General features: G+C 74.0%; 98 protein-coding genes, 1 tRNA gene, 2 pseudogenes and 1 riboswitch (1 of these 102 cut by a window edge). Of the genes and pseudogenes, 59 read left to right on the top strand and 42 right to left on the bottom strand.

The features are described 5' to 3' along the window. On the bottom strand, nucleotides 1-197 hold the 5' portion of the coding sequence (locus ACIQCH_RS21790) for a hypothetical protein (protein ID WP_402583197.1). The gene continues 34 nt to the left of window position 1, outside the view; 197 of the gene's 231 nt are visible here — the first part of the coding sequence; its start codon is at nucleotides 195-197; its stop codon lies beyond the left edge, outside the window. Between the two features lie 23 nt (nucleotides 198-220). Then, on the bottom strand, nucleotides 221-421 hold the full coding sequence (locus ACIQCH_RS21785; protein WP_402583195.1) for a hypothetical protein: 201 nt from the start codon (nucleotides 419-421) through the stop codon (nucleotides 221-223). A 189-nt stretch (nucleotides 422-610) separates the two neighbouring features. Here ACIQCH_RS21785 and ACIQCH_RS21780 point away from each other — a divergent pair, with 189 nt between their 5' ends. After that, nucleotides 611-1,837 (top strand): transcriptional regulator, encoded by a 1,227-nt coding sequence (locus ACIQCH_RS21780; protein ID WP_402583193.1) that lies wholly within the window; start codon nucleotides 611-613, stop codon nucleotides 1,835-1,837. Here the strand turns inward: ACIQCH_RS21780 and ACIQCH_RS21775 are convergent. Together ACIQCH_RS21775 and sph are read right to left on the bottom strand one after the other, a co-directional pair. After that, nucleotides 1,818-2,483 carry an HAD family hydrolase gene (locus ACIQCH_RS21775; RefSeq protein ID WP_402583191.1) on the bottom strand — a complete coding sequence of 222 codons (666 nt, stop codon included), beginning with the start codon at nucleotides 2,481-2,483 and terminating at the stop codon, nucleotides 1,818-1,820. The genes ACIQCH_RS21780 and ACIQCH_RS21775 overlap by 20 nt on opposite strands. A 308-nt stretch (nucleotides 2,484-2,791) precedes the next feature. Further along, complete coding sequence (gene sph, locus ACIQCH_RS21770) at nucleotides 2,792-3,784, bottom strand: sphingomyelin phosphodiesterase (protein WP_402583189.1); 993 nt, start codon at nucleotides 3,782-3,784, stop codon at nucleotides 2,792-2,794. Nucleotides 3,785-3,934: 150 nt separating this feature from the next. Between sph and ACIQCH_RS21765 the strand changes: the two genes are divergently transcribed. Beyond that, entirely contained in the window at nucleotides 3,935-4,795 is an 861-nt protein-coding gene (locus ACIQCH_RS21765; protein WP_402583187.1) for an oxygenase MpaB family protein, read from the top strand. 30 nt (nucleotides 4,796-4,825) lie between these two features. Here the strand turns inward: ACIQCH_RS21765 and ACIQCH_RS21760 are convergent, their stop codons facing one another. Further along, a complete protein-coding gene (locus ACIQCH_RS21760; protein ID WP_402583185.1) occupies nucleotides 4,826-6,376 on the bottom strand; it encodes a M1 family metallopeptidase in 1,551 nt (516 codons plus the stop codon). 483 nt (nucleotides 6,377-6,859) lie between these two features. Between ACIQCH_RS21760 and ACIQCH_RS21755 the strand changes: the two genes are divergently transcribed. After that, on the top strand, nucleotides 6,860-8,497 hold the full coding sequence (locus tag ACIQCH_RS21755) for an ABC-F family ATP-binding cassette domain-containing protein (protein ID WP_402583183.1): 1,638 nt from the start codon (nucleotides 6,860-6,862) through the stop codon (nucleotides 8,495-8,497). A 400-nt stretch (nucleotides 8,498-8,897) separates the two neighbouring features. Here the strand turns inward: ACIQCH_RS21755 and ACIQCH_RS21750 are convergent, their stop codons facing one another. From ACIQCH_RS21750 to ACIQCH_RS21730, 5 genes are all read right to left on the bottom strand, one after another. After that, nucleotides 8,898-9,671, bottom strand: coding sequence for an SDR family NAD(P)-dependent oxidoreductase (locus tag ACIQCH_RS21750; protein WP_402583181.1), 774 nt, complete (start codon nucleotides 9,669-9,671; stop codon nucleotides 8,898-8,900). 7 nt (nucleotides 9,672-9,678) lie between these two features. Next, on the bottom strand, nucleotides 9,679-11,007 hold the full coding sequence (locus tag ACIQCH_RS21745; RefSeq protein WP_402583179.1) for an MAB_1171c family putative transporter: 1,329 nt from the start codon (nucleotides 11,005-11,007) through the stop codon (nucleotides 9,679-9,681). Continuing rightward, nucleotides 10,997-11,389 (bottom strand): hypothetical protein, encoded by a 393-nt coding sequence (locus ACIQCH_RS21740; protein ID WP_402583177.1) that lies wholly within the window; start codon nucleotides 11,387-11,389, stop codon nucleotides 10,997-10,999. Before ACIQCH_RS21740 ends, ACIQCH_RS21745 begins: the two co-directional genes overlap by 11 nt. Nucleotides 11,390-12,405: 1,016 nt before the next feature. Next, nucleotides 12,406-14,907 carry a Tex family protein gene (locus tag ACIQCH_RS21735; protein ID WP_402583175.1) on the bottom strand — a complete coding sequence of 834 codons (2,502 nt, stop codon included), beginning with the start codon at nucleotides 14,905-14,907 and terminating at the stop codon, nucleotides 12,406-12,408. A 227-nt stretch (nucleotides 14,908-15,134) separates the two neighbouring features. Continuing rightward, complete coding sequence (locus tag ACIQCH_RS21730; RefSeq protein ID WP_402583173.1) at nucleotides 15,135-16,001, bottom strand: hypothetical protein; 867 nt, start codon at nucleotides 15,999-16,001, stop codon at nucleotides 15,135-15,137. Nucleotides 16,002-16,182: 181 nt separating this feature from the next. On the opposite strand from ACIQCH_RS21730, the gene ACIQCH_RS21725 reads away from it, so the two are divergent. Beyond that, on the top strand, nucleotides 16,183-17,193 hold the full coding sequence (locus tag ACIQCH_RS21725) for a GlxA family transcriptional regulator (protein ID WP_402583171.1): 1,011 nt from the start codon (nucleotides 16,183-16,185) through the stop codon (nucleotides 17,191-17,193). A gap of 139 nt (nucleotides 17,194-17,332) precedes the next feature. Then, nucleotides 17,333-17,968 carry a DJ-1/PfpI family protein gene (locus ACIQCH_RS21720; protein WP_402583169.1) on the top strand — a complete coding sequence of 212 codons (636 nt, stop codon included), beginning with the start codon at nucleotides 17,333-17,335 and terminating at the stop codon, nucleotides 17,966-17,968. Between the two features lie 404 nt (nucleotides 17,969-18,372). Here the strand turns inward: ACIQCH_RS21720 and ACIQCH_RS21715 are convergent, their stop codons facing one another. Further along, on the bottom strand, nucleotides 18,373-19,170 hold the full coding sequence (locus ACIQCH_RS21715; protein WP_402583167.1) for an enoyl-CoA hydratase/isomerase family protein: 798 nt from the start codon (nucleotides 19,168-19,170) through the stop codon (nucleotides 18,373-18,375). Between the two features lie 139 nt (nucleotides 19,171-19,309). Here ACIQCH_RS21715 and ACIQCH_RS21710 point away from each other — a divergent pair, with 139 nt between their 5' ends. Then, complete coding sequence (locus ACIQCH_RS21710; protein WP_402583165.1) at nucleotides 19,310-19,984, top strand: HdeD family acid-resistance protein; 675 nt, start codon at nucleotides 19,310-19,312, stop codon at nucleotides 19,982-19,984. A 144-nt stretch (nucleotides 19,985-20,128) separates the two neighbouring features. Next, nucleotides 20,129-20,668, top strand: coding sequence for an ATP-binding protein (locus ACIQCH_RS21705; protein WP_402583163.1), 540 nt, complete (start codon nucleotides 20,129-20,131; stop codon nucleotides 20,666-20,668). Nucleotides 20,669-20,674: 6 nt separating this feature from the next. Here the strand turns inward: ACIQCH_RS21705 and idi are convergent, their stop codons facing one another. Continuing rightward, nucleotides 20,675-21,274 carry an isopentenyl-diphosphate Delta-isomerase gene (gene idi, locus ACIQCH_RS21700; RefSeq protein ID WP_402583161.1) on the bottom strand — a complete coding sequence of 200 codons (600 nt, stop codon included), beginning with the start codon at nucleotides 21,272-21,274 and terminating at the stop codon, nucleotides 20,675-20,677. 492 nt (nucleotides 21,275-21,766) lie between these two features. On the opposite strand from idi, the gene ACIQCH_RS21695 reads away from it, so the two are divergent. From ACIQCH_RS21695 to ACIQCH_RS21620, 16 genes are all read left to right on the top strand, one after another. Beyond that, nucleotides 21,767-23,545 carry a DUF5941 domain-containing protein gene (locus tag ACIQCH_RS21695; protein WP_402583229.1) on the top strand — a complete coding sequence of 593 codons (1,779 nt, stop codon included), beginning with the start codon at nucleotides 21,767-21,769 and terminating at the stop codon, nucleotides 23,543-23,545. Next, nucleotides 23,542-24,294 (top strand): sugar phosphate nucleotidyltransferase, encoded by a 753-nt coding sequence (locus ACIQCH_RS21690; RefSeq protein ID WP_402583159.1) that lies wholly within the window; start codon nucleotides 23,542-23,544, stop codon nucleotides 24,292-24,294. The genes ACIQCH_RS21695 and ACIQCH_RS21690 overlap by 4 nt, the downstream gene beginning before the upstream one ends. Continuing rightward, a complete protein-coding gene (locus ACIQCH_RS21685) occupies nucleotides 24,282-25,343 on the top strand; it encodes an iron-containing alcohol dehydrogenase family protein (RefSeq protein ID WP_402583157.1) in 1,062 nt (353 codons plus the stop codon). Before ACIQCH_RS21690 ends, ACIQCH_RS21685 begins: the two co-directional genes overlap by 13 nt. After that, a complete protein-coding gene (locus ACIQCH_RS21680) occupies nucleotides 25,321-26,100 on the top strand; it encodes a CDP-alcohol phosphatidyltransferase family protein (RefSeq protein WP_402583155.1) in 780 nt (259 codons plus the stop codon). The genes ACIQCH_RS21685 and ACIQCH_RS21680 overlap by 23 nt, the downstream gene beginning before the upstream one ends. A gap of 35 nt (nucleotides 26,101-26,135) precedes the next feature. Continuing rightward, a complete protein-coding gene (locus ACIQCH_RS21675) occupies nucleotides 26,136-26,984 on the top strand; it encodes a glycosyltransferase family 2 protein (protein WP_402583227.1) in 849 nt (282 codons plus the stop codon). Nucleotides 26,985-27,095: 111 nt separating this feature from the next. Then, nucleotides 27,096-28,025, top strand: coding sequence for an ABC transporter permease (locus ACIQCH_RS21670; protein ID WP_402583153.1), 930 nt, complete (start codon nucleotides 27,096-27,098; stop codon nucleotides 28,023-28,025). Further along, nucleotides 28,018-28,803, top strand: coding sequence for an ABC transporter ATP-binding protein (locus ACIQCH_RS21665; protein WP_402583151.1), 786 nt, complete (start codon nucleotides 28,018-28,020; stop codon nucleotides 28,801-28,803). The genes ACIQCH_RS21670 and ACIQCH_RS21665 overlap by 8 nt, the downstream gene beginning before the upstream one ends. Nucleotides 28,804-29,155: 352 nt before the next feature. Beyond that, nucleotides 29,156-30,082 carry a squalene synthase HpnC gene (hpnC, locus tag ACIQCH_RS21660; RefSeq protein WP_402583225.1) on the top strand — a complete coding sequence of 309 codons (927 nt, stop codon included), beginning with the start codon at nucleotides 29,156-29,158 and terminating at the stop codon, nucleotides 30,080-30,082. Further along, nucleotides 30,079-31,038: a presqualene diphosphate synthase HpnD gene (gene hpnD, locus ACIQCH_RS21655; RefSeq protein WP_030197269.1), complete on the top strand. Its 960-nt coding sequence runs from the start codon at nucleotides 30,079-30,081 to the stop codon at nucleotides 31,036-31,038. The genes hpnC and hpnD overlap by 4 nt, the downstream gene beginning before the upstream one ends. Nucleotides 31,039-31,159: 121 nt before the next feature. Next, nucleotides 31,160-32,614, top strand: a complete 1,455-nt coding sequence (gene hpnE, locus ACIQCH_RS21650) for a hydroxysqualene dehydroxylase HpnE (RefSeq protein ID WP_402583148.1) — start codon at nucleotides 31,160-31,162, stop codon at nucleotides 32,612-32,614. A gap of 50 nt (nucleotides 32,615-32,664) precedes the next feature. Beyond that, a complete protein-coding gene (locus ACIQCH_RS21645; RefSeq protein ID WP_402583146.1) occupies nucleotides 32,665-33,747 on the top strand; it encodes a polyprenyl synthetase family protein in 1,083 nt (360 codons plus the stop codon). A 133-nt stretch (nucleotides 33,748-33,880) separates the two neighbouring features. Beyond that, nucleotides 33,881-35,893, top strand: a complete 2,013-nt coding sequence (gene shc / locus ACIQCH_RS21640) for a squalene--hopene cyclase (RefSeq protein WP_402583144.1) — start codon at nucleotides 33,881-33,883, stop codon at nucleotides 35,891-35,893. Next, nucleotides 35,893-36,612, top strand: a complete 720-nt coding sequence (locus ACIQCH_RS21635; protein ID WP_402583143.1) for a 1-hydroxy-2-methyl-2-butenyl 4-diphosphate reductase — start codon at nucleotides 35,893-35,895, stop codon at nucleotides 36,610-36,612. Before shc ends, ACIQCH_RS21635 begins: the two co-directional genes overlap by 1 nt. Before the next feature lie 5 nt (nucleotides 36,613-36,617). After that, a complete protein-coding gene (gene hpnH, locus ACIQCH_RS21630) occupies nucleotides 36,618-37,640 on the top strand; it encodes an adenosyl-hopene transferase HpnH (protein WP_030197280.1) in 1,023 nt (340 codons plus the stop codon). Nucleotides 37,641-37,809: 169 nt separating this feature from the next. After that, entirely contained in the window at nucleotides 37,810-39,804 is a 1,995-nt protein-coding gene (gene dxs / locus ACIQCH_RS21625) for a 1-deoxy-D-xylulose-5-phosphate synthase (RefSeq protein ID WP_402583142.1), read from the top strand. After that, nucleotides 39,801-41,288: an aspartate aminotransferase family protein gene (locus ACIQCH_RS21620; RefSeq protein WP_402583140.1), complete on the top strand. Its 1,488-nt coding sequence runs from the start codon at nucleotides 39,801-39,803 to the stop codon at nucleotides 41,286-41,288. Before dxs ends, ACIQCH_RS21620 begins: the two co-directional genes overlap by 4 nt. Before the next feature lie 112 nt (nucleotides 41,289-41,400). Here the strand turns inward: ACIQCH_RS21620 and ACIQCH_RS21615 are convergent, their stop codons facing one another. Next, the gene (locus ACIQCH_RS21615; RefSeq protein ID WP_402583138.1) at nucleotides 41,401-42,204 is read right to left on the bottom strand and encodes a tyrosine-protein phosphatase; all 804 of its coding nucleotides are present in this window, start codon (nucleotides 42,202-42,204) and stop codon (nucleotides 41,401-41,403) included. A gap of 306 nt (nucleotides 42,205-42,510) precedes the next feature. Next, nucleotides 42,511-42,715, top strand: a riboswitch (cyclic di-AMP (ydaO/yuaA leader). A gap of 4 nt (nucleotides 42,716-42,719) precedes the next feature. Here ACIQCH_RS21615 and ACIQCH_RS21610 point away from each other — a divergent pair. The 3 genes from ACIQCH_RS21610 (at nucleotide 42,720) to ACIQCH_RS21600 (ending at nucleotide 46,234) form a co-directional block, all read left to right on the top strand. Continuing rightward, nucleotides 42,720-43,706, top strand: a complete 987-nt coding sequence (locus ACIQCH_RS21610; RefSeq protein ID WP_402583136.1) for a LysM peptidoglycan-binding domain-containing M23 family metallopeptidase — start codon at nucleotides 42,720-42,722, stop codon at nucleotides 43,704-43,706. 194 nt (nucleotides 43,707-43,900) lie between these two features. Continuing rightward, nucleotides 43,901-44,713 carry an SGNH/GDSL hydrolase family protein gene (locus ACIQCH_RS21605; RefSeq protein WP_402583134.1) on the top strand — a complete coding sequence of 271 codons (813 nt, stop codon included), beginning with the start codon at nucleotides 43,901-43,903 and terminating at the stop codon, nucleotides 44,711-44,713. A gap of 309 nt (nucleotides 44,714-45,022) precedes the next feature. Continuing rightward, nucleotides 45,023-46,234: an MBL fold metallo-hydrolase gene (locus ACIQCH_RS21600; protein WP_402583132.1), complete on the top strand. Its 1,212-nt coding sequence runs from the start codon at nucleotides 45,023-45,025 to the stop codon at nucleotides 46,232-46,234. Nucleotides 46,235-46,262: 28 nt separating this feature from the next. On the opposite strand, the gene ACIQCH_RS21595 is transcribed toward ACIQCH_RS21600, so the two are convergent. Then, nucleotides 46,263-46,835: a DUF5709 domain-containing protein gene (locus ACIQCH_RS21595; RefSeq protein WP_402583130.1), complete on the bottom strand. Its 573-nt coding sequence runs from the start codon at nucleotides 46,833-46,835 to the stop codon at nucleotides 46,263-46,265. Nucleotides 46,836-47,240: 405 nt separating this feature from the next. Between ACIQCH_RS21595 and ACIQCH_RS21590 the strand changes: the two genes are divergently transcribed. Further along, a complete protein-coding gene (locus tag ACIQCH_RS21590; protein WP_402583128.1) occupies nucleotides 47,241-48,500 on the top strand; it encodes an SLC13 family permease in 1,260 nt (419 codons plus the stop codon). 53 nt (nucleotides 48,501-48,553) lie between these two features. On the opposite strand, the gene ACIQCH_RS21585 is transcribed toward ACIQCH_RS21590, so the two are convergent. Next, nucleotides 48,554-49,519: an LLM class F420-dependent oxidoreductase gene (locus ACIQCH_RS21585; protein WP_402583126.1), complete on the bottom strand. Its 966-nt coding sequence runs from the start codon at nucleotides 49,517-49,519 to the stop codon at nucleotides 48,554-48,556. 127 nt (nucleotides 49,520-49,646) lie between these two features. After that, the gene (locus ACIQCH_RS21580) at nucleotides 49,647-50,183 is read right to left on the bottom strand and encodes a hemerythrin domain-containing protein (RefSeq protein WP_402583124.1); all 537 of its coding nucleotides are present in this window, start codon (nucleotides 50,181-50,183) and stop codon (nucleotides 49,647-49,649) included. Nucleotides 50,184-50,550: 367 nt separating this feature from the next. On the opposite strand from ACIQCH_RS21580, the gene ACIQCH_RS21575 reads away from it, so the two are divergent. Beyond that, nucleotides 50,551-50,838, top strand: coding sequence for a hypothetical protein (locus ACIQCH_RS21575; protein WP_402583122.1), 288 nt, complete (start codon nucleotides 50,551-50,553; stop codon nucleotides 50,836-50,838). Between the two features lie 84 nt (nucleotides 50,839-50,922). Here ACIQCH_RS21575 and ACIQCH_RS21570 read toward each other — a convergent pair. Continuing rightward, nucleotides 50,923-51,471 (bottom strand): annotated as a pseudogene (locus ACIQCH_RS21570) (DUF6328 family protein); the annotation flags it as partial. A 251-nt stretch (nucleotides 51,472-51,722) separates the two neighbouring features. Further along, nucleotides 51,723-51,878: a DUF6131 family protein gene (locus ACIQCH_RS21565; RefSeq protein WP_402583120.1), complete on the bottom strand. Its 156-nt coding sequence runs from the start codon at nucleotides 51,876-51,878 to the stop codon at nucleotides 51,723-51,725. Between the two features lie 298 nt (nucleotides 51,879-52,176). Here ACIQCH_RS21565 and ACIQCH_RS21560 point away from each other — a divergent pair, with 298 nt between their 5' ends. The 3 genes from ACIQCH_RS21560 to ACIQCH_RS21550 all read left to right on the top strand — a co-directional run bounded on the left by ACIQCH_RS21560 (nucleotide 52,177) and on the right by ACIQCH_RS21550 (nucleotide 53,562). After that, on the top strand, nucleotides 52,177-52,692 hold the full coding sequence (locus ACIQCH_RS21560) for an ATP-binding protein (RefSeq protein WP_402583118.1): 516 nt from the start codon (nucleotides 52,177-52,179) through the stop codon (nucleotides 52,690-52,692). Then, nucleotides 52,685-53,002 (top strand): hypothetical protein, encoded by a 318-nt coding sequence (locus ACIQCH_RS21555; protein WP_402583116.1) that lies wholly within the window; start codon nucleotides 52,685-52,687, stop codon nucleotides 53,000-53,002. Before ACIQCH_RS21560 ends, ACIQCH_RS21555 begins: the two co-directional genes overlap by 8 nt. 173 nt (nucleotides 53,003-53,175) lie before the next feature. After that, a complete protein-coding gene (locus ACIQCH_RS21550) occupies nucleotides 53,176-53,562 on the top strand; it encodes a helix-turn-helix transcriptional regulator (RefSeq protein ID WP_402583114.1) in 387 nt (128 codons plus the stop codon). Between the two features lie 66 nt (nucleotides 53,563-53,628). Here ACIQCH_RS21550 and ACIQCH_RS21545 read toward each other — a convergent pair whose 3' ends face one another. From ACIQCH_RS21545 to ACIQCH_RS21510, 8 genes are all read right to left on the bottom strand, one after another. After that, nucleotides 53,629-54,027 carry a gas vesicle protein K gene (locus tag ACIQCH_RS21545; protein ID WP_402583112.1) on the bottom strand — a complete coding sequence of 133 codons (399 nt, stop codon included), beginning with the start codon at nucleotides 54,025-54,027 and terminating at the stop codon, nucleotides 53,629-53,631. 94 nt (nucleotides 54,028-54,121) lie between these two features. Further along, entirely contained in the window at nucleotides 54,122-54,340 is a 219-nt protein-coding gene (locus ACIQCH_RS21540) for a gas vesicle protein (protein ID WP_402583110.1), read from the bottom strand. Then, a complete protein-coding gene (locus tag ACIQCH_RS21535; protein WP_402583108.1) occupies nucleotides 54,337-55,308 on the bottom strand; it encodes a GvpL/GvpF family gas vesicle protein in 972 nt (323 codons plus the stop codon). Before ACIQCH_RS21535 ends, ACIQCH_RS21540 begins: the two co-directional genes overlap by 4 nt. Continuing rightward, entirely contained in the window at nucleotides 55,305-55,790 is a 486-nt protein-coding gene (locus ACIQCH_RS21530) for a gas vesicle protein (RefSeq protein WP_402583106.1), read from the bottom strand. Before ACIQCH_RS21530 ends, ACIQCH_RS21535 begins: the two co-directional genes overlap by 4 nt. Next, a complete protein-coding gene (locus ACIQCH_RS21525; RefSeq protein ID WP_402583104.1) occupies nucleotides 55,783-56,157 on the bottom strand; it encodes a gas vesicle protein GvpG in 375 nt (124 codons plus the stop codon). Before ACIQCH_RS21525 ends, ACIQCH_RS21530 begins: the two co-directional genes overlap by 8 nt. A 94-nt stretch (nucleotides 56,158-56,251) precedes the next feature. Next, complete coding sequence (locus ACIQCH_RS21520) at nucleotides 56,252-56,971, bottom strand: GvpL/GvpF family gas vesicle protein (protein ID WP_402583102.1); 720 nt, start codon at nucleotides 56,969-56,971, stop codon at nucleotides 56,252-56,254. A 3-nt stretch (nucleotides 56,972-56,974) separates the two neighbouring features. Beyond that, nucleotides 56,975-57,481, bottom strand: a complete 507-nt coding sequence (locus ACIQCH_RS21515; RefSeq protein ID WP_402583100.1) for a gas vesicle structural protein GvpA — start codon at nucleotides 57,479-57,481, stop codon at nucleotides 56,975-56,977. A 30-nt stretch (nucleotides 57,482-57,511) separates the two neighbouring features. Then, on the bottom strand, nucleotides 57,512-57,886 hold the full coding sequence (locus tag ACIQCH_RS21510; protein ID WP_402583099.1) for a gas vesicle protein: 375 nt from the start codon (nucleotides 57,884-57,886) through the stop codon (nucleotides 57,512-57,514). Between the two features lie 183 nt (nucleotides 57,887-58,069). Between ACIQCH_RS21510 and ACIQCH_RS21505 the strand changes: the two genes are divergently transcribed. Together ACIQCH_RS21505 and ACIQCH_RS21500 are read left to right on the top strand one after the other, a co-directional pair. Then, nucleotides 58,070-59,272, top strand: coding sequence for a histone protein (locus ACIQCH_RS21505; RefSeq protein ID WP_402583097.1), 1,203 nt, complete (start codon nucleotides 58,070-58,072; stop codon nucleotides 59,270-59,272). Between the two features lie 3 nt (nucleotides 59,273-59,275). After that, the gene (locus tag ACIQCH_RS21500; protein WP_402583095.1) at nucleotides 59,276-60,496 is read left to right on the top strand and encodes an SRPBCC family protein; all 1,221 of its coding nucleotides are present in this window, start codon (nucleotides 59,276-59,278) and stop codon (nucleotides 60,494-60,496) included. A gap of 90 nt (nucleotides 60,497-60,586) precedes the next feature. On the opposite strand, the gene ACIQCH_RS21495 is transcribed toward ACIQCH_RS21500, so the two are convergent. Further along, nucleotides 60,587-60,760, bottom strand: coding sequence for a CsbD family protein (locus ACIQCH_RS21495; RefSeq protein ID WP_402583093.1), 174 nt, complete (start codon nucleotides 60,758-60,760; stop codon nucleotides 60,587-60,589). A 187-nt stretch (nucleotides 60,761-60,947) separates the two neighbouring features. Between ACIQCH_RS21495 and ACIQCH_RS21490 the strand changes: the two genes are divergently transcribed. Beyond that, complete coding sequence (locus tag ACIQCH_RS21490; protein ID WP_402583091.1) at nucleotides 60,948-62,483, top strand: ATP-binding protein; 1,536 nt, start codon at nucleotides 60,948-60,950, stop codon at nucleotides 62,481-62,483. 79 nt (nucleotides 62,484-62,562) lie between these two features. Here the strand turns inward: ACIQCH_RS21490 and ACIQCH_RS21485 are convergent, their stop codons facing one another. Next, nucleotides 62,563-63,654 (bottom strand): hypothetical protein, encoded by a 1,092-nt coding sequence (locus ACIQCH_RS21485; RefSeq protein WP_402583089.1) that lies wholly within the window; start codon nucleotides 63,652-63,654, stop codon nucleotides 62,563-62,565. Between the two features lie 380 nt (nucleotides 63,655-64,034). Between ACIQCH_RS21485 and ACIQCH_RS21480 the strand changes: the two genes are divergently transcribed. From ACIQCH_RS21480 to ACIQCH_RS21460, 5 genes and pseudogenes are all read left to right on the top strand, one after another. Continuing rightward, on the top strand, nucleotides 64,035-66,134 hold the full coding sequence (locus tag ACIQCH_RS21480) for an ATP-binding protein (protein WP_402583087.1): 2,100 nt from the start codon (nucleotides 64,035-64,037) through the stop codon (nucleotides 66,132-66,134). A gap of 62 nt (nucleotides 66,135-66,196) precedes the next feature. Continuing rightward, a pseudogene (locus ACIQCH_RS21475) lies at nucleotides 66,197-66,610 on the top strand (roadblock/LC7 domain-containing protein); the annotation flags it as partial. Nucleotides 66,611-66,807: 197 nt separating this feature from the next. Next, a complete protein-coding gene (locus ACIQCH_RS21470; RefSeq protein WP_402583223.1) occupies nucleotides 66,808-67,143 on the top strand; it encodes a DUF742 domain-containing protein in 336 nt (111 codons plus the stop codon). Beyond that, nucleotides 67,121-67,774, top strand: coding sequence for a GTP-binding protein (locus tag ACIQCH_RS21465; RefSeq protein ID WP_402583085.1), 654 nt, complete (start codon nucleotides 67,121-67,123; stop codon nucleotides 67,772-67,774). The genes ACIQCH_RS21470 and ACIQCH_RS21465 overlap by 23 nt, the downstream gene beginning before the upstream one ends. After that, nucleotides 67,771-68,334, top strand: a complete 564-nt coding sequence (locus ACIQCH_RS21460) for a GAF domain-containing protein (protein WP_402583083.1) — start codon at nucleotides 67,771-67,773, stop codon at nucleotides 68,332-68,334. Before ACIQCH_RS21465 ends, ACIQCH_RS21460 begins: the two co-directional genes overlap by 4 nt. 41 nt (nucleotides 68,335-68,375) lie before the next feature. Here the strand turns inward: ACIQCH_RS21460 and ACIQCH_RS21455 are convergent, their stop codons facing one another. Further along, nucleotides 68,376-69,287 (bottom strand): transketolase family protein, encoded by a 912-nt coding sequence (locus tag ACIQCH_RS21455; protein ID WP_402583081.1) that lies wholly within the window; start codon nucleotides 69,285-69,287, stop codon nucleotides 68,376-68,378. Nucleotides 69,288-69,624: 337 nt separating this feature from the next. Next, the gene (locus tag ACIQCH_RS21450) at nucleotides 69,625-70,362 is read right to left on the bottom strand and encodes a transketolase (RefSeq protein WP_402583079.1); all 738 of its coding nucleotides are present in this window, start codon (nucleotides 70,360-70,362) and stop codon (nucleotides 69,625-69,627) included. 163 nt (nucleotides 70,363-70,525) lie between these two features. Here ACIQCH_RS21450 and ACIQCH_RS21445 point away from each other — a divergent pair. Together ACIQCH_RS21445 and ACIQCH_RS21440 are read left to right on the top strand one after the other, a co-directional pair. Next, a tRNA-Pro gene (locus tag ACIQCH_RS21445) sits at nucleotides 70,526-70,599 on the top strand. A gap of 364 nt (nucleotides 70,600-70,963) precedes the next feature. Then, the gene (locus ACIQCH_RS21440; protein ID WP_402583077.1) at nucleotides 70,964-72,259 is read left to right on the top strand and encodes a phosphatase PAP2 family protein; all 1,296 of its coding nucleotides are present in this window, start codon (nucleotides 70,964-70,966) and stop codon (nucleotides 72,257-72,259) included. 187 nt (nucleotides 72,260-72,446) lie between these two features. On the opposite strand, the gene ACIQCH_RS21435 is transcribed toward ACIQCH_RS21440, so the two are convergent. From ACIQCH_RS21435 to ACIQCH_RS21410, 6 genes are all read right to left on the bottom strand, one after another. Further along, the gene (locus ACIQCH_RS21435) at nucleotides 72,447-73,625 is read right to left on the bottom strand and encodes a cytochrome P450 (RefSeq protein ID WP_402583075.1); all 1,179 of its coding nucleotides are present in this window, start codon (nucleotides 73,623-73,625) and stop codon (nucleotides 72,447-72,449) included. After that, nucleotides 73,622-74,323, bottom strand: coding sequence for a tRNA-dependent cyclodipeptide synthase (locus ACIQCH_RS21430; protein ID WP_199922711.1), 702 nt, complete (start codon nucleotides 74,321-74,323; stop codon nucleotides 73,622-73,624). Before ACIQCH_RS21430 ends, ACIQCH_RS21435 begins: the two co-directional genes overlap by 4 nt. Nucleotides 74,324-74,638: 315 nt before the next feature. Further along, nucleotides 74,639-75,301, bottom strand: a complete 663-nt coding sequence (locus ACIQCH_RS21425; protein ID WP_402583073.1) for an NADPH-dependent F420 reductase — start codon at nucleotides 75,299-75,301, stop codon at nucleotides 74,639-74,641. A 228-nt stretch (nucleotides 75,302-75,529) separates the two neighbouring features. Continuing rightward, nucleotides 75,530-75,961 carry a VOC family protein gene (locus ACIQCH_RS21420; RefSeq protein WP_402583071.1) on the bottom strand — a complete coding sequence of 144 codons (432 nt, stop codon included), beginning with the start codon at nucleotides 75,959-75,961 and terminating at the stop codon, nucleotides 75,530-75,532. Nucleotides 75,962-76,176: 215 nt separating this feature from the next. Beyond that, the gene (locus ACIQCH_RS21415; RefSeq protein WP_402583069.1) at nucleotides 76,177-77,697 is read right to left on the bottom strand and encodes a tetratricopeptide repeat protein; all 1,521 of its coding nucleotides are present in this window, start codon (nucleotides 77,695-77,697) and stop codon (nucleotides 76,177-76,179) included. After that, entirely contained in the window at nucleotides 77,694-78,425 is a 732-nt protein-coding gene (locus tag ACIQCH_RS21410; RefSeq protein ID WP_402583067.1) for a hypothetical protein, read from the bottom strand. Before ACIQCH_RS21410 ends, ACIQCH_RS21415 begins: the two co-directional genes overlap by 4 nt. A gap of 119 nt (nucleotides 78,426-78,544) precedes the next feature. Here ACIQCH_RS21410 and ACIQCH_RS21405 point away from each other — a divergent pair, with 119 nt between their 5' ends. From ACIQCH_RS21405 to meaB, 5 genes are all read left to right on the top strand, one after another. Then, complete coding sequence (locus tag ACIQCH_RS21405) at nucleotides 78,545-78,868, top strand: hypothetical protein (RefSeq protein ID WP_402583065.1); 324 nt, start codon at nucleotides 78,545-78,547, stop codon at nucleotides 78,866-78,868. A gap of 310 nt (nucleotides 78,869-79,178) precedes the next feature. After that, nucleotides 79,179-81,407 (top strand): NADP-dependent isocitrate dehydrogenase, encoded by a 2,229-nt coding sequence (locus ACIQCH_RS21400; RefSeq protein ID WP_402583063.1) that lies wholly within the window; start codon nucleotides 79,179-79,181, stop codon nucleotides 81,405-81,407. A 217-nt stretch (nucleotides 81,408-81,624) separates the two neighbouring features. Beyond that, nucleotides 81,625-83,472, top strand: coding sequence for a methylmalonyl-CoA mutase family protein (locus tag ACIQCH_RS21395; protein ID WP_402583061.1), 1,848 nt, complete (start codon nucleotides 81,625-81,627; stop codon nucleotides 83,470-83,472). Then, nucleotides 83,469-85,685, top strand: coding sequence for a methylmalonyl-CoA mutase (scpA, locus tag ACIQCH_RS21390; RefSeq protein WP_402583059.1), 2,217 nt, complete (start codon nucleotides 83,469-83,471; stop codon nucleotides 85,683-85,685). Before ACIQCH_RS21395 ends, scpA begins: the two co-directional genes overlap by 4 nt. A gap of 9 nt (nucleotides 85,686-85,694) precedes the next feature. Then, complete coding sequence (meaB, locus tag ACIQCH_RS21385; RefSeq protein ID WP_402583057.1) at nucleotides 85,695-86,675, top strand: methylmalonyl Co-A mutase-associated GTPase MeaB; 981 nt, start codon at nucleotides 85,695-85,697, stop codon at nucleotides 86,673-86,675. 65 nt (nucleotides 86,676-86,740) lie between these two features. Here the strand turns inward: meaB and ACIQCH_RS21380 are convergent, their stop codons facing one another. From ACIQCH_RS21380 to ACIQCH_RS21370, 3 genes are all read right to left on the bottom strand, one after another. Beyond that, nucleotides 86,741-87,472: an SIR2 family NAD-dependent protein deacylase gene (locus ACIQCH_RS21380; protein WP_402583055.1), complete on the bottom strand. Its 732-nt coding sequence runs from the start codon at nucleotides 87,470-87,472 to the stop codon at nucleotides 86,741-86,743. Nucleotides 87,473-87,533: 61 nt separating this feature from the next. After that, nucleotides 87,534-88,067, bottom strand: a complete 534-nt coding sequence (locus ACIQCH_RS21375; RefSeq protein WP_402583053.1) for a GNAT family N-acetyltransferase — start codon at nucleotides 88,065-88,067, stop codon at nucleotides 87,534-87,536. A gap of 28 nt (nucleotides 88,068-88,095) precedes the next feature. After that, nucleotides 88,096-88,563 carry a Crp/Fnr family transcriptional regulator gene (locus ACIQCH_RS21370; RefSeq protein ID WP_402583051.1) on the bottom strand — a complete coding sequence of 156 codons (468 nt, stop codon included), beginning with the start codon at nucleotides 88,561-88,563 and terminating at the stop codon, nucleotides 88,096-88,098. A gap of 379 nt (nucleotides 88,564-88,942) precedes the next feature. On the opposite strand from ACIQCH_RS21370, the gene ACIQCH_RS21365 reads away from it, so the two are divergent. The 5 genes from ACIQCH_RS21365 to ACIQCH_RS21345 all read left to right on the top strand — a co-directional run bounded on the left by ACIQCH_RS21365 (nucleotide 88,943) and on the right by ACIQCH_RS21345 (nucleotide 97,487). Then, entirely contained in the window at nucleotides 88,943-89,638 is a 696-nt protein-coding gene (locus tag ACIQCH_RS21365) for an NADPH-dependent F420 reductase (RefSeq protein WP_402583049.1), read from the top strand. Between the two features lie 156 nt (nucleotides 89,639-89,794). Then, a complete protein-coding gene (locus tag ACIQCH_RS21360; protein ID WP_402583047.1) occupies nucleotides 89,795-90,580 on the top strand; it encodes an alpha/beta fold hydrolase in 786 nt (261 codons plus the stop codon). A gap of 90 nt (nucleotides 90,581-90,670) precedes the next feature. After that, nucleotides 90,671-91,792 carry a sulfite oxidase gene (locus tag ACIQCH_RS21355; RefSeq protein ID WP_402583045.1) on the top strand — a complete coding sequence of 374 codons (1,122 nt, stop codon included), beginning with the start codon at nucleotides 90,671-90,673 and terminating at the stop codon, nucleotides 91,790-91,792. 718 nt (nucleotides 91,793-92,510) lie between these two features. Continuing rightward, nucleotides 92,511-94,382, top strand: a complete 1,872-nt coding sequence (locus ACIQCH_RS21350) for a S8 family serine peptidase (RefSeq protein ID WP_402583043.1) — start codon at nucleotides 92,511-92,513, stop codon at nucleotides 94,380-94,382. Nucleotides 94,383-94,724: 342 nt separating this feature from the next. Then, nucleotides 94,725-97,487, top strand: coding sequence for an AAA family ATPase (locus ACIQCH_RS21345; protein ID WP_402583041.1), 2,763 nt, complete (start codon nucleotides 94,725-94,727; stop codon nucleotides 97,485-97,487). A 20-nt stretch (nucleotides 97,488-97,507) separates the two neighbouring features. Here the strand turns inward: ACIQCH_RS21345 and ACIQCH_RS21340 are convergent, their stop codons facing one another. Next, the gene (locus tag ACIQCH_RS21340; RefSeq protein ID WP_402583039.1) at nucleotides 97,508-98,383 is read right to left on the bottom strand and encodes a hypothetical protein; all 876 of its coding nucleotides are present in this window, start codon (nucleotides 98,381-98,383) and stop codon (nucleotides 97,508-97,510) included. Nucleotides 98,384-98,563: 180 nt separating this feature from the next. On the opposite strand from ACIQCH_RS21340, the gene ACIQCH_RS21335 reads away from it, so the two are divergent. Continuing rightward, nucleotides 98,564-101,281 (top strand): hypothetical protein, encoded by a 2,718-nt coding sequence (locus tag ACIQCH_RS21335; RefSeq protein ID WP_402583037.1) that lies wholly within the window; start codon nucleotides 98,564-98,566, stop codon nucleotides 101,279-101,281. 56 nt (nucleotides 101,282-101,337) lie between these two features. On the opposite strand, the gene ACIQCH_RS21330 is transcribed toward ACIQCH_RS21335, so the two are convergent. Continuing rightward, nucleotides 101,338-102,999, bottom strand: coding sequence for a bifunctional phosphatase PAP2/diacylglycerol kinase family protein (locus ACIQCH_RS21330; protein WP_402583036.1), 1,662 nt, complete (start codon nucleotides 102,997-102,999; stop codon nucleotides 101,338-101,340). 562 nt (nucleotides 103,000-103,561) lie between these two features. Here ACIQCH_RS21330 and ACIQCH_RS21325 point away from each other — a divergent pair. Beyond that, nucleotides 103,562-105,148 (top strand): glycoside hydrolase family 71 protein, encoded by a 1,587-nt coding sequence (locus ACIQCH_RS21325; RefSeq protein ID WP_402583034.1) that lies wholly within the window; start codon nucleotides 103,562-103,564, stop codon nucleotides 105,146-105,148. 151 nt (nucleotides 105,149-105,299) lie between these two features. Then, nucleotides 105,300-106,445, top strand: coding sequence for an aminotransferase class V-fold PLP-dependent enzyme (locus tag ACIQCH_RS21320; RefSeq protein ID WP_402583032.1), 1,146 nt, complete (start codon nucleotides 105,300-105,302; stop codon nucleotides 106,443-106,445). 79 nt (nucleotides 106,446-106,524) lie between these two features. Here ACIQCH_RS21320 and cobF read toward each other — a convergent pair whose 3' ends face one another. Beyond that, on the bottom strand, nucleotides 106,525-107,277 hold the full coding sequence (gene cobF, locus ACIQCH_RS21315; protein ID WP_402583030.1) for a precorrin-6A synthase (deacetylating): 753 nt from the start codon (nucleotides 107,275-107,277) through the stop codon (nucleotides 106,525-106,527). 77 nt (nucleotides 107,278-107,354) lie between these two features. Here cobF and ACIQCH_RS21310 point away from each other — a divergent pair, with 77 nt between their 5' ends. The 5 genes from ACIQCH_RS21310 (at nucleotide 107,355) to ACIQCH_RS21290 (ending at nucleotide 112,964) form a co-directional block, all read left to right on the top strand. After that, a complete protein-coding gene (locus ACIQCH_RS21310; RefSeq protein ID WP_402583028.1) occupies nucleotides 107,355-108,107 on the top strand; it encodes a (Fe-S)-binding protein in 753 nt (250 codons plus the stop codon). Further along, nucleotides 108,104-109,666, top strand: a complete 1,563-nt coding sequence (locus tag ACIQCH_RS21305) for a lactate utilization protein B (RefSeq protein WP_402583026.1) — start codon at nucleotides 108,104-108,106, stop codon at nucleotides 109,664-109,666. The genes ACIQCH_RS21310 and ACIQCH_RS21305 overlap by 4 nt, the downstream gene beginning before the upstream one ends. A gap of 123 nt (nucleotides 109,667-109,789) precedes the next feature. Continuing rightward, on the top strand, nucleotides 109,790-110,437 hold the full coding sequence (locus ACIQCH_RS21300) for a lactate utilization protein C (protein ID WP_402583025.1): 648 nt from the start codon (nucleotides 109,790-109,792) through the stop codon (nucleotides 110,435-110,437). Nucleotides 110,438-110,441: 4 nt separating this feature from the next. After that, on the top strand, nucleotides 110,442-110,831 hold the full coding sequence (locus ACIQCH_RS21295) for a VOC family protein (RefSeq protein WP_402583023.1): 390 nt from the start codon (nucleotides 110,442-110,444) through the stop codon (nucleotides 110,829-110,831). Nucleotides 110,832-111,323: 492 nt separating this feature from the next. Continuing rightward, nucleotides 111,324-112,964: a penicillin-binding transpeptidase domain-containing protein gene (locus tag ACIQCH_RS21290; RefSeq protein WP_402583021.1), complete on the top strand. Its 1,641-nt coding sequence runs from the start codon at nucleotides 111,324-111,326 to the stop codon at nucleotides 112,962-112,964. The last annotated feature ends 224 nt before the right edge of the window (nucleotides 112,965-113,188 follow it).

Raw genomic sequence — 113,188 nt, 5'->3', positions numbered from 1 at the left:
TGCAGGAAGCCAACCCCGCCTTCGCACTTCCGGCAGTCAGACACGGTCGTCCCGAGGCGCTGGACCATGGGCACCTCCTGGGAGCACATCGGGCAGCGCAGCGTCGTACGCCGGCAGACGCCCCCGGGGTGGAGGAGCGAGGGCTGGACGTCCAGGCCGAGGCCCGTCACGAGCAGGTTGGCTGCCTCGGTTTCCATCTGAGCAAGACTGCGCCAGCCGCTCACGACGCCGCCCGCATGTGCTTCATCGGAACGTCGAACTCGCGGTGGTCCTCACCGAGGGCGTAGCCCACCTCCCGGCCGTTCTCGACGACCACGGCCCGGAGCTCGCCCTCGCGCATCGACCGCGTGTCGACGACGCGACGGCCGAGGAGGATGTGGTCAACGTGGTTGAGGGACAGGAGTGTCCAGTCGGCGTCCATGCCCGGGGCTCCCTACCGTCGGCAGCGGATGGTGAGCCAAGAGTGGGCCCGAAGAAGTCTCATAGAAAGGACTTCGCTGGGACTTCTTGCGACGCAGAATGCGACCTCTGAGGGTCCATCTCGGTGAAGTCTCGCCTCAGTTGAGACTTCCTGAGACAGTGGCGGAAACGCACACCCCAGGAGGGCTGCATGGCACGCACCACCGGCAACCCCCGGCTCCGCGCGGCGCGCACCGCCGCCGGCTACCGCTCCCAACAGGAACTCGTCGAGGCCCTCGCGCGCGTAGGCGTCACCGTCGGCCTCAAGCAAATCCAGAGGTGGGAGTCCGACACCCCGCCCTGGCCCTACCCCGACGCCCGTCAGGCCCTGCAGCAGCTGCTCGGCATGGACATGGAGGCGCTCGGCTTCACCCCACCCACCGGCGTCGTGGAACCCGGGCCGCCGCCGGGCTACCTCGCCCCGCCCAACCGCAGCGCCGTGCGCACCTCCAGCACCATGCAGCCCCCGGCCACGGCCGCCGAGTACATGGCAGTCACCCGCTCACACCGGCGGCTGTACTGGAACGTCGCCCCCGCCACCCTGCACCCCGCCGTGACGGCCCACGCCGACCTCGGCGAGGCCCTACTCCCGGCCACCGCGGGGAACACCCGCCAGGCCCTGGCCGGTGCCCTCGCCGAGACCCATCTCCTCGCCGGACGGATAGAGTTCTTCGACCAGCAGGTCCACCCTCGGGCGCACGACACCTGGGTCCGCGCACTCCAGGCAGCCGGCGAGGCCGACGACCCGCTGATGGGGTCCGCGGTCCTCGCGCACATGGCGTTCGGGCCCGGTTGGGCCGGGGATCAGCCCGCTGCAGCGGAGCGGATGATCGCGGCCCGGACGTATGCCCGTCGCGCACCGGCCAGCCCCGAGTTCCTGGCGTGGCTCGACGCCGTCGAGGCCGAGTGCGAGACCCGCTGCGGCAATACCCGCACCGCGTTGAACCTCCTCGCCCACGGCGAGGACGTACTCACCGCCGGGGGACCGCACGCCAACCCCGAATGGATGGACTGGTTCACCCCCGTTCGCCTGCAGGCGTTCAAGGGCAACACCCAGTTGGCCGCCGGCCATCTTCCGCAGGCCCGCGAGACGCTGCTCCGCGTCCTCGAAGACCTCCCGGCCGACGCAGAGAAGCAGCGGACCGTCATCCTGGGCGACCTCGGCGCCGTCGAGGCGGCCGCCGGGAACCCGGAGGCTGCGGCCGAGTACGCCTCCCGCGCCCTCGGCGTGCTCGAGCGGCACTGGTACGCCACGGGGATGGAACGCATCCGCGATGTGCGGCGCGCCCTCACCCCGTGGCAGCACGAGCACTACGTGCGCGACCTCGACGACAGGCTGTACGGCTGGGGGCCGGTGGTCAGCGCACTCGCGAGTTGAACTCGACGATCCGGGCGGGCAGCTCTTCGAGGCTCTCGACCCGGAACGTCGGCAGCTTGAGTGCCTCGGGGGTGTTCCACTGGATCGTCGCCCACGGGCCCCGGCGGATCAGAGCCGTGTGCATGCCGGCTGCCGCCCCAGGGCGGAGGTCGTTGTCGACGCGGTCGCCGACGTAGAGGATCTCGTCGTTGCTGTACGGCACGACCGCGGCGACCCGCTCGAAGAAGGCGAGATCGGGCTTGCTGGCGCCCCAGTCGTCTGAGGTGCCGATCAGGTCGACGTCGCCGGTGAACAGCTCGCGCAGCAGCCCACCGGCACGCACCGTCTGGTTGCCCGCGATCCCCAGCCACAGGCCGGACGCCCGCAGGGCCGCCAGCGCGGGCCGGACGTCAGGGTAGAGGTCGTCCTCGCCGAACCACTCCGGCTGGCCAGCCTCGGCACGGGCCGCCCGCTGGGCGGTGAGGTCGAACCCGGGCTGGAACTCTTGGAAGGTCTCGCGGTAGTCGCGGCCCTGGGCGACGACCGCCCCGAACATCGCCGCGAACGTGTGCCGTGGAACGCCGAGCCAGTCCGCCCACGTGCCGTACTCCCGGGTCTCGTCGACCAGGCACTCACCGACATCGAAGACCACAGCGCGAATCGTCATGCGGTCACCCTATGGCGCCCGCGTACACGACCACGCTCCTCCCCGTTGATGGGCTGCGAGGGGGCGTGGCCGGCCCGGCGTCGTTCTACCGGGCGACGAGCGCGAGGGCGCCCGTCACGGCTCCACCGAGACCGGCAAGGACCCGATGGTCGGCAGGGGGCAACGAGCCCGCTCCAGCGCCCGGAGCCGGGTCTCGTGGTTGTCGACGTCCTTGCGCAGCTCCCCAGCGCTGCCGTGGATCCCGGCCGGCCCCTCCGCCCTCGCCCCGTTCCTTGCCCTTCAGCCCTTGCCCTGCACGGTGTGCTGCGTCAGCGCGCGGTCAACGGGTAGTGGTCCGACAGGTTGCTGTAGGTGTAGTCCTTGCCCCAGCTGGACACGGTCCAGGGCGCGCTCTGCTCCTTGACCACGTTGTTGTTCCAGCCCGCCGGGCGGACGTGGCCGGCCCGGTGCAGGACGTAGTCGAGGTCCTCGCGCGGGTCCGTCGGGTAGCGGTAGTTCGCGATCGAGTTGTCCTGCGTGTCGAAGGAGTACGGGTGCCCGGTGCGGCTGTCGGCGCCGACCAGGCCCGCGTCGGCCAGCATGGAGGCGTACTCGGGGGTGCGCGAGTCCACGTTCATGTCGCCGGCCACAAGCACCTCCTCGCCCGCCGGGATGTTCTTGGCGTCGAGGAAGGCGTCGATCGCCTTGAACTGGCGGCTGCGCATCTGAGCCGCCTCACCCGCGCCGCAGCCCGGGTCGGTGGACTGCGCGTGGGTGCCGACGACGTGGACCCTGGTGCCGTTGACGTTCAGGACGACGTACGCGAAGCCCTTGTTGGACCACCAGTCGGCGCCGCACGCGTCCTTGTAGACGTACTGCTCCTTGCGCACGATCGGCCACTTGCTGAGGATCGTGACGCCGCCGTCCTCGGGGGTGGTCGAGGAGTACGAGCCGCTGGTGGCGTCCCAGCCGGACTTGGAGCGGCCCACGACCGGGGTCTGGTACGGGTACTCGGCGGCCGCGTTGGACTTGAGCGCGTCGGAGGCGCCGTTGTCGAACGCCTCCTGCAGCACGACCACGTCCTGGCCCTTGAAGAACGACGTCTTCGGTATCTCCGCGGCGCGGTGGTCCTGGCCCCAGTTGGGGTAGAGGCTCTTGCTCATCAGGAACACGTTGTACGTCAGCACGCCGAGCCGCGGCGCCGCCGTGTCCGTCTCCGCGGCCGAGGCGGCGGGCGCGGTGGTGGCGGTGAGCGCGGCAGCGGCCAGGGCCGCGACGGCCGCGGCAGCGGCCTGCGTGCGGCGGTGCTTGAAGGGCGCCATGAAGTCTCCTGTTTCCCGAAGAATCCTGTGGGGTGGCAGTGCCCGGCCATCAAAGCAGCCGCAGTTACCTTCGGGTAACACCCATGCACCGGGAATCTTGACGGCCCGGGACGAGCAGGTGGGACCGCCCTCACGGCGGATACTGGGGGCATGGACACGAGTCGGACCGACCCCCCGCCGCCCCCGCCCGGCGGCGTGCTGTGGACCGTCGCGGGCGAGGTCCGCGCCCTGCTGATGCTGCCCGCCGCGTTCACGATGCAGGTCGCCCACCCGGCCGTGGCCGCCGGCGTGGACGCCCACTCGGTCTTCCGCACCGACCCCTGGGGGCGCGGCGAGCGCTCCCTGCGCTCCGTCCAGCTGTGGGTGTACGGGGGCGACGCCGCGGCCGAAGAGGGGCGCCGGGTGCGCCGGCTGCACCGCGACATCCAGGGCGTCGACGCCCACGGCCGCCGCTACCACGCCCTCGAGCCGGCGTACTACTCCTGGATCCACGCCACCGGCTTCCCGGTCTACACGTACGCGCTCGGCTACCTCTGGCGCCCCCTGACGAAGGCTCAGGAGCGGTGCCTGTACGCCGAATGGCTCCAGGTCGGCAGGGTGCTCGGCATCCACGACCGCGACATGCCGCAGACCGTCGAGGAGTTCTGGCCGCACTACCGCAAGGTGCTCGCGGAGGAGATCGAATCCACCGCGGTGGCCCGCGAGTTGGTCGCCACCGACGTCCCGCTGCCCGCCCCAACCGGCGGTCCGCTGCCGGTGCGGCTGCTGGTACGGGCCGCCTGGCCGCTCCTGCGCCGGCTCTTCCTGCGCTTCCGGGCCTTCGTCACCGTCGGCCTGATGCCGCCCGACGCGCGCGCGGCCATCGGGCTGGAGTGGACCGACGCCCAGGAGCGCAGGCTGCGCCGCTTCTGCCGGGTGGTGCGCGCCGTGGTGCCCGTCCTGCCCGAGCGGCTGCGCTACCTCCCGCTAGCCCGCGAGGCCCGGCAGCGCCACCGCGCCGCCGCCCGCTGAGGGGCGACGGCGCGGCGGGGGCCCGGCCGGTCAGCGCTCGTGGATCGTGTCCGTGGCTGCGATCTTCTTCCACGACTTCGGCTCGGTCCGGGGGCCGGCCGCGGCGCGGTCTGCGGCCGCCGAGGTCCGCGGACCCCTGGCGTTCACCGGCGCCGTGGCCTTGGTGCCCGGCCGGGTCTTCGCCGGCGGGGCGAAGGCCGGCTTGCCCGGGGTGAACAGCCAGTCGTCGAAGAGCGCCGCCAGCGGCTTGCCCGAGATCCGCTCCGCGTACTTCACGAAGTCGCCCACCTTGGCGTTGCCGTACGCGTGCTCCGCGGGCCAGCCCTTCAGGATCCGGAAGAACACCTCGTCGCCGACCGCGTTGCGCAGCGCCTGGATCGCGATCGCGCCCCGGTCGTACACGGCGCCGTGGAACTGGTTGTCCGGACCCGGGTCACCCGGCTTGACCTGCCAGAACGGGTCGTCCGCGGGGTGCTGGTCGTACGCCCACCGCGCCAGCTCCTGCGCGGTGCCCTCGCCCTCCTTCTCCGACCACAGGAACTGCGCGTAGCGGGCGAAGCCCTCGTTGACCCAGATGTCCTTCCAGTTGTTCACGGACACGCTGTCGCCGTACCACTGGTGGGCCAGTTCGTGGACCACGACGGAGACGTTGGCGCCGTTCGCGAACTGGCGCGGGCTGTAGAACGGCCGGGTCTGCGTCTCCAGCGCGAAGCCGCTGGTCACGTTCGGCACGTACCCGCCGATCGCGTTGAAGGGGTACGGGCCGAAGACCCCGGTCAGCCACTCGGCGACCTCGGTGGTGCGCTCGACGCTGGCGCGCGCGGCGCCCGCGTTGTCACCCAGGTCCGGGCTGTACGCGTTCAGGACGGGCAGGCCGTCGGAGGTCTTGTCCGTGGTGATGTCGAACTTGCCGATGGCGAGGGTGGCCAGGTAGCTCGCCTGCGGCTTGTTGGACCGCCAGTTGTAGCGGGTCCAGCCCACGCGCGAACTCTGCGACTGGAGCACGCCGTTGCTGATCGCCTGCAGGCCGTCCGGGACGCTGACCGACACGTCGAACGTGGCCTTGTCGAGCGGGTGGTCGTTGCTCGGGAACCACCAGACCGCGGAGTCCGGCTCCTGCGCGGCGACCGCGCCGTCCGGGGTGCGCACCCACGCGCTCCAGCCGTCCACCTTGAACTCCGAGGGCTTGCCCGCGTACTTGACGACGACGGTCACGGCCTTGCCCTTGGGCAGCGGAGCGGCAGGGGTGACCTCAAGCTCCGACGCGCCGGAGGTCGCGTAGGCGGCCTTGACGCCGTTGACGCGCACCTCGCTCACCTTGAGCCCGAAGTCGAGGTCGAAGCGGGACAGGTCCTGCGTCGTGGTCAGCAGGAGGGTGGCCGTGCCCTCCAGCAGGTCGGTCCTGGGCTGGTACTTCAGCCTCAAGTCGTAGTGCGACACGTCGTATCCGCCGTTGCCGCTGGCCGGGTAGTACGAGTCGCCGATGCCCGGGGCGCCGGGTACGTAGCTCGCGGCCGATGCCGGGATCGCCAGCAGGAGGGAGGCGGCGAGCACGCTCGGGACGAGGACTTTGCGGTGCACGAATGCTCCAAGGGGGTGGGATGGGCCGTGGGTTGTGGCCGTGGGGGCGGGGTGGGGCCATGTGTGGCGGGGTGGGGCCGGTCCGGACCGTCGTTGGTGATCGACTCTCCGACCGTATTCACGCGCCGCGCCCCACGTCATGTCCATGGCCCCTGCTGCAACACGATCGCCATTCGGCCGTCACGCCCCCGCCGTCGGAGCCCGGTGAGAGCGCCCCGCGGGGCCCGTACGGGCACACGACACCCCCTACGACCGCCACGATCAGGCCGCGGACCGCCGGGCGGGCCCTCCCGGCGGGGCTCCGCAGAACGACCGGAATGGGGTGGGTGCGGGACGGGGCGGGGCGGGGGTGGAGGGGAGTGGGGGATGAGCGAGGGCTGAGCGGCGGCGGGGGTGTGGCGCGGCCGGGACGGGGCGGTGGGCACCGGCCGCGGGGGGACACCGCCGGCACCCCGGCCGACGGCCGATAGAATCGGCCCCCTCATGACTGCAACCCTCGTCGCCAAGGACCTCGCCGCCGGCCACGGCGAGCGCTCGCTCTTCTCCGGCCTCGACCTCGTCGTCGCACCCGGGGACGTCATCGGCCTCGTCGGCGTCAACGGCGCCGGCAAGTCCACGCTGCTCCGCCTCCTGGCGGGCCTCGACACCCCCGAGAACGGCCAGGTGCGGCTCTCCCCGCCCACCGCCAACGTCGGCCACCTCCCCCAGGAGCCCGAGCGCCGCCCCGGCGAGAGCGTCCGCGCCTTCCTGGCCCGCCGCACCGGCGTGGCCGCCGCGCAGGCCGACCTCGACGCCGCCACCGCCGCCCTCGTCGAGGGCGCCCCGGGCGCCGACGACGCGTACGCCGTGGCCCTCGACCGCTGGCTCGACCTCGGTGGCGCCGACCTCGACGAGCGCGCCGAGGAGGTGGCCGACTCGCTCGGCCTCGCCGTCGGCCTCGACCTGCCGATGACCGCGCTCTCCGGCGGTCAGGCCGCCCGCGCCGGCCTCGCCTCCCTCCTCCTGTCCCGCTACGACGTCTTCCTGCTCGACGAGCCGACCAACGACCTCGACCTCGACGGCCTGGAGCGACTGGAGGCCTTCGTCACGGGCCTGCGCGCCGGCACCGTCGTGATCAGCCACGACCGCGAGTTCCTGGCCCGCACCGTGACCGGCGTGCTCGAGCTCGACCTCGCGCAGCAGCAGGTCAACCTCTACGGCGGCGGGTACGAGGCGTACCTGGAGGAGCGCGCCACCGTCCGCCGGCACGCCCGCGAGGACTACGAGGAGTACGCCGACAAGCGCTCCGCGCTCGAGGACCGCGCCCAGATGCAGCGCAACTGGATGGACAAGGGCGTCCGCAACGCCCGCCGCAAGTCGAGCGACAACGACAAGATCGGCCGCAAGCTCCGCTCCGAGTCCAGCGAGAAGCAGGCAGCCAAGGCCCGCCAGACCCAGCGCGCGATCGAACGGCTGGACGTCGTGGAGGAGCCGCGCAAGGAGTGGGAGCTGCGGATGGAGATCGCCGCCGCCCCGCGCTCCGGCTCCGTGGTGGCCGTCCTGCGCGACGCCGAGGTCCGGCGGGGCGACTTCCGCTTCGGACCCGCCACCCTCCAGATCGACTGGGCCGACCGGGTCGCGATCACCGGCGCCAACGGCGCCGGCAAGTCCACCCTGCTCGCGGCCCTCCTCGGGCGCCTCCCGCTGGACTCCGGTGACGCCACCCTGGGCTCCGGCGTGCTGGTGGGCGAGGTGGACCAGGCGCGCGGGCTGTTCCTGGGCGACGAGAGCCTGCTGGACGCCTTCTGCGCCGCCGTCCCCGACATGGAGCCGGCGGACGTGCGCACGCTGCTGGCCAAGTTCGGCCTCAAGGCCGCCCACGTGCTCCGCCCGGCCGCCACCCTCTCGCCCGGGGAGCGCACCCGGGCCGCCCTCGCCCTGCTCCAGGGCCGCGGGGTGAACCTCCTCGTCCTCGACGAGCCGACGAACCACCTCGACCTGCCGGCGATCGAACAGCTGGAGTCCGCGCTGGCGGCCTACGAGGGCACGCTCCTCCTCGTCACCCACGACCGCCGCATGCTGGACGCCGTCCACACGACCCGCCGCCTGGAGGTGGCGGAGGGCAAGGTCACGGAACTCTGACGAGCGCCGGGTGCCGGGCGTCGGTGCCGGTTGACGAGCGCCGCGTCCTGGCCCCCGACGCAGGGATCTGGCCCCCGACGCCGGGCCCAGGACGCCGTGGGCACGTACCTCCGCCCACCCCACGAAGCGAGAGCGTCCCGTGGTGTGTGGGGGAGGCGCTTGACAGGGGTGGCAGGCTGGACCGGAGGTAGGCCCGGGCCTGGGGTGGCCGCAGGCCAGGGCCGAAGGCCCCGAAGCCCCAGGGGTGGGCCTGCCGCAGGGCCTGCAGGCCGCCCCTGTCAAGCGCCGAGGGGACCCACACACCACGGGACCCACCGAGCGTCCCCCGGCCCCCTCCCCGGCCCCGTTCCCCGGACTCCGCTGCTGCCTCCGGCCGCACCGCCTCGCGGGATCGGAGGCCTCACACCCCGCCCGGAGCCCGCCGCGTCCGCGCCATGCGCCGCGCCACCACCCCCCGCGGCAGGTGCCGCACCGCCTGCGCGTACACCCGGTACCGCCACCCCGTCACGCTCACCGGCCGCCCCAGCGCCAGGTCCCGCAGCGCCCGCGTGACCACCGCCTCGGGCTCCAGCCACAGCGCGTCCCGCAGCGCGCTGACGTCCATCCCGGCCCGCTCCTGGAACTCCGTGCGCGTGAACCCCGGCACCACCGCCAGCACCCGCACCCCGTACGGCGCCAGGTCGACCCGCAGCGACTCGCTGAAGGCCGTGAGCCAGGCCTTCGCGGCGCCGTACGTGCCGGTCGGCAGCAGCCCCGCCACCGACGAGACGTTGAGCACCGCGCCCCGCCGGCGCTCCCGCATCCCCGGCACCGCCGCGTGCGTGAGCCGCAGCGGCACCCGGACGAGCAGCTCCAGCATCCGCTCCTCGTCCTCGACCGGGCTGTACGGGAACGGCGCCGGCAGCCCGAAGCCGGCGTTGTTGACGAGCATGTCCACCGGCCGGGCCGGATCCGCGAGCCGCGCCGCCACGGCGTCGCACTGCGCCGGGTCGAGCAGGTCCGCGGGCAGGACCTCCACCGCCACCCCGCGCACGGCGCGCAGCCGTTCGGCGACGGCCTCCAGGCGGTCCTTGTCGCGGGCGACGAGGATGAGGTCGCAGCCCTTGGCGGCGAAGCCGCGCGCGAAGGCGGCACCGAGCCCGGAGCTGGCACCGGTGATGAGGACAGTGGTCACGGGCGGTTCACTTTCGGCTTGCCTGCGGATCGAACGAGCGGGTCACCGGGGCGGCGTGCGCCGCGGCCACCTCTATGAGGAAACGTTTCTCGGCGTCCAGGTCACGGCCACCGGGGGCGCTCTCCCGACCCGTGCCGAGCCCGCCGATCGAGGCGGCGGTGAAGGTCCCCGGCCGCGGCTCCATCCCCGCCGCCTTGGCCCGCGCGGCCTCCGTGATGACGCAGGCCAGCTCGCCGGCCTCCGGCTGCGGGTACGCGCCCGGGTCCGCCAGCGCGACGTACGCGCGGGCCAGCTCCGGGACGCCCGGGGCCACGTACTCGCCCAGCACCAGGATGGCGTCCCGCGTCTCGATCACGCGGCGGTAGACGAGCAGTCGGCGGGTCATCGGGGGCCACAGGAGTTCGACCAGCCGGGTCGCGCGCGGCTTGTGCAGCGCCACGTGCGGCACCGCGTCGACGAGCTCGCGCCACAGCGGCCAGAGCAGCCAGGCGGTCCGTACGTCGCCCACCGTGCGGCGCGCGGTGTAGAGCGTCGGCACGAGGATGGCGGCGGCCCGCAGCAGACCGTGCGTGTTCATCAGCAGTGCCATGTACGGCATTTGGGCGGTGACGCCGAAGACGGCCTTCAGCAGGTAGCAGAACCAGAAGACCCCGGCCAGCGCGGTTCCCAGCCCGAACAGCCGCAGTCCGGCGCTCAGTCCGGGGCTGACGGCGCGCCGGCCGTAGCGCCAACATACGTACACGCAGGCGGTGTTGGCGGCCAGGTGCGCCGACATCAGGGTCAGCCAGTACGCGAGGGACGGCAGCGGGCTGCCGCCGGGCGGCATCGCGTGCACCGAGTGCGGCGGGGCGAGCAGGTCCAGCGCCACCAGGGTCCCCAGCCACGCCACGGTCATGACGGACGAGGCGACCTGGAGGCCGCGGCCGCGGGTGGTCGTGGTGGCGACGAAGTACAGCACCGCGCCCGCGGACAGCACGCCCGTCAGGTTGCGGGTCAGGCCCACGGCGTGCGTCCAGTCGGGGAACTTCGCCGCGTACGCGAGGAGATCGGGCAGGTTGAGGGTCATCGCGGCCGCCGCCGTGGCCACGGCCAGCAGCAGCCCGCGCTGCTGGGGCTGCCGTACCGCCGACGGGGCGCGCAACAGGACCGCGAGCCAGAGCACGACCACGCTGGGAACGGCCAGCCAGTCGCCGAGCGCGGCGGCGTCCGCCGCGATCCCGGTCGGCGGGGCGGGGGCGGCGGCCGCCCACACGACGTCCGCGGCCGCCGGTGCCGCGGCCAGTACGGTGTCGCCGGCCCTCACCAGGTCGCACACCGAGGCGATGTCACACACCATGGGGCACCCGCACACCGAGGGCCGACTCGAGCTTCTCCAGGGTCCCTTCGGGCGCCCGGCCCGGCACCAGGCCCGCCTCGATGCGGATCAGACTGGCCAGCATCTCGGCTTCCTGCTCCTGCCGGGTGGTGTAGTTGGTCCGGCCGAGGATCACGGGCGTGTCGCCGGAGCCGGAGTCCTGGCCCTCGAGGGAGTTGTGGTCGAAGAGGATGTGCCCCAACTCGTGCAGCACGATGTGTTCCTGGTGGAGGCGGGAGGTCTGGGCCTCGTAGAACACGTAGTCCACGGTGGCCGTGCCGACCCAGAGGCCGCACACTCCCGACTCGGCCGCCTCCTTGGGCAGCGGGTGGAGCCGGATGGGCCGTCCGCGCCGCGCGGCCACGCGCTCGCACAGTCCGTCGATGGAAAACGGATGCGACAGATCCAGTTGGCTGAGAATCGCTTCGCAGCGTTTGCGCAGCTTGTTTTGCCCGTATGGCATGTGTTCCCTCTTCGAACCCTTCCGCGGGCACCGTCTATAGGCATGGGGGGAAAGTGTCATGACGTCCTGAGCCTTCGAGGTGGCCTCTGGGGGTGCGGTCCTCAGGGGTGGTCCGGGTGGCCGTCGCGGGGGGTCACGGACGGCCTCCCCGCATGCCTACAGATCTTGAGCCTCCCTTGGCAAGACGCGGGGTCCCCTTCCAGCCACCCCACCAGCACCCCTTTCCCGCCGCCCCCGCCCGGCCGCCGGCCTCGCCCCCAGCCTCGTCGGGGCTGGCACGCCGGCTTCGTCGGGGCTCGCACCCCGGCCTTGTCGGGGCTCGCCCCCCAGCCTCGTCGGGGGCTGGCACGCCGGCTTCGTCGGGGCTGGTACCCCCGGCCTTGTCGGGGCTCGCACCGCAGCCTCGTCGGGGCTCGTAACCCCCAGCCCCGCCGGCGTTTGAGGCGCGGGGTCTGGGGCGGAGCCCCAGGAGGGCGGCGCGCAGCGCCTGCCCCGGGTCCGGGGCGGAGCCTCGGGGAAGCGGCGTCCGTGGTCGCAAGCCACGGTTGCGGGAAGGGGCGGGGAGGGGCGATCGCCCCGCAGGGCCCACCGGCCCGAGGACGGGACGGGGCGGGCGGCCCCGGGCGGCGGGGCGGACCCGAGGGCGGACGGGCCCGGGCGTGCAGGACCCGCGGAGACCGGCCGGGTGCGTGGGACCGGCGCCGGACGTGCCCCGCGCGCGTCAGGCCGTGCGACGGGGCCCGCGCGCGTCAGGCCACGGGCCGCGGCCCCGGTGCGTCACCCGCGGAGGCCGGACCCGGGGAGGAGTGGGCCCGGGGAGGAGTGGGCCCGGGCGCCGGACCGGACCGGGGCGACCCGGGTGGAGGCGGGCGGCCCCGGGATGCGCGGCGACGCGCACCCGGGACCGCGGCGCGACGTCAGTCGCGGGTCAGACCGGCCCGGCGAAGGGCGTCGGCCATCGCACTGTTCGAGGGAGCAGGGGCCCCGGCACCACGCCGGTCGCGCTGCCCCCCGCGCGAGCCACCGCCGCCCTGGCCGCGCCCCGCGCCCCCCGCACCGCCGCCGCCGTCACGGCGAGGCTCTCGGCGCGCGTCCCGGCGGTCGTCACCGCCACCGTCGCGGCGCCCGTCACCTCGTCCGTCACCCCGCCCGTCACCTCGGCCACCGCCCCGCTGCCGGGGCGGCCGCGAGGCGTCGTCGCCGCCGGCGGCCGACGCCTCGTCGTCCAGCCGCAGGGTGAGGGAGATCCGCTTGCGCGGGATGTCCACCTCGAGCACCTTCACCCGCACGATGTCACCCGGCTTCACCACGTCCCGCGGGTCCTTGACGAACGTCTTCGACATGGCCGAGACGTGGACCAGCCCGTCCTGGTGCACACCGACGTCGACGAAGGCACCGAAGGCCGCGACGTTGGTCACGACACCCTCCAGGACCATCCCCGGCTCCAGGTCGCCGATCTTCTCCACGCCCTCCTTGAAGGTGGCCGTCTTGAAGGCCGGCCGCGGGTCGCGCCCCGGCTTCTCCAGCTCGCGCAGGATGTCCGTCACGGTCGGCAGACCGAAGGAGTCCGTCACGAACTCCTCGGGCCGCAGCGAGCGCAGCACCGGCGTGTTGCCGACCAGGGCCGCGACGTCGCCGCCCGACTTCTTGCCCATCGCCCGCACCACCGGGTACGCCTCGGGGTGCACGCTGGAGGCGTCCAGCGGGTCCTCGCCGTCGCGGATCCGCAGGAAGCCCGCGCACTGCTCGTACGCCTTAGGGCCGAGCCTCGACACGTCCTTCAGCGACCGGCGGCTGCGGAACGGGCCGTTGGCGTCGCGGTGCGCCACGATGTTCTCGGCGAGGCCGGCGCTGATGCCGGAGACGCGCGAAAGCAGCGGTGCGGAGGCGGTGTTGACGTCGACGCCGACGCCGTTCACGCAGTCCTCGACCACCGCGTCCAGCGAGCGCGACAGCTTCACCTCGGACAGGTCGTGCTGGTACTGGCCGACGCCGATCGACTTCGGGTCGATCTTGACGAGCTCGGCCAGCGGGTCCTGCAGGCGCCGTGCGATCGAGACCGCGCCGCGCAACGACACGTCCATGCCGGGCAGTTCCTGGGAGGCGAAGGCCGAGGCCGAGTACACGGAGGCGCCCGCCTCCGAGACCATCACCTTGGTCAGCTTCAACTCGGGGTGCTTCGCGCACAGTTCGGCGGCCAGCTTGTCGGTCTCGCGGGAGGCCGTGCCGTTGCCGATCGCGACCAGGTCGACCGCGTGCTCCCCGGCGAGCCGCGCCAGCTTGGCCAGCGCTTCGTCCCAGCGGTTCGCCGGCACGTGCGGGTAGACCGTGTCCGTGGCCACCACCTTGCCGGTCGCGTCGACCACGGCCACCTTCACGCCCGTGCGGTAGCCGGGGTCCAGGCCCAGCGTGGCGCGGGTACCGGCGGGCGCGGCCAGGAGGAGGTCGCGCAGGTTCGCCGCGAAGACCTTCACGGCCTCGTCCTCCGCCGCCTGCCGCAGCCGCATCCGCAGGTCGATGCCCAGGTGCACGAGGATCTTGGTGCGCCAGGCCCAGCGGACCGTGTCCGTCAGCCACTTGTCACCCGGCCGGCCCCGGTCGGCGATCCCGAAGCGGTGCGCGACCACGCCCTCGTACGAGGACGGACCCGGCACCTCGCTCGGCTCCTCCGGCTCCAGGGTGAGGTCGAGCACGTCCTCCTTCTCACCGCGCAGCATGGCGAGCACGCGGTGCGAGGGCAGGGCCGTGAACGGCTCGGCGAAGTCGAAGTAGTCGGCGAACTTCGCGCCCGCCTCCTCCTTGCCGTCGCGCACCCGCGCGGACAGCCGCCCCCGGGTCCACATGCGCTCGCGCAGCTCGCCGATCAGGTCGGCGTCCTCGGCGAACCGCTCGGTGAGGATCGCCCGGGCGCCCTCCAGCGCGGCCGCCGCGTCCGCGACGCCCTTGTCCGCGGACACGAACGCGGCCGCAGCGGCGGCCGGTTCGACCGACGGGTCGGCCAGCAGGCTCTCCGCCAGCGGCTCCAGGCCGGCCTCGCGCGCGATCTGCGCCTTGGTGCGCCGCTTGGGCTTGAAGGGCAGGTAGATGTCCTCCAGCCGCGCCTTGGTGTCGGCGGCGAGGATCCGCGCCTCCAGCTCGGCGTCCAGCTTCCCCTGCTCCCGTACGGAGTCCAGGATCGCGGTACGCCGCTCCTCCAGCTCGCGCAGGTACCGCAGGCGCTCCTCCAGGGTGCGCAGCTGCGTGTCGTCGAGCATCTCGGTCGCTTCCTTGCGGTAGCGCGCGATGAACGGGACCGTCGAGCCCCCGTCCAGCAGCTCGACGGCCGCCTTGACCTGCCGCTCCTTGACGCCGAGCTCCTCGGCGATCCTGCCTTCGATGGACTGGCCGGACTGCTGGCCGGGCCGGCTCGCTGCCGTCACGTTTCCCTACCGCCTTCTCGCTCTGCTCGCTGAGCTTGGTAAGGAGCATTGTGGCAGGTGACGCCGGGGGGACGCGGAACCCCGGCTCGACGCGCGGTCCGGGACGCGGTCCGGTATGGGGTCCGGTACGCGGTTCGGGACGTGGTCGGATGCCGGGACCCCGCCCTTCCGCGGCCCGGGCCGCGCGGCCCGGCACCGTCCGCGGAAGGGCGGGGTCCCGGCCCGGCTCAGGACTTGCCGAGCAGGTCCTTCGGGAAGGCGCCCGCGGCGAACATGGTCATGACGAAGCCCTGGCCGAGTTCCGTCAGCCGCACGACGCCGGCCTCGCCGAGGTGGGCGTACGGGGCCAGGTCGAGGCGGTCGGTGATCTCCTCCAGCTCCGCGCGCATCCGGACGCCGTCCTCCGTCAACTCGCCCCCGGCGTCGAGAAGTCCGCGCCCGCGCAGCCGTTCCGCGGCGGCGTCGAGGTCGGCCTCGGACCAGCCGCGCGTGAGGAGCAGCCAGCGCGTGCTCATGCCCTTGCCGGTCGCGCGGTGGCTGACCAGGGCCTCCACGGGGTCGAGCCCCAGGGTGAGGAGGGCGGCGAGGTGGCCGTCGCCGCGGTACTCGCGCAGCAGGGTGGTGGCGTGCCAGTACGCGAGGTGCGGCTCGTGCGGGACCGGGAGGTCGGCGTTGGCGGCGTACAGGGCCCGGGAGTGCGGGCGGCAGGCCTCGGTCGCGCGCAGCGCCAGCTCGGCGGCCTCGGCGAGCTCCGCCGAGGCGATGACCTCCGGGCCCAGCAGCCGGCGCAGCAGCGCGTCGGCCGCGCGCAGCCGGGCGGCCAGCACGTCCTCGGGGGAGGCCACGGACCAGGCGGCGGGCAGGTGCCGGGCGATCATCTCGTGGCTGAAGCTGTAGAACGCCGCAGCCACGGCGCCCGGTCCGACCGCGCCCAGCGGCGCGGCCCGGCCGACGAGGTACGCGGCGTTGCGGTCCTCGAACCCGAGGGAGGCCAGCTCCTCGGCGAGCTCGGGGGAGAAGTAGAGCGTCGAGTGGAAGGGGTTGATCGCGGCGTGGTGACAGCGCCGCGCAGCGCCCGTGGACGTCGTCGTCATGAGGGAGAGGTTACCGACTGGTCGGTACGGCGGTAAGGGGGGGCGGGGTGAGGTGGGTGGGTCGTGGGGGCGCCTGATGAGGGAGGGTCGGCCGCTGCTGCTTGCTGCTGGGTGACTGGGTGGCAGGAAAGGTGGGAAGGGCGTCATTGCGGCCATCGACGGGGGTGGGGACGATGGGGGCATGCCGCAGCGAAACGTGCTGGTCGTCCTCTACGACGCCGTACAGAGCCTGGACGTCACCGGGCCCGTCGAGGTCTTCGCCGGGGCCGAGCAGGCGCACCCCGGCGACGGGTACGCCATCCGCACGGCCTCGCTCGACGGAGCGCCCGTACGGACGTCGAGCGGGCTGACCCTCGTCCCGGACGGCCGCCTGGTCGACGAGCCCGACGCGGACGTCCTGATCGTCCCCGGCGGCGACGGCTCCCGCCGGATCGACCCCCGCCTCACCGAGTGGCTCCGCGAGCGCGGGCCGCGCGCCGGCCGCCTGGTCTCGGTGTGCAGCGGCGCCCTGCTGCTGGCCGAGGCCGGGCTGCTCGACGGCCGTCGCGTCACCTCGCACTGGGTGGTGTGCGAGCAACTCGCCCGTGCGTACCCCGCCGTCGAGGTGGACCCGGACCCGATCTACGTGCGCGACGGGAACCTCGCCACCTCGGCCGGCGTCACCGCCGGCATCGACCTCGCCCTCGCGCTGGTCGAGGAGGACCTGGGGCGTGACACGGCCCAGTTGATCGCCCGACACCTGGTCGTCTACCTGCGCAGACCCGGCAACCAGGCGCAGTTCAGTGCCCAGTTGGCCGCCCAGACCGCGCAGCGCGAACCGCTGCGCGAGGTGCAGCAGTGGATCAGCGAGCACCCGGACGCAGACCTGACCGTGGAGGCGCTCGCCGCCCGCGCCCGGCTCTCCCCCCGCCATTTCGCCCGCGCCTTCCAGGCCGAGACCGGGGTGACGCCCGGCCGGTACGTCGAGCGGGTGCGCGTGGAACACGCCCGTCGCCTGCTGGAGGACAGTGCCGACGGTGTCGCCCAGATCTCCCGCGCCTGCGGGTACGGGACCCCCGAAGCCCTGCGCCGCGCCTTCGTCAAGACCCTCGGGCAGTCGCCGGTGGAGTACCGGCGGCGGTTCGCCCCGGGGGTGGGGGCGGGGGCGGCGGGCGGGGCGGGGTCGCGCGCTGGCGTTCGCGTTCGCGCCTGAGCTGGTCCGGTCGGGCCCGGTGGGTCCGTCCGGCCTGCTGGGGTGCTCGTTCGGCTCGTGGTTCGTCCTGGCGCGGCCCGCCCGTTCGGCTCGGGCTTTGTCTCAGCTTCTGTTCGTACGTTCCAGTTAAGGAGACCCCGTGCAGATCGCCATCGTGCTGTACGACCGCTTCACCGCCCTCGACGCCGTCGGCCCGTACGACACCCTGGGCCGCCTGCCCGGCGCCGAGACCGTCTTCGTCGCCGAGCGGACCGGACCGGTCCGCAACGACTCGGGCTCGCTCGCGCTCGTCGCCGAGCGCACCTTCGCCGAGGTGCCCGCCCCGGACATCGTCATCGTGCCCGGCGGTCCGGGCCAGACCGCGCAGATGGACAACCCCGTCCTGCTCGACTGGCTGCGTTCCGCGGACGCCACCAGCACCTGGACCACGTCCGTGTGCACCGGCTCGCTGCTGCTGGCCGCCGCCGGGCTGCTGGAGGGTCGCCGAGCCACCTCGCACTGGCTCGCGCTGGAGGCGCTCCGGACGTACGGAGCCGCGCCGACGGGGGAGCGGGTGGTGACCGACGGCAAGTACGTCACCGCCGCCGGCGTCTCGTCCGGCATCGACATGGGCCTGACGCTGGTCGGGCGGATCGCGGGGGAGCGCGCCGCCCAGGCCGTACAGCTGCTCACCGAGTACGACCCGCAGCCGCCCTACGACGCGGGCTCGCCGGAGAAGGCGCCGGCGGACCTGGTGGAGGAGTGGCGGGCCAAGAGCCGGTTCATCCTGCAATGACCGGTGGTGGTCGCTGAGGGTGGGGGTGGTGGTCGCTGAGGGGTGGGGGCGGGAGGGCTGCGAGGCCGCCTCGGTGTCGGGGTGGGCTCTCGCTTCGTGGGGCCGTCCCGTGGTGTGTGGGTCCCCTCGCCTCTTGAGGCGTCATGGCCTGCAGGCCCTGCGGCAGGCCCACCCCTGGGGCAAGGGGGCTCCGCCCCTGGCCTTCGGCCACCCCAGGCCCGGGCCTGCCTCCGGACCAGCCTGCCACGACGCCTCAAGAGGCTTCCCCACACACCACGGGACGGCCGACTCCCGTGAGGTGGCGCCCCGGGTTTTGGATGGGGGTGGGTGCCGGGCTCTCTTGAAGGTGGGCGGGAGCGGGGTCTCGCCCGGCCCGGGGCTTCGTGAGGTCGTCCGTACGGAGGTCAGACGGTCCAGGTGAACCGCGGGGGCCGGCGTTCCAGGAAGGCGGCGACGCCCTCCGCGGTGTCGCCGCTGCCGCGCGCCTGCTCCGCCCAGTGCTGCTCGCGGCCGGTCCGGCCGTCGGCGTACTCCTTCGCGGCGGCCTGGGTCAGCTGGGAGCGGGAGGCCAGGACGCGCGTGAACTCCGCCACCCGCTTGTCGAGCTGGCCGGCCGGCAGCACCTCGTCCACCAGCCCGGTGCGCAGTGCCCGCTCGGTGTCGATCAACTCGCCCGAGAAGAGGAGGTACTTGGCCGTGGCCGGGCCCACCAGGGCGACCAGCCGCCGGGTGGTGTCGGCCGGGTAGACGATGCCGAGCTTGGCCGGGGTGATGCCGAACGAGGCGCCCTCCTCCGCGAACCGCAGGTCGCACGCGGCGGCCAGCTGGCAGCCGCCGCCGACGCAGTACCCGCGCACGGCCGCCAGGGTCGGCTTCGGGAAGGCGGCCAGCGCCTCCTCGGCCCGTACCGCCAGGGTCTGTGCGTCGAGGTCGGCCGTGCCCGGGGCGGCGCCGCGCAGCGAGGAGATGTCCGCGCCGGCGCAGAAGGTGGTGCCCGCGCCGGTCAGGACGAGGGCGCGGACCGCGGGGTCCGCGGCGGCGTCGTCGAGGAGGGCGGGCAGCCGTCGCCACATCGCGGCCGTCATGGCGTTGCGCTTGGCCGGGTGGTCGATGACGACGGTGGCCACGCCCTCGGCGACGGTGAGCCGAAGCCCGCCCGCCGCGGCGTCCCCCGCAAGGTGCTGTGCGTCCTGGCGCTCCATGCGCCGGATGCTATCCCGCGCCCCCGATCCTATGATCGGGGGAGTTTGGCTGATCGTCCGGTGGGGGTTCCGGTCCGTCTCGTGTGCCGCGGCCATCGCGGGGAGAAGCACGGCAGGGGGGCGCTGGGAGGTTGCGCTCATGGGCCCTGACCGTGCCGACGCCGGCGGCGAGCCCGCGTCCGAGGACCGGATCCCGGAGGACGGGGAGCAGGTCCGGCGGGCCTGGGAGGACGCCGACCGCGAGTCGGTCCGCCGCGGCCGCAAGGTGAGGCGGCGCTTCGGGCTGCTGGCCCTGCTGGGCGCGGTCCTGGTGGTGGCCGGCGTGGTGGGTCTGTTCTACGCCGCCTTCGCGGCCCTGACCTCGATGTGGCTGTTCGGTTGGCTGCTGCTGATCGGCGGCGTGGTGGGGCTCGTCCAGGCGCTGCAGTCCCGCAGGAGCCCGTTCTTCTGGCTGGCCGTGGTCGTCGCCGCCATCAACCTCGCGGCCGGGTTCGTGATGCTGCGCCGCCCCGAGGCCACGGCCGAGGCGCTGACGATGTTCGCGGCGCTGCTGTTCCTCACCGGCGGGGTGTTCCGGCTGGTGGGCGCCGTCGTGGTGCGCGGGCCGCAGTTCGGGCTGACCCTCGTGCAGGGTGCGTTCGGGATCCTGCTGGGGCTGCTCGTCCTGGCGGGCTGGCCCTCGAACAGCCTGTACGTCATCGGCACGTTCTTCTCGCTCGCCCTGCTCTTCGACGGGCTGGCGCTGCTCGTGCTGGGCCTGGGGGCGCGGCGGGCCGTCGCCATGGCAGGGGAGCAGGGTGGGAACGGGAGCTGACCCGGCGCGCGAGGCCCGCCGGGGAAGATCAGGACCGGTCGAACAACTGACGCTGTCATAAGCCAGCGGTCAAAAAGTGTCCGTTTGGCGCTGACTTCTGGTCAGCGCCCCGGGCCGGCCCCTTTCCTTCACCACCCTTGGACCGTGGAGACGATCGAGCGTGAAGACGGGGGCCCGGACATGGACGCATCGCCCTCGACAGAGCCCCCAAACCACCAGGCCCCCGCGTACCCGCCGCGCATCCCGCAGCAGCCCCGCTACGACGGCGTGTGGCGCTTCAGCGCACCCGCGACTGAAGAATCCGTTCCGCAGGCCCGCCACGCGGTCCGCGACCTGCTCGCGCGCCAGCTGGCGCACGTGCCCGGCACAGACCGCCAGGACCTCGTCTACTCGCTCCTGCTGATCGTGTCCGAGCTGGTGACGAACTCGGTCCGGCACGCCCGCCTGCTCTCGCCCGAGGTCGCGGTGGAAGTGGCGATCGGCCCGGAGTGGGTGCGGGTGGCCGTCGAGGACAACCACCCCTACCGCCCCAAGGCGCTGGAGGCCGACTTCGGCCAGACCAACGGGCGCGGGCTCCTGCTGGTGCGCGAGATGACGGCGCTGGCGGGCGGCGTCTGCGACGTGGAGCACACCGCGGGCGGCGGCAAGGTCATCTGGGCGGCCCTGCCACTCACCGCAGGCTGACGGGGCTCACCAGCCGGCCGACTCCCCGGTCAGCTCGCGGATCGCCGGCCGCGCCGCGTCCAGCACGGTCATGAACCAGGCCGAGAAGGTGTCCTTCGCGTGCCGCTCGGCCAGTTCCTCCGCCGTCACGAAGGCGGTGTCGGCGATCTCCTCCGGGTCCGGCCGCAGCTCCGCCTGCGCCAGCCCCACGAACAGGTGGTTGTACTCCTGCTCGACCAGGCCCGAGGCCGGGTCCGGGTGGTTGTAGCGGACCGTCCCCGCCTCGGCCAGCAGCGACGGCGACAGGCCGAGCTCCTCGTACGTGCGCCGGGCGGCCGCGGCGAACGGGGACTCGCCGGGGTACGGGTGCCCGCAGCACGTGTTCGACCAGACGCCGGGGGAGTGGTACTTGCCCAGCGCCCGCTGCTGGAGCAGCAGCCGGCCGGCCTCGTCGAAGAGGAACACGGAGAACGCCCGGTGCAGCTGCCCCGGCGCCTGGTGGGCGGAGAGCTTCTCCGCGGTGCCGATGGTGTTGCCCGACTCGTCGACCAGTTCGAGCATGATCGGGGCGGCACCGGTGCCGTGGGACGCGCCGTTCGCGGCGGCGGTGGCTGAGGTGATCGGCATAACCATCCTTCGCTTCGGTCTACGGTCCTCAGTCTGCCGTACAAGAACGGCTTGTCCCGGCTTTCGGCGATCCGTGCGGTTGGTACGCCTTGATCGTGTAAGGGAATACCAAGGGGGGACGGTCCGGGCGAAACCATCCGGACAGGCGAGCCCGCGTACGCGGGCTTGACGCCACGGGTGCGTGCGCGGGAGGTCCGCGACCCGGGCCGCGCGGTCCGGGGACCGCCCACCGTCACCCCGCGACCACGCACCGGAGCCTCTACCTCCGGATTGTGGGGAGGTTAACACCACCCCCTTCCCCCGGCGGTTTGTCGCCAGGACGGCCCATCGACCATGATGATCACGCCGGGCAGGGCCGCTGGGCGCATTCGCCCGCGATCATCTGCTGATCGGACCGTAAACGGGTGGTGAACGCCCGCTTCCCGTCATCCGATAGCCTCTGCCGACGTGCAGCCCGCCCCCTGGGGCGCCCGTCCCAAGGAGTGAGTTCGTCTGTCGACCGCCATCCTCACCGGCCCGCCGGTATCCGGATCGCCGCTCGAGGGCGACCTGCGCGCCCTCGGCTTCGACGTACGGATCGCGGCCGTCCCCCATGAGGTCGGGGCCCTGCTGGCAGCCGTCCCCACGGGTGAGCGGGTCGCCGTGGTCGACGCCCGCTTCACCGGCCACCGGCACGCACTGCGCCTGGCCCTGACCGACCCGCGCTTCGACGCCGCCGCCGTCCCCGGCGCGCTCGGCGTCCAGCCGGCCGCCCGGCCCGGCCTGGACCGGGCGCTGGCCCGCGCCACCGCCCCCGCGCACATCCTCCCCGACGAGCTGGCCTGCGCCATCGAGTCGGACGGCACGGCCGTCCACAACCCCGAGCTCGGCACCCTGGTCGCCGCGGTCCCCGAGACCCGCGTCCAGCACGAAGCCGCCGCCGCGGCCGTGGCCGAGGTGGACGAGGACGCCGTACGGCTGCGCTCGGCCGTGAAGTCCCGCGACGGGTTCTTCACCACCTTCTTCATCAGCCCGTACTCGCGCTACATCGCGCGCTGGTGCTCCGACCGCGGACTGACCCCCAACCAGGTCACCACCGCCTCGCTGCTCACCGCCCTCGTGGCGGCCGGCTGCGCGGCCACCGGCGAGCGCTGGGGCTACGTCACGGCCGGCGTGCTGCTGCTGGTCTCCTTCGTGCTCGACTGCACCGACGGCCAGCTGGCCCGCTACTCCCTGCAGTACTCCACCCTCGGCGCCTGGCTCGACGCCACCTTCGACCGGGCCAAGGAGTACGCCTTCTACGCCGGCCTCGCGCTCGGCGCCGCCCGCAACGGGGACGACGTGTGGGGACTGGCGCTGGGCGCCATGATCCTCATGACCTGCCGGCACGTGGTCGACTTCTCCTTCAACGAGGCCAACCACGACGCGACGGCCAACACCAGCCCCACCGCGGCCCTCTCCGACCGGCTCGACAGCGTCGGCTGGACCGTCTGGGCCCGCCGCATGATCGTCCTGCCGATCGGCGAGCGCTGGGCCATGATCGCGGTGCTCACCGCGACCACCACCCCGCGCATCACCTTCTACGCCCTGCTGGCGGGCTGCGCGTTCGGCGCCCTCTACACCACCGCCGGCCGCGTGCTGCGCTCCGTGACCCGCAAGGCGACGCGGACCGACCGGGCCGCCCAGGCGCTGTACGACCTGACCGACTCCGGTCCGCTGGCCGAGTTCCCGCGACGGCTGCTGAAGGCCGGCAAGCCCGCCGCGACCTCGGTGTTCGTCGCGACGGTCGCCGCGGTCGCACTCGTCGCCTGCGCCCTGGCGTTCCCGTACGGGGCCCCCGCCCTGATCGGCGTCGCCCTGCTCTACGCGGTGGCGGCGGGCCAGGCCGTCGCCCACCCCCTCAAGGGCGCCCTCGACTGGCTGATCCCGCCCCTCTTCCGGGCCGCCGAATACGGGACCGTCCTCGTGCTGGCCGCCAAGGCGGACGTGAACGGGGCCCTTCCCGCGGCTTACGGGCTGGTGGCGGCGGTCGCCTACCATCACTACGACACGGTGTACCGCATCCGCGGCAACGCCGGCGCGCCCCCGCACTGGCTGGTGCGGACGATCGGCGGCCACGAGGGCCGGGTCCTGCTGACCGTGGCCCTCGCCACCGCCCTCGCGCGCACCGACTTCCCCGTCGCGCTCACGGCCCTGGCCGTGTTCGTGGCACTGGTGGTGCTCGCGGAGAGCATCCGCTTCTGGGTCTCCGCAGGAGCACCCGCCGTACACGACGAAGGAGAACCCGCATGATCGGCCTTGTACTCGCTGCCGGTGCCGGACGCCGTCTGCGTCCCTACACCGACACCCTCCCCAAGGCCCTCGTGCCCGTCGGCCCCGAGGGCCAGGAGGAGAGCCTCACGGTCCTCGACCTGACCCTGGGCAACTTCGCCGAGGTCGGCCTCACCGAGGTCGCGATCGTCGTCGGCTACCGCAAGGAGGCCGTGTACGAGCGCAAGGCCGCGCTGGAGGCCAAGTACGGCCTGTCGATCACCCTGATCGACAACGACAAGGCCGAGGAGTGGAACAACGCCTACTCCCTGTGGTGCGCGCGTGACGTCCTGAAGCGGGGCGTGATCCTCGCCAACGGCGACACCGTCCACCCGGTCTCCGTCGAGAAGACCCTGCTCGCCGCCCGCGGCAACGGCCAGAAGATCATCCTCGCCCTCGACACGGTCAAGAACCTGGCCGACGAGGAGATGAAGGTCATCACGGCCGACGGCCAGGGCGTCCGGAAGATCACGAAGCTGATGGACCCGGCCTCCGCGACCGGCGAGTACATCGGCGTCACCCTCATCGAGCCCGAGGCCGCCGAGGCCCTGGCCGACGCGCTGAAGGCCACCTTCGAGCGCGACCCCGACCTCTACTACGAGGACGGCTACCAGCACCTGGTCGACGGCGGCTTCACGATCGACGTGGCCCCCATCGGCGACGTCCAGTGGGTCGAGATCGACAACCACGACGACCTCGCCAAGGGCCGGAAGATCGCATGCCAGTACTGACGAGGCTGATCCCGTCGCCGCTCGTCGTCGACATCAGCCGCGGTGCCATGGACGACCTGGCCGGCCTCCTGGCCGACCAGCGGATCTCCGCGTCCGGCAAGCTGGCGATCGCGATCAGCGGGGGCTCCGGTCAGGCGCTGCGCGCCAAGCTGGAGCCCGTGCTGCCGCACGCCGACTGGTACCCGGTCGTCGACGGCACCATCGACTCCGCCGTGAAGCTGGCCGACGGCATAAAGGGCCGTCGGTACGACGCGGTGGTGGGACTGGGCGGCGGCAAGATCATCGACGTGGCGAAGTACGCCGCGGCGCGGGTCGGCCTGCCCATGGTGGCCGTGGCCACCAACCTCGCCCACGACGGGCTCTGCTCGCCGGTCTCGACGCTCGACAACGACAACGGACGCGGCTCCTACGGGGTCCCCACCCCGATCGCGATGGTCGTCGACCTCGACGTGATCAAGGAGGCGCCGATCCGGTTCGTCCGGTCCGGCATCGGCGACGCGCTGTCGAACATCTCGTCCATCGCCGACTGGGAGCTCTCCCACGAGGTCACCGGCGAGGCCGTCGACGGGCTCGCGGCAGCCATGGCCCGCACCGGTGGCGAGGCGGTGCTCCGCCACCCCGGCGGCTGCGGGGACGACGAGTTCCTGACGGTCCTCGCCGAGTCGCTCGTCCTCACCGGCATCGCCATGTCGATCAGCGGCGACTCGCGGCCGGCCTCGGGCGCCTGCCACGAGATCAGCCACGCCTTCGACCTGCTCTACCCCAAGCGCTCCGCGCTCCACGGCGAGCAGGTCGGCCTCGGCGCCGCCTTCGCGATGCACCTGCGCGGGGCCCGCGAGCAGTCCGGGCTCTTCGCCGACGTCCTGCGCAAGCACGGCCTGCCCGTGCTGCCCGAGGAGATCGGCTTCAGCGTGGAGGAGTTCGTCGCGGCCGTCGAGTACGCCCCCCAGACCCGCCCGGGACGCTTCACGATCCTGGAGCACCTCAACCTGTCCGCAGCCGAGATCAGGGACGCATACGCCGACTATGCCAAGACCATCAGTAGCTGAGCTCCGCCCCGTCGTTCACCCCCCGGGCGTGAAGGACCGGCGCAGCGGAGAGCACTGGGGCGGCCGCCTGTACATGCGCGAGATCTCCCTGCGCATCACCCGCCGCCTGGTCACCACCAAGGTCACGCCGAACCAGCTGACCTACGTGATGACGCTCTGCGGCGTGCTCGCGGCCCCGGCCCTGCTGGTGCCGGGCATCTGGGGCGCCGTCCTCGGCGTGGTCGCGGTCCAGCTGTACCTGCTGCTCGACTGCGTCGACGGCGAGGTCGCCCGCTGGAAGAAGCAGTACTCGCTCGCGGGCGTGTACCTCGACCGCGTCGGTGCGTACCTGTGCGACGCCGCCGTGCTGGTCGGCTTCGGCCTGCGCGCCGCCGACCTGTGGGGCGGCGGCGCGGTCGACTGGCTGTGGGCCTTCCTGGGCACCCTCGCCGCGCTCGGCGCCATCCTGATCAAGGCCGAGACCGACCTGGTCGGCGTCGCCCGCCACCAGGCGGGGCTGCCGGTGGTCAAGGAGTCCGCCGCCGAGCCGCGGTCCTCCGGCATGGCGCTGGCCCGCCGGGCCGCCGCCGCGCTGAAGTTCCACCGGCTGATCCTCGGCATCGAGGCGTCGCTGCTCATCCTGGTCCTGGCCGTGATCGACCAGGTCCAGGGCGACCTGTTCTTCACGCGCCTCGGGGTCGCCGTACTGGCCGGCATCGCGATGCTGCAGACGGTGCTGCACCTGGTGTCCGTCCTCGCCTCCAGCAGGCTGCGGTGACGGCCGGGCTCCGCGTCGGTGCGGTGATCATCACCATGGGCAACCGCCCCGACGACCTCAAGGCCCTGATCGACTCGGTCGCCCGCCAGGAGGGCGACCCGGTCGAGGTGGTCGTCGTGGGGCAGGGCGTACGGGTCACCGGCCAGGTCCCCGCGGGCGTACGCACCGTCGACCTGCCGGAGAACCTGGGCATCCCGGGCGGCCGGAACGCGGGCATCGAGGCCTTCGGCCCCGGCGGCCGTGACGTGGACGTCCTGCTGTTCCTGGACGACGACGGGCTGCTGCCCCGCACCGACACCGCCGAGCTGTGCCGCCAGGCCTTCGCGGAGGACCCGGAGCTGGGCATCATCAGCTTCCGCATCGCCGACCCGGACACCGGGGTCACCCAGCGCCGGCACGTGCCGCGCCTGCGGGCCTCCGACCCGATGCGCTCCTCCCGCGTCACCACCTTCCTCGGCGGCGCGAACGCCGTCCGCACGTCGGTCTTCCAGCAGGTCGGCGGCCTGCCGGACGCGTTCTTCTACGCCCACGAGGAGACCGACCTGGCGTGGCGGGCGCTCGACGCGGGCTGGTGCATCGACTACCGGGCCGACATGGTCCTGTACCACCCCACCACCGCGCCCTCCCGGCACGCGACGTACCACCACAACGTGGCCCGCAACCGGGTCTGGCTGGCCCGGCGCAACCTGCCGGCCCTCCTGGTGCCGGTGTACGTCGGGGTGTGGACCCTGCTCACGCTGGTCCGCCGCCCCTCCGCCGACGCCCTCAAGGCCTGGTTCGCCGGCTTCCGCGAGGGCTGGACCGCCGACTGCGGCCCGCGTCGCCCCATGAAGTGGCGCACCGTGTGGCGGCTGACCCGGCTGGGCCGACCTCCCGTCATCTGACAAGCTCGGTTCTGGGAGCATGGGCGTACTCCCTGGACCGGGCGGGCACCGCACCGCCGATCCGCCCCACGTCCGACCGGCCGCGCATCTTGAAGACGAAAGTTTCAACTTGTGAGTGACACAACCCATGACGGCGCTCTCGCCACGAGCACGCCGCCGTCTCCGGACGCAGGGCTGAGTGCGGGGGAACTCGCCGCCAAGTACGGCCTGTCCGTCAGCGGTGCCCGACCGGGGCTCGGCCAGTACATCCGCGAGCTGTGGGGCCGTCGCCACTTCATCCTGGCGTTCTCCTCGGCGAAGCTGGTGGCCCAGTACAGCCAGGCGAAGCTGGGCCAGATCTGGCAGGTGGCCACTCCGCTGCTCAACGCCCTGGTCTACTACCTGATCTTCGGGCTGATCCTGGACGCGGGCCGCGGCATGGAGAAGGGCGTCTACATCCCCTTCCTCGTGATGGGCATCTTCGTCTTCACCTTCACCCAGTCCTCGGTGATGGCGGGAGTCCGGGCGATCTCCGGCAACCTCGGCCTGGTGCGCGCGCTGCACTTCCCGCGCGCCTCGCTGCCGATCTCGTTCTCGCTCCAGCAGCTCCAGCAGCTGCTGTACTCGATGATCGTGGTCTTCGCGGTCGCCATCGCGTTCGGGAACTATCCGTCGGCGTCGTGGCTGCTGGTGGTCCCGGTGCTGTTCCTGCAGTTCGTCTTCAACACCGGACTGGCCATGGTCATGGCGCGGATGGGGGCCAAGACGCCCGACCTCGCGCAGCTGATGCCCTTCATCATGCGGACGTGGATGTACGCCTCCGGCGTGATGTTCTCCATCACCGTGATGCTGGAGGACAAGCCGCAGTGGATCGCCGACGTGCTCCAGTGGAACCCGGCGGCGATCTACATGGACCTCGTGCGGTTCGCGCTGATCGACGACTACGGGTCCTCGAACCTGCCCCCGCACGTCTGGGCCTTCGCCGTCGGCTGGGCGGTGCTGGTGGGCCTCGGCGGCTTCGTGTACTTCTGGAAGGCTGAGGAGCGTTACGGCCGTGGCTGACAACAACCAGGCGGCCGTACCCACGGTCATCGCGGACAACGTCCACATCGTCTACCGCGTCAACACGGGCGGCGGCGGCAGGGGCAGCGCCACCGCGGCGCTCAGCAAGATCATGCGCGGCAAGAAGGGCGAGGCCTCCCGCGGCGTCCGCAAGGTCCACGCGGTGCGCGGCGTCTCCTTCACCGCCTACCGCGGCGAGGCGATCGGCCTCATCGGCTCCAACGGCTCCGGCAAGTCCACGCTGCTGCGGGCCATCGCCGGCCTGCTGCCGTGCGAGTCCGGCAAGGTCTACACCGACGGCCAGCCCTCGCTGCTGGGTGTGAACGCGGCCCTGATGAACGACCTCACGGGCGAGCGGAACGTCATGCTCGGCGGCCTGGCCATGGGCATGTCCCGCGAGCAGATCAAGCAGCGGTACGAGGGCATCGTCGACTTCTCGGGCATCAACGAGAAGGGCGATTTCATTTCCCTGCCGATGCGCACCTATTCCTCCGGCATGGCCGCACGCCTGCGCTTCTCGATCGCCGCCGCAAAGGACCACGACGTCCTGATGATCGACGAGGCGCTGGCCACCGGTGACCGCAAGTTCCAGATCCGCTCCGAGGAGCGGATCCGCGAACTGCGCAAGGAGGCCGGCACGGTCTTCCTGGTCAGCCACAGCAACAAGTCGATCCGTGACACCTGCACCCGCGTGCTGTGGCTGGAGCGCGGCGAGCTGCTGATGGACGGCCCCACCGAGGAGGTCGTGGCCGCCTACGAGAAGGAGACCGGCCGCTAGCGGCATCCCGGTTTCCCGCATACGCCCCGGCCCCTGCCGCATTCCGCGGCGGGGGCCGACGCACGGGAACGTCCGTTCCCGCGACATTCGGTCACGGGGCGGACACCCGGGCGGGCCGGAATGCGTTGTACAACGTAAGCTGTAGCAGTGCTGATTCGCCGCAAGTGGGGCACTTTCCCCGCATGTGAGGCGCCCCCTTCGCCGGACGGACCGGCGGCGTGTCCGAAATAGGATGTATTGGGCGGCAGTGTAGAACGGGAGATGTGACGGCAATGGCTACGGGAATTCTCCGGCCCCCGGGCGCGCGAGCCGTCCCCGCCGCGGGCGGCGGGCGGTGACCGCCGGGTCCGGCATCCGGCCCGACGCCCCCACGCGCGGCTCCCTCGGTACCTCCGACGCCCACGCACGCGCCACCCTCGGCAAGGCCGCCGACGAGAACTTCCCCGTGGCGCCGTTCTTCGTCCCCCGCGCCTGGCGCGAGGGCCTCATGGCCGTCTACGGCTACGCGCGCCTCGTCGACGACATCGGCGACGGCGACCTCGCTCCCGGCGGCCGCGACGCCGCGTACCTCGGCGTCGCCCCCGAGCGCGCCGACGACCGCCTCGCCCTCCTCGACGCCTTCGAGGCCGACCTGCGGCGCGTCTTCGACGGCGTCCCCCGCCACCCCCTGCTGCGGGACCTCCAGCCCGTCGTCGACCGGCACCGCCTCACCCCCGAACCCTTCCTCGGCCTCGTCGAGGCCAACCGGCAGGACCAGACCAAGAGCCGCTACGCCACGTACGAGGAGCTCCTCGCCTACTGCGAGCTGTCCGCCAACCCCGTCGGGCGCCTGGTGCTCTCCCTCACCGGGACCAGCACCCCCGAGCGCGTCCGCCGCTCCGACGACATCTGCACCGCCCTGCAGATCGTCGAACACCTCCAGGACGTGGCCGAGGACCTCGGCCGCGACCGCATCTACCTGCCCACCGAGGACATGGAGCGGTTCCGCGTGTCGGAGAGCGACCTCGCCGCCCCGCGCGCCGGCGCGTCCGTGCGCTCCCTCGTCGCGTTCGAGGCGGAACGGGCCCGCGACCTGCTGAATGAAGGCACCCCGCTCGTGGGTAGCGTCCGGGGCAGGCTCCGGCTGCTGCTGGCCGGATTCGTCGGCGGGGGGCGCGCGGCGCTGGGTGCCGTCGCCGCGGCGGGGTTCGATGTGCTGTCCAGCCCACCCAAGGCAGCGAAGCCCCGCCTGCTCCGCGAGGTGGGCGCCGTCCTGCGCACTGCGCCGAGAGAGGGGTGAGCCCGACCGTGGAGCGCACTTCGTCCACGTCCGCACCATCGGCACCGGTGGTCGCCGCATACAGCTACTGCGAGGCCGTCACCGGCACGCAGGCCCGGAACTTCGCCTACGGCATCCGGCTGCTGCCCACCGACAAGCGCCAGGCCATGTCGGCCCTGTACGCCTTCTCCCGGCGCGTCGACGACATCGGCGACGGCACGCTCGCGCCCGAGGCCAAGCACACCCGCCTGGAGGAGACCCGGGCCCTGCTCGCCCGCATCCGCGGGGGCGACGTGGCCGAGGACGACACCGACCCGGTGGCCGTGGCGCTGGCCGACGCAGCCCGCCGCTTCCCGATCCCGCTGGGCGGGCTCGACGAGCTCATCGACGGCGTGCTCATGGACGTCCGCGGCGCCACGTACGAGACCTGGGACGACCTCAAGGTCTACTGCCGGTGCGTCGCCGGTGCCATCGGCCGGCTCTCCCTCGGCGTGTTCGGCACCACCCCCGGCGCGCCCGAGGCCGCGCGCGCCCCCGAGTACGCCGACACGCTCGGCCTGGCCCTCCAACTCACCAACATCCTCCGGGACGTGTCCGAGGACGCCGGGAACGGCCGCACCTACCTGCCCGCCGAGGACCTCGCCAAGTTCGGCTGCGAGGACGGCTTCGGCTCCGGCCGGGCCCCCGCCGGCTCCGACTTCGCCGGCCTGGTCCACCACGAAGTCCGGCGCGCCCGCGCCCTGTTCGCCGAGGGCTACCGGCTGCTGCCCATGCTCGACCGGCGCAGCGGCGCCTGCGTGGCCGCCATGGCCGGCATCTACCGCCGCCTGCTCGACCGCATCGAGCGCGAGCCCGAGGCGGTGCTGCGCGGCCGGGTCTCGCTGCCCGCGCACGAGAAGGCGTACGTCGCCGTGCGCGGCCTGTCGGGCCTCGACGCGCGGACCATCTCACGCCAGAGCACGAGGAGGCGGGCCTGAGGATGCGGCACCAGCACGAACACGTCGCCCCGCGCTGCCACCGGGCAACCGGGGCGTCTCCCACGGCGTCTCTCGCCTCGGACACCGCGCGAGCGGGACTGACGCACCCGGGGGAGGGCGCATGACCGGCCACGGCGCCGCGGCGGGCACCGGAGCGACAGGTTCCGGCGCCCCCGCCCACGACCGGCGCGCCGTCGTCGTGGGCGGCGGCCTCGCCGGCGTCACCGCCGCCCTCGAACTCGCCGACGCGGGACTGGAGGTCACCCTCCTCGAAGGCCGCCCCCGGCTCGGCGGGCTCGCCTTCTCCTTCAAGCGCGGCGAACTCACCGTCGACAACGGCCAGCACGTCTACCTGCGCTGCTGCACCGCCTACCGCTGGTTCCTCGACCGGATCCAGGGCGCCGCGCTGGCCCCCCTGCAGGACCGGCTCGACGTGCCCGTCCTCGACGTGGCCCACGCCAAGGGCCCCCGGCTCGGCCGACTGCGCCGCACCGCGCTGCCCGTGCCCCTGCACCTGGGCAGCTCCCTGGCCGCGTACCCGCACCTGAGCCTGAAGGAGCGGGCCGCCGTCGGCCGCGCCGCGCTCGCCCTGCGCTCCCTCGACCCCGCCGACCCGGCCCTCGACGGCGTCGACTTCGCCACCTGGCTCGGCCGGTACGGCCAGTCCGCGCGCAGCATCGAGGCCCTGTGGGACCTCATCGGCATCGCCACCCTCAACGCCACCGCCGACCGGTCCTCCCTGGCCCTGGCCGTCATGGTCTTCAAGACGGCCCTGCTCACCGAGCCCGGCGCCGCCGACATCGGCTGGGCCCGGGTACCGCTGGGCGACCTGCACGACACCCTCGCCCGCAAGGCCCTCGACGACGCCGGGGTCCGCACCGAACTGCGCGCCCGCGCCGGCTCCCTCACCCGCACCGCCGAAGGCGCCTGGCGGATCACCACCGACACCGGCCACCACGACGCGGGCACCGTCGTGCTCGCCGTACCGCAGCGCGAGGCCCACGCCCTGCTCCCGGCGGGCGCCCTCGACGACGCCGACACCCTCCTCGACATCGGCACCGCCCCCATCCTCAACGTGCACGTCGTCTACGACCGCAAGGTGCTCCGCCAGCCGTTCTTCGCGGCCCTGGGCACCCCCGTCCAGTGGGTCTTCGACCGCACCGACGCCTCCGGACTCACCGACGGCGGCCAGTACCTGGCGCTGTCCCAGTCGGCCGCGCAGGACGACATCGACGAGCCCGTCGCCGTCCTGCGCGAGAAGTACCTGCCCGAACTGGAGCGGCTGCTGCCCGCCGCCCGCGGCGCGAAGGTCCGCGACTTCTTCGTCACCCGCGAGCGGACCGCCACCTTCGACCCGGCCCCCGGCGTCGGACGGCTGCGGCCCGGCACCCGTACCCACGCCCACGGCCTCTACCTGGCCGGCGCGTGGACCGCCACCGGCTGGCCCGCGACCATGGAGGGCGCCGTCCGCAGCGGAATCGGCGCGGCGCACCACGCGCTCGCCGCACTCGGCCGCCACCATGAACATCCTCCCCCGGGCTGTGTCGGGGGGACCCCCAGCAGGAGCGCGGCATGACGACGATCAGCACTGCACGTACGTCTCGTACAGGAACAAGAGGAGAGCCAGTGAACCCGGGGAACCCGGCTGTCGAGGATGCCGGCGCGCGGAAGGCGGAGGTCGCGGACACGCTCGCGCTCCTCGAGCGCGGCCGCGAGCTGTCCACGCCGGTGCTGCGCGCCGCCGTGGACCGGCTCGCGCCGCCCATGGACACCGTCGCCGCCTACCACTTCGGCTGGATCGACGCCGAGGGCCGCCCCGCGGCCGGCGACAGCGGCAAGGCCGTCCGGCCCGCCCTGGCCCTGCTCTCCGCCGAGGCCGCCGGGGTGCCGGCGGAGGTCGGCATCCCCGGCGCCGTCGCCGTCGAGCTCGTGCACAACTTCTCGCTCCTGCACGACGACCTGATGGACGGCGACGAGCAGCGCCGGCACCGCGACACCGTCTGGAAGGTGCACGGTCCGGCCCAGGCGATCCTGGTCGGCGACGCCCTCTTCGCGCTCGCCAACGAGCTGCTGCTGGAGCTCGGCACCGTCGAGGCCGGCCGCGCCACCCGCCGTCTGACCACCGCCACCCGCAAGCTCATCGACGGCCAGGCGCAGGACATCTCCTACGAGCACCGCGAGCGCGTCAGCGTCGAGGAGTGCCTGGAGATGGAGGGCAACAAGACGGGCGCGCTGCTGGCCTGCGCCGTCTCCATCGGCGCCGTGCTCGGCGGGGCCGACGACCGCACCGCCGACAAGCTGGAGGAGTACGGCTACCACCTGGGCCTGGCCTTCCAGGCGGTGGACGACCTGCTCGGCATCTGGGGCGACCCGGAGGCCACCGGCAAGCAGACCTGGTCCGACCTGCGCCAGCGCAAGAAGTCCCTGCCCGTGGTCGCCGCGCTGGCCGCCGGCGGGGCGGCCTCGGAGCGGCTCGGCGAGCTGCTCGCCGCCGATGCCAAGAGCACCGAGTTCGAGTCCTTCTCCGAGGAGGAGTTCGCCACCCGCGCCGCCCTCATCGAGGAGGCCGGCGGCCGCCGCTGGACCGAGGAGGAGGCGCGGCGCCAGCACGCCATCGCCGTCCAGGCCCTGGACGAGGTCGACATGCCGCAGAAGATCCGCGATCAGCTCGTGGCGCTGGCGGACTTCGTCGTCGTCCGCAAGAGATGATCACCATCGGGAGTTGACTCGCGAGTCGCCGGCCGGCACCGCCCCCACCTGACCGTTCGTCAGGAGACGGCGCCGGCCGACGGCGGACCCCAGCACAGCAGAGCACACCGCGAAACTGCACGAAGGGGAAGCCATGACAGCGACGACCGACGGAAGCGCCGGAGCAGGGGCCCCGGGCGCCGAATCGGGCAGTGGGACCGGGACGAAGGCGGGCGGCGCGCCCGCCGGAGCGGATCCGGCCGGGCCACCCGAGGAGGCGGCGCGGGCGGCGGTGGCGCGCGCCACCGCCCACCTGCTCGCCCGGCAGGACCCGGCCGGGTGGTGGAAGGGCGACCTGCAGACCAACGTCACCATGGACGCCGAAGACCTGCTGCTGCGCCAGTTCCTCGGCATCCGCGACGAGCGGACCACCCGGGCCGCCGCCCTGTTCATCCGCGGTGAACAGGGTCCGGACGGCACGTGGGCCACCTTCCACGGCGGGCCTCCCGACCTCTCCGCCACCGTCGAGGCGTACGTGGCCCTCCGGCTGGCCGGGGACGCCCCCGACGCCCCCCACATGGCGAAGGCCTCCGCCTGGATCCGGTCCGCCGGCGGCCTCGCGGGGGCCCGGGTCTTCACCCGCATCTGGCTCGCCCTGTTCGGCTGGTGGCGCTGGGAGGACCTGCCCCAAGTACCGCCCGAGCTGGTCTTCCTGCCCCCCTGGGTGCCGCTGAACATCTACGACTTCGGCTGCTGGGCCCGCCAGACGATCGTGCCGCTGACCGTGGTCTCCGCCAAGCGCCCCGTACGCCCCGCGCCCTTCTCCCTCGACGAGCTCCACACCGACGCCCGCGACCCCAACCCGGCCCGGCCGCTCGCCCCCGCCACCACCTGGGAAGGCGTCTTCCAACGCCTCGACAAGGTGCTGCACGTCTACCACAGGGTCGCCCCCCGCCGGCTGCGCAAGGCCGCCATGGAGCACGCCGCCCGCTGGATCGTCGAACGCCAGGAGAACGACGGCTGCTGGGGTGGCATCCAACCCCCCGCCGTCTACTCCCTGATCGCCCTCCACCTGCTCGGCTACCAGCTCGGGCACCCGGTCATGAAAGCCGGTCTGGAGTCGCTGGACCGGTTCGCCGTCTGGCGCGAGGACGGCGCCCGCATGATCGAGGCCTGCCAGTCGCCCGTCTGGGACACCTGCCTGGCCGCCATCGCCCTGGCCGACGCCGGCCTCCCGGCCGACCACCCGGCGCTGGTCCAGGCCGCCGACTGGATGCTCGCCGAGGAGATCGACCGCACCGGCGACTGGGCGGTGCGCCGCCCCGGACTCGCCCCCGGCGGCTGGGCCTTCGAGTTCCACAACGACACCTACCCCGACATCGACGACACCGCCGAGGTCGTGCTCGCGCTGCGCCGCATCAAGCACCCGCAGCCCGCCCGCGTCGAGGCCGCGATCAAGCGCGGCCTGAGCTGGACCCTCGGCATGCAGTCGAAGAACGGCGCCTGGGGCGCCTTCGACGCCGACAACACCAGCCCCTTCCCCAACCGGCTGCCGTTCTGCGACTTCGGCGAGGTCATCGACCCGCCTTCGGCCGACGTCACCGCCCACGTCGTGGAGATGCTCGCCGCCGAGGGCCGCGGCCAGCACCCGCGCACCCGGCGCGGGGTCGACTGGCTGCTGGCCGAACAGGAGCCCAGCGGCGCCTGGTTCGGCCGCTGGGGCACCAACTACGTGTACGGGACCGGGTCGGTGGTGCCCGCCCTGACCGCCGCCGGGATCGCCCCCTCCCACCCGGCCGTCCGGCGCGCGGTCGGCTGGCTGGAGTCCGTGCAGAACGAGGACGGCGGCTGGGGCGAGGACCAGCGCTCCTACCAGGACCCGGCCTGGGCCGGCCGCGGCGAGTCCACCGCCTCCCAGACCGGCTGGGCGCTGCTCGCCCTGCTGGCGGCGGGGGAGCGGGAGTCCAAGGCCGTCGAACGCGGCGTCGCCTGGCTGGCCGCAGCCCAGCGCGAGGACGGTTCCTGGGACGAGCCGCACTTCACCGGGACCGGTTTCCCCTGGGACTTCTCGATCAACTACCACCTCTACCGGCAGGTCTTCCCGCTCACCGCCCTGGGCCGCTACCTGGGCGGCGACCCGCTCGCCCCGGGCGCGGAGGTGCGGTGATGGCACCCGCCCCCGGCCCGGACCCGGAGGGGGCACCCCTGCTCGTCGCCTGCGCGCTCGGCATCGAGCGGCTGGCGCTGCGCGCGGGCGGGCGGGCGGCCCCGTACGGCCCCGTGACCGTCCTGCGCACCGGGATGGGCCCGCGCGCCGCCGAACGGGCGGTGGGCAGGGCGCTCGCGGAGCCCACCACGGCCGGGGCGGCCGTGGTGGCCACCGGGTTCTGCGCCGGGCTGCTGCCCGGCATGAACCCCGGGGACCTCGTGGTCGCCACGGAGGCCCGCGATCCGCGGGGCACCGTGGTCTGCGCCGGCACCGCGGAGCTGACCGCCGCCCTCGGCCGGGCCGTCCCGGGCCGGACCGTGCACACGGGCCTGCTGACCGGCTCCGACCACGTGGTACGCGGCACCGAGCGGGCGGAGCTGCGCGCGACCGGGGCCGTCGCCGTCGACATGGAGTCGGCCGCCACGCTGTGGACCGCGGTCCACACCGTCCCGGGCCCCGGGGCCGGCACCGGCCCGCCCCCGGCCGGCGCGCCGCGGTCCCCTTACCCGGGCGGACCCCGTCCGGTTGCGGCCGTCCGGGTGATCGTGGACGCTCCGGAGCATGAGCTCGTCCGAATCGGCACGGTACGCGGTGGAATATCGGCCTTCCGCGTCCTTCGTGCCGTCCTTCCCGCATTTCACGACTGGCACCGTTCTTTGCTGCTCCCCAGGAGGTGAGCCAGATGGCCATGCCGCTGCGACAGTCCATCAGGGTCGGGACCTATCTCTTCGAACAGAAGCTCCGCAAGCGCGAGAAGTTCCCGCTCATCGTGGAGCTGGAGCCGCTCTTCGCCTGCAACCTGAAATGCGAGGGCTGCGGCAAGATCCAACACCCGGCAGGAGTGCTGAAGCAGCGCATGCCGGTCGCCCAGGCGGTGGGCGCCGTCCTGGAGTCCGGCGCCCCGATGGTCTCCATCGCCGGCGGCGAGCCCCTGATGCACCCGCAGATCCACGAGATCGTCCGCCAGCTGGTGGCCCGGCGGAAGTACGTCTTCCTCTGCACGAACGCGATGCTGCTGCGCAAGAAGATCGAGGACTTCACCCCGTCCCCCTACTTCGCGTTCGCCGTCCACATCGACGGGCTCCGCGAGCGCCACGACGAGTCCGTGGCCAAGGAAGGCGTCTTCGACGAGGCGGTGGCGGCCATCAAGGAAGCCAAGCGGCGCGGCTTCCGGGTCACCACGAACTCGACCTTCTTCAACACCGACACCCCCCAGACCGTCATCGAGGTGCTCAACTACCTCAACGACGACCTCCGGGTCGACGAGATGATGATCTCGCCCGCCTACGCGTACGAGAAGGCCCCCGACCAGGAGCACTTCCTCGGCGTGGAGCAGACCCGCGAGCTCTTCAAGAAGGCCTTCGCCGGCGGCAACCGCGCGCGCTGGCGGCTCAACCACTCGCCGCTCTTCCTCGACTTCCTCGAGGGCAAGGCCGACTTCCCCTGCACCGCCTGGGCGATCCCCAACTACTCCCTCTTCGGCTGGCAGCGACCCTGCTACCTCATGAGCGACGGCTACGTCCCCACGTACCGCGAGCTCATCGAGGACACCGACTGGGACAAGTACGGCCGCGGCAAGGACCCCCGCTGCGCCAACTGCATGGCGCACTGCGGCTACGAGCCCACCGCCGTCCTCGCCACCATGGGCTCCCTGAAGGAGTCCCTGCGCGCCATGCGCGAGACCGTCTCGGGCAACCGCGACTGACGGCCGTGCGGCCCGGACCGACCGGCCCCGGCCCGGACGCCGCCCGGCCCCCGGCCGTCCGCGGCCGGGCCGCCAGCCCCGGTCCTCGTCCTCGTCTTCGTTCCAGCTCCAGCTCCAGCCCCAGCACAGTTCAGCACCGGATTCCCGCAACCGGACAGGGGGACCCAGCATGTCGATTCTCGAAGGGATCCGGGGACCGCACGATCTCAAGGCGGTTCCCGAGGAACGCCTCGGCGAACTCGCGGCGGAGATCCGGGAATTCCTGATCCAGGCCGTCTCCAGAACCGGCGGGCACCTCGGACCCAATCTCGGCGTGGTGGAACTCACCATCGCACTGCACCGGGTGTTCGACTCGCCCGTCGACCGCATTCTCTGGGACACCGGACACCAGAGTTACGTACACAAACTCGTCACCGGCCGCCAGGACTTCTCGAAGCTCCGGGGCAAGGGCGGCCTCTCGGGATATCCGTCCCGCGAGGAATCCGAGCACGACGTCATCGAGAACTCCCACGCCTCCACCGCCCTCGGCTGGGCCGACGGCCTCGTCAAGGCACGAGAGCTGCGCGGCGGCCGCGGTCACGTCGTCGCCGTCGTCGGCGACGGCGCCCTCACCGGGGGCATGGCCTGGGAGGCCCTCAACAACATCGCCGCCGCCCGGGACCGCCCCCTCGTCATCGTGGTCAACGACAACGAGCGCTCCTACAGCCCCACCATCGGCGGCCTCGCCCACCACCTCGCCTCCCTGCGCACCAGTGAGGGCTACGAGCGGTTCCTCGCCCGCGGGCGGGACCTGCTGGAGCGCACCCCCGTCGTGGGCAGGCCGCTCTACGGCAGCCTCCACGGCGCCAAGAAGGGCTTCAAGGACACCTTCGCCCCACAGGGCATGCTCGAGGACCTGGGCCTGAAGTACCTGGGCCCCGTCGACGGCCACGACACCGCCGCCCTCGAGGAGGCCCTGCACACCGCCAAGCGCTTCCAGGGCCCGGTCCTCGTGCACTGCCTCACCGAGAAGGGACGCGGCTGCCCTCCGGCCCTGGCCGACGAGGCCGACCGCTTCCACACCGTCGGCGTCATCGACCCGCGCACCGGAGAGCCCCTGGAACGTCCGGGCCCCTCCTGGACCTCGGTCTTCGGCAGCGAACTCGCCCGGATCGGCGCCGAGCGGCCCGACGTGGTCGCGGTGACCGCCGCCATGCTGAACCCGGTCGGGTTCACCGAGTTCGCCGCCCGCTACCCGGACCGGGTCTGGGACGTGGGCATCGCCGAGCAGCACGCGGCCACGTCGGCCGCGGGGCTCGCGGCCGGCGGCCTGCACCCGGTCGTCGCCGTGTACGCGACGTTCCTCAACCGCGCCTTCGACCAGGTCCTGATGGACGTCGCGCTGCACGGGTGCGGCGTGACCTTCGTCCTGGACCGCGCCGGCGTCACCGGCACCGACGGACCCTCCCACAACGGCATGTGGGACATGTCGATCCTCCAGGTCGTGCCCGGTCTGCGGATCGCCGCCCCCCGCGACGCGGACCAGCTGCGCGCCCAGCTGCGCGAGGCCCTCGACGTGGCCGACGCGCCGACCGTGGTGCGGTTCCCGAAGGAGGCCGTGGGCGCGCCCGTGGCCGCGGTCGACCGGGCCGGGGGCATGGACGTGCTCGCCCGCCCGGCGGACCTCCGCGACGGCACCCTCGGAGAGCGCGGCCCGGAAGGGGCCGCCCCGGCCCCGGGGGAGTACGGCCCCGGAGGAGCCGCCCCGGGAGAGGACGTGCTGATCGTCTCGGCCGGGGCGATGGCCCGGGTCTGCCTCGGCGCCGCCGAGCTGCTCGCCGCCCGGGGCATCGGCTGCACCGTCGTCGACCCGCGCTGGGTCAAGCCCCTCGACGCGGCCCTCGTCCCGTTGGCCGCCCGGCACCGCATGGTCGCGGTGGTGGAGGACGGCATCCGCACCGGGGGCGTGGGCTGGGCGGCCGACCGGCTGCTGCGGGACGCGGAGGTCGACGTACCGCTGCGCGTGTACGGCATCCCGGAGCGGTTCCTCGCGCACGCCAAGCGCGGGGAGGTGCTGGCCGACCTCGGGCTGACCCCCGTCGAGGTCGCGGGCCGCATCGCGGAGGCACTGGAACGCATCGGCAACAGGTCGGGCACGGCGTACGACAAGGAGCGGAGCGCATGACGCAGGACCCCACCGGGACGCCGCACGGCCCGGCCGCCGCACCGGGACCGGGAGTCGGAACGGGCCCGACGGGGGCAGGCAAGGGCCCGACGGGCGCCGGCAAGGGCTTCGACCTCGGCCGGCTGCTCGCCGAACGCGGGGCGGAGCGGTACGAGCTGCACGCCCGGTACCTGAACCACCAGCTGCCCCGGATGCTGCACACCATCGGCTTCGACAAGGTCTACGAGCGGGCCGAGGGCGCCCACTTCTGGGACGACGACGGCAACGACCACCTCGACATGCTCGCCGGCTTCGGCGTGATGGGCCTCGGCCGGCACCACCCCGTCGTGCGCAAGGCCCTGCACGACGTCCTCGACGCCTCGCTGGCCGACCTCACCCGGTTCGACTGCCAGCCGCTGCCCGGCCTGCTGGCCGAGCGGCTGCTGGCGTACAGCCCCCACCTCGACCGGGTCTTCTTCGGCAACAGCGGCACCGAGGCGGTCGAGACCGCCCTGAAGTTCGCCCGCTACGCCACCGGCCGGCCGCGGATCCTGTACTGCTCGCACGCCTTCCACGGGCTGACCACGGGCTCCCTCTCCGTCAACGGCGAGAGCGGCTTCCGCGACGGCTTCGCCCCGCTGCTGCCCGACACGGCGGTGCCGCTGGGCGACCTCGGCGCGCTGGAGCGCGAGCTGCGGCACGGCGACGTGGCCGCGCTGATCGTCGAGCCGATCCAGGGCAAGGGCGTCCACCCCGCGCCGCCCGGCTACCTGCGCGGGGCCCAGGAGCTGCTGCACCGGCACAAGGCGCTGCTGATCGCCGACGAGGTGCAGACCGGACTCGGACGGACCGGTGACTTCTACGCCTACCAGCACGAGCCGGGCGTCGAGCCGGACCTGGTGTGCGTGGCCAAGGCCCTGTCGGGCGGGTACGTCCCGGTGGGCGCCACCCTCGGCAAGGACTGGATCTTCAAGAAGGTCTACTCGTCCATGGACCGGGTCCTCGTCCACTCGGCCAGCTTCGGATCCAACGCGCAGGCCATGGCGGCCGGGCTCGCGGTGCTGTCGGTGATGGAGGACGAGGGGATCGTCGCCCGGGCCCGCGCGACGGGCGACCTGCTGCGCGGGAAGCTGGCCGCGCTCGTCGACACGTACGAGCTGCTGCACGAGGTGCGCGGGCGGGGGCTGATGATCGGCATCGAGTTCGGGCGGCCCTCGTCGCTGGGGCTGCGCAGCCGGTGGACGATGCTCCAGGCGGCGCGCAAGGGGCTCTTCGCGCAGATGGTCGTGGCGCCGCTGCTGCAGAAGCACCGGATCCTGACCCAGGTCTCGGGCGACCACCTGGAGGTCATCAAGCTGATCCCGCCGCTGGTCATCGACGAGGCGGACGTGGACCGGTTCGTGACCGCCTTCCGTGCGGTGATGGACGAGGCGCACGGTGGGGGCGGGCTGATGTGGGAGTTCGGGCGGATGCTGGTGAAGCAGGCGGTCAACGGCGGGCGGTGAGGGGGGGCGGGGAAGTGGCCGGGTGGGCGCGCGGGGGAGTCGGCGGCCGGGTGAGCACGCCGGGGAGGGCGGGTGACCCGCCTCCCCGGCGCGGCCGCGGGCCGCGGTGCGCTCAGACCAGCAGGCGGGCGCGCAGCCGCTCGCGGGTGTCGTGGGTGAGGCCGAGGCCCTCGGCCAGGTAGCCCTCGACGCCGCCCCAGGTCTCCTGGATGGCCCCGAACGCGCCCTCGAGGTACTCGACCCGGGCGTCGAACAGGGGGCTCAGCAGCCGCGTGACCTCGGGGGAGCGGGCCGGGACGCCGGGGCGCGGGCGGACCACGTAGCGGCGGTGCGGGGCGTTCGACTCGAGGTAGTCCGCCAGGATCGCGTCGCGTTCCACGCCGAGGGCGAGCAGGGTCACCGCCATCGACAGGCCGGCCCGGTCCTTGCCGGCCGCGCAGTGCATGAGCGCCGGCACGTTGTCCTCGGCGAGGGCGTGGACGATGCGGCCGTGCTCGGCGGTCCGGGTGCGCACGAGTCTGCGGTACCAGGCGACCATCCCGGCCTCGCCCTTGCCGTCGCCGAGTTCGGTGCGCAGCCGGACCACGTCCTCGGAGCGGACCGTGGCCCAGAACTCCTTCCCGTCGCCGACGTCGGAGAGCGGGATGCTGACGTGGCGGACGCCGGGGAGTTCGACGTCCCGGCCCTCGATGAGGGTGTCCTCTTCGTTGCGGAAATCGAAGATGGTGTGGAGTCCGAGTGATGCGAGATATTCCGCATCGTTTTCAGTGGCATGAGCGAGATGTCCGCTTCGGTACAGAAGTCCTGTACGTACGTGTCGTCCGTCGACGGTCGGAAGGCCGCCCACGTCGCGGAAGTTGCGCACTCCGGTCAGCTCCGGCTCGCCCGTGGGCGCCTGGGGTATCTGCTGGGTCACAAGGGACTCCTTGCGGCTCGAGTGATGTCCGAATTGCACTACTTGGCGTCAAGTTACCGCAATGTGGCGGCAGATGGAGCCCCTCTCGTGAGCAGGATCATACGGTGACCGTCTGTGGCCGGTATGGAAGCCTGAATTCCGTTCTGTGCAGGCCCGTTAAGACTGCGCAATAGACGGAGTGTGACCGGAATTCCGGCGATCATTCACCGGAGGGAATCCGCTCGGGAATTCGAAGCTTGTTCCGCTCCGAGGTGCTCGATTACGGTCGCGATCGATCCGGGCGGAACGCCAAATCCTGCCGCCGCCCGATGGACCGCACCCGATCACTCGTCCGGCAGGAGCGGGGGAACCAGTTACACCGCCGTTTCCGGATCTTTCTCCGGAGTTCCGGATCTCCGTCCGGGCTTCCGGATCTTCTTCCGGACGGCTCGGGGTGAAGTCGCGATCACACGCGGCCGGGCACCTCCAGCCCGAACCCGACAGCTCACCTCGCAGGCGCCGGAGAGGAATTCGCCATGCCCGGAAAGGGTAAGCACCGCCGACCGAAGTCCAGCCCGCTCGCCCGGGGCTTCGCCGCCGCCGGCACCGGCGGCGCCGCCCTCGCGCTGCCCCTGATCGGCGCCGCGGGCGCCCACGCCGCGGCTCCGGCCGCTGCTCCCGCCGCTGCTCCGGCCGTCGCTCCCGCGGCTGTGACGGCTGCGGTTGCGGCTCCGGCTCCGGCCGCGGCCCGGTCCACGTACACCGTCGTGCCCGGCGACTGCCTCTCGGAGATCGCCGCGGAGCACCACGTGGCGGGTGGCTGGCAGAAGCTGTACGCCGACAACCGCCGGGCCGTCGGCGCCGACCCGTCCCTGATCCACCCCGGTCTGGAGCTCAGCCTGGCCGGCCGGGGCGCTGCACCGGAGTCTCCCGCCGGGCACGGGGCCGGTACCGCGCCGAAGGCCGGTACCGGGTCGAAGACCGGGGCCCAGGCCGCTCCGAAGAAGGCCCCGGCTGCCGCGCAGCGGTCCGCCGCCCCGCAGACCGCCAGCCGCTCCGCCGCCCGCCCGGCCGCCGCGCCGGCGTCCGCCGCAGCCGCGGCCGCCGTCGCATCCGCCCCGAGCTTCGTCGTCCCGGTCAGCGCCGCCATCACCACCCCGTACCACCTGGGCGGCAGCATGTGGTCCAGCGGCTACCACACCGGCATCGACTTCGCGGTCGGCACCGGCACCTCCGTCCACGCCGTGGGCGCGGGCACCGTGGTCTCCGCCGGCTGGGCGGGCGCCTACGGCAACGAGGTGATCATCCGGCACGCCGACGGCCGCTACTCGCAGTACGGCCACCTGTCGTCGCTCAGCGTCTCGGCCGGCCAGACCGTGCGCGTGGGCGAGGTCGTCGGCCTCTCGGGTTCGACGGGCAACTCCACCGGCCCGCACCTGCACTTCGAGATCCGCACCGGTCCCAGCTACGGCCAGGACGTCGACCCGCTGGCCTACCTGAGGGCCAAGGGCGTCAACGTCTGAGGCGCGTTCCGGGGAGGGGGCGAGCGGCGGGGTCGGCACCGAGGAGGGGTGCCGGCGCCGCCGCTCGGTCCGGAGGGCGGGTCCGGTCGCGGGCGACGCTTTCCGGCCAAACTGACCGGGTGGTCCATATCACCCTGCGTCAACCCCTCCTTACGGTCGCGTAGGTCACATCCTTCGGTGAAGGATGTCGTTCCGTGGCAGGCGATTCGACACCATCAGCAGATCAGGCACCCGTAACTCCTCTTCCTCCCATCGGCTCCTACGCGGCGATCGGCGACAGCTTCACCGAGGGCGTCGGCGACCCCGGCCCCGACGGCGCCTTCGTCGGCTGGGCCGACCGGCTGGCCGTACTCCTGGCCGACCGGCTCCCCGAGCACGAGTTCCGGTACGCCAACCTCGCCGTCCGCGGCCGGCTCCTCGACCAGATCGTGGCCGAGCAGCTTCCGCGGGCCAAGGGGCTCGCCCCCGAGCTCGTCACCTTCTGTGCGGGCGGCAACGACATCATCCGGCCGGGCAGCGACCCCGACGCGGTCGCCGAGCGCTTCGAGGCGGCCGTGGCCGACCTCGTGGGCGCCGTCCCGACCGTGATGATCACCACGGGCTTCGACACCCGCGGCGTACCGGTCCTGCGCCACCTGCGCGGCAAGGTCGCCACGTACACCGCGCACGTCCGTGCCATCGCCGACCGTTACGACTGCCCGGTCCTCGACCTGTGGTCGCTCAAGTCCGTCCAGGACCGGCGCGCGTGGGACCACGACCGGCTCCACTTGTCCCCGGAGGGCCACACCCGGGTCGCGCTGCGGGCCGCCCAGGTCCTCGGGCTGGACGTACCGGCCGACCCCGACCAGCCCTGGCCGCCGGAGCAGCCGCGCGGCTCCGCCGAGGTCACCCGCGACAACATCCAGTGGGCGCGCGAGCACCTGGTGCCGTGGATCGGGCGCCGACTGCGCGGCGAGTCCTCGGGCGACAACGTGGAGCCCAAGCGCCCGGATCTGCTGCCGCTGTAGCGGGGTCGGTCCCGTGGGGTTCGGTTCCGGCCCCGGTGGGGTCGGGTGCCGGCCCCGGTGGGGTTCGGTGTCCGTGCGGACCGGGTGGGGCGACCACCCGACCGGGCCAAACGTGCTGTTCCGACCGGGCGAACGTGCCGGGCCGCCCGGGGCGGCCGGCATGACCGCCCCGGCCGGGGGGAACGGCCACGGTGAACCGGACGACCGGATTCCCGGCGGCTGGAATCCTTCGGCCGGGTCCCGCGTTGGGAAGGGCAGAGACACCCCGTCCACCCGCTCTCACCAGCACCCACCGTCCCAGGAGGCGCCTTGTCCGGCTCACGTTCCCTGCGAGCAGGGCTGCGCGCACTGCGGCCCGAGGCCTTCGGCGCGGATCCGTCCGGCGAACGGATGGAGCGCATCCGCCGCTCGCCGAACTTCGCCGACGGCGTCTTCCAGAACCCGCTCGGGGCCCGGCGCGGCCCCTCCGGCTCCATGCTGGAGTTCGCCAAGGTCTACTTCCGCAAGGAGGAACGGGTCCGGCGCGCCCCGAAGGCACCGATCCCGGTCCACCCGACGACCCTCGCCGACATCGCCCGGCCTCCGGCCTCCGGCCTGCGGCTGACCTGGATGGGCCACTCGAGCGTGCTCACGGAGATCGACGGGCGCCGGGTGCTCTTCGACCCGGTCTGGGGCGATCGGTGCTCCCCGTTCCCGTTCGCGGGCCCCAAGCGCCTGCACCCCGTGCCCGTACCGCTGGCCGCCCTCGGTCCGGTGGACGTGGTCGTGATCTCCCACGACCACTACGACCACCTCGACCTGCCGACGATCAAGGCGCTGGCCGCCACCGACACGGTCTTCGCCGTGCCGCTGGGCGTCGGCGCGCACCTGGAGCACTGGGGCGTGTCCGCGGACCGGATCCGCGAGCTGGACTGGAACGAGACCACCAAGATCGCCGGGTTGTCGCTGACGGCCACCCCGGCCCGCCACTTCTGCGGCCGGGGCCTGCGCAACACCCAGCACACCCTCTGGGCGTCCTGGGTGGTCGCCGGCCCCGAGCACCGCGTCTACCACAGCGGCGACACCGGCTACTTCCCCGGCTTCCGGGACATCGGCGCCGAGCACGGCCCCTTCGACGCCACGATGATCCAGATCGGTGCGTACAGCGAGTGGTGGCCGGACATCCACATGACGCCGGCCGAGGGCATGCGCGCCCACCTCGACCTCCAGGGCGGGCGCCCGCACGGCGTCCTGCTCCCGATCCACTGGGGCACCTTCAACCTGGCCCCGCACGCGTGGGCGGAGCCGGGCGAGTGGTCCGCGGACGCCGGCGCCGAAGCCGGCCAGGCGGTGGCCGCCCCGCGCCCGGGCGAGCCCTTCGAGCCCGCCGGCAAGGTGCCCGTGGACCCCTGGTGGCGTCCCGTCGCCGCCCCCCTCGCCAGCCCCTGGCGCCACCCCGCACCCGCGCCCGCACCGGCCGAAGCCCCCGCGGCAACCGCCGAGCCCACCGAGCCCGACCTGGACCTCGCCGGCGACCGCTGAACGGCGGGCCGCCGGGCGCCGGTCGGGGTCAGTCCTCGGGCGTGCCGTCCTCGAGTACGTGGACGGCGGCCTCCTCGGCCGAGGCGGCGCCGCCGTCGACGCCGGTGTCGTGGGCCAGTACGGAGATGTGGCGGGCCGGGAACGACTCGTCGGCCGGGGCGATCCGGCCGGCCCGTGCCCGGCCCGCGGTGGAGGCGTCGCCGCCCGGTTCCCCGGAGGCGTCCTCGCCCGGGTCCCCGTCGGGTCCCTCCGCGGCCCGGCCCATGTCCCCGACGGCTTCGGCGTCCGTGGCCAGGTCGTCGTCCGGGGCGGTCTCCGACCTCCGTCCCGTCCCGTCCTCCGTCGCCCCCGGCTCGCCCGTCTGATCGGGCTCCTCCTGCGCGAGCCGCTGGTCCAGGGACTCGCCCGTCCGCTGCTCCGCGGCGGTGGTGCCGTGGCGGGTCGCCGCCAGGGGCCGGTCCGGCGGCGAGTAGCCCGTGTCGAGCACGGCGTCGAGGTCCGGCTCGCCGAGGGCGTTCTCCATGTCCGGCTGCGCTTCGGCGGGCTCCGCCCCCTCCTGGGGCTGGTAGACGCCGTCGCCCTGTGCTCCGGTGTCGCTCATGGCCGTCGTCTCCTCACCAAAAGTTCTTGATCATCGTGCTGGTCCAGCGCATCTGGCGGAGGTACGGCGGCCCGCTGCGCGACCGGGGGTCGGCCGGGGGTCGACGCGGACCAGCCGCGGCGCGTCGGCCGGGGCTCGTGCCGCGGGTAGGGGGTCCGTCCTCCCCAGGGCTGAGCGATCCGGTCCACCTGGCGTCTCGTGCTCATGGCACGCGGCTACCCGGCGGCCCGTGCGGTACACCGGGGCAGGGGCCGGGCCCGCGGGTGGCCGGGCCCGGAACGCCGCGGCCGGTCGTGCCGGCCTCCGCCCGGGCGCCTCGGGTGCCCCCGCGAGGGGGACCGGGACCCCCTGGGCGAGCTCCGCGTGCGGGACCCCCTGGCTGACCTCCGCGCACGGCCGGCATGGATGATCGGGGACGTGCTGTCCGAGTTCCTGTCCGTCGCCGCGCTCGCCGTGGTGCTGGTGTGCGCCGTCGTCCGTCCCTTCCGCTGGCCGGAGGCCGCCTTCGCGGTACCCGCCGCCGCGGCCGTCGTCGCCACGGGCGCCGTGCCCCTGGACGCGGTACGGGAGGAGGCGGCGCGGCTGGGGCCGGTCATCGGGTTCCTGGCCGCGGTGCTCGTCCTCGCCAAGCTCTGCGACGACGAGGGCCTCTTCCACGCCTGCGGCACCTGGATGGCCCGCTGGGCGCACCACCGGCCGCGCCGTCTGCTCGGCGCGGTCTTCGCCCTCGCCTCCCTGATCACCGCGGTGCTGAGCCTGGACGCCACCGTGGTCCTGCTGACGCCCGTCGTCTTCGCCACCGCCGCCCGCATGGGCACCCGGCCCAAGCCCCACGTGTACGCCAGCGCCCACCTCTCCAACACGGCGTCCCTGCTGCTGCCGGTGTCGAACCTGACGAACCTGCTGGCCTTCGCCGCCACCGGCCTGACCTTCACCCGCTTCGCCCTGCTGATGGCGCTGCCCTGGCTGGCGGCCCTCGCCGTCGAGTACGCCGTCTTCCGGCGCTTCTTCGCCGGCGACCTCGACGCCCCCACCGCGCCCGCCGGGGCCGAGGAGCCGCCGGAGCTGCCGCTCTTCGCGCTGGTGACCGTGGCGGCGACGCTGGCCGGCTTCGCGGTGGCCTCGGCCACCGGGACGGACCCCGCGTGGGCCGCGGCCGCCGGTGCGGCCGTGATGGCCGTACGGGCCCTCGCCCGGCGGCACACGACGCCGCGCGCGATCGTGCGCTCCGCCTCCGTGCCCTTCCTCGCCTTCGTCCTGGCCCTCGGCATCGTCGTACGGGCCGTCGTCGACAACGGCCTCGGCGACGCCCTGGGCAGCGCCCTCCCCGACGGGACGTCGCTGCCGGCCCTGCTCGGCACCGCCGCCCTCGCCGCGCTGCTCGCGAACCTGATCAACAACCTGCCGGCCGTGCTGGCCCTCGTGCCGCTGGCCGCGCCGGCCGGCCCGGGCGCGGTCCTGGCCGTCCTCCTGGGCGTCAACATCGGCCCCAACCTCACCTACGCCGGCTCCCTGGCCACCCTCCTGTGGCGGCGCATCGCCCACCAGCACGACCACGGCGTCGAGCTGCGGGAGTTCACCGTCCTGGGCCTGCTCACCGTCCCGGCCGCACTGCTCGCCTCGACACTGGCCCTGTGGGCGTCCCTGGGCCTCTTCGGCACCTGACCACCCCGCGTGCCCCTGCGGATCAGACCGGACCGCGCTCCGCGGGCCTCGGCCTACAGGCCGTGCAGGGCGGGGAGCAGTTCGGCGGCTGCCCAGTCGAGGAACGGCTTCTGGTGGTCGCCGCCGATCTGGACCAGCGCGACCTCCGTGAACCCGGCGTCGGCGTACGACCGTACCGCCTCGACCACCGCGTCCACGTCGGCGCCGCAGGGGATGGCCGCGGCCACGTCGGCGGGGCGGGTGTGGCGGGTCGCCGCGGCGAAGGCCGCCGTACCCGGCAGCTCGGCGTTGACCTCCCAGCCTCCCAGGGCCCAGCGGAACTGGTCGTGCGCCCGCGCCACGGCGGCCTCGCGGTCGGGGTCGTAGCAGACCGGCAGCTGCCCCACGCACGGCTTGCCGGCGCCGCCGTGCTCGCCGAACGCGGCCACCAGCCGGCGGTCCGGTTCGACGGCGACGAGCAGGTCCGCGTACCGGCCCGCGATCGCGCACGACCGGTCCCCGGAGACGGCGATCCCGAGGGGCGGCGGCTCGTCGGGGAGGTCCCACAGCCGGGCGTTCTCGACGTCGAAGTGCGGGCCGTGGTGGCTGACGAGGCCGCCGTCGAAGAGCGCGCGGATGATCCCGACCGCCTCCTCCAACATCTCCAGCCGCACGTGGGCGGCGGGCCAACCGGCCCCGACGACGTGCTCGTTCAGGTTCTCGCCGGAGCCCAGTCCGAGCCGGAACCGGCCGCCGGACAGCAACTGGACGGTGGCGGCCTTCTGCGCCACCACCGCCGGGTGGTAGCGCACCGACGGGCACGTCACGTACGTCATCAGCGGGATCCGGTCGGTGGCCCGGGCGGCGGCGCCCAGCACGCTCCACGCGTAGGGGGCGTGGCCCTGGGAGTCCAGCCAGGGGAAGGAGTGGTCCGAGATCACGGAGAAGTCGAAGCCCGCCCGCTCCGCGCCCACCACGTCGTCGACCAGCTCGCGCGGGCCGGACTGCTCGGTCATCATCGTGTACCCGATGCGCACCATGCTCCGCGGCTTGCCGCGTCCGGCGTGCCGAAACCCGGGTGCCGGAACTCCGTACGGCCGAACCCCTTGTCCCGGAACCCGAGGCCGTCCCGGGACCGGAGGCCGTCCCGGGACCCGAGGCGCGGGATCAGGGCGCGGTGAGCGCGTCGGCGACCTTGCGCAGCAGCGGCTGGTGCGGCTCCTGCGGCGCCAGGTCCCGGACCTCGGCCATGCGGGCGCCGATCGCCTGCAGGTCCTTGCGGCCCACGGCCGTGCGCACCTGCGGGAACCACACGCCCTCCTCCGCCTCCATGTGCCGTTCGACGGTCGCCATCAGCACCCGCAGCTTGGCGCCGTACTCCTCGTCGTTCGGGTCCATTCCGCTGAGCTCGCGCGCCAGTACGTGCGCCACGTGGTGCTCCTCGTGGAACTCCAGCACGCTGGCCCCGGTCTCCGGGACCAGACGGCGCACGCGCGGGTACATGACCTCCTCCTCGATGAACGTGTGGACGGTCAGCAGGTGCAGGAACTCCTCCACGTCCCCGCCCCCGGCACGCGGGTCGGCGGCGGTGTGCCCGGCGCCGGCCGGGGCGGCCCGTCCGCCGTCCGCCGACCGGTAGGCCCGGATCAGCCTGCGGATCCGCTTGTGGTCGTCCTTCAGCATCACGATCGCGTCGGTGGACATGGCTCGCTCCTGTCCTCGGTGCTCCGGGTGGCTCCTGGTCGCTCCGGCCGGTGCCCGTCGGCCCGCGGGTGCCCGGCGCGGCCCCGGACATGCCCCGGGCGGGCCCCGGCGGGCCGGCGGCCGGCCGGAGCAGGGGCCGCCGGGCGCCTTCGTCGTCGGTCCGCGGGACCGGGAGGGCTCCTCGGGCGTGCGGGCGCGTGCGGGCCGGGTTGGTCGGTGCGCGGCGGGGCAGACGCGGCGGGAGGATGCGCTGTGGCGTACGCCGACGTGTGCGTACGGCGCCGCGCCGTGCTGTGCTGGTCGCACGGGAGCCCCCCGGCCCCGCGCGCCGGCCGGCGCGCGACCCCCAAGGGAGAGGAGCGGTGAGATGGACGACGTACCCCAGGGCGGAGCGGGCGGTGCGCCCCTCCACGAGGACACCCCGCAGGACCGGCGCAGGCGGCCCCATGCCGGGCCCGTGCCGGAGCGCGGGCGTCGCGGGCCCGCCGACGAGGCGGGGGACACGGGCGCCGGGCGTACGGCGGACGAGGGCGGACGCGGGGCGGACCGGGCGGGGCGAGGAGCCGAGAAGGCCGAGCCCGGTGGGGACGCCCTCAGCCCCAGCCCCCGGGCCCAGCAGCGGTCCGCCCGCCGACGGGGCGAGGGCGTCACCTAGAACCGTCGATCAGGCCCCTGCCCGGCCGAGGACCGACCAGCGCCCTCGCCGAGCAGGGGCCGTCCGTGTCCGCGTCGACAGGCCTCAGGTCGCGGTGGAGTCGGAAGGCAGAGCGGAGGAGCGGTGGTTCGCCCTCCGGCGCAGCCGGAGCGGGGTCAGGTACCAGCACAGGGCGAACCAGAGCATCACGGCGCCGACGATGACCGGCGCGAGGGGGTGCGGCAGCACGAGGTCGAGGATGAGCAGCAGCGTGCAGGCGATGGTCAGGGCCAGCAGCAGGATGCCGCAGGCCATCATGCGGCCGGCGGTCTCCACCACCTCGTGCTTGCGCCGCAGGCCGCGCAGGCAGCGGTGGAGGGACACCGGGGCGATGAGCGCGGCCGTCGACGAGGCCCCGAGCACGACGGTGACGACCTAGAGCCCGTACTCGAACCCGCTCAGGGTCTGGAAACGCGCCGTGAAGGCGATGCTCAGGAGCAGTCCGAAGAGGATCTGGCCGCCCGTCTGCGCGACCCGGGTCTCCTGGAGGATCTCGGCCCACCGGCGGTTCACCCGCTCCCGCGCGGCCTCGGGCACGACGGCCGGCGCGGTCGGCCCGGAGGCGGGTGGGCCCGGTGCGGCCGCCGGCGCGTGCGCCGCCGGCGGCGGGGCCGCCTGTGCCGGGGCGGGCCGGACCGGGGGCGGCGCGTCCGAACCGCCTGCGGCCGTCGGAGTGGTCCTCTCGAACGGTGCGTTGGCCATGGGGTCCTCCTCGGAAGGTCGCGGACACCCCTTCGGCCCCCGGCAATCGGCGCCGGAGCCCGTGGCTAGCGCGCGGCGCCCCCGGCGGGACCTCTCGGTCCGCCGGGGGCGCCCGCTCCCGACTCGTCGGCAGGCCGTAGGCCTCACCAGTAGTGCGTACGGCCTCCCACCGCGTGCCCGACCGCGCCCAGCAGCCACAGCACCAAGCCGATCACGGCCAGGATCACGCCGATCGTCCACAGGAAGGAAATCCCGGTGACGAAACCGACGATCAACAGAATCACGCCCAAGATGATCATGAGTACCTCCGGCCCCTCTCGAACGGGGAACAGGGCGCGTCTACCACCGATCGGCCCGGGTATGCGCGGGATGCCGAACCGACTCCGACGGGTGGGCGGCGTGGCCGGCGCGAGGGCGTCGGCGGCCCGCAGATCCGCAGCCCGCCGAACGAAGCACGCCGGGCGCTCCGTCCACCGTACGAACGGGGTGGGACCGGCCGAGGGGGCCCTCCCGGTTTCGGGCGGACCACGGGAGGACAGACGCCTACGAGGCGTGGCACACCACGAAGGGAAGCGCAGCGCGGAGGGAGGCGACGGCATGGCACCGCGGGTCGGCGACAGCCTGACGTGCGAGCGGGCCAGGGACGTCACCCGGACCGTGCTCGCGGCCCGCGGCGTCTCGGAAGCGGACACCGGGGACGCGCTCCTCGTGGTCACCGAACTGGTCGCCAACGCACGGCGGCACGCGGGCGGGGCCACCGCCCTGCGCGTGACGTGCCGGCCGCCCACGGTCGAGATCGAGGTCTCCGACGACTCTCCCGAACAGCCCGTGGAGCGGCCGAGTCGGAGCGACGAGCCCGGGAGGTTCGGTTGGGCCGTGATCAACCGGATCGCGGAGCGGGTGACGACCGCGATCCGGAGCGGCGGGAAGACGATCTCGGTCGTGGTCGCCGCGCGCACCGGGACCGGCCCGGACCCGATCGGGCCCGCGAGCGCGGGGACGGCGGCGTCCGAGACCGGGAGGCCCGCGACGGCCGGGCCCGCCGGGGCGCAGCCCCCGGCGCTGGCGGCGGCCCACCCCACCGACGACAGGAAGCAGCAGGCCCATGGATGAGAACGAGGTCGAGCTCACGGCGATCGCCGCCCTCACCGCCGCCAGGTCGGGCTCCGGCACGGAGTTCGTGTCCGGCCTCCTGGAGGAGGCCATCCCCAAGCAGTTCCAGGTCCCCGTGGGTGCCACCGCGGAGGAGGCCGGGTGCGCGGTCCTGGAGCAGCTCTCGGAGCCGCTCAGCGGCCTGGTCACCGGCTTCCTGCTCGCCTTCGACGCGCTGGCCGACGCCCACGACGACAACGACCCCCCGGTGACCAGCGAGGAGATCCTCCAGCAGCTCGCCCTCGCCCTGGCCAGGGAGGCGTCCGGATGACGACTCGCACGTCGCGGGCGGCGCCGACTGGATGCCGCCGGCCGGGGTAGCCGCCTCGTGGACGAAGGCGGAGGCGACGACGACCCGCGGCCCTCGCGGTCAGCTGCCTGTACGCGGGCCGCGCCGACCTGCGCAGCGGGACCGGGCAGGAGCGGCTCGCGACCGGAGACGTCTTGCCTCGACGGGCGCTCCTCGCGGCCACCGCCCTCACGGTGTTCCCGAACGACCTCGACACCGACCCGCTGGCGGCCGACACCCGGGACGCCGGTCCCGAGACGCTGCGCAGGGCGAAGGCCTTCAACGAGGGCAACGCCCGGCACGAGATCACCCTCGCCCACGTCGCCGCCGCGGCCTGCGTCACGCCCCGTGCGGTCCAGTACGCCTTCCGGCGGCACCTGGGGACGACCCCGTTGGAGTACGCGCGGAGGGTCCGACTCGACCACGCGCACGTGGAGTTGAAGGAGGCGGACACACGCTGGGGCTTCACGCACATGGGCCGGTTCGCCGCCGCCCACCGGCGGGCGTACGGCGTACCGCCGAGCACGACGCTGAGGACGTGACCGTCCGGGGGCCCGACGGGGTCCGCGCGGCTCGTGGGGTGCGCACGGGTCGTGCCCGTCGTACGGTCAGCCGCCCGACCCGCCCTCTTGGGGGAGCAGGGTGCCGAGCGGGCCGAGGTCGAGGTTGAGGTCCTCGAGGGCGAAGCCGTGCTCCGCGCACAGCCGGGTCATGTGCTCGTGCAGGGCGAGCAGCGTGGCGCCGAGTTCCTCCTCCTGCTCGTCCGTGAGGCCGCCGGCCTCGACGCGCCGCAGGGCCTGGCGCTCGATGAGCTGGCGCAGCAGCTCGACGACGGTGAGCACGAGTCTGAGCAGGTCCTCGCCGACCGTCTCGTGGTCGGTCCGGACCCGCCGGGCGGGGGACGCGGCCCGGTCCCGGTCGGCGGCCGGGTCGGCGGCGTGCGGACCGGAGGGCTCGAAGGGGGAGGCGCCCAGGAGTCGGAACGCCGTCGCCATCGTGTCGGTCACGTCGTCCGGGCCGGGTCGGGCCGGGCGGGGTCGGGCGCGGCCGGGCGCGGGGTCACCGCCCGCGCGGTGGGCGGGAGGCGGGCGCGTTCCGCGGTCAGCGGTCACGGCCGGCCACCGGTCGGGGGTGCGGCTCCATGGTGCTGCTCACCGATGTGACCAGGGCGCGCAGGGAGATGCGGACCAGGTCGATGTCCGCGACGCAGAGCACGACGTCGCCGACGATGACGACCCCGGTGGCCAGGAGGCGGTCCAGGAGGTCGACGAGGGCGACGGGGCGCTCGGGCAGCCGCTCGTCGGGCGGGACGGGCGTCATGGCCCCGGGTCCCGGTCTCTGCTCGGATCGGGCTCGGACGCCGGCCGGGGCGCCGGATCGGGTGCCGGTCCGGGACCCGGACCGGGTGCGGCGAAGGAGTACGGCGCCCAGGGGCCGGTGACCTCGACGCGGACGGCCGGCAGGTCACCGCCCGCCGCACCGACCGCGGCCCGGAACTCCGCGGCCCGGTCGTCGGGGACGAGGTAGGCCTCGTTGAGGACGTTCTCGCCGGTCTCCGCGCGGGTGAGGGGGCCCGTCTGGGCGGGGTGCCGTACGACGCCGGCCGCGTGCCGGCCCGCCGCGGCCGCGATGCGCTCGGCCGCGAGGCCCGCCTGCCGCCGGTGCTCCTCGCGCGCGAGGCGGTCGGCCCTGCGCGCCCTCAGGTAGGCCTTGCCCGGGCTCGTCGCCGAAGCTCGGCCGACGGTGCCGGGGGCGGGAGCGGCGGGGGCCGAGGAGGCGGGACGTACCGCGTCGGGGGCGGGGGCGTCGACCTCCGGCCGGAGGTAGACCTTGACGCCGTACTCCGTGTGCCCGGCCAGCCGGGCGAGCCCGGCGGCGAAGGTCCCGCGCTGTTCGTCCAGCGCCGCCAGGGCCCGCTCGTCGTCCTGGTAGAGCGTGGCCAGCCGCAGCGGGAGGACGGTGGTGTGCGCTGCCAGGGCCTGGACCACGTGGTGGTGGGCCCGGGCAGTGGCCTCGAGCCAGGCGAGGTCCTCGAACCGGGTGGTCAGGGCGGCCTCCTGCCACGCGTCGCACGGGACCCGACTGCCCACGAACACCGGAGCGGACGGTCCGTCATCGACGGTCGCGCCGTCGGCGCGCGGACCGGCCAGCAGCACCACGGGCGCGTCGCCGACCCCTCGGAGGCCGGCGGTCACCCGCTCGAGCCCCGACGCCGGTGCGACCACGGCATAGACGTACGTGAGGGTGTCCGGTCCCGGTTCGGGCCCCGGCGCCCGGTCCCGGTTCACGGCGCGGCCCTCCGCCCCGGCCCGGCGCGGTCACGGGCGGTGTCCTCCCACGGGAGGCCCTGGTCGGTGTCCTCGGCCGGGCCGACCGCAGGACGTGACCGCCGCAAGGCCTCGACCTCCGCGCGCAGCCGGCTGTTCTCCTCCTCCAGCCGTTCGCGGCCGCGCGCGCGGCCGCCGTCGGAGCCCTCGGCGCGGTCCCCGTCGTAGCGGCCGGGGGACAGCTCCCGGTCGTGCTCCCACCAGTCGATGCCCATCTCCTTGGCCTTGTCCACCGAGGCGATCAGGAGCCGCAGTTTGATGGTCAGCAGCTCGATGTCGAGCAGGTTGATGCGGATGTCGCCGGCGATGACGATGCCCTTGTCCAGGACCCGTTCGAGGACGTCGACCAGGCTGGCCGACGAGCTCGGGGCGTAGCCGGCCACCGGGCTCGAGGCACGGGACGGCACGGCGGGCGACGGACGGCCGAACATCGGATCAGTCATGCTCACCAGCCTCCTCGGGCTCAGCGGCCTCCTCGGTCTCCTCGGGCTCACCGGCTTCCTCGAGCTCTGCGGCCTCGGGAGCCTCCGTGCTCTCTCGGGCCTCTTCGAACGCACCAGGCTCCCCGGGTTCCTGCCGGAACCGCGCGATCTCGTCGAGGCGGTCGAGGAGCTCCCCCTCCCGGCGCTCGAACTCGGCGTCGTCGATCTCTCCGGACCGGAGCTGCCGGTCGAGGTCCGCCAGCGCGGCCCACACCGGGGCCGGGTCGTAGAACTCGCGTTCCGCCTGCTCCGCGACCTGCTGCGCCACCCACACGACGGCCCGCACCGGCGCCAGCGGCGCGCCCAGCAGTCCCGTCAGCAGTCCCATGGCTCTCCTTCCGGCCGCGGACCGGGGCGGCGGCGCTGCCACCCGGTCGCGGCGTCGCGCGCGTCACGCACCCTGCGCCACGCTCCACTCGGCGTCACACGAAGCTGTACGGCGGCAGCGGCCCGATCAGCCGCAGGTCCACGCCACCGGCCCGCTCGGCCAGGTCCGCCTCGGCCTCGCGGAGCCGCGCCTGCCGGTCGTCGGCGACCAGCAGCGACAGGGACACCCCGAGGACGCCGCCGTCCCCGGCCGGAGGATGCACGGCATGCTCCCGCGCGTACGGGACCAACTCCCGTACGAGGTCGGCGGCCAGCGCCTCCTGCCTGTCGCGCACCTCCGCCGCGACGAGCTCCCCGAGCTGCAGGGGCAGGCGCGGATCGGCGTCGCCGGCCCGGATGCGGTCGTTGAGCAGCCGTGCCCGGCCGGAGCCGTCGAGGATCTCGCGCAGGAGCGACTCCTCGTCGCGGGAGGCCTTGACGTGGTACTCCGCGCAGCCCTGCAGCCGCCCCAGGGTGTCGAGGTACGAGGCCGCGCCCGCTTCCAGGGCGGCCTCGACCGCGCCCGTGTCCGGGGCGGTGTACCCGAACCTGAGCGGCAGGACCGTGCCGTCGGCCAGGAGGCGTTCCTGGACGGCCTGGTGGGCGGTCAGGTCCCGCCGGGCGGGCCGGACCGCCTCGTCCACGTCGCTGACCACCGCGCGCAGCCCCGCCGCGGTGACGGTCCGCAGCGGCCCGGTTTCGGAACCGACGCCCGTCAGCCCGTCCAGGCGGCAGGGGTGCCCGTCGGCCACGATCGAGTACACGTACACAGCCATCGTCTACTCCCTCTCCGTCTCCCGCTCCCGGCGTGCCGGGCGACGGCGGCGGCGGACCGGCTCCACCTCTTCCCGGGCCTCGTCCTCGTCCTCGTCCTCCTCCGCCGCCTCGGACTCCTCGCGGGAGTCCTTCGAGCCACTCGTCAGGGACTCCCTCACGGCCTCCACGGCTCCGCTCAGGGCGCCCTTGGACTTGCCGCTCGCCCCGCTCTCCATCACGTCCCCGACCAGGTCGGTCAGCTGTTCGGGCCGCTTCGCGCCCGCCTCCAGGTCGAGCCGGTTGCAGGCCTCGGCGAAGCGCAGGTAGGTGTCGACGCTGGCCACGACGATCCGCGCGTCGATCTTCAGGATCTCGATGCCCACCAGCGAGACGCGGACGAAGACGTCGATCACGAGACCGCGGTCGAGGATCAGTTCGAGGACGTCGTACAGGCTGCTCGTGCCGCTCCGGCCGGCCTGGTAGCCGCCCGAGCCGCTGATGGTGTTCCCGCCTTGCGGCATCACAGTCATGGGCGCATTCCTCCACACGAGGCCGACGTGTCAGGTCGGCCGGTCGATCATTCCTCGGCTGTACCGTCGCGTCCGCTCGTAGGAGACCAGCTCGCCGTCCCCGTCCAGCGTGACCCTGTAACTGGCCATGACGCTGGTGGTGTCGGGGATACGGGCCAGCTCGACGACCTCGACCTGCGCCTCCCAGCCGTCCTCGGTGGGGCGGAGGGCCGACACCGATTCCGGGCTGCGGCCCAGCAGCTCCGCGAGCTGGCCGACGGCGAGGCGCATGGCCGTGGCCGCGCCCGTGGCACGCCGCCGCGCGCGGCCGTCCGGGCGCCGGGTGCGGTCGGTGCGGACGTCCTGGTCGTCGTCGCCCTGCTCGGGGAGGGCGCGTCGCCGGCGCTTCGGGTCTGCCGCGGCCATGGACCACTCCCCTCACGAGCCGGACGGTTGGTGCGGTTGCCCCCTGGGCTGCGAACCAAACGGGTACTTCGGGATCAAAAGAACTTTTCCGGCATTCATGTGCATATCTCGCGCCGGGTCGAGCAGCCCCGTGTAAAGGCGACCGACCCGCATCACACGTGCACCGGTGAAGGGATAAGGCACATGCAGGACATCACCAAGATCGCCCTGGCGGCAGCCGTCCTCGGCGGCTACGTACTGGGGCGGGTCAAGAAGGGACGCCTGGCCCTCAGCCTGGCGACGTACGCAGCGGGCCGCCGGCTCGGCCTCGACCCCAAGGAGCTCGCGGTACAGGGACTGAAGAAGCTCGGCGAGATGCCGCAGGTCGCCGAACTCGGCGAGCAGCTCTCCGGTGAGGCGATGGACGCCGGCCGCAAGGCACTGAAGGCCGCCGCCGACCGCCGCCTGGCCTCACTCGCCGACACCCTCCACGAGCGCACTCTCGCCCTCGAGAGCGGGGGGAACGACGACCGTGCGGAGGACGAGGACGAGGACGAGGAGGAGGCCGCGTACGACGACGAGTACGACGAGAACGAGGACGACGGCGCGTACGGGGACGACCGGGACGGGGACCGGGACGGATACGAGGACGAGGACGAGGACGGCTACGAGGACGAGGAGGAGGGCGGGCGCGAGGCCGACCGCGCGGAGGACGAGGAGACCGCCGGGGAGGCCGAGGAAGAGGCCGGGCCCGGGGACGAGCGAGAGGCACCCCGGCAACGGCGGCGCAGCACCTCGGCCCGCAAGGCGGCGCCGAAGGACTCCGGTGGCGGCGAGAAGCCCGCCTCCCGCAGACGGACCTCGGCCGGCAGCGGTACGCGCGGCGGTTCGGCGGGCACGGGCTCGGGCGGCACGGCCGCCAGGGCACCCTCGTCCGAGCCGAAGCAGCGGACCCCGGCCGCGAAGCGGACCGCCGCGAGGAAGACGGCGGGGACGAGGGCGACGGGGACGAAGACGGCGGGCGCGGAGAAGTCCGCGAGCGGAGGGGCCGCCAAGAGTCCGACCGCGAAGAAGGCGGAACCGAAGAAGGCCCCCGCGAAGAAGGCCTCCGGGACCAGGACCTCCGCGAGCAGCACCTCCGCGAGCAGCACCTCGGGGAGCAGGACCGCCGCGAAGAAGGCTCCGGCGAAGAAGGCCCCCGCCAAGAAGGCCCCTGCCAAGAGGGCCCCCGCCAAGAGGGCCCCCGCCAACAGGGCCCCCGCCAAGAAGGCCGCGGCGAAGAAGGCCCCGGCGAAGAAGACCGCTTCGGCGCGCGGCGGCGGGTCGAGCCCTTCGTCGTCCAGGACCGCGGCGAAGAAGGCCGCCACGAAGAAGACGGCCGCTCGCCGGCCGAGCGCGCGGAGGTGAAGCATGGCCACCAAGCAACGGGAACAGGACTCCCAGGGCGCCAAGGACGGCCAGTCGGGTCTGGACCGGCTGCTGGAGGAGGTCGGCGGCTACCTCACCGCGCAGGCCGGGCAGCTCGCGGACCGGGCCATCGACAAGGTCGACGACCTCACCGACGGCCTCTACGACGTCGCCGAGAACGGGGGGTCGCTGGCCGGGATCGGAACCCGCATCCTCGGCGGCGACTCACCCGCCAAGGCGGTCCTCGGTCAGACCTTCTCCGGGATCAAGGACAAGGTCATGGACGCCGGCTCCGGTCTGTTCGGAGGCGGGGGAGGGGACGGTGACGGGGGCGGAGGCAAGGGCCGGAGCCGCAAGGCCGGCACGAAGGCCATCAACATCGTGGAGTTCATCGACGTCGGGGTGCCGCTGCGCACCGCGTACGACCACTGGACCCAGTACGAGGACTTCAGCAGCTTCGCCAAGGGCGTCCGCAGCGTCTCGCAGGGTGACGACACGACCACCGACTGGAAGGTCAAGGTCGGCCCGTCCACCCGGACGTGGAAGGCCACCGTCCAGGAGCAGGTCCCCGACGACCGCATCATCTGGAGCTCCGACGGCCCCAAGGGCACCACCCGCGGCTGCGTGAGCTTCCACGAGCTGGCTCCCGCCCTCACCCGGATCGTGCTGGTCGTGGAGTACTACCCGTCCGGCCTGTTCGAACGGACCGGGAACCTGTGGCGCGCCCAGGGCCGTCGGATGCGGCTGGACCTCAAGCACTTCAGCCGCTTCGTCACCCTCTCCAACGAGGAGCCCGACGGCTGGCGCGGGGAGATCCAGGACGGCGAGGTCGTCGTCAGCCACGAGGACGCCCTCGAGGAGGAGCAGGCCGCGGCCGAGGAGTCCGAGGCCGAAGGGGCGGAGGGCGACGAGGCCGGGCAGGACGAGGACTTCCCCGAGGACGAAGCACGGCCCGAGGACGAACAGGAAGGGGCCGGGGGAGAGGACGAGGCCGGGTACGAGGACGACTACGAGGACGAGGACGAGCGGGACTACGACGAGGACGGGGGCGAGGAGGAAGGCGGTCGGGCCGAGGACGAAGCCGGGCCCGAAGCCGAGGACGAGGAGGAAGCCGGGGACGACTACGAGGACGAGGACGAGGACGAGGACGAGGACGCGGGCGGATACGAGGACGAGGACGAGGCGCCCGAAGAGGAGGACGAACCGCCCCGCCGCCGGCGCTGAGCCCCAGCGCCCCGGGCCCCCTCCGGGCGCGCGACGAGGCCGACGGCGGATCGCCGTCGGCCTCGTCGTAGGGGGTCCGTCCGACCACGTTCAGTGCTTCAGCGTGTCCTTCGCCTTCTGGGCGGTCTGCTTCGCGTCACCCTTGATCTGGTCGGCGCGGCCCTTCATCTCCATCCTCTCGTTGCCCAGGGCCTTGCCCGTGACCTCCTCGGTCTTGCCCTTGACGGTCTTGCCGACGTTCTTGGCCTTCTTCCCTGCGGCCATGTCCAGCCACCTCCACAACGGGGCTATAGGCACCGCGCGCATACCCGGACGAACACGCCTGATGCATCCTCGACGCGTTCCCGCTGCATCCCCGGTGCGGCGGACCCGCGGATCCCGTGCCCGCCGCGCGTCCGCAGGCCCGGCGGCCGACAATGGACACGGGCCGCAGGCTGCGGAGGTGCACAGCGTGAACACCGCACACAGAGGGCGAGCGGCGTACGCCGCCGCGCCGGAACACGTGAAGCCGGACCGGCTCTTCGACCGGGACGACGAATGGGCCGCCCTCGGCGCGTTCGCCGACGACCCGACGCCGGCGCCGCGCCTCGGGATGGTGCGCGGCCGCCCCCGCCAGGGCAAGAGCCTCCTGCTCGAAGCGATGGCCCGGTCCACCGGGGGCCTCTACTTCTGCGGGCAGCAGGCCACCGAGGCGGAGACGCTGCGGCGGCTCCGTACCGAGTACGAGCGGCACGCCGATCCGCAGTCCGACGGGCCCGCCTGGCAGGACTGGGACCAGGCGCTCGACGCCCTCTTCGCGCTCGGCGACGACCGGCCGTACCTCGTGGTCGTCGACTCCTTCCCCGCCCTGGTGACGTCGAACCCGACGCTGCCCGCGGCCCTCCGCGCCGCCCTGCACCGGCTGGAGGTCGCACCGCGCACGAACCGCGTGCGCCTGGTGCTCAGCGGGGAGACCGGACCGGTCATGGGCCGGCTGTTCACGGTCGGCTCGCACCTGCACGCCCTGGCCGGCCTGCGGCTCGAGGTGCGGCCGCTGGACTACCGCGGCGCGGCGCGCCTGTGGGGCCTCGACGACCCCGAGCTGGCGCTCCTGGTGCACGCGGTGGTCGGCGGGACCCCGGCCTACCGGTACGACTACGTGAGCGAGGACGTGCCCCGGGACCTCGACGACTTCGACGACTGGGTCTGCCGCACCGTGCTCAGCCCGCGGACCCCGCTGTTCGCCGAGGCCCGCCACCTCGTGGACGAGGAGGTCGCACAGGCGACCCCGGGGATCTGCCACTCCGTGCTCACCGCGCTGGCCACGGGCCGCACCACCCAGGGCGAGGTGGCGACCTTCCTCGGACAGCAGCTCGCCGACGTCTCGCGCGCGCTCACCCTGCTCCGCGACCACGGGGTGCTGCGGTCCGAGCCGGACGGGCTGCGGCCGGCCGTCACCCGGCACCGGATCACCGACCAACTCCTCGCGTTCGAGCACGCCGTGGCCCGCCCCCGGCGCACCGAGCTGGAGCAGGCGGACGCCGCGTCGGTGTGGCGCGCGGCCCGCGACGACTTCACGGCGTACGTCGTGGAGCCCCAGTTCGGCCACGTCTGCCGGCAGTGGGCGGCGCGCTTCGCCGGTCCCGCCCTGCTCGGCGCCGAGGGCCCCGTCACGGCGGTGTACGGCTCTCCGGCCGACCCCCGGGAACCCGACCGCCCCACCGGCGCACCGGACGCGACGGCGGCCGAGGTCGTCGTACGGCCGGCCGGGGACACGGCCGGACCGCCCCTCGCCCTCGGACTGGCCCGCTGGGGCACGCCCATGGACGCGGGCCACCTCGAGCGTCTGCGCGCCCTGGCCGCCCGGTCGGCGGAGCCGGCCCGGGCACCGGCCGGGGACGTCCGCCTCCTCCTCTTCGGCACCCGGGGCTTCAGCGGCGACCTGCACGCCGCGGCCGCCCGCGGCGAGGTCGAGCTCGTCGACCCGCCCCGGCTCTACGCCCCGTGACGGCTCCCGCCGCCCCGGAACGGGTCCTGCCCGGCCCGCGGGCGCGGGCCGGGCAGGAGCGTCGTGCACGGGGCCGGGGTCAGCGCTGGAAGGCCACGTCGTAGTAGGTGTCGACCAGCGCGCCCGACGGGGCGAAGCAGCGGATCTGGACGCCGGTGCTCGGGGTCCAGTAGTCGACCTTGCAGTACGCGGAGTCGGAGCCGTACGCCGTCACCTGCACGTGCCCGTTGCCCAGCGGCATGTTCGGCGGCACGAACCGGTAGGTGCCGGTGCCGGTGCGGCGGATGCGCATCACCGAGCCGGTGGAGTTGTACGCGTACGCGGCGGCCGGGTTGTAGGCCGCGGTCGTCGGCCGGTTCGCCCAGGCGTACGCGGCCGGCGTGGTGCGCAGGATGCCGGTGGAGCGCACGTACGTCAGCGTGAAGCGGTTGTCCGCGAGCCGGCCGACCGCGTTGTGGCAGCGGACGTTGACGTACTCGGTCGACCCGGACGGGTACCAGTTCACGACCTTGCAGCGGGCCGCCACGTCACCGTAGGCGGTCACCTGCACGTGCCCGGCGGCCGCACCGATGGACGGCACGCGCACCCGGTACTGGCCGGCGCCCTGGCGGGTGATGGTGTTCGTCGACCCGCCCGAGTTGAACTGGTAGGACGTCGAGGGCGTGTACGAGGCGCTGGTGGGCTGGTTGGCCCACACGTAGGCGATCCGACTGCCGCCCACCGTCGCGGTGTTGACGAAGCTCGCGTCGAACGTCGTGTTGACCCGGGCACCGGTGCGGGTGAAGCAGCTGACGTGCACGTCGAGGCGGCCGCCGGCCCCCGGCACCCAGTAGGTGACCCCGCAGGTGTGGCTGGTCGACCCGTACGCGGTCACGTGCACCGTGCCGCCGACCAGGCCGAGTCCGGGCATCCGCACCGTGTACTGGCCGGTTCCGGTGCGGACGACCGTGTTGGTGCCGCCCGTCGAGTTGCGGCTGTAGAGCGTGGACGGCGTGTACGGCACGTTCAGCGCCGAGTTCGGGGAGTTGGCCCACACATAGGCCAGTCCGCGGGCCGGGGCGGCCTGCGCCACCCCCGGTGCCAGTACGACGGCCCCGCCGGCCATCGTCAGCGCGGCACCCGCGGCCAGCAGCCGCGTACGCCACTCCTTCAGGAATCGCGAAACTCGCACGTCCTTTTCCTCCCCCAACTCCGCAGAACACGAATGCGGGCCGCCCGGGATCCGAGCCGTCGGCCCACGTCAGCGGTGAGGAACCTACACACCGCGGTTCGGCCCGACCATGGCTTGAAAGTGACTGCCCACGGCGTGCGGGAGCTGTTGGACGGCGCGCGTCACATCCGGAGCGCCCCCTTGGACCGGACCGCCAGCGGCGTGCCCCGGCGTGCATTCGGGCTGCCGTACGAGCGCTCCTTCCGGAGTTGGAAGCAGCCCCGCGAAGCCGGTGAAGTTCCCCGACTGGCCGGTCGCGGGCGGACCGTCCGGACTAGCGTGGCTTCCCGGTGATCAACGCCGGACCTCCCGGGTCCGGACCCCACGTACCGAGGACGACGATGTCCGGACTCCGCGAACCCGCGGCCCGCGCCGACCGCCGGGAGGGTGGCAGGCGCGCCCGCCCCACCGGCCCCCGGCACACCGCCGGCACCGCGAACCGAACCGCCCCGCGCCACACCGCCGCGCGCCCGGCCCCGGCCGGCGCCCCCCGGCAGATACGACCCCAGCTGGTCCGGGCCGCCGTCCTGCCCACCGTGGCCGCGGGACTGATCGGCGCCGCCGCCGTCCTGTTCACCCTCCAGCTCGACGGCCTCCGGCTCGGGGGCGGCGGGGCCGGGGGTGCCGGTGCGGTCGGAGGCGGTGCGGCGGCCGACGGTCGGCTCTGGCTCGTCCTGTCCGGCTGCGCCGTGCTCTTCGCCGGCGCCCTGGCCGCCGCCTGGCTCGGGGCCCACCGCGCCGCCCGCACGGTCCGCGACCGCTGCGAGGCGCTGCGCCGCTCCAGCGCGCGCGGCCAGCAGGAGCTGCGCACCGTGCTCGACCGGCTGGAGCGCGGCGAGAGCGTGCCGCCCCGGCGGGCCGGGGGCACGGTGCTGCCCGAGGGCCCGGCGCCGGCCGGCGCGGACGAGTTCCGGCTGCTCGGCCAGGAGCTGCGGCAGGCCCGCGAGCAGGCGCACGCCGCGCTGGTGCGCACCGCCGCGATCGGGGGCCACTCCGACAGCGACCAGAAGGTCGAGGTCTTCATGAACCTCGCCCGGCGCCTGCAGTCGCTCGTCCACCGCGAGATCCAGCTGCTGGACGGGCTGGAGGACATCGTCGAGGACCCGGACCTGCTCAAGGAGCTCTTCCACGTCGACCACCTCGCCACCCGCATCCGCCGGCACGCCGAGAACCTCGCCGTGCTGGGCGGCTCGGCCTCCCGCCGCCAGTGGACCCGGCCCATCGACATCAGCGAGGTGCTGCGCTCCTCGGTCGCCGAGGTCGAGCAGTACACGCGGGTGAAGGTGGTGCCCCCGGCCGGGGGCAGCGTGCGCGGGCACGCCGTCGCGGACGTCGTGCACCTGCTCGCCGAACTCGTCGAGAACGCCACGGTGTTCTCGCCCCCCGACACGGACGTCCTGCTGCGCGCCGAGCGCGTGACGGCCGGCATCGCCATCGAGGTCGAGGACCGCGGGCTGGGCATGCCGTCGGACGAGCAGCACCGGATGAACTCCCTGCTCGGCGACCCGGACCGGATCAGCGTCCGGCACCTGCTGGCGGACGGGCGGATCGGGCTCTTCGTGGTCTCCGCGCTGGCGCGGCGGCACGGCATCGCGGTCGAGCTCAAGACGAACATCTACGGCGGCGTGGTGGCCGTGCTGGTGCTGCCGCGCGACCTCCTGGGGGCCGAACCGGAGGAGACGGCCGACCGCTTCGGCGGCTCGTCGGCGTCCGCGGGCCCCGCGGCACCGGCCCCCGGGGCCGTCGCGGCACCGGCCGCCGGGAGCTTCGGGGAGCCGGACGCGGCCGGCCCGACCGTCGCCGGGACCGGCGGCGGGACCGGCCTGCCCCCGCTGGAGCCGGTGCGGGCCCACGACGCGGCGGTACGGACGCCGCTGCGGGCGGAACCGGCCCCGGTGGCCGCCACCGACCCGACCCCCGACCCGACCCCCGTCCCGGCACCCGCGTCGGCCCGGGCTGCCGCGGTGCCGGGCCCGGCCGCGCCGCCCGTTCCCGCCCCCGGCCCGGCCGTGACGCCGGCCGCGCGGGTGCGGGCGTACGCGGAGCCGGGCGTCGGGGCACGGGCGCACGCCGCGCGCGCGGCGACGGTACCGGCGCAGCTCGACGCGGCACGGGCCGAGCCGGCGCGGGCCGACGCGGCGCACGTACCGGCCTGGGCGGCCGACCCCCGGCCCACCGAGCCGTCCGCGGTGCCGCCCGCCGGTCCCGCCCGGCCGCCGCTGCCCCGGCGCCGCGCCCAGCAGCACGTGGTCCCGCAGCTGCGCGACGCCCCCGCCCCGACCGCCGTACGGCCCGCCGACGACGTGGAGCAGCCGATGCACGACCCCGGGCTCATGGCCGCGTTCCGGCGCGGCTTCGGCCTCGCCCAGGCCACCGCGGTCGAGATGGCCGCCGACCCGGCCCGCGGCGGCTCCACCGAGCCCGGCGCGGAGGCCCCGTGAGCCCCCTCGATCCCCGCCCATCGCCCCGACCCTCCCCCTCTCCCCGCAAGGAGCGCACTGCCATGTCCGGCGACGTGAAGACCACCCAGCTCTCCGAACTCGACTGGCTGCTCGGCGGGTTGGTGCAACGCGTGCCCTACGCGCGCAGCGCGGTCCTGTTCACCGCGGACGGGCTCGTCACCTGCGTGCACGGCCTCGACCCCGACAGCGCCGACCACATGGCCGCCCTCGCCTCCGGGCTGTACTCCCTCGGCCGCAGCGCCGGGGCCCGGTTCGGGGACGGGGCCGAGGTGCGGCAGGTGGTGGTCGAACTGGACTCGCTGCTCGTCTTCGTCTCGGCTGCGGGCTCCGGCACCTGCCTGGCGGTGCTCGCCGACCGGGACGCCGACGCGGGCGTGCTCGGCTACGAGATGGCCATGTTCGTCAAGAGCGTCCGCCCGTACCTGGCGGCCCCGCCCCGACACGCGGCCGCCGCCGGACGGACCCTCCTGGCGACCGCCGCCCCGGCGACGCCGGGCACCCCGTCGACCGCGGGCACCTCGACCGCCCCGGGCGCCCCGCCCGTGCGCGTGCCCGCGCCGGCGACCGCGCCCCCGGCCGCGGCCCCCGACCGGTGAGGGCACCGGCGCCCCCGCACGACCCGCCGTGGCTGGACGACTCCGCGGGCCGGGTGATGCGCCCGTACACGGCGAGCGGCGGCCGGACCCGCCCGAGCGCGCCCCTCGACCTGCTCTCCCTGGTCCGTGCGACCGGGGTGCCGGTCCGTGAGCCGCTCGGCCACGACCACGCCCTGGTGCTGCGGTTGTGCGCCGGGCCGACCGGCCCGCTCTCGGTCGCGGAGATCGCGGCCCAGCTGCGGCTGCCCGCCGCGGTGACCAAGGTGCTGCTGTCCGACCTGCTGGAGTGCGGGGCCGTCACGGCCCGCGCGCCCCGGTTCCCGGCCGGCGGCGCCGCCGACGACCAGAACCTGCTCCGGGCGGTGCTCGATGGCCTGCGTAGAAGACTCTGACCGTGGCCGGCGGTGGGAGCCCGAGGAGTGCCCGGACCCGGGCGGGCCGCCGCCCACCACCCTGAAGATCCTGGTCGCGGGCGGCTTCGGGGCAGGCAAGACCACGTTCGTGGGGGCGGTCAGCGAGATCGAGCCGCTCAGCACGGAGGAGCTGCTGAGCGACCTCGGCGCACCCACCGATCCGCTGACCGGGGTCGAGACGAAGACGGCGACCACCGTCGCCCTCGACTTCGGCCGGCTCACCCTCGACGCCGGGCACGTGCTCTACCTCTTCGGCACGCCCGGGCAGGAGCGGTTCTGGTTCCTGTGGGAGGAGTTGTGCAGGGGCGCCCTCGGGGCGGTCGTGCTGGCCGACACCCGCAGGCTGGCGGACTGCTTCCCGGCCGTGGACTTCTTCGAGCGGCGGGGGATCGGCTTCGTCGTGGCCGTCAACGAGTTCGAGGGCGGCCACGACTACACCGCGGAGGAGGTGCGCGAGGCCGTCGGGCTGGCGCCGGGCATCCCGGTCGTACGGTGCGACGCCCGCCTGCCGCGCGCCGGCACGCGCGTGCTCGCGACGCTGGTCGGTCACCTGCTCGCCGGGGCGCCGGCGCGCCCGCCGTCCACCAACCACCAGGGGGAACTGACATGACGTACTACGAGTCCACCGGACACCTGCTGCTCACGCCGGTGGACCGGGAGGCGCCCGCGCGCGCCGTCCGGCTCCGCGAGCTGGGACTGGGGGAGCGGGCCGACGCGGAGCTCGACGCCTTCGCGCGCAAGGTCGGCGAGACGGCCGGGACCCCGTACGCGGCCGTCAACTTCATCGACGAGGACCGGCAGTTCTTCGCCGGCCTGCACCACCGGGCCGGCGCGCCCGCCGGGGCCTACACGGGGCGGGTGCTGGCCCGGGCCCACGGCTACTGCCCGCACGTGGTGGTCCGGCGCCGGGCGCTGGTCCTCGAGGACGTACGGGACTTCGCACGGTTCGCACCGAACGCCGTGGCCGACGAGAGCGGCGTACGCTCCTACCTCGGCGCCCCGCTCACCGACCGGCAGGGCTTCGTGCTCGGCACGGTGTGCGCGGTGGACCTGCAGCCGCGCCGGTGGGGACGCGAAGGGCTGGAGACGATCAAGGCCCTGGCGACGGAACTGGTCGCCCTGCTCCACGCCCGCGAGGACGCGGCCGCCACGGCGCGGGAAGCCGGCTGATCAAGGGAGCCCGGGGGCGCCGCGGGCGGGCCCGCGGCGCCTCACCCCAGGAACCCGGTGATGCTCCCCCGCAGGCCGCGGGCGTCCAGGCCGTGGGCCGCGGTGTGCTCCTCCGCGGTGCCGTACCTGCGCAGCTCGGCACGGCCGACCCCGAGACCGAGCACCCGGTGCGGGAGGTCGGCGAGCGCGTCGTTGGCCGCGGCCGTCGAGGTGCCCGCCAGGTACGGCTCGACCAGGACGACCTCGGCGCGGTCTTGGCGGCCGGCGGCGGCGCGCAGGGCCGCGGCGTCGAACGGCCGCACGGTGGCGGCGTACAGGACGGTGACGTCGAGCCCCTCGACGGCGGCGAGGGCGGCGTCCAGCATCGGGCCGACCGCGAGCACCACGCCGCGGGAGCCCTCGCGAACGGTCAGGAAGCCGGTGGCCGCGCCGGGCCGCGGGAGCGCCCGGGGAGCCGCGTTCGCGAGGTTCGACAGCCGGACGTAGACCCTGTCGTCCCCGGCGCCCGCGGCGTGCCGCAGCAGCGCCTCGGCCTCGTCGGGGTGGCCCGGGACGTGGACGGTCCAGCCGTCGAGGGTGTCCATCAGGGCCACGTCGCCGGGGGCCATGTGCGTGACGCCGCCGGCCGCCCAGTCGTACGAGGCGTTGGCGCTGACCAGGATCCCGCCCACGCCCTGGTGCCCGAAGTCGAGCTTGACCTGCTCGAAGGGGCGCTCGACGAGGAAGCTCGCGAACGTGTGCACGATCGGCCGCATGCCGGTCAGCGCCATCCCGGCACCGGCGCCGATCAGCAACTGCTCGCGGATGCCGACGTTGACCACGCGGTCGGGGTGGTCCTGCTGGGCCGGGCGGAACCCGTCCATGGTGATCTCGGCGAGCACCACGGCGAGCCGCGGGTCCTCGTCGAGCAGGCGGGTGGTGGTGCTGATGAAGCGCTCGCGCATCGTGTCCATGACGACTCTTTCTGGGGCTGCTGTGCAACTGGCGTGGAACTGATGTGACGGGTGGGCAGGGTGCGGGCAGGTGGCACGGACTCGCGGGAGTCGGCCGTCCCGTGGTGTGTGGGGGAGGCGCTTGAGGCGGTAGGGCAGGCTGGTCCGGAGGCAGGCCCGGGCCTGGGGTGGCCGAAGGCCAGGGCGAAGCCCCGGAGCCCCAGGGGTGGGCCTGCCGCAGGGCCTGCAGGCCACCCCTGTCAAGCGCCGAGGGGACCCACACACCACGGGACGGCCCCCAAGCTCCGGCGGCACGGCACAGCAAGCCGAGGCGAAGACGACAGACGAACCACCCGAATCAGCCCTTGGGCTCGACGCGGGCGACGACCGCGTGCGGCCGCCCCGGGTGCTCGGCGGTGTAGGCGGCGTACAGCGCGTCGTGGTCGCGGCCGTCGACGGTGGTCGCGGTCCAGCCGGCCGCCGTGAAACGGGACGCGATGCCGCCGGGCCAGCCGTGGGTCGCGGAGGCGTTGTCGATCACGAGGGTGTGCAGCCGGTCCAGGCCGGCCGAACCGGCGTACGCGATGGCCTCGTGGTTGCTGCCCTCGTCGAGCTCGGCGTCGCCGATCAGCACCCACACCGCCGGGTCGGTGCGTCCCTGGGCGCGCAGCCCGAGGGCGGTCCCGACGGCGAGCGGCAGGCCGTGGCCCAGGGAGCCGCTGCCGATCTCCACGCCCGGGACCAGGACGCGGTCGGGGTGGTGGCCGAGCGGGGAGTCGTACGAGCCGAAGTCGGGCAGCCAGGCGACGGGGAAGAAGCCCTTGGCGGCGAGGGTCGCGTAGTACGCCATCGGGCCGTGCCCCTTGGACAGCAGGAACCGGTCCCGGTCGGGCGCGTCGGCGGTGGCGGGAGTGACCCGCAGCACCCGGTCGTACAGGACCCAGAGCGCGTCGAGCGTGGAGGTGGCGGCCGGGCCGTGCTTCTCGGCCCCGGTCATCAGGCTCATGAGGCGGGCCAGGTCGGCGTGACCGAGGGGACCGAGGGGAGCGAGTGGAGCGGGGGAAGCGGGGGAAGCGGGGGCGTGCGTCTGCGTCATGACTCCACCCTCGTACCTCAAGTCCACTTGAGGTCAACTCCTCCCGATCATGGAATCAGGGCGGCCGATCATGGATCCCGAAAGGTGCGCGCGACCACCCCGGGAAGTGCGGTATGGTTCTCGTGCGCGTTCAGCCAGGGGGAAACCCCAGGTCAGCGCGCATCGGGACGTGGCGCAGCTTGGTAGCGCACTTGACTGGGGGTCAAGGGGTCGCAGGTTCAAATCCTGTCGTCCCGACTCTGCTTCACGCAGGTCGGAGGCCGTTCTCTCATGGATTGAGAGGACGGCCTTTCGTGCGTCCGGGGTGACGCGGACCCGAAGCGGCCCCGTCGCCCTCCGCGGCGCAACCTCCCGCGGCCGTGCGTCCGGTCGGGGCCTGCCGCGTCCACCGCGTCAGCCGAGACGGGCGGGAAAGGGGAGTCGATGACCGCATTCGACACACCCGTGATCAGATCCTGCCTACTCGGCTAACATGTTCGGGCCAACAATGACCACGTTGAACATATGAACATCGGCTGAAAAATTGATATCTGCGATATCGCGAGTGATTTCGCGCAGAGACGGCGGAATTAAATCCGCCGCGTGGCGTCAACCACGGGTCGTGCTGTGGGCCGCTGTGAGTGTGGTGGCCCTCGGGTTCCTCATCGCACTGGAGATCGCGGCGCGCCATTACGGGGTGGCGGGCCCGGTCAGCGCCCAGGCGCGCGAGGTGATCTTCGCGCCCCGGTCGGGCACGGTGCTGTACGCCGCCATGGCCTTGATGATGGTGGTGCTCACCTGGCGGCAGCGGTTCCTCGCGATCGGCGCGGCGATCGCCATCGACCTGGTCTTCTGGCTGGTGCGCTGGTCGGTCGGCGCCGAGTCGATGTTCGGCAGCGGTGCCCTGTGGGTGACGCTGGGCTGTGCCGTCGTCGCCGTCACGCGTCGCACCGGACGGGAGCGGACCCTGCTCCTCAAGGGCGTCGGCCTCGCCCTGCTCCTGGTGGCCGGGCGCAAGACCGGTTACACGTGGCTGATGATCACCTCGAAGACCCGGCCGACGGTGCTCGACCAGTACGTGGCGGCCGCCGACCACGCGCTGGGCAACCCGTCGTGGGTGGCCGGCCGGATCGTGGAGGCCACCGGCTCCGTCGGCGCCCACGTCCTCGACTGGGTCTACATCCAGCTCGCGGTGGGCGCGGTCCTGGTCGCCCTCTACCAGCTGCGCGACGTGGCGGCCGAGCGGCGGTTCCCGGCACACCACCTGGTGCGCACCTTCCTCGTGATCGGCCTGCTCGGGCCGGCCTTCTACATGATCTTCCCCGTGGTCGGTCCGATCTTCGCCTACGGAGCGGACGGCGGGCACTGGGCGGTGGCGAACCTCTGGCCGGACACCCCGCCGCGGATCCCCGCCCCGCAGGCGATGCCCTTCGACGGGGTCACCCCGCGCAACTGCATGCCGAGCCTGCACACCGCGTGGGCGACCGCGATCTTCATCCATTCCCGCAAGGGCCCGCGCGCCCTGCGGTTCCTCGGCGCCTTCTGGCTGGTCGCCACCCTCGGCGCCACGCTCGGCTTCGGCTACCACTACGGCGCGGACATCGTCGCCGGTGTGGTCTTCACGCTCACCATCGAGGCCGGGCTGCGCGCGCTCAGCCGCGGCTGGGACCGTCAGGGAGCGGTGCTGGTCGTCCACGGGGCCGCGGTCTTCACGGCACTGCTGCTCTCGTACCGCTACCTGTCGACCCCGATGGCCGACTACCCGTGGCTGTTCGGCCCGCTGGTCATCCTGTCGGCGGCCTCGGTGGCCGTCGCGTTCGTACGCACCACCAGGGCCTGGGACCGCATGCCGGCACAGGCCCGCATCCCGGAACAACGCCGCGAGACCGAGACCGAGACCCAACCCGAACTGGTCTGACGCGCACGCGCACCGCACGACGGAGGCCGCTCTACCCCACGTGGGAGAGCGGCCTCTGTCGTAACCCCGGTCCGTCCACCCGGGCGGCCCGGTACGGGGGGACCGGGCGAGCGGGCGGCGGCGTGCGGGTGTCACGCGGATGTGGTCACCACGTCGGCGCGGGCCACCACGCGGCTGCTGGGCGCAGTCACCACATGACGGGCAGGCGCTCCGGGAGGCGCTTCATGAAGCCGGTGCGCCAGACGAGCTGCTCGACCGGGACGGCCAGCCGCAGCTTGGGCATCGCCGCCAGCACGGCCGTGAGGCCGATCTCGGCGTGCTTCTTGCCCAGTGCGGTGGCCGGGCAGTAGTGCGAGCCGCCGCCGAAGGAGAAGTGCGCCGAGGAGTTCTCCCGGTGGAAGTCCAGGACGTGCGGGTTCGGGAAGACCGCGGGGTCGAAGTTGGCGCCCTCCGGCAGGACGAGGATCAGCTCGCCCGCCCGGACCTCCTGGCCGCCGAGGACGGTGTCCTCCATGGCCAGGCGGGGCAGCCCGTCGCCGATGGACAGGTTGATGCGCAGCAGCTCGTCCACCGCCTGCGGCATGATCTCCGGCTGCGCGGCGAGCTGGTCGAGCTCGTCCGGGTGCGTCAGCAGCGTGACCATGGCCATCGCGAGGAAGCCCGCGGTGGAGATGACGCCGGCGCCGAAGAGGGTCACCCCGACGGTCGCGAACATCTCGTCCGAGACGTGCTCGTACCCGGGGGTGCCGCGCAGCGCCGCCAGGTCACCGATCAGGCCGGTGGTGGTGTCGTCCAGCCGGGCCTTCATGTACGCGATGTCCCGGTCCCAGTTGAGCCGGGCGGCCGGGATCTCGGTGGCCGAGTTCATGAACGCGATCGGCAGGGACTCCGCCAGCGGTGCGGCGGCCTCCAGCGGAATGCCGAGCATGTGGCAGTGCAGGGCCTCGCTGAAGGGGTCGGTGAACATGCTGCGGATGTCCACCGGCGCCCCGTGCCTGAGCATCTTCTCGACGAGCTCGGCGGCGTACCCGGTCATGAATTCCTGCAGACCGGGGGCCTTGGGGTTGATGGCCTTCATGACGGCCTTGCGCAGACCCGCCCCGGTGATGTTGCCCATGTTGTTGACGACCTCCGGCGGGATCGTCAGCGCGTACTGGCGCGGCACCCCCGGGTCGGAGGTGTTCTTGAGGCTGAACCGGTCGTCCTCCAGCACCTGCTTGACCAGCTCGTAGGACGAGACCAGCCAGGCTTCGGCGCCGGCGATGGTGCGGACCCGGGTGATGGGCGGCAGCTCCTGCACCTCGGTGGGCAGCTGCGTCCCGTCCCACGTGAAGGGGAAGTCCAGGATGGTGTCGGCGGCGGTCATGCGCGGTCTCCTTCGGCGGGCGTGACGATGGCGTGGCCTTGGTTGCGGGAAGCCCTCAACCCCGCGCCGCGCGAATAGAGCAGGTCGGCCATGGGCAGGGCCGCGTGGTAGCAGTTGAGCGAGGACTCGACGCCCATGATCGCCGGGGTGTCCAGGAAGAGCGGCGCCTCGGCGGACACGTAGTCGATGCACACCTGGCGCTGCCGCAGGGTCGGGGTGCCGCCGTCGAGGACCTTGGACGACAGGAAGATGTCGACCAGGGCGTTGCAGGTCTCGCGGAAGACCGGGTCGGTGTCCAGCCGCGCGTTCAGATCGGAGTGGATCCGCCGGTACGCGGGGATGTCGCGCAGGGCCGACATGGGCCGGCCGCGCAGCCGTTCGCCGGACGGGTCGTTGTCGGCGACGGCGGCGGTCACCTTGGCGCGGACGCCGCGAAGGTTCTTCACGGCCTTGCGCCGGGCGTCTTCCTCTGTGTAGCCGAGTGCCTCGTACATTTCGGCCACGTACAAGTCGGTATATATCAGGTCGACTTGGTCGAAGTTGTCCAGCCCCCAGCGTGCGAGGTCACTGACGCGCTGGTGAGAGAAGTAGGAATTGCCGGGACTGATGCCGATGACGGCGTGGGCGCGCTCGTCGGCTATGACCTGGCAGTGCGGCGTGTAGGGCTCGACCTTGAACGCTGCAGTGGTTGTGGTCATTGGATGTGGATGCATCCTTGGCGCCGCGATTCCCCGTGTGGGCCCCGTGCCCAGGGTGCGGCGGCGCGTGGGCCACAACCTACACATGATCGACTACGGTCCGCTACCGATCGTCCACATGTCGAAAGATGTTCACGGGATGACAAGATCGCGTTCATACGATCCGCCGACTACGCGCGTGGTACCGGCATTTCGGCCTTTCGGGAGCATGGGCGGGCATGGCGGCGGCGGACGGGAGGCACGGAGCCCACCACTCGCCCCTCCCGCCCTGCTAGCCCCACCCGCCCCGTCCGCCCTCGCCGGCGGGACGCGGCCTCAGCCGCGGAAGGCCTCCGGGCGCTCCGGCGACGCCGCGGCCAGCGCGCGGGTGACTTCGGCGACGCCCGCCCGCAGCCCGTACACCGGGGTGCCCGGCTGCTGCCGCCACGAGTCGTCGAGGCCGCCCGAGTCGACGGTGTCGAAGCCGAGTTCGTCGATCAGGGCGCGTACGGTCTTCTTGGCCGCCTCGTCGTCGCCGGCCACCGGGACCGCGAGCCGGCCCGGGGCGCCGGCCGGCAGCGGCCGGTCGAGGATGTCCTGGGCGTACGTGCCGTTGAACGCCTTCACCACGCGGTGGCCGACCTGCCGCTCCGTCCAGCGGCTCTCGGTGAGCCCCTCGTCCTCGATGCCCGCGATCCGGCCGTCCCGCTCCCGCGGGTAGTAGTTGCAGGTGTCGATGACGGCGAAGCCCGCCTCGGCGCCGTCGAACAGGCGCGGCGGCAGGTCGGGTACGGCCCGCAGCGGGACGGTCACCACGACCACCGAGGCGCCGCGGGCCGCCTCCTCCACCGTGACGGCGCTCGCCCCGGTCTCCGCCACGAGCGCCGTCAGGGACTGCGGGCCGCGGGAGTTGGCGACGGCGACCTCGTGGCCGAGGGCGGTCAGCCGCCGCGTGAGGTTGCCGCCGATGTTGCCCGCGCCGATGATGCCGATCTTCATGACCGAGGACCTCTCCACTCCGCGTGTGTCCACGCCGTGCGTGCGTCTGCCGGTCAGTTCGAACCGGCGGCGCGGCGGGCCTGTTCCCGATGCCGCGCACGATCCCCCCGACGGGTGAGGGGTCTTGCGGATGCGGTCGACCGGCCGCGGGACACGGAACACCGGCCACGGGACACGGGACACGGACGGCGGGCGAGGGGCGTCCGGGGGAGGCCTCGGCCGGGCGGTTCAGCGCTCCGACAGCTCCGAGGGGGCCTCCTGCACCACCCAGCCGTTGCCGTCCGGGTCCTCGAAGGACATGAACGAGTTCCAGGTCTCGCCCTTGCCGTCCTGCCAGCCGGTCTCCCCGACGTGGCGGACCGGCGAGACGTCCACGCCGCGGCCGACGAGCTCCGCCCGGGCCGCCTCGATGTCGGTGACGCAGAGCTGCAGGCCCTGTACCGACCCGGGCGCCATCTCCTTCGAACCGGGCAGCGAGGGCATGCCCTGCAGCATGGCGACGGAGCACCGGGACCCGGGCGGGGTCAGCTGGATGATGCGCGTGCCGGGCGCGATCTCGGTGTCCGTGTCGACCTTGAAGCCGAGCCGTTCGGCGTAGAACGCCTTGGCGCGGTCCAGGTCGGTGACGGGCAGCGGTACGACTTCGAGCGTCCAGTTCACGGGGGTCTCCTCGCGGATCGGGGGGCGGGCGGCGGCGCCGGCCGCCGGATCAGGCGGATCAGGCGGATCCGGCGGCTCCACGGTGGCGCAGCCCGGCCCCCGGTGCACCTCGAAACGCCAACTGCCCCTCGAACGCCGGACTTGCTCGAACGCGCGCACTCCTCGCGGCCCCGCGAGCGTCCGCCCCCCGTCCGGCGCCTCCCCGGAGGCGCCCCTCACTCCGTGGCGTCCGCCGCCCCGGCCACCCCCGCCGCGCGGACCTCGGCCGCCTCCGCCGTCCGCCCCTGCTGCTCCAACAGCGCGACGAGGTGGCGGCGGGCGTCGGGGGTGTCCACGCGCACGGCCAGCCGCAGCAGGGACTCCGCCTGCGCCGGCTCGCCGCGCCGGTGCAGGACGACGGCCAGGCCGACGGCCGCGTGCCAGTCACCCTCGTCCATCGCCTGCCGGAACCACCGCTCCGCGGCGGCGAGTTCGCCGCCCTCCAGCGCGAGCACGCCGAGGGCGTGGAAGGCGGCGGTGGCGCGCAGCCCGGCCGCCTGCCGGTACCAGGTGCCGGCCCCGTCGCGGTCGCCCGCCAGATGCAGTACCCGGGCCAGCGAGAACGCCCCCCGCGCGCTGCCCTCCCGGGCCGCGGTCGCGTACGCGTCCGCGGCCGCCCCGAGGTCCCCGGCCTCCTGCAGTCGGTCGCCCTCGGTGTTCAGGGCGGCGGCCCGGGGCGGGTCGGGTGCCGGCCCGGGCCGGTCCGGCATCATGACCACGCCCTGCCCGTCCGCCGAGACGTGCGCCGCGACGACGAACGGGCGCAGCTCCTCCTGGCCGGCCTCCGGCACCGGAGCGTCGGGGGCCCAGTGGTCCCGGCTCACCCGGTGGGCGGGGACGGGCTCGGCGGCCGTCCCGCCCGGCGAGTACACCGCCATGCCCGTGCGGGCGGTCAGCAGCAGCGGCCAGTACGGGTGCAGGACCTTGCCGGCGCACTCGACCTCCGCCGTCAGGCGCCAGAGCAGCAGGTGGGGGAAGTCGGTCAGCGGGGCGCAGACGATCACGCGGCGCTCGCCCGCCGGCACGGTGAGCGGGAACGCCGGTACGTACGCCGTGACCGGGCGCGCGGTCACCGGCCCCGGGGAGTCGAGGCGGAACTCGTACGCGGGGGTGCGCAGCGGCCGGTGCGCGGCCACGGACCGCAGGATCGACTCGACGAGGTCCGCGCTGTAGGCCAGGTCGGGCATCCGGCGGTGGGAGAGGGCGATGCCGTCCGTCACGAGCGGCCGGCTGCCGGTCACCTCCGCGGTCAGCGTCTGGAGGGTGACGTCGGTGTCCCCGGCGGTCAGTTCGAGCAGCAGGTTGCAGCCCGTGACCGGAACGCGCAGGGTCTCCGGTTCGCCCGTGCGGTCCGGTGAGGCGAGGTGCACGATCTGGCTGTGCACGGCCGCCCCGACGGAGAACGGGGCGTCGGCCGGCAGGCCCCGCACCGGCACCGGCCGGACCGGGATCTGGATCTCGTAGTACGCCCCGCCGCCGGTCGTGGTCCGCGGCGCGCGCGGCGCCTCGACCACGGGCGGCCGGGCCGGGACCGGCGGCCCCGGGGTGCGGGGCGCGCGCCCGGCGAACAGGGCGAGCAGGACGACCGCGGCCCACGGCGGGCCGGACCGCACCCCGGTGGCCAGCAGGACGGCGGCGCCCGCCGCGAGCGTCAGCAGGGCCCGGACGGGCGCGTACCGGCGCGGTCGCCCGGTCACGCGGGGGCCGTCCGGGCGACGGTCTGGAAGGGGCGGCCGTCGACGTCGACGCGGGTGGTGCCGTTGCGGTCACCGCTGGTCCAGTCGAGCCAGAGCACCCAGCGCACGTGGCCGCGGGCCACGTCGGCCCGGACGTCGATCACCTCGGTCTCGTCCGCGGCGAGGCCGTACGGGAAGTCGCTCTCGCCGAGCGGCAGCACCGGCGGCGGGTCCTCGTCCAGCAGGACGGCGAACGCGCGCGGCGTGATCTGGGCGGCGTGCCGGCTGAGTTCCCCGTACCGCTCGGCGCGCTCCAGGACCTCGGCGCGCAGGCCCGTCAGCACCACGGGGCGGGGCCCGGTGCCGGTCAGGACGATCCGTACGGTGTGGCCGGCGGCCGGCAGGTCGAGGATGCGGTCGCCGTCGGCGACGGAGACCACGTCCTGGTGCTGGACCCGGACGCCCAGCGTGAAGGGCGCGGCGGCGGCCGGGTCGCGCTCCGCCCGGCGGCGGCCCAGGGCCGCCCCGAGCTGGGTGGGGGCCACCTGGCCCAGGTAGGCCACGAGGGAGGCGGTGGCCACCCCGCCCGCCCACGGCAGGACCTGGTCCGGGGCCCACAGCGCGGCGGCCCCGGCGGTGGCCGCGACGGCCGTGCCGAGACCGGCCAGCAGCGCGGGCCGCAGCCGGCCCCGCGGTAACCGCCCGCCGCGATCCCGCCCCGCCCCTCGTCCCTGCCCGTCTTCCGGCATGTGCCCGCCCCCTCCTGCCCGGTCCCGGTCCCGCCGCCACCGGCGCGGCGGCATCACCGTAGCCCGCACGTCCGTGCGGCGTCAGGAAGTCGGGCGGTCCGGGGATCTACTCTCGACGGGTGACCGAAAACGAGATCAAGCTGAAGGCCATCGCCGCGCTCACGGCGCTCAGGTCCGGGGCCGACTCGGGGTTCGTCTCCGACCTGCTGGCCGACGTGGTCCCCGGTCAGTTCCTGGTCCCGGCCGACGCCGGACCGGAAGAGGCCGGGCTGGCCGTGCTGGAACAGATCTCGGGGCCGCTGAGCGCGCTGGTGAACGGATTCATCCTCGCCTTCGACGCCGTCGCGGACGCCCATGACGAGCGTGACCCCGAGGTGACCACCGAGCGCATCCTCCAGGACCTGGCCCTGGCCCTGGCCCGCGAGGACACCGAGTCGGACTGACCGGCCCCGCGCCTCCCGGCCCCGCGCCTCCCGGCACCGCGCGTCCCAACACCGCGCGTCCCGGCCCCGCGCCTCCCGGCGCCGAGGTGACGTACGTCGCCCGCCGGACGCGTGCACCATCGGTCGACCTCCGGTAGACGCCCGCGCGGCACACGCCCCCGCGCCCCGGGATGCCCCGATTGCTTCCCCCGGTCCCCGCCAGGTGGCGGGGACTGCGGGGAGCCCACGTGCGAGGGACGTCCGATCACGAGATATCTTGATGTCGAGCAATGTTGCAGACGAGAGACGCAGACCAGGAGCGGAGCATCCGGTGACTGACTCGACCATCATCTACACGCACACTGACGAGGCACCCGCGCTCGCCACGTATTCGTTCCTGCCCGTGGTCCAGGCGTACGCCTCGACCGCCGGTGTCACCGTGGAGACGCGGGACATCTCCCTCGCCGGCCGCATCATCGCGAGCTTCCCGGAGCACCTCACCGAGGAGCAGCGCATCGCCGATGCGCTCGCGGAGCTGGGCGAGCTGGCGAAGACCCCCGAGGCCAACATCATCAAGCTGCCGAACATCTCGGCCTCCATCCCGCAGCTCAAGGCCGCCGTCGCCGAGCTCCAGGCGCAGGGCTACGCGCTGCCGGACTACCCGGACGACCCGCAGACCGACGAGGAGCGCGAGATCCGCGCCCGCTACGACAAGGTCAAGGGCAGCGCCGTCAACCCGGTCCTGCGCGAGGGCAACTCCGACCGCCGCGCCCCGGGCTCGGTCAAGAACTACGCCAAGACCCACCCGCACCGCATGGGTGCCTGGTCGGCCGACTCCAAGACCAACGTCGTCACCATGGGCCAGAACGACTTCCGCTCCACCGAGAAGTCCACGGTCGTCGCCGAGGCCGGCGCCCTGCGCATCGAGCACGTGGCCGCCGACGGCGCCGTCACCGTGCTGCGCGAGTCCGTACCGGTCCTGGCCGGCGAGGTCGTCGACGCGTCCGTCATGCGCGTCGCCGCCCTGCGCACCTTCCTCTCCGAGCAGGTCGCCCGCGCCAAGGCCGAGGGCGTGCTGTTCTCCGTGCACCTCAAGGCCACGATGATGAAGGTCTCCGACCCGATCGTCTTCGGTCACGTGGTCCGCGCCTTCTTCCCGCAGACCTTCGCCAAGTACGGCGAGGTCCTGGCCGGTGCCGGCCTGTCCCCGAACGACGGCCTGGGCGCCATCCTCGGCGGCCTGGAGTCCATCCCGCACGGCCTGGGCGCCGAGATCAAGGCCTCCTTCGACGCCGAGATCGCCGACGGCCCGGCCCTGGCGATGGTCGACTCCGACCGCGGCATCACCAACCTGCACGTCCCGTCCGACGTGATCGTCGATGCCTCGATGCCGGCCATGATCCGCACCTCCGGCCACATGTGGGGCCCGGACGGCAAGGAGGCCGACACCCTGGCCGTGCTGCCGGACAGCAGCTACTCCGGCGTCTACCAGACCGTCATCGAGGACTGCCGCGCGCACGGCGCCTTCGACCCGTCGACCATGGGCTCCGTCCCGAACGTCGGCCTGATGGCGCAGAAGGCCGAGGAGTACGGCTCCCACGACAAGACCTTCGAGATCGCCGCGGCCGGCACGGTCCGCCTCGTCGACTCCGCCACCGGCGCCACCGTCCTCGAGCAGGAGGTCGCCGAGGGCGACATCTTCCGCGCCTGCCAGACCAAGGACGCGCCGATCCAGGACTGGGTCAAGCTGGCCGTCACCCGCGCCCGCGCCACCGGCTCCCCGGCCGTCTTCTGGCTGGACGCCACCCGCGCCCACGACGCGCAGCTGATCGAGAAGGTCAACGCGTACCTGCCGCAGCACGACACCGAGGGCCTGGAGATCAAGGTCCTGTCCCCGGTCGAGGCCACCGCGTTCTCCCTCGAGCGCATCCGCCGCGGCGAGGACACCATCTCGGTCACCGGCAACGTGCTCCGCGACTACCTGACCGACCTCTTCCCGATCCTGGAGCTGGGCACCAGCGCCAAGATGCTGTCGGTCGTCCCGCTGATGGCGGGCGGCGGCCTGTTCGAGACGGGCGCCGGCGGCTCTGCCCCGAAGCACGTCCAGCAGCTCGTCAAGGAGAACTACCTGCGCTGGGACAGCCTGGGCGAGTTCTTCGCCCTCGCCGCCAGCTTCGAGCACCTGGCCACCGGTACGGGCAACGCCCGCGCCAAGGTCCTGGCCGACACCCTCGACCGCGCGACCGGCACCTTCCTCAACGAGGACAAGTCGCCGACCCGTCGTGTCGGTGGCATCGACAACCGCGGCAGCCACTTCTACCTGTCCCTGTACTGGGCCCAGGAGCTGGCCAAGCAGACCGACGACGCCGCGCTCGCCGAGGCCTTCGCCCCGCTCGCGAAGACCCTCACCGAGCAGGAGCAGACCATCGTCGGCGAGCTGAACGCCGTCCAGGGCAACCCGGCCGAGATCGGCGGCTACTACCAGCCCGACCCGGCCAAGGCCGCGGCCGTCATGCGCCCGTCCGCGACCTTCAACCAGGCGATCGCCTCGCTCGCCTGAGCCACGGTGTGAACCCCACCGCCCCGGCCGGACCCTTCCGGCCGGGGCGGCCCCGTTTCCGGATTCCCGGCTCGGACCGTATCCGGCACCCACCCGCATAACCGGACATGCCGTCCGATTGCGCAGGTGGCGGCCGGGTTGGGGCCGCTGCGAAGAGGGCAAGGTCACACGGCTTGCCTCTCCTGGCACTGAGTGCCTCTCCCCTAGCATCCTCGGCATGACGGTTCTCCCCGATGACGGGCTCTCGCTCGCAGCCGAGTTCCCGGACACCACCCACGAGGAGTGGCAGCGCCTGGTGGAAGGCGTGCTGCGCAAGTCGGGCAAGGACGTGTCCGGCGACGCCGCCGAGCAGGCGCTCTCGACCGCCCTCGACGACGGCCTGCGGGCCCGCCCGCTGTACACGCCGCGGGACGCGGCCCCCGCCACCGGCCTCCCCGGTTTCGCGCCCTTCGTGCGCGGCTCCCGCCCCACCGGCGGCTGGGACGTGCGCCAGCGCCACGACCGGCCCGGGGCCGAGGCCGCCAACGAGGCGGTGCTCACCGACCTGGAGAACGGCGTCACCTCCCTCTGGCTCACCCTCGGCGACGCCGGCCTCCCGGTCTCCGGCCTGGCCCGCGCCCTCGACGGCGTCTACCTCGACCTCGCCCCCGTGGTCCTCGACGCCGGTGCCGAAACCGACTCCGCCGCACGGGAGTTGCTGCGCCTCTACGACGAGCGCGGAGTCGCCCGCGACGCCGCCCGCGGCAACCTCGGCGCCGACCCGCTCGGCCTGGCCGCCCGTACCGGTGGCACCCCCGACCTCGCCGGGGCCGTCGAGCTGGCCCGCCTCTGCGACGCCGAGTACCCCGGTCTGCGCGCCCTGACCGTCGACGCCCTGCCGTACCACGAGGCCGGCGCCTCCGCCGCCCAGGAACTGGGCGCCTCCCTGGCCACCGGCGTCGCCTACCTGCGGGCCCTCGCCGACGCCGGGCTGCCCGTCGAGGCGGCCCTGCGCCAGCTGGAGTTCCGCTACTCCGCGACCGCCGACCAGTTCCTCACCATCGCCAAGTTCCGCGCCGCCCGCCGGCTGTGGGCCCGGGTCGCCGAGGCCTGCGGCGTCCGCACCGGGGACGCCGGCGCGCAGCGCCAGCACGCGGTCACCTCGCCGGTGATGATGACCCGCCGCGACCCGTACGTGAACATGCTGCGCACCACCATCGCCACCCTCGCCGCCGGCGTCGGCGGCGCGGACGCGGTCACCGTGCTGCCCTTCGACCACGAGCAGGGCCTGCCGGACGCCTTCGCGCGACGCATCGCCCGCAACACCTCCTCGATCCTCGTGGAGGAGTCGCACCTCGGACGGGTCGCCGACCCGGCCGGCGGCTCCTGGTACGTGGAGCGCCTCACCGTCGAACTCGCGGACGCCGCCTGGGAGTTCTTCCAGGAACTGGAGGCCGCCGGCGGTCAGGCCGCCGCGCTCGCCACCGGCCTGGTGGAGAGCCGCGTCGCCGCCACCTGGGCCGCCCGCACCAAGCGCCTGGCCACCCGCCGCGAGCCCGTCACCGGCGTCAGCGAGTTCCCGAACCTGGGCGAGAAGCCCCTCGGACGCGAGGCGGCCCCCGCCCCGCTCACCGGAGGCCTGCCCCGGGTCCGCCGCGACGAGGCGTACGAGGCGCTGCGCGCCCGCTCGGACGCGCACCTGGCCGCCACCGGCAGCCGCCCGAAGGTGTTCATCGCCGCCCTCGGCTCCGCCGCGGCCCACACCGCCCGCGTCACCTTCGCCGCCAACCTCTTCCAGGCCGGCGGCATCGAACCGGTCCACACCCCCGTGACGGTGGACGCGGCCACCGCGGCCGAGGCCTTCGAGGCCAGCGGCGCGACCGTCGCCTGCCTGTGCTCCTCCGACGCGCTGTACGAGGAGCAGGCGGCCGACGTGGCCGCGGCCCTCCAGGGCGCCGGCGCCGACCAGGTCCTCCTCGCCGGCCGGCCCGGCGAGCACCCCGGCGTCGACGCGTACGTGTTCGCCGGCTGCGACGCCGTGGCCGTCCTGACCTCCATCCTCGACCGCACGGGAGTGGCGGCATGACGATCCCCGACTTCTCGCAGGTCCCCCTCGGACCGGCGGCACCCGCCGAGGCCACCGAGGAGCAGTGGTCCGCCGCCGTCAAGGAGACCACCGGGTCCAGCGCCTCCGACCTGCTGTGGGAGACCCCCGAGGGCATCGGCGTCAAGCCGCTGTACACCGGGCGCGACCTCGAAGGCCTGGACTTCCTCGGCACGTACCCGGGCGCGGCGCCGTTCCTGCGCGGCCCGTACCCGACCATGTACGTCAACCAGCCGTGGACCATCCGCCAGTACGCGGGCTTCTCCACGGCCGAGGAGTCCAACGCCTTCTACCGCCGCAACCTCGCGGCCGGCCAGAAGGGCCTCTCGGTCGCCTTCGACCTGCCCACGCACCGCGGGTACGACAGCGACCACCCGCGCGTCACCGGCGACGTCGGCATGGCGGGCGTGGCGATCGACTCCATCTACGACATGCGCCAGCTGTTCGACGGCATCCCGCTCGACAAGATGACCGTGTCGATGACGATGAACGGCGCGGTGCTGCCGATCCTCGCGCTCTACATCGTCGCCGCCGAGGAGCAGGGCGTACCGCCGGAGAAGCTGGCCGGGACCATCCAGAACGACATCCTCAAGGAGTTCATGGTCCGCAACACCTACATCTATCCGCCCCGGCCCTCGATGCGGATCATCTCCGACATCTTCGCGTACACCTCGCAGAAGATGCCGCGCTACAACTCCATCTCCATCTCCGGCTACCACATCCAGGAAGCCGGCGCCACGGCCGACCTGGAACTGGCCTACACCCTCGCCGACGGCGTCGAGTACCTGCGCGCCGGCCGCGAAGCGGGCCTGGACGTCGACGCGTTCGCGCCCCGGCTGTCCTTCTTCTGGGCCATCGGCATGAACTTCTTCATGGAGGTGGCCAAGCTCCGCGCCGCCCGCCTCCTGTGGGCCAAGCTGGTGAAGCAGTTCGACCCGAAGAACCCCAAGTCCCTGTCGCTGCGCACCCATTCGCAGACCTCCGGCTGGTCCCTGACCGCGCAGGACGTGTTCAACAACGTCACCCGCACCTGCGTCGAGGCCATGGCCGCCACCCAGGGCCACACCCAGTCGCTGCACACCAACGCCCTCGACGAGGCCCTCGCGCTGCCCACGGACTTCTCCGCGCGCATCGCCCGCAACACCCAGCTCCTCCTCCAGCAGGAGTCCGGCACCACCCGCGTCATCGACCCGTGGGGCGGCAGCGCGTACGTCGAGAAGCTCACGTACGACCTGGCCCGCCGTGCCTGGCAGCACATCCAGGAGGTCGAGGCGGCCGGCGGCATGGCCCAGGCCATCGACGCCGGCATCCCGAAGCTGCGCGTCGAGGAGGCCGCCGCCCGCACCCAGGCGCGGATCGACTCCGGCCGCCAGCCGGTGATCGGCGTCAACAAGTACCGCGTCGAGAACGACGAGCAGATCGAGGTCCTCAAGGTCGACAACTCCTCGGTGCGCGCGCAGCAGATCGCCAAGCTGCGCCGGCTGCGCGAGGAGCGCGACGAGCGGGCCTGCCAGGACGCGCTGCACGCCCTCACCGAGGCCGCCGGCCGCGGCTCCGGCACCGGCCTGGAGAGCAACCTGCTCGCCCTCGCCGTGAACGCGGCCCGCGCCAAGGCCACCGTCGGCGAGATCTCCGACGCCCTGGAGAAGGTCTACGGCCGCCACGCCAGCCAGATCCGTACGATCTCCGGCGTGTACCGCAACGAGGCAGGGGAGTCGCCGCACGTGGACCGCACCCGCGCCCTGGTCGACCGCTTCGAGGAGGCCGAGGGCCGCCGCCCGCGCATCCTGGTCGCGAAGATGGGCCAGGACGGACACGACCGGGGCCAGAAGGTCATCGCCACCGGCTTCGCCGACCTGGGCTTCGACGTCGACGTCGGCCCGCTCTTCCAGACGCCGGCGGAGGTGGCCCGCCAGGCGGTCGAGGCGGACGTGCACATCGTGGGCGTCTCGTCGCTGGCCGCCGGCCACCTGACCCTCGTACCGGCGCTCCGCGAGGAGCTGGCCGCCGAGGGCCGCGAGGACATCATGGTCGTCGTCGGCGGGGTCATCCCCCCGCAGGACGTCCCGATCCTGCGGGAGATGGGCGCCGCCGAGGTGTTCCTGCCCGGCACGGTCATCCCGGACGCGGCGTACGACCTGGTCATGCGCCTCGGCACGGAGCTGGGCCACACCGGCCTGGCCGAAGCGGAGTAGCCGGGGACCGTGGCCATCGACCTCGACAGCTACGTCAAGGGCGTGCTCGACGGGAAGCGGGCCTTCGTGGCCCGCGCCATCACCCTCGTCGAGTCCACCCGACCCGACCACCGGGCCCTGGCCCAGCGGCTCCTGACGGAGCTGCTGCCGCACACCGGCCGGGCCCGGCGGATCGGCATCAGCGGCGTGCCCGGCGTCGGCAAGTCGACGTTCATCGACGCCTTCGGCACCCTGCTGACCGGGCTCGGCCACCGGGTCGCCGTGCTCGCCGTGGACCCGTCCTCCACCCGGACCGGCGGTTCCATCCTCGGCGACAAGACGCGGATGGAGCGGCTCGCCGTCGACCCGGCGGCCTTCGTCCGGCCCTCGCCGAGCGCGGGCACCCTCGGCGGCGTCGCCAAGGCCACCCGCGAGTCCATGGTGGTGATGGAGGCGGCCGGGTACGACGTCGTGCTCGTCGAGACCGTGGGCGTGGGCCAGTCGGAGACCACCGTCGCCGACATGGTGGACTCCTTCCTGCTGCTCACCCTCGCGCGCACGGGCGACCAGCTCCAGGGCATCAAGAAGGGCGTCCTGGAACTGGCCGACGTCATCGCCGTCAACAAGGCCGACGGCCCGCACGAGCGCGACGCCAAGGCCGCCGCCCGCGAACTGTCGGGCGCCCTGCGCCTGATGCACCCCGCCGACGCGGCCTGGACCCCGCCCGTGCTCAGCTGCAGCGCGCGCGAGTCCGCCGGGCTGGACACGGTGTGGGACCGGCTGGAGCAGCACCGGGCCGTGCTCGACGCGGGCGGCCGGCTGGAGGCGAAGCGGCGCGAGCAGCAGGTGGACTGGGCCTGGGCCATGGTCCACGACGAACTGCTCGGCCGGCTGCGCGCCCACCCCGAGGTCCGCACCCTCGCCCCCGAGCTGGAACAGCGCGTCCGCGAGGGCCGGTTGACGCCGACCATGGCCGCCGAGTCGATCCTGGCGGCCTTCGGCCGAGCCTGATCCACCGAAGGCCCCGGCCGCCCCGCCGGGGCTCGGGCTCGGCCGGCCCCAGGCCTCCCCCCGGCTCAGGCCCCGGCCGCGAGGCGGCGCAGGAGGGCCGGCAGGGCCGTGCCGATCGGCTCCCGGACCACCTCGTCGGCGCGGTCGTCGTACGGGGTCGGCTCGGCGTTGACGACGATCAGCCGGGCCCCGTGGTCGGCCGCCACGCCCGCCAGGGCCGCGGCCGGCTGGACCTGCAGGCTGGTGCCGACGGCCACGAACACCGAGCAGCCCTTGGCCACCGCCAGCGCCTGCCCCAGCACCATCGGATCGAGCGCCTGGCCGAACATCACGGTGGCCGGCTTGAGGATCCCGCCGCAGGCCCGGCACGCCGGATCCGGCTCGCCGGCCGCGACCCGGTCGAGGGCCTCCTGCATCGGCGCGCGGGCGTGGCAGCGCGTGCAACCGGTCTCGAGGGCCGTGCCGTGCAGCTCCAGCACCTTGCGGGCCGACAGCCCGGCCCGCTGGTGCAGGCCGTCCACGTTCTGGGTGAGGACGCGGACCGGGATCCCGGCCCGCTCCAGCTCGGCCACCGCCGCGTGGGCCGCGTTCGGCTCGGCGGCCAGGGCGCCCACGTCGCGGCGCATCAGCCAGGACCGGCGGCGCACCTCCGGATCGGCCATGTACGCGTCGTACGTGACCAGCTTCTCCGCTTCGGGGTCGCGCCGCCACAGGCCGTTCGGACCCCGGTAGTCGGGGATCCCGGAGTCGGTGGAGATGCCGGCACCGCTGAGGATCGCAACAAGAGGCTTGCCCATGCGGCGAGGGTACGCAGGCCACGGGTGGTCGACGAAGGGATTTTCGACCACCCGGGCGCGGTCAGCCCTGGTACTCGGTGAGGTCGATCTCGAACACCCGCAGCGGGTGGCCGTGGGCGGGGTGCACGGTGTCGAGGCACGGGGTCATGCCGAGCTTGCGCATGACGTTCTCCGAGGCCTGGTTCTGCGGCCGGCAGATGCTGACGACCCGGTCCAGCCCGCGGTCCTGGAGGGCGAACTCCAGCGAGGCGTGCGCGGCCTCCGAGGCGTACCCCTGGCCCCAGAAGGGGCGGCCCAGCCGCCAGCCGATCTCGACGGCCGGCAGCACCTCGGGGAGGAAGTGCGGCACGGACAGGCCCGCGAAGCCGGCCAGCTCCCCGGACCCGAGCAGCTCGACGGCGAACAGGCCGAAGCCCTCCTCGTCCCACTCCTCCTCCCACCGCTCGATCGCGTCGGCGGTCTCCTCCAGGTTCCGGGGCCTGCCGTCGCCGACCCAGCGCATGACCTCGGGGTCGGCGTGGATCTCGGCCATCGGCACGAGGTCGTCGTCCTCCCAGCGGCGCAGGCGGAGACGGGGGGTGAGGATCTCGGTCATACGGCCATCCTGCCGCATCCGCAAGCCGTCACAGCACGCCGGTGCCGGAGTGCGGGGCGTAGAGGTCGATCATGCGGATCCGGGCCGCCTGGAGGCGGTGGGCCAGGATCCGGCCGACCCAGTGCCCGAAGGACGCCCCGAAGGCGAGGTCGGCGTCCATCAGCATGCGTACGGCCCGGGCGTCGAACTCGTGCGTCCGTACCGGCGTCATCGCCTCGCAGCCGAGCTGCCAGACGTACGGCGGGAACAGCCAGGACCAGCCCACCAGCTCCCCGGGTCCGAGGCTCTCGATCGCCACCGGGCGCCGCCGGTAGGGGACGACCATGTCGAGGGCGACGGTGCCGGACCGGACGATCCAGAACCGCTCCGCGGCCGCGCCCTCGTCGAAGAGACGGGCGCCCACCGGGAAGTTCACCTCGCGCGCCAGGGACATCAGACGCTCCCGGTGCGCGGGGGAGAGGGCGGTGGCTATGCGGGTGGGTGACGGTGTGCCCATGACGACCTCCGGGGGGACGAGCCTCTTCCAGTGTCGCCGCACCCGGCGCCGCGGGCACCGCTCGGTGCCGAAGGGCTTCGGCCCGGGGCCCGGGGGCCGGTGCCGGTGGGTGCGGGGCGGGGTCGGCTCGAGGATGCGGTCACTGTGGGTAGTGGGAGTGGTGGTCCGGGGTGACGCCCGGGGCCGGTGGGGGTGTGGGTCCCCGTTCCCGGTCCGTGCGTACGTACGAGCGCCCCGTCCGCGGGAGGAGGCCGACCTCCGGAATTCGGCCCGTGCCGAGTCACCCCGCGGTTGCCGGCGGGTCCGGCCTTGTACAACGGTACGGTCGCCGCGTCGGGTCGGCCCGCCGTGGAACGTCGCCATGCGAAGGGGCATTGCCATGCGTTACGCAGTACTGGGCACCGGCATCGTCGGCCGTACGCTCGCCGCCCGACTGGTCTCCCTCGGCCACGAGGTCGTGATCGGCACCCGTGACCCCCACAACACCCTGGCCAGGGCCGAGCCGGACGGGCGCGGGCTCGCCCCGTTCGCGCGGTGGCAGGCCGAGAACGCGGCCGTCGGGCTGGCGTCCTTCGCCGACGCGGCGGCCGGCGCCGAGGCCCTCGTCAACACCACCTCCGGCTCCGCCACCCTCGCGGTACTGGAGTCCGTGCGCCCCGGCGACCTCGACGGCAAGGTGCTCGTCGACATCGCCAACCCCCTCGACTTCTCCCAGGGGTTCCCGCCCGGACTGAACCCGGTCAACACCGACAGCCTCGGCGAGCAGATCCAGCGCGCCCACCCCGCCCTGCGCGTGGTCAAGACCCTCAACACCATGAACTGCCTGGTCATGGTCGACCCCGCCCGGGTGCAGGGCGAGCACACCGTGTTCATGTCCGGGGACGACGCCGACGCGAAGAAGTCCGTCGCCGAACTCCTGGGCTCCTTCGGCTGGTCCGACGAGAGCATCATCGACCTCGGCGGCATCGAGACCGCCCGCGGCACCGAGATGCTCCTGCCGGTCTGGCTGCGGCTGATGGGCACCCTGGGGCACACCGACTTCAACTTCCACATCCAGGGTGCGCGGCAGCGCTGACCGCCGACTGTGCCGCTCGCGCGCCGCGGTGACGGTCCGTCGTGCTGACGGTCCGTCGCGGTCGCGGTCGCGGCCCGTCGCCCGCGGGACCGGACGGGCCGCGACACGGCCGAAAGGCGCTGGCGGCGGCGTGCTCCGCCCGACCAGACTGGAACCATGGAAACCACGGTGCCGGTGCGCGACGGTGAACTCTGGGCCGACGACTCGGGAGGGGACGGGCTGCCGCTCGTCCTCCTCCACCCGGGCGTCGGCGACTCGACGACGTGGGACCCGGTCCTCCCCGCCCTGACCGCGGGCCGCCGGGTCATCCGTTACGACGTGCGCGGATACGGCCGCTCGGCCGCCCCCACCGTCCCGTACACCCTGGTCGAGGACCTCCACGCGGTCCTCGACCACTTCGGGCTGGCGCGCGCGGTCCTGGTGGGCTCCAGCATGGGCGGGGCCACCGCCATCGGCCTGGCCCTGGACGCCCCGGAGCGGGTGGCGGGCCTGGCGCTGATCGTGCCCGGGGTCACCGGGGTCGACGACCTCATGCCGGTCGGGTTCCGCGAGGAACTGGAGAAGCTCGCCACCGCGGGCGACACCGAGGGCATCGTCCGGCTCGGCCTGGGCATCTGGGGCAGGGCCGGCGGCAGCGCGCCCGAGGCGGATCCGGTCGCCGCGGCCGCGCTGCGGGCGGCGCTCCCGGCCTGGTTCAGCAACTACGGCCGCCAGGAGCCGGGGGCGCCCGCCTTCGACCGGCTCGGGGAGATCACGGCGCCGACCGTGCTGGCGCTGGGGGAGCAGGACCAGCCCGAGCTGGTCCGCGTCAACGAGGAGATGGCCCGGCGGATCCCCGGGTGCCGGCTGGTGAGGCTGGCCGGCTCCGACCACTACCCGACGCTGCGCGAGCCGGAGGCCGTGGCCCGGCTGATCGCCGACCTGTACGCCGAGAGCGCCTGAGGCCCGTCCGCACCCCGGCCGGGACGCCCGGACCGGATGCCGGACCCCGGACCGGATGCCCCGGACCCCCCGCCGGAGGACCATGGGGCCATGGACGACGGACGGTGGGCCGGGGTCAGCGGGCCGGCGCGGGTGGCGGCGGTCGGCGAGGGCATCGGGGCGGACGAGCTGGCCCTGGCCGCCCGCAACCACGGGCTGCCGCTGGAAGCCCTGCGCTACGACGTGACGCCCCCGGGGCTGCACTACACGCTCGTGCACTACGACATCCCGGCCGTGGACGCCTCGACCTGGCGGCTCGAGATCCGCGGCCGGGTGCGCCGCCCGCTGAGCCTGGACCTCGCCGCACTCCGGGCCCTGCCCGCCGCCACCCACCGCGTCACCCTCGAGTGCGCCGGCAACGGGCGGGCCCGGCTCAGCCCGCGCCCGGTCAGCCAGCCCTGGCTGACCGAGGCCGTCGGCACGGCCGACTGGACCGGCGTACCGCTGCGCGTGCTGCTCGCCGGGGCCGGAGTGGCCGCGGAGGCCGTGGAGGCGGTGTTCACCGGCGCCGACCACGGCGTCGAGCGCGGTGTGGAGCAGGACTACCGGCGCTCCCTGCCGCTGGCCGTCGCCACCGACGCGGACCGCGAGGTGCTCGTCGCGTACGCCATGAACGGCGCGGAGCTGCCACCGCAGCACGGGCACCCGCTGCGGCTCGTCGTACCCGGCTGGTACGGCATGGCCCACGTGAAGTGGCTGCGCGACATCGAGCTGACCGACACCGCCTTCACCGGCTACCAGCAGGCCGTCGCCTACCGGTTGCGCCGCGATCCGGACGACCCCGGCGAGCCGGTGACCACCATCGAGCCGCGGGCGCTGCTCGTCCCACCCGGTTTCCCCGACTTCATGTCCCGGGCGCGCGTGGTGGCCCCCGGGCCGGTGGCCCTCGAGGGCCGCGCCTGGTCGGGCGGGGCGCCCGTGGCCCGCGTCGAGCTCAGCGCCGACGGCGGCGCGAGCTGGTGGCCCGCCGACCTCGCGCCGCCGGGCGGCCACCCGTGGGCCTGGCGGCGGTTCACCGCCACCTGGGACGCGCCACCCGGCGCGCACGTCCTCGCCGTCCGGGCCACCGACGCGGCGGGCCGCACCCAGCCGCTCGACCCGGACCTCGCCTGGAACCGCGGCGGCTTCGCCAACAACCTCGTCCAGCGCGTCACGGTCCACTGCCCGGCCTGAGCCCGGACCGCCCCGACGCCCCCGGACCGCCCCGACGCCTCCTGACCGCACGCTCCGGGATGGCTCGACTTCCTCTCGCGCCCGGCCCCCTACCGGCGGTACGCTCCGGGCGCCCCACCTCTTGGCCTGGACCAACTCCCTCCGCGTCGGCCGGGTCCGCCCCGCCCCCTGAGGGTTGACCCACCCCTCTGACCTGCGGCGCAGGGACCCCCGGGGGTACGGGCAGGGGGCGGACAAGGGTTTTCCCCGTATCCGGTTCACCTCCCCTTTGCCTACTGTCTGTGCACCGGCGATCTCTCCGGCTGAACGACCGGTCCGTCACACCCCACAAGACGCGACCTTCGTGTGCGCCGGCCGATCCCGGACCGCAGTTGCCCCGCTTCATCGTCGCGGCGGAGGCAACCGGGGGAGCAGCGGAGTCCGGGGCGCGTGAGCAGCGCGCCCCGGCCCGCGGAACGGCACAACCGTGGCTCATCCCCACCGCACCGTGCACCACCGCAGCACGTACTACGGCACCACGGCACCACCGCACCATCGCAGCAGCGCCGCCCGCGGTCACTCCGCGCACCACCGCACCACCGCTCCACCTCGCGATCGCGCCCCCCATGACCAGGTGTCACGTACCACCGCACCACGACACCGCCCGCGACCGCGCCGCGGCCCCGGCCCACTGCGACGCACACCTCCCACACATGCTCCATCCCGCCGCTTGTCCGGCATGCCCGGAAACGGTGCGGCGGGCCCCGCGAAAGGGCACACCTTGCACGCTTCCAGGCGCAGGCTCATATCCGTCGTGGCGATCTCGGCCACGCTGCTCGGCACCGCCGCCACCAGCTCGATGGCGCTCACGCACCCGTCGGTGGCCCGTGCGGCGGCCACCGGCCGGGCGCTGCCCCCGGCGGCCGCCCCCACCGGTGCGGCCCCCGTCGAGAACCTGATCGTCGGCTACAAGTCCGGTGCCACGGAGGCACGTTCCAACACGGCCGCCGACGCCGACGCCAAGGCCAAGGGCGTCAAGGCGGGCGAGAAGGTCGGCTTCGAGCGCCGCCTCGGCACCGGTGCCGCCCTCGTCGACCTCGGCGGCAAGCTCTCCGCCGCCGACGCGGCCGACGTCATGGCGCAGTTCCGCGCCGACCCGGACGTGGCCTACGTCGAGCCCGACGCCCGCGCCTACGCCATGGCCGTCACCCCCGACGACACCGAGTACGCCAAGCAGTGGGACCTCTTCGAGGCCACCGCCGGCATGAACGTCCCCGCCGCCTGGGACAAGTCCACCGGTACGGGCGTCACCGTGGCGGTCATCGACACCGGTTACGTCGCCCACTCCGACGTCGCCGGGAACATCGTGCCCGGCTACGACTTCATCTCGTCCTCCACCGCCGCCCGTGACGGCAACGGCCGCGACAACAACCCGGCCGACCAGGGCGACTGGAGCGCCGCCGGCGAGTGCGGCACGGGTTCCAAGGCCAGCGACTCGTCCTGGCACGGCACCCACGTGGCCGGCACCATCGCCGCCAGCACCAACAACGCCAAGGGCGTCGCCGGCATCGCGTACGGAGCCAAGATCCAGCCGGTGCGCGTGCTCGGCAAGTGCGGCGGCGCCACCTCGGACATCGTCGACGCCATCACCTGGGCCTCCGGCGGCACCGTCTCGGGCGTCCCGGCCAACCCGACCCCGGCCAAGGTCATCAACATGAGCCTCGGCGGCTCCGGCGCGTGCACCGCCACGTACCAGAACGCCATCAACGCGGCCGTGGCCCGCGGCACCACCGTGGTCGTCGCCGCCGGCAACAGCAACGCCGACGCCAGCGGCTTCTCGCCGGCCAGCTGCAGCAACATCATCACCGTCGCGTCCACCAACCGCACCGGTGACCGCTCCTTCTACTCCAACTACGGCGCCACCGTCGACGTTTCGGCCCCCGGCGGCGAGACCCGCCGCGCGACCGACACCCCCGGCACCGTCACCACCCCCGAGAACGGCATCCTCTCGACGCTGAACAGCGGCACCACCACGCCGGGTTCGGAGATCTACAAGCCGTACCAGGGCACCAGCATGGCCGCCCCGCACATCGCCGGCCTCGCCGCGCTGCTGCTCGGCGCCAAGTCCACCCTGACCCCGGCCCAGGTCGAGTCGGCCATCAAGAACACCGCCCGCCCGCTGGCCGGCACCTGCACCGGCGGCTGCGGCACCGGTCTCGCCGACGCGGCCGCCGCCGTGGCCTCGGTCACCGGCACCCCCAACCCGGGCGGCACCTTCACCAACGCCACCGACCTCTCGATCCCGGACAACGGTCCCGCCGTCTCCTCCCCGATCAGCGTCACCGGCCTGACCGGCAACGCCCCGGCCACCCTCAAGGTCGCCGTGGACATCAAGCACACCTACCGCGGTGACCTCGTCATCGACCTGGTCGGCCCCAACGGCACCGTCAAGCGCCTGAAGAGCTCCTCCGGCGACAGCACCGCCAACCTGAACACCACCTACACCGTGGACGCCTCGGCCATCCCGGCCAACGGCACCTGGCAGCTGCGGGTGCAGGACGTCGCCGCCGCCGACACCGGCTACGTCGACTCCTGGAGCCTGACCTTCTGATCCACCCCCCGGGGTTCCGGGACGGCCGCCCCCACGGACCACGGGCCACCCCCCCCACACACACGGGCCACCCCCACGGCCCCGGCCCACCGCCCCGGAACCCCGCCCCCCACCTGCACTCCGTCCCACCGGACAGGGACCCCCATCCCAGCCCGTTGGTACGGACCACACACAGCCTCGGACCTGCCGCTACGCCTCGTACGGCAGGTCCGACGGCATTTCGGGAACCCAAACCTCCACCTCGGTGATTTCTGCGTCACACTCCGGTGTCCGCGAGGCGGCAGACCTCGTATCCTCAGCGCTCACAGGAACGGCACAGGACCGAGACGCGGGAGGCTGTGCGTGGCGGCCAAGGGGAACGCTGACGCACCGGTCGGACGTGGGGAACTCGTCGCGGCGCTCGACCGCGCGCTGCACACCCACGCCCGGGCGGCGCTCTCCGGCGCGGCCGGAAGCGGCAAGACGGCGGTGCTCACCGCCCTCGCCGCCGCCGCCCGCTCCCGCGGCGAGACCGTGCTGCACCTCACGCCCGAGGCCGCCGACCGGCACATACCCGAGGCCGCCGTCGCCGCCCTGCTCACCTCGGTGCCCGCCGCCGCCCTCGACGGACTGGCCCCGCCCCAGCGCGCCGCGGTCGCCGTGCTGCGCCGCGAGACCGACGACCCGCGCGCCGGCCGCGACCTGATCGCCCTGCGCCTGGCGATCGTCGAGACGTTGCGCGCCCTCGCCGCCGCCGAGCCCGTCCTGGTCGTCGTGGACAACGCCCAGTGGCTCGACGGCGAGAGCGTCGACCTGCTCCGCTTCGCCCTGCGCCTGACCCCGTCCCGGGTCCGGGTGCTCGTCGCCGAGCACGTCCACGGCGGCACCCCCGCCGCCGAGGCCCTGTGCGGACCCGGCATCCGCTCCGTGGCGCTGCCCCCGCTCGACGCCGACGAGGTGGCCGAACTCCTGGTCGTCCACGGCCTGCCCGCCCGCCTCGCCGGCCGCATCCACCGCGCCAGCGGGGGCAACCCCCGCCTCGCCCTCGCCCTCGGCCACTCCCTGGCCGCCTCCCGCGAACCGGTCCACCACGCCGACTCCCTGCCCGTCTCCGGGCAGGCCCGCGAAGTGGCCCGCCGGCTCCTCGCCGAGGCCCCCGGCCCGGCCCGGCCCACCCTGCTGCTCGCCGCCCTGGCCACCCGGCCGACCACCGCCCTGCTGCGCCGGGCCGGCCGCCCCGGCGCCGAGGGGGACCTCGCGGCCGCCGAGCGGGCCGGCCTGGTGACCGTGGGCGAGGACGACACGGTGGAGTTCACCGCCGGGGCGCTGCCCAGCGTGCTGGCCGCGGACGCCGGCTGGTCCGAGCGCTCCGCCGGGCACGCCGCCCTCGCCGCGGCCGTCGACGACCCGGTGCAGGCCGCCCGCCACCGGGCGCTGGCCGTCGACGCCGCCTGCGCCGCCCTGGCCGACGACGTCTCCGAGGCCGCCGCCTGCTGCCGGCGGCGCGGAAACCGGGCCCTGGCCGCCGAACTCGGCATGCTCGCCGCCGACCGCACCCCCGCCGACCGTCCGGACGAGGAGCTCGCCCGGCTCGTCGCCGCCGCCGAGGACGCCGGCTGGGCCGGCCGCGCCGACCTGGCCCGCCGCGCCGCCGAGGCGGTCCTGGCCCGCGACGGCGCACCCGCCGACCGGGTACGGGCCCGGCTCGCCGTCATCGACTCCGCCGGCCAGGCCCTCGCCGACCACGACGAGAACTTCGCCTACGCCGCCGCCGACGCCGCCGGCGACCCCGCCCTCCAGGCCCTCGTCCAGCTGCGCGTGGCCTGGAAGCTCAACCTCAGCGACGGCGACCCGGTGCGCTCGCGGGCCGCGGCCGCCGAGGCCGGCGAGCTCGCCCGGCGCGGCGGAGACCCCGTCGCCGAGGCCATGGCCCTGACCGTCCGGGCCCGGATGGGCCGCATCCTCGGCGACCCCGGCGCCGAGGAGATCCTCGCCGAGGCACTCGCCCTGCCCGCCCCCGACGTGCCGCTCGGGCTCCGCAACGCCCCCCAGTACCTGGCCGTCCGGCACGCCCTCTTCGACGACTGGCTCGACGACGCGCGCCGCCGGCTGCTCGCCCTCCTGCCCAGGGTCGAGCGCTCCGGCTCCTGCGAGGACGTCTTCGAGGTGCTGCGCAGCCTCACCGAGGTCGAGCTGCGCGGCGGCCGCTGCGCCGCAGGCCTCGCCTGGGCCCGCCGCTCCCTGCGCCTGACCATCGAGGCCGGCCTGTCACCCGGCCCGGCCTGGTACGTGGCCGCCATGGCCGAGGCCACCGGCGGCAGCTTCGCCCGCGCCGCCGGCTACGCCCGGCGCGGCATCCAGGCCTCCGAGGAGGAGCGCGACCAGGTCTTCCTCTCCCGCAACCTCTACGCCCTGGGCACCGTCGAACTCGCCACCGGCGACACCGCCAGGGCGGTGGCGACCCTGCGCCGGGTCGCCGACCTCGAGGCCGCGCAGCAGGTCGTCGACCCCTCGATCCTGCGCTGGCACGGCGAACTGGCCGAGGCCCTGGTCGCCGCCGACGAACTCGACGACGCCGAGCGCCTGATCGACGACTGGCGCACCGTCGCCGTCGAACTGGGCCGCCCCGCCGTCGTCGCCGCGCTCGACCGGGCGTACGCGCTCCTCCTGGCCGCCCGCGGGGACACGGACGCGGCGGTCCGCCTGCTCGCCGAGACGGAGGTCCACTTCGCGGAGCTGGAGCTCCCCCTGGAGCGCGGCCGCACCCTGCTCGCCCTCGGCCGCGTCGAACGCCGCCGCCGGCGCCGGGCACCCGCGCGCACCGCACTGCAGAGCGCGGCCGAGGTGTTCACCGCCGCCGGTGCCCGCCCCTGGGCGGACCTCGCCGCCGAGCACCCCGCCCCGCTCGTGCCCGGCCCGCGCGGCGACGCGTACCCCGTGGCGGCGGCCCTGACCGAGGCGGAGCTGAAACTGGCGCTGCTGGTCAGCGAGGGCGCCAGCAACCAGGAGGCCGCCGCGAAGCTCTTCGTCAGCGTCAAGACCGTCGAGGCCCGCCTGACCCGCATCTACCAGAAACTGCACGTCCGCTCCCGCGCCCAGCTCGCCGGCGCCCTGCGCAGCCGGTAGCCGGTAGCCGGTGTCCGCGGTCAGCCCGGCTCCGGAAGCCCGCCGCCGCTCTGCGGACCGGGGCCCGTACCGTCGTGCGCACCGACCCCGCCGAAGCGGTTCCGGAGGTGCTCGGCCAGGGTGGTGGTCCGCCCGGGTTCCGCGGTCGAGCCGTTGATCAACGCCAGGGCGCCGAGGGCGAGGCTGTCGGCGAGGTTCTCGATGCTGTTTCCGAACTCCTCCGGGCGCGCCGCGTAGCGCAGCGCCAGCCCCTCCTCCATGGCGGTCATGAGGGCGGCGAAGGTCCCGAGTGCGATCTCGCCGCGGAGTTCGAGGCCGGCCGCCGCGAGGATCGCCCGGTAGGCCTCGCTCCACCAGTCGGTGGCGGCCGCGTAGAAGCGGGCCAGCGCGTCACGGAAGACGGGGGCCACCGGATCCATGACGCAGATCAGGAGCTTCATCCGGAACAGCGGTCGTGCGAAGACGTCCTCCAGCTCGGCCCGCGCGATGGCACGGGCCGCCGCCGCGAGGTCGGCCGCCCCGACCACCTGCGGTGCGGCGTGCTGCGCCATGCCCCGGTGGGCGGCGTACTGGCCGGGATGGAGGGACCACGTGAACAGGTCGCAGTAGTAGTCGGGCATGGTCCGCCAGCGGTGTTCGAGCACGCCGCGCGTCGCGCGGGGCTCCCGGTGCTCCCGGTAGCGCGCGACGATGCGCTCCTGAGTGGGCCAGACGACGCGGAGGGGGAGGTCGGACGTCGGCCTCGGCTCCTTGAAGCTGGCGGAGATGGCGTCGAGGCCGGCCTCCAGCAGCCACCGGGTCTTGGGATCGGCGCGCTGGGTCGCCGGGTTCCGTAACCGGGTCAGAGCGGTCATGGGATCGGTCGGGTCGGCGGATCGACCCTCGCCTGCTGTCATGCGGCAGATCGTATGGGCATGCGTGATCCCATGGGGCCGACTCCTTGTGACCCGCTCCGCCCGGCTCCGAGAATGCGGCGGGAGGCCGGTCGGCCTCACTTTCCCACCCTCCCCGCGCCCGCAGGGCTGCTTCGCCGTGCCCGGGCGCCTTCGAACCACCTGTGCGAAAGGAGTCGGTCCATGAGCCAGACCCGGACCCGCACGTCGCCTCCCCTGTGGCGTGCGCTGGTCGTCGTACTCGCCCTGGTGCTCGGCGTGCCGGGGCTGCTGCCCGCGGCGGCGTCCGCCGCGTCGGGTACGCGAGCCGCGGCGGACGCGACGGGGCGGCCGCCCACGACCGCCGCGGCGCTGGACGACCCGGGCTTCGACGCCGGCGCGGCCGGCTGGACGGTCTGGCCGGGCGGCACCAGCAACTTCACCACCTACGGTCCGGGCGTCGTCGGCAACGACCCGTTCGAGGGGAACGGGTTCGCGGCCACCAACACCAGCGTGGCCGGCGGCGGCTTCTACCAGGACCGACCCGCCTGGATCCCCGCCGGTACGACCTACTGCGTGTCGGCGGAGCTGGCGACCCAGGGCGCGGCGGGCGGCGCCCGCGGCACGCTGGCGCTGTGGTTCATCGGGAGCACGGCGTCGGAGAGTTCCGACAAGCACGTGACCGGGCTCGGCGGCGGCAACGACTGGACCCGGGTGGACGTGTGCCACACCGCGTCGAGCCCCCACGCGGCCGTGCGCGTGCAGTTCTACCCGGAACCGAACAGCCCGACCATGATCGTCGACGCGGTGGACCTGCACCGCAGCCTCGTGACCGCGGCCGGGTTCAACCGCTCCGCCGCCGGCTGGAAGCTCTTCCCGGGGACCCGCAGCAACTTCACCACCTACGGCGACGGGGACACCAACCCCGCGTACGAGGGCTCCGGTTACGGAGCGACGAACACGCAGGACCCCGGTGGCGGCTTCTACCAGGACGTGCCCGCGTCGGCCGTCGGCGGGACGTCGGGAACCAGCCTGTGCGTCTCGGCGTACGTGGCCTCGCAGGGCCCCGGCGGCGGCGCGTCGGGCACGCTGGCGATGTGGTTCCTCGGCTCCGCGCAGCCCGCGGCCACGAAGTCGTACGGCGACCTGCCCGGCGGCAACGGCTGGACCCGGATCCAGGCCTGCGGCACGGCCCGGGCGGGCTTCTCCGCCGTGCGCGTGCAGTTCTACCCGACTCCGGGTACCAACACGACCGTGGTCGACGCGGTCGACCTGCACCGCGACGGGATCACCGGTCCCGGGTTCAACCCGGGTGACCCCAACGCCTGGCAGGGCGGTGCGGCGCTCCTGATCAGTCGCGATCCCTCGCCGGTGCCGGGCGAGTTCGCCGGTGCGTACGAGGGCGACGGCTACGCCGTGCTCGACCCGACGGCGTCGCCCGGCTCGAAGTACCAGGACGTCACCGTGAACGTGCGCGCCGGTGAGTCCTACTGCGTCAACGTCATGGTCACCACCTATCTCGCGCGCGGTGGCGGCCGGGCCACGGGGACCCTGGCCCTGTGGTTCCTCGGCGACCCGGGCGAGCCCTCGGTCAAGCCCTTCACCGCCCCGAGGGCGGGACAGCCGTGGGCGCCCCTCACGGTCTGCGGCACGGCCCTCGTCGACCACCGCACCGCGCGGGTGGAGTTCTACCCGTCCGGGTCCGCGAACCTCGCCGTCGACGCGGTCGACCTGCACGGGACCGCCACCACCGACACCGGCTTCAACCGGACCGACACCTCCCTCGCGGCCACGCTGAGGTACCACGACCAACTCCAGGGCGCCGACCGGCCGATCCGCCACGGCCGCGTGGAGGTCTGGCGGTTCGCCCCGCACGTCGGCCCGCTGTGGACGTGGGCGATGGAGCGGGTCCTGACCACCGACGCCAGGGGCCGGGTGTCCACCTCGTTCCCGTTCCAGCAGTCCGGCATCGTCTACGCGCTGCGCGTCGTGGCGCAGAACACGGCCGCGACCGTCCGGCCGAACCCCCGTACCGCCGGCGACTGGATCCCGATCGGGCTGAACCTCAGCCGCACCATGTGGCGGGAACCCGGCGACCGGAACCCGATCGAGTACACCGTCCGCCAGACCGCGCAGGCGCTCGACTTCTCGTGGACCTTCGCCGGCTGGTCGGCGCAGCACTTCAACATCACCGACACGCTGCTCTCCGCCCGCGACTACGCGGCCGCCCGCCGCGGTGACACCGATCCGCTCGGCCGGGTGAACGTCACGTGGCTGTCGTACGACGCGATCGCCAAGGCCCCCTACTACAACCCGGTCGAGTCGGCGATCAAACTGCCCTCCGGGGCGTGGAACGGCATCCAGGTGCCCTACGACGACCTGATCCTCGCCCACGAGTACGCGCACTTCCTCGAACACCATCTCGGCGCGTTCTACGCCATGCCCACCGTCCACACCGGCTGCGACGGTTTCGACGCCCAGCACGCCTGGTCGGAGGGGTTCGCCGACTACTTCGCCCCCGCGGTCAGGGCCGCGTATCCGGCGGCCCGGCTGACCGGCAGCGGGGCGAACCCGGAGCGGTCGCCGCAGTGCCCGGGCTCCGCCAAGCCCGGCAGCACGCTCGAGTCCCGGGTCGCGGCCACGCTCTGGGACCTCGACGACGCGGCCGTCGGCGGCCGCGCCGACGACGACCCCGCTGGCGGCTACGGGCCGACGGTCTTCCGGATCCTCGACAAGGACCTCGACCGCGCCCCGTTCCCGGGTGTCGCCCGCGGCTGCCCGACGATCAACGGCTTCCGCAACGCCTGGCAGGCCCGCGGACTGCCGATGCCCACCCTGGACGCCGTGTTCGCCCTCAACGGCGTCGGCACCGGCTACCGGCCCTCCGCCGGCGGCCCGTACTGCACCAGCACCAACGGCTGAGCCGGCGCCGGTGGCCGGCCGGGGCGCGGAGGGGCGCGTCCCGGCCGGTCGCCGGTTCAGGCGCCCTGCGGGCCGTCCGCCCCCGCTGCCGAGTTCCGCTCGCCGTCCGCCCCCGCTGCCGAGGTCCGGCCCCCGTCCACCCCGTACGGCCGGTAGACCACCAGCGCCCCCGGCAGTTGCTCGACCACCAGCTCGGGGGGCGCCGCCGCGTACTCGCCGTCGTACGCCAGCAGCGTGCCCGGCGGGATGTCGCCGATGGGCAGCGACCGCCGCCGGGTCGCGGTGTGCAGCGGCGAGCGGGTCAGCGGCCCGGTCATCGCCGCCGCCAGCAGGCGCGGGCCGGGCCGGCCGCCGCCGTGCGCGAGCCGCACGTCCAGGGCCCGCTCGTCCAGGGCGAACCGCCGCCGGGGTGCCGGACCCGAGCCGTAGTACGTGCCGTTGCCCGCGAACAGCAGCCACACCGACCGCGGGCGCCCCGCCACGGTCAGCGGTACCGGCCGTTCCTCGCGCAGCACCCGCCAGGCCGCCAGCAGCGCGGCCGGGCCGCCGCCGATCCGCGGCGCCCACCGCTCCCGGCGGCGCACCAGCTCCGGGTAGACGCCCAGGCTGAAGGTGTTCACGAAGCAGACGGGCCGGCCGTCCGGACCCGGACCGGGCGTGATGCGCCCGACGGACACCCGGACCGCCTCCCCGGCGGCCACCGCCCGGCAGACCCCGGCGGCGTCCGGCAGCCCCAGGTCGGCCGCGAAGTGGTTGAGGGTCCCGCCGGGGAAGACCGCCAGCGGCAGCCCGGCCCGCTGGGCGATCGTGGCGGCCGCGCTCACCGACCCGTCGCCGCCGCAGATCCCGAGTACGCGGCAGCGTCCGGCCGCCTCCTCCAGGGCGGCCTCCAGCTCTTCTCCCGTGCACGCCACGAACTCGGCCTCGGGCAGGGCCTGCGCCAGCGCGGTGCGGACCTCTGCCCCGGGATCCGGCCCGAACCCGGCGCCCACCGGGCCGGAAGCCGCCCCCGAGCCGGTGTTGGCGACCACGACGAGGCCGGCGCCGTCCGGCAGCGCGGGCGCGCTCGTCGCGGGCCGCTCCGGCCCCGGGGCGTACCGACGCCGCTCGCCCTGACGGACCAGGGACCGTACGCACAACCCGGCCCCCACTCCGAGCGCCGCCCCCGCCAGCACGTCGGCCGGGTAGTGCACGCCGGTGTACACGCGGGACAGTGCGACGCCGGCGGCCACCGGCGCGGCCAACGCCCCCCAGCCCGGGTGCTCCAGGGCCAGTCCGGTGGCGAAGGCGAAGGCCGAGGCCGAATGGCCGGACGGGAAGGAGGTGGTGGTCGGGAACCGGCTCGGTCGTCGGGGCGCCGGCACCGCCTCCGCCAGTGGCCGGGCCCGGCGGATCGACCACTTGCCGACCGTGTTGATGGCGGCCGACGCCAGCGCGAGCGAGGCCGCCGCCTGGGCGGCTGCCTTGCGGGCGCGCGGCGAGCCGAACACGGCGAGGGCCGCCGCCCCCGACAGCCAGAGCACCCCGTGGTTGGCGGCCCGGCCGAGCCGTGGCAGCACCCGGTCGGCGCCCGGCCAGTGCTGGCGGGCCACGGCCTCGAACAGCCGCCGGTCCCGGTCGGCGAGGGGGCCCTGCCAGACGACGGGTGCGCCGTGGGATCCGCCGCCCGGCGCCGTTCCGGGCGGGGCGTGGGAGGCCCGCTGCTCGGCTCGCGTCACTTCTGCTCCTTCACTGGTCCGTCGTGCGTCCTGCGTCGTGCGTCGTAGTGCGTCGCCCGTCGCCCGTCGCCCGTCGCCCGTCGCCCGGACGCCTCGTCGTCCGGAGCGCCTCGCCCTCGTCCGCCGCACGTCGACCGCGTCTACCCCGGCCGACGCGGTCGATGCCCGGGCCGCCGCGGACCCCTCGCGCCGCCGACCGGCCCGCCGCGTCTGCACGGGGCGGGCGCCGTGGCCCTCGTACCCAAACTAGCCGGAGCAAAGCGGCGAACCGGGCATTGCGGCCGCCGGGCGGCCGGTCGCGCGCGGCCGTACGGGCGTAGGGCGAGTGATGCGTGTGACGTACGTGTCAGCGCCCGACACGCAGGAGAACGGTTGTCCGGATGCCGCAGATCGGATCTACTGCTGTCCATGTCCCGGACGGGGCATATTCACCGGGAGGGCGGAACGAATGAGTGCGGATCGGGCGGATAGACGCCGACGACCCTCAACCCATCGGCGCCGCAGGGGATTTCGCGGAAGGGGTGCGCTGGCCTTCGCGATCGCCTCGTTCCTGACCGTGGGCGTGTGCGCCGCCACCGGGATCGCGTGGGACCCGTTCGGCAAGGACGCCCCGAAGCGCGCCACCGGGCCGGTCCGGATCGGCACGCCCTGGTCCAGCGGACCCGGGCCCGACGACGGCTACGGCCGTACGCCCGGCGGCGGTTCGGCCACCCCCCGCGGGGACGACGGCAAGAGCGGGGGCGGCGGCGCCAAGCCCACCCCCCGCCCCGGAGACCCGGACGGCGACTGGCGCCCCAGCGGCGCGCTGCCCTTCGACATGCCCTCGCCCGCGACGCTGCGCAAGAGCAAGCGCCTGGTGTTCGCGCACTACTTCACCCCGTACCCGCTCTCCCTCGACAACGCCCGCGCGGAGAAGGACTACTACACCCGCAACTACCTCAAGCCGCAGGGCGAGGGCGGCAAGCACAGCCGGTACGGCGGGCTGCTGCGCGACCGTCCGCTGCCGGTGTCGCCCAAGCCGGGCGACTGGGAGTACGCCAACCTCCAGCAGGAGGTGCGCACCGCCCGCGCCGCCGGACTCGACGGGTTCACCGTCGACCTGCTGTCGCTGTCCGGGAAGAACTGGGAGCGGACCAACATGCTGATGCGGGCGGCCCGTTCGGTCGACCCGCACTTCAAGATCATGCCGATGCCGGACATGACCTCCATCAACCCGGAGCCGACCACGCTCGCCGACGCCCTGGCGAAGCTGGCGGCGCAGCCGGCCGCGCACCGGCTCGGCGACGGCCGGCTGGTGGTCTCGCCGTTCAAGGCCGAGGCCAAGCCGGTCGGTTGGTGGAAGCAGGTCATGGACCTGCTCAAGAGCCGGCACGGGGTGGACACCGCGCTCGTCCCGCTCTTCCTCGACTACGGTGCCCACTCGGGTGAGTTCTCGTCCATCAGCTACGGGTTCTCGGAATGGGGCAGCCGCTCGTACGTGGGCCAGGAGAGCGCCACCCGCGACGTCCGCCGGGCCCACGGCCTGGGCAAGATCTGGATGCAGCCGGTCTCCGTCCAGGACGCCCGCCCCAACCAGGGCGTCTACGACGAGGCGGGCAACACCGCCACCCTGCGGGCCACGTGGAACCACGCCATCGACGACGGCGCCGACTGGGTGCAGCTGACCACCTGGAACGACTACTCCGAGGGCAGCCAGTTCGCCCCCTCCCTGCACAACGGGCACGCCTACCTCGACATCTCCGCCTACTACCTGACCCGCTTCAAGACGGGCTCCTGGCCGGGCATCGTGCGCGACACCGTCTACCTGACCTCGCGCGTGCAGTTCGCCCGCACCGCCCCTACGGGCGGTCAGAAGCTGCTGATGGCCCCGCGCCGGGGCACCGCCACGCCGCGCGACACGGTGGAGGTGCTCAGCTTCCTCACCGCCCCCGGGTCCGTACGGGCCACGGTGGGCGGCAGCGGGTCCACGTACAAGGCCCCCGCCGGGCCGCACGCCGAGCTCTTCCCGCTGCGCCCCGGCACCAGTTCGGCCGTGGCCCGGCGGTCCGGGAAGACGGTGGCCTCGGTGGGGCTGGAGTACCCGGTGACGCACGTGGTGCAGGTACAGGACCTCCAGTACTACGCGGCGACCAGCGGCCGCGACGAGTAGCACGAGGAGCGCGGGGCGGCGGGGCGGCGAGGCGACGAGGCGACGAGGCGCGGGGCCGGACGGTCTTCCGTCCGGCCCCGCCCGCCGGGCATGATCGCGGGAACATCCGTGCGGGGCAACCGGACCCCGCCACGAGACCCCGGAGGCACCGGTGCCCCAGCCGCACACCCCTGCGGAGTTCCCCGGCGGACGCGCCCTGTTCAGGCTCGACCCGGACATCTCGCACCTCAACCACGGGTCCTTCGGAGCCGCCCCCGTCCCCGTACTGGAGGCGCAGGCCGCCGTGCGCGAGGAGCAGCACGCCGACCCCGACGCCTTCTTCGTCGGCGCCCCGGAGCGCATCGCCGGGGCCCGCGTCCGACTGGCCGGCCGGCTCGGCGCGGACCCCGACGGCATCGCGTTCGTGGCCAACGCGACGGAGGGTGCCAACGTTGTCATGAACTCCCTCGACTTCGACGAGGGCGACGAGATCCTGGTCACGGACCACGGCTACGGCACCGTCACGGCCGCCGCCGCCCGCCGCGCCCCCCTGCGCACCGTCGCCCTCGACCCGGAGCTGCCGGACGAGGACGCCGTGTGCGAGGCCGTCCTGGCCGCCGTCACCCCGCGCACCCGGGCCGCCGTGCTCGACCACATCACCTCGCCCACCGCCCGCCTGGTGGCCGGGCCGCGGCTGCTCGCCGAGCTCGCCGACCGCGGGGTCACGACCATCGTCGACGGGGCGCACGCCCTGGGCATGCTCGCCGAACCCCTCGCGGGCGGGGCCGACTTCTACTTCGGGAACCTGCACAAGTGGGCCTACGCGCCGCCCGGCGCCGCCGTCCTGGCCGTCGCACCCGCGCACCGCGCCGCGATCCGGCCGCTCTCGCCCTCCTGGGAGGACCACCACGGCTTCCCGCGCTCGCTGGAGTGGCGCGCCACCGCCGACTACACCGCCTGGCTGGCCGCCCCCGAGGGGCTGGCGTTCCTCGACGGGCTGGGCGCGGAGAAGGTGCGGGCCCACAACACCGCGCTGGCCGCGTACGGCGGCGAGGTGCTCGCGGACCGGCTCGGGCTGCGCCCGCTGCCGTACGCCGACGGCGTCGCGATGCGCTCGCTGCGACTGCCGGACGGGGTCGCCGACACGCTGGAGCGGGCCAGGGCGCTGCGCGAGGAGATCGCCGACCGGCTGCGGATCCGGGTCACCGTCTGGGGCTGGGAGGGCGCCGGCGGCATCCGGGTGTGCGGGCAGCTCTACAACCGGCCCGAGGAGTACGAGGCCCTGGCCGTGGGGCTCGCGGGGCTGCTGGACCGCTGAGGGCGGTCAGTGCTGCGGGGGGAGCGGCACGCCCCCCGCCGCACGCCCGGCGCGGCGGTCCCGGTCCGCGCGCGGTCCGTCACCCTCGGCGCAGCAGGTACGTGTCCATGATCCAGCCCTTGCGGGCCCGGGCCTCGGTGCGCAGCTCCTCGATCCGGTCCGACACGTCCGCGAGCCGTCCCTGGACCAGGATCTCGTCCGGCGTGCCCACGTAGGCGCCCCAGTAGATGTACAGGTCCTGGTCGAGGTGGCGGGTGAAGGCGTGCCGGGCGTCCAGCATGACCACCACGTCGTCCACGTCGGCCGGCCAGCCCTCGGCCAGTCGCCGCCCGGTGGTGATCTGCACCGGCCGGCCCACCCGGTTCAGGGTCGTGCGGTGCTTGGCCAGCAGCGCGGAGACGCTGCTGATGCCCGGTACGACCTCGTGCTCGAAGGCCACCCGACCGCGCTCGCGGACCTCGTCGAGGATCGCGAGCGTCGAGTCGTACAGCGACGGGTCGCCCCACACCAGGAACGCGCCCGTCTCGTCCTCGGCGAGGTCCTCGGCGATGAACCGCTCGAAGAGGTGCGAGCGCGCGCTGCGCCAGCCGTCGACCGTCGGCGCGTAGTCGGCCGGGGTCCGGTCGCGGTCCGGGTCGAGACCCTCCACCAGGCGGTGCCCGGGCCGGCCGTGCGCGGTCAGCATGGCCCGCCGCAGGTCCGTGAGGTCGGTCTTCTCCTCACCCTTCTCCAGGATGAGGAACGCGTGCGTCGCGCCGATCGCCTTGACCGCCTGGAGGGTCAGGTGGTCGGGGTCGCCCGCCCCGATGCCGATCACATAGAACTTCTTCACCCGGCCGAGTCTGCCCCATGCCGTCCGTCCCCCGGACATCAGGGCCGGGCCGAGGTGCGCTCGCTATGCTCCCGGGCATGCGCGTCGCCCTGTTCGTCACCTGCGTCAACGACGCGCTCCACCCCGGCACCGGCACCGCCGTGGTGCGCCTGCTGGAACGGCTCGGCGTGACGGTCGACTTCCCCGCCGCCCAGAGCTGCTGCGGCCAGCCCCAGTACAACACCGGCTACCGGCACGAGACCGAGCCGCTGCTGCGCCGTACCGCCCGCGCCTTCGAGGGGTACGAGTACGTGGTCACCCCGTCCGGTTCGTGCGCGGCGATGGTCCGCGAGCACTACCCGCGCATCGGCCGGCGGGCGGCGGCCGAGGGCCGCGGCGGGGAGCTGGCGGCGCTCGCGGACGGGCTCGCCCCCCGCACGTACGAGCTGACGGAGTTCCTCGTCGACGTGCTCGGGAGGGTCGACGTCGGGGCGTACTTCCCGTACGCCGTCACCTACCACCCCTCCTGCCACGGGCTGCGCTCCCTCGGACTCGGCGACCGACCGCGCCGTCTCCTGCGCGCCGTCAAGGGCCTCGACCTCGTCGAACTGCCCGGCGCCGAGGAGTGCTGCGGCTTCGGCGGCACCTTCGCCGTCAAGAACCCCGACGTCTCCGCCGCCATGGGCGCCGACAAGGTGCGCGCCGCCCTCGGCACCGGCGCCGACGTGCTGTGCGGCGCGGACAACTCCTGCCTGCTGCACCTCGGCGGCACCCTGCGCCGGCAGGGCGCGCCGCTGCGCACGCTGCACCTGGCGGAGATCCTGGCGAGCACCGAGGAGGACTTCCGATGAGCGGCGACGGCGCGACGTACCTCGGCATGCCGGGGTTTCCGGTGCATCCGACCGCCCCTGCCCCAGGCCCCGCCCCCGCCCCCGGCCCCGGCCCGGCTCCCGCCTCCTCCTTCCCGGCCTTCCCCGAGGCGGCCCGCGCCGCCGTGCACGACGAGCGGCTGCGGGCGAACCTCCGGCACGCCACCCACACCATCCGCGACAAGCGCGCCCGGGCCGTGGCCGAACTCGCCGACTGGGAACGGCTGCGGGAGGCCGGCCGCGCCGTCAAGGACCACACCCTCCGCCATCTCGACCACTACCTCCTCCAGTTGGAGGCGGCCGTCACGGCGGCGGGCGGCACCGTCCACTGGGCGGCCGACGCCGCCGAGGCCAACGTGATCGTCACCGCCCTCGTCGAGGCCACCGGCGAGCGCGAGGTGGTCAAGGTCAAGTCCATGGCCACGCAGGAGATCGGGCTCAACGAGGCCCTGGAGGCCGCGGGCATCGCCGCGTACGAGACCGACCTCGCCGAACTCATCGTCCAGCTCGGCCACGACCGGCCCTCGCACATCCTGGTGCCCGCCATCCACCGCAACCGCGCCGAGATCCGCGACGTCTTCCGCGCGGAGATGGGTCGTTGGGGCCGGCCCGCGCCGGCCGACCTGACCGACCGGCCCGCCGACCTCGCGGAGGCGGCCCGCCGCCACCTGCGCGAGAAGTTCCTGCGCGCCAAGGTCGCCGTCTCCGGAGCCAACTTCATGGTCGCCGAGACCGGCACCCTCGTGGTGCTGGAGTCCGAGGGGAACGGCCGGATGTGCCTGACCCTGCCCGAGACCCTGATCTCGGTCGTCGGCATCGAGAAGGTGGTCCCCACCTTCCGCGACCTGGAAGTGTTCCTGCAGACCCTGCCGCGCTCCTCCACCGCCGAGCGGATGAACCCGTACACCACCATGTGGACCGGCACCACGGACGGTGACGGCCCGCGCGCCTTCCACCTCGTCCTCCTCGACAACGGCCGCACCGACACCCTCGCCGACGAGGTGGGCCGCCAGGCGCTGCGCTGCATCCGCTGCTCGGCCTGCCTGAACGTGTGCCCCGTCTACGAGCGGGCCGGCGGGCACGCCTACGGCTCCGTCTACCCGGGTCCCATCGGCGCGGTCCTCTCCCCGCAACTGCGCGGCACGGACAGCCCGGTCGACGCGTCCCTGCCGTTCGCCTCCACGCTCTGCGGGGCCTGCTACGAGGTCTGCCCCGTCGCCATCGACATCCCCGAGGTGCTGGTGCACCTGCGCGAGCGGGTGGCGCAGGGCGGCCCGGTCACCCGCGAGGGCGTACGGGTCCGCATCCGGCCCGCCCGGGGCCACGCGGCCGAACGCGCCGCGATGCGCGCCGCCCGCTGGACCCTGGACCACCCCGGCGCCCTGCGGGCGGGGGAGCGGCTGCTGGCCCGGGCCAGGCGGTTCCGCCCCCGCCGCCTGCCCGGCCGCACGGGCCGCGCCTGGACGGACACCCGCGACCTGCCGGAGCTGCCCGCGGAGTCCTTCCGCGACTGGTGGCGGCGCGAACGGGACGGCCACTGATGCGCATACGGCATGAACGGGTCGGCCACTGATGGACGCACGGCGCGAACGGGACGGCGACTGATGCACGCACGGCGGGGCGGGACCGCACCCACGACCGGCACACCGGAGGAACCACGCACCATGGGCAGCAGGGAACGCATCCTCGCGCGCATCCGGCGCGCCCGGGGCGAGTCGGCCCCGCCGGCCGCCGCGTACGCCACCGACGTCCCCCGGGACTACCTGACCGTGCACGGCACCCGCACCCCGGCCGAGCGCGCCGACCTGCTCGCCGAGAACCTCGCCAACTACCGCGCCGTCGTCCACCGGACGGACGAGGACGGCATCGCCCCGCTCCTCATGCGCCTGCTGGCCGCCCGCGGCTCCGGCGAGGTCCTCGTCCCCCCGGCCCTGCCGCCGCACTGGCTGTCCGCGGCCGACCCCACCCGGATCCACGACCTGCCCCGCTGGACCACCCACCGCCTGGACCGGGTCGGCAGCGTCGTGACCGGCTGCGCCCTCGCCGTCGCCGAAACCGGGACGCTCGTCCTCGACGGATCCCCGGACCAGGGCCGGCGCCGCATCTCCCTCATCCCCGACCACCACATCTGCGTGGTACGGGTGCCCGACCAGGTCGTGGACTCCGTACCCCAGGCGCTCGCCCGCCTGGACCCGGCCCGCCCGCTCACGTGGATCTCGGGTCCGTCCGCCACGAGTGACATCGAACTCGACCGAGTGGAGGGCGTACACGGCCCCCGCACACTGGAAGTCGTCCTGCTTGCGACAGACTGATCCCATGTCCGCACATATCGCCCTGACCGCCATCGTCGTCCTCGACTACGACGAGGCCATCGACTTCTACACCCGCGCCCTCGCCTTCGAGCTCGTCGAGGACACCCCGCGCCCCGACGGCTCGCGCTGGGTCGTGGTCCGCCCCCGCGGGGCCGCCGAGTCCGCCCTCCTCCTCGCCCGGGCCAAGAACGACGAGCAGCGGGCCCGCGTCGGCGACCAGACGGGTGGCCGGGTCGGCTTCTTCCTCCACACCGACGACTTCGCCACCGACCACGCCCGCATGACGGCCGCGGGCGTGCACTTCCTGGAGGAGCCGCGCCACGAGCCGTACGGGTCCGTGGTCGTCTTCGAGGACCTCTACGGCAACCGCTGGGACCTCCTCCAGCCGAAGTAGCCCGACCGGCCGAAGCGGCCCGGCCTAGTACTCAGCAGGACTTCGTGGTTTGACCTGGGGAAACGTCGGGCGGTGGGAGTGTGGCGGGCAGAGTGCCGTCACGGACGGGTTCTGCCCGCCGGCCCCTCGAAGGAGTGCCCACGACGACGTGAACACCCCGGGTCGGGGAAGCCTCGGGTCATGATCACCGATCAGGCCGAGGCCCGGGACCGAGACCTGGACCACCTCTTCACCCCCATCGGGCACCACTTCGGCCGCGTCGAACCCCGCCGCCGGACGCGGGACTACGTGCGCGGACGGCCGCTGCGCAGCTTGAGTCCGCGTGAGGCGCGATTCGGTGTGCGTTCCGGTCGGGTAACGATCGGTTCTGGCGGCTCAGGGGTGACATGCGGCCCCGTAGAGTGCATACGCATCTATGCCTTGAACATGTTCAAGTGAACATCGTTCGTACGCCGGGTCGTCCGTGCGGGGCTCTTGGGGAGGGACTGCACCATGCGCAGCGAAGTGAAGACCGCCTTCGCCGGCGGCGTGTTCGTCCTGGTGGCGGGCGGGGTGGGGTTCGCGGGCTACGAGATGCTGGGCGGGGACTCGGATGGTGCAGGCCTCGGTGGCGCGGACGCCGCGCCGCTGAACTCGTCCGGGTCCGGGAAGGTCACTGCCAAGGAGGTCGAGCGGACATCGCGGGACTTCCTGGCGGCGTGGGCCCGCGGGGACGCGGACGCGGCGGGGGCGCTGACCGACGACCCGGCGGCGGCCGGGGAGGCGCTGCGCGGCTTCCGGGAGACCGGGCATGTGGAGAACGTCGTGGTCACGCCGCGCGCGGCGAGCGGCGCCACGGTGCCGTACACGGTGAAGGCGACCATCAGTTTTAAGGGGCACGAGAAGGAGCTGGCGTACGCCTCGGAGCTGACCGTGGTGCGGGGCAAGAGCAGTGGGCGGGCGCTGGTGGACTGGCGGCCGACGGTGCTGCACCCGAAGCTGACCGAGGGCGCGACCCTGCGGACCGGTGAGGCGAAGACGATCCAGGCGGTGGACCGCGAGGGCCGGGAGCTGACCGCCGAGAAGTACCCGTCGCTGGCCCCCGTGCTGGACACCCTGCGTACCCGGTACGCGGACGGGGCCGCGGGCGAGCCCGGCGTCGAGACCTGGATCGAGCCGGCCGACGCCGACGCGCCGAACCGGACGCTGCTCACCCTCGCCAAGGGAAAGACGAAGAAGCTCCAGACGACGCTGGACGCCGACGTACAGGCCGCCGCCGAGCGGGCGGTGAAGAAGTACGACCGGGCCTCGGTGGTCGCCGTCCGGCCCAGCACCGGCGAGATCAGCGCGGTCGCCAACAGCCCGGCCGGCGGGTTCAACGTGGCGATGGAGGGGGCGCAGGCCCCCGGCTCCACGATGAAGGTCGTGACCGCGGCGATGATGCTGGAGCACGGCCTGGTCGGCGGACCGACCTCCCCGGTCGAGTGTCCGCAGGAGGTGACCTGGTCGGGCCGGACCTTCCACAACAACAAGAACTTCTCCATCGCGAACGGCACCTTCCGGGACAGCTTCCGCCGCTCCTGCAACACCTTCTTCATGAAGGCGCTGGGCCCGCTGAACGCCAAGGGCGTGGAGGACGTCGCCCTGAGCCAGACGGCCCGCAAGTACTTCGGCCTGGGCGGGGTGTGGTCCATCGGGATCGTCTCCACCGACGCCCGCATCCCGGTCTCGAAGGGCCCCGAGACGGCCGCCTCCTACATCGGCCAGGGCAAGGTCACCATGAACGCCCTCAGCGTCGCCTCCCTCTCGGCGACCGTGAAGAACGGCGCGTTCCGCCAGCCGGTGATCGTGCCCAGGGAGATGATCAAGGGCGAGCTGACCACCGCCCAGCCGCTGCCCGGGAACATGGCCGCCACCCTGCGCAGCCTGATGGGCGCCGCCGCGACCGACGGCACCGCCGCCAAGGCGATGTCCGCGGTCAGCGGCGACAAGGGAGCCAAGACCGGGTCGGCCGAGGTCGAAGGGCAGAGCGACTCCAACAGCTGGTTCACCGGCTACGCGGACGACCTGGCCGCCGGCTCGGTCGTCCAGTCCGGCGGCTACGGCAGCGGGCCGGCGGGCAGAGTCGTCGCGTCCGTGCTGAACGCACGGTAGGGCGAAGACGGTCCGGTCGGCAGCGCGGAGACGGCCGGACGGGCCGAGGCGCACGATACGACGGCGGAGGCCATCGACGCCGTGGCCATTTCCCAGGGTCGAACCACGAAGTATTGCTGGAGTACTAGGCCCAACGCCGTTCAGTTAAGGGCGGGGGCTGTTCGTCAAGGCCCGTGAACGAGGCAGCGGAGCTGCTGTAGAAGAGGTTTGTCCTCCAAGACATC

Source organism: Streptomyces sp. NPDC093225, from assembly GCF_044753805.1.
GTDB lineage: Bacteria > Actinomycetota > Actinomycetes > Streptomycetales > Streptomycetaceae > Streptomyces.
The sequence above is the reverse complement of the archived record's forward strand: the minus strand, read 5'-3'. Positions and strand labels throughout refer to the sequence as shown.

Coding starts and splice junctions, on each gene's coding strand:
- ACIQCH_RS21785 (WP_402583195.1), bottom strand. CDS start 421: ATGGACGCCGACTGGACACTCCTGTCCCTCAACCACGTTGACCACATC.
- ACIQCH_RS21780 (WP_402583193.1), top strand. CDS start 611: ATGGCACGCACCACCGGCAACCCCCGGCTCCGCGCGGCGCGCACCGCC.
- ACIQCH_RS21775 (WP_402583191.1), bottom strand. CDS start 2,483: ATGACGATTCGCGCTGTGGTCTTCGATGTCGGTGAGTGCCTGGTCGAC.
- sph (WP_402583189.1), bottom strand. CDS start 3,784: ATGGCGCCCTTCAAGCACCGCCGCACGCAGGCCGCTGCCGCGGCCGTC.
- ACIQCH_RS21765 (WP_402583187.1), top strand. CDS start 3,935: ATGGACACGAGTCGGACCGACCCCCCGCCGCCCCCGCCCGGCGGCGTG.
- ACIQCH_RS21755 (WP_402583183.1), top strand. CDS start 6,860: ATGACTGCAACCCTCGTCGCCAAGGACCTCGCCGCCGGCCACGGCGAG.
- ACIQCH_RS21745 (WP_402583179.1), bottom strand. CDS start 11,007: ATGGTGTGTGACATCGCCTCGGTGTGCGACCTGGTGAGGGCCGGCGAC.
- ACIQCH_RS21730 (WP_402583173.1), bottom strand. CDS start 16,001: ATGACGACGACGTCCACGGGCGCTGCGCGGCGCTGTCACCACGCCGCG.
- ACIQCH_RS21725 (WP_402583171.1), top strand. CDS start 16,183: ATGCCGCAGCGAAACGTGCTGGTCGTCCTCTACGACGCCGTACAGAGC.
- ACIQCH_RS21715 (WP_402583167.1), bottom strand. CDS start 19,170: ATGGAGCGCCAGGACGCACAGCACCTTGCGGGGGACGCCGCGGCGGGC.
- ACIQCH_RS21710 (WP_402583165.1), top strand. CDS start 19,310: ATGGGCCCTGACCGTGCCGACGCCGGCGGCGAGCCCGCGTCCGAGGAC.
- idi (WP_402583161.1), bottom strand. CDS start 21,274: ATGCCGATCACCTCAGCCACCGCCGCCGCGAACGGCGCGTCCCACGGC.
- ACIQCH_RS21690 (WP_402583159.1), top strand. CDS start 23,542: ATGATCGGCCTTGTACTCGCTGCCGGTGCCGGACGCCGTCTGCGTCCC.
- ACIQCH_RS21685 (WP_402583157.1), top strand. CDS start 24,282: ATGCCAGTACTGACGAGGCTGATCCCGTCGCCGCTCGTCGTCGACATC.
- ACIQCH_RS21680 (WP_402583155.1), top strand. CDS start 25,321: ATGCCAAGACCATCAGTAGCTGAGCTCCGCCCCGTCGTTCACCCCCCG.
- ACIQCH_RS21675 (WP_402583227.1), top strand. CDS start 26,136: ATGGGCAACCGCCCCGACGACCTCAAGGCCCTGATCGACTCGGTCGCC.
- hpnE (WP_402583148.1), top strand. CDS start 31,160: ATGACCGGCCACGGCGCCGCGGCGGGCACCGGAGCGACAGGTTCCGGC.
- shc (WP_402583144.1), top strand. CDS start 33,881: ATGACAGCGACGACCGACGGAAGCGCCGGAGCAGGGGCCCCGGGCGCC.
- ACIQCH_RS21635 (WP_402583143.1), top strand. CDS start 35,893: ATGGCACCCGCCCCCGGCCCGGACCCGGAGGGGGCACCCCTGCTCGTC.
- hpnH (WP_030197280.1), top strand. CDS start 36,618: ATGGCCATGCCGCTGCGACAGTCCATCAGGGTCGGGACCTATCTCTTC.
- dxs (WP_402583142.1), top strand. CDS start 37,810: ATGTCGATTCTCGAAGGGATCCGGGGACCGCACGATCTCAAGGCGGTT.
- ACIQCH_RS21620 (WP_402583140.1), top strand. CDS start 39,801: ATGACGCAGGACCCCACCGGGACGCCGCACGGCCCGGCCGCCGCACCG.
- ACIQCH_RS21610 (WP_402583136.1), top strand. CDS start 42,720: ATGCCCGGAAAGGGTAAGCACCGCCGACCGAAGTCCAGCCCGCTCGCC.
- ACIQCH_RS21595 (WP_402583130.1), bottom strand. CDS start 46,835: ATGAGCGACACCGGAGCACAGGGCGACGGCGTCTACCAGCCCCAGGAG.
- ACIQCH_RS21590 (WP_402583128.1), top strand. CDS start 47,241: ATGATCGGGGACGTGCTGTCCGAGTTCCTGTCCGTCGCCGCGCTCGCC.
- ACIQCH_RS21585 (WP_402583126.1), bottom strand. CDS start 49,519: ATGGTGCGCATCGGGTACACGATGATGACCGAGCAGTCCGGCCCGCGC.
- ACIQCH_RS21580 (WP_402583124.1), bottom strand. CDS start 50,183: ATGTCCACCGACGCGATCGTGATGCTGAAGGACGACCACAAGCGGATC.
- ACIQCH_RS21575 (WP_402583122.1), top strand. CDS start 50,551: ATGGACGACGTACCCCAGGGCGGAGCGGGCGGTGCGCCCCTCCACGAG.
- ACIQCH_RS21565 (WP_402583120.1), bottom strand. CDS start 51,878: ATGATCATCTTGGGCGTGATTCTGTTGATCGTCGGTTTCGTCACCGGG.
- ACIQCH_RS21560 (WP_402583118.1), top strand. CDS start 52,177: ATGGCACCGCGGGTCGGCGACAGCCTGACGTGCGAGCGGGCCAGGGAC.
- ACIQCH_RS21555 (WP_402583116.1), top strand. CDS start 52,685: ATGGATGAGAACGAGGTCGAGCTCACGGCGATCGCCGCCCTCACCGCC.
- ACIQCH_RS21540 (WP_402583110.1), bottom strand. CDS start 54,340: ATGACGCCCGTCCCGCCCGACGAGCGGCTGCCCGAGCGCCCCGTCGCC.
- ACIQCH_RS21530 (WP_402583106.1), bottom strand. CDS start 55,790: ATGACTGATCCGATGTTCGGCCGTCCGTCGCCCGCCGTGCCGTCCCGT.
- ACIQCH_RS21525 (WP_402583104.1), bottom strand. CDS start 56,157: ATGGGACTGCTGACGGGACTGCTGGGCGCGCCGCTGGCGCCGGTGCGG.
- ACIQCH_RS21520 (WP_402583102.1), bottom strand. CDS start 56,971: ATGGCTGTGTACGTGTACTCGATCGTGGCCGACGGGCACCCCTGCCGC.
- ACIQCH_RS21515 (WP_402583100.1), bottom strand. CDS start 57,481: ATGACTGTGATGCCGCAAGGCGGGAACACCATCAGCGGCTCGGGCGGC.
- ACIQCH_RS21510 (WP_402583099.1), bottom strand. CDS start 57,886: ATGGCCGCGGCAGACCCGAAGCGCCGGCGACGCGCCCTCCCCGAGCAG.
- ACIQCH_RS21505 (WP_402583097.1), top strand. CDS start 58,070: ATGCAGGACATCACCAAGATCGCCCTGGCGGCAGCCGTCCTCGGCGGC.
- ACIQCH_RS21500 (WP_402583095.1), top strand. CDS start 59,276: ATGGCCACCAAGCAACGGGAACAGGACTCCCAGGGCGCCAAGGACGGC.
- ACIQCH_RS21495 (WP_402583093.1), bottom strand. CDS start 60,760: ATGGCCGCAGGGAAGAAGGCCAAGAACGTCGGCAAGACCGTCAAGGGC.
- ACIQCH_RS21480 (WP_402583087.1), top strand. CDS start 64,035: ATGTCCGGACTCCGCGAACCCGCGGCCCGCGCCGACCGCCGGGAGGGT.
- ACIQCH_RS21470 (WP_402583223.1), top strand. CDS start 66,808: ATGCGCCCGTACACGGCGAGCGGCGGCCGGACCCGCCCGAGCGCGCCC.
- ACIQCH_RS21465 (WP_402583085.1), top strand. CDS start 67,121: ATGGCCTGCGTAGAAGACTCTGACCGTGGCCGGCGGTGGGAGCCCGAG.
- ACIQCH_RS21460 (WP_402583083.1), top strand. CDS start 67,771: ATGACGTACTACGAGTCCACCGGACACCTGCTGCTCACGCCGGTGGAC.
- ACIQCH_RS21455 (WP_402583081.1), bottom strand. CDS start 69,287: ATGGACACGATGCGCGAGCGCTTCATCAGCACCACCACCCGCCTGCTC.
- ACIQCH_RS21450 (WP_402583079.1), bottom strand. CDS start 70,362: ATGACGCAGACGCACGCCCCCGCTTCCCCCGCTTCCCCCGCTCCACTC.
- ACIQCH_RS21435 (WP_402583075.1), bottom strand. CDS start 73,625: ATGACCGCCGCCGACACCATCCTGGACTTCCCCTTCACGTGGGACGGG.
- ACIQCH_RS21430 (WP_199922711.1), bottom strand. CDS start 74,323: ATGACCACAACCACTGCAGCGTTCAAGGTCGAGCCCTACACGCCGCAC.
- ACIQCH_RS21425 (WP_402583073.1), bottom strand. CDS start 75,301: ATGAAGATCGGCATCATCGGCGCGGGCAACATCGGCGGCAACCTCACG.
- ACIQCH_RS21410 (WP_402583067.1), bottom strand. CDS start 78,425: ATGCCGGAAGACGGGCAGGGACGAGGGGCGGGGCGGGATCGCGGCGGG.
- ACIQCH_RS21395 (WP_402583061.1), top strand. CDS start 81,625: ATGACGGTTCTCCCCGATGACGGGCTCTCGCTCGCAGCCGAGTTCCCG.
- scpA (WP_402583059.1), top strand. CDS start 83,469: ATGACGATCCCCGACTTCTCGCAGGTCCCCCTCGGACCGGCGGCACCC.
- ACIQCH_RS21380 (WP_402583055.1), bottom strand. CDS start 87,472: ATGGGCAAGCCTCTTGTTGCGATCCTCAGCGGTGCCGGCATCTCCACC.
- ACIQCH_RS21375 (WP_402583053.1), bottom strand. CDS start 88,067: ATGACCGAGATCCTCACCCCCCGTCTCCGCCTGCGCCGCTGGGAGGAC.
- ACIQCH_RS21370 (WP_402583051.1), bottom strand. CDS start 88,563: ATGGGCACACCGTCACCCACCCGCATAGCCACCGCCCTCTCCCCCGCG.
- ACIQCH_RS21365 (WP_402583049.1), top strand. CDS start 88,943: ATGCGTTACGCAGTACTGGGCACCGGCATCGTCGGCCGTACGCTCGCC.
- ACIQCH_RS21360 (WP_402583047.1), top strand. CDS start 89,795: ATGGAAACCACGGTGCCGGTGCGCGACGGTGAACTCTGGGCCGACGAC.
- ACIQCH_RS21355 (WP_402583045.1), top strand. CDS start 90,671: ATGGACGACGGACGGTGGGCCGGGGTCAGCGGGCCGGCGCGGGTGGCG.
- ACIQCH_RS21350 (WP_402583043.1), top strand. CDS start 92,511: ATGCCCGGAAACGGTGCGGCGGGCCCCGCGAAAGGGCACACCTTGCAC.
- ACIQCH_RS21340 (WP_402583039.1), bottom strand. CDS start 98,383: ATGACAGCAGGCGAGGGTCGATCCGCCGACCCGACCGATCCCATGACC.
- ACIQCH_RS21335 (WP_402583037.1), top strand. CDS start 98,564: ATGAGCCAGACCCGGACCCGCACGTCGCCTCCCCTGTGGCGTGCGCTG.
- ACIQCH_RS21310 (WP_402583028.1), top strand. CDS start 107,355: ATGCGCGTCGCCCTGTTCGTCACCTGCGTCAACGACGCGCTCCACCCC.
- ACIQCH_RS21305 (WP_402583026.1), top strand. CDS start 108,104: ATGAGCGGCGACGGCGCGACGTACCTCGGCATGCCGGGGTTTCCGGTG.
- ACIQCH_RS21300 (WP_402583025.1), top strand. CDS start 109,790: ATGGGCAGCAGGGAACGCATCCTCGCGCGCATCCGGCGCGCCCGGGGC.
- ACIQCH_RS21295 (WP_402583023.1), top strand. CDS start 110,442: ATGTCCGCACATATCGCCCTGACCGCCATCGTCGTCCTCGACTACGAC.
- ACIQCH_RS21290 (WP_402583021.1), top strand. CDS start 111,324: ATGCGCAGCGAAGTGAAGACCGCCTTCGCCGGCGGCGTGTTCGTCCTG.